A 115343-nucleotide genomic window follows, 5' to 3' on the forward strand; every position below is an offset into this window, starting at 1 on the left:
GCTGTGCCATGAGATCGCCGGGTTCTACCGCTTGCCCCAGGCGGGCGCACCGCGGGCGGAAATGATCATGAATCGTGAAGTGCTGGATTCCATGGCCATCCCCGAGTTGGCCGAACTGGTGGAAATGGCCCAAAGCCCTGACAGTTGGGTAGCGCGGCTGCTCAAGGCCCATGCGGATATGTTTCAGCCGCCGCGTATTCCCCACGTGCCCAAGGGGGATGTTACCCAGCCGCTGATTGTCGCCGTGGCGTTGGAGCAGGATGAGCCCAAGCCGTTGAGCCGTGAGGAGTTGGAAGGCTGGCGCCAGGAGTTGAAAAAGATGGCGTTGCGTTTTCGTGAAGGGCTGAACGAGTGCTGAAGGGGGGCACTAAGCAAATGTGGGAGCTGGCTTGCCTGCGATGACGGGCTGACAGCCGACACCTATCTAGCTGACGCCCCACGATCAAACTGTGGGAGCTGGCTTGCCTGCGATGACGGCCTGCCAGCCGACACCTATCTAGCTGACGCCTCACGATCAAACTGTGGGAGCTGGCTTGCCTGCGATGACGGCCTGCCAGCCGACACTTATCTACCTGACACCCCCGCAATCCAAATGTGGGAGCTGGCTTGCTTGCGAAGACGGTCTAACAGTCAACACAGTTGGGCCGTGTACATATCCATTCCTGCGGTAACGGCCACCTAAGGTTCCGCTCTGACAGCGGCTCACTTTTGAAAAGAGCCGGAATGCCGGCCCAGCCAAAAGTAAGCAAAAGGCTCTTGCCCCACCACTCGGCACCTCGCTTAGGCTCGGTGTGCCCGAACGCAGGCTTGAATCCGTGGGCCGCCGCCACGCGCCATCCATGGCGCGGGGCGGCTAACCCGGCGTCCTGCCGGGTTACCCACGAATTCAAGCCTGCGTTCGGCCAGCGTGGTTTAACGGGGCGCCTGAGATCAAGATCACAAGCAGATCAAGAGCAAGATCAAGATCAAGAGCTACTCGCTTCGCATCGTGGTTACCGTTGACTGCTACAGCAGACAGCTCACAAAGTTGTATAGATACTTATGCTGCGATAGCGGTGGGGCAGTTTGCTGATTATTCGCTGATACTCCGCCATCGCAGGCAAGCCAGCTCCCACATTGATTAGCGTGTTGCCCTGGGCACCATTCATCACGCCGTCAACAAACCTGTCCATATCCCCTGCGAGGCTGGGTGGATGACTGATATAATCCCAGGCCTTTCGTGGAGAACAGACTTTTATGCCAACGTCCTTTCTGGAAATTGTTGAACTGCCTGACGGCCGAATTGAACTGCGCCGGGCGGAGGACGAGGGTTCTCTGGTTATTCTGGATTTCTCCGAAGACGCCAAGGTCTTCCTGCAAGGCCAACACGTCGAAGTGGCTAAAGCCATGTTGAGCGTGGGCGTGCAGATGGCAGGTCGCCTTGCCGAAGGCGAGCCGGAGAAAGAAGAAGGGCCGCGCGTTCTTCACTGAGTCCTTGGTGAAGGCTGCGTCTGTGGCGCGCCCGTCATTACCCCAATCGAATATTCAAACTCTGTGCATCACCCGTGCGCGCAGCACTGATCAGTTGCTGCTTGGCGCTGGCATTCAGCGGGTTCAACCAGCTCACCACCGTATGGCTACGGCCCAGGCGCAAGGCTTCGCAGGTTAGCTGCTGGGCACTTTGCGCGCCGCGTGGTTGCAGCAACAGGATGCGCTCACGGTTGAGCCCGGCGTCCCGCAGCCAGGCCTGGGTGAGGCTGGCGGGTGGGGCGATCAGTGTCAGCCAGCGGGCGTCTTGATCTTCGCTTAATTCGCGCAGGATAGGTGCCAGCAGGTTCAGGCAGCTCTCAGCCGCACCGCGCAACGACAATTCACTGAACGCCTCAGGTTCGCCGCCCCAGGGGGCTTCGACCGTTTCCTTGAGGATTGGCGCAAGGGGTTGGGCCATAAAGGCCTCGAACAGCGACAGTTGTGTGTGTTGTGGGGTGTGCACGAGCTGCATGATGCCTCCTTTAGCGGCGAATAACGCCGACACTCAAGCCTTCGATCACCAGGTCCTGGTCTTTCAGGTTGACTTCGATCGGGGCAAACTCAGGGTTCTCGGCCAGGAGCCAGACCTTGCTGCCTTCGCGCTTGAAGCGTTTGACCGTGACCTCGTCACCGATACGGGCCACGACGATCTGGCCATTGCGGGCTTCGCGGGTGGTATGAACGGCCAGCAGGTCGCCGTCAAAGATACCCACGTCCTTCATGCTCATGCCGTGCACGCGCAACAGGTAGTCGGCGCGAGGATGGAAGAAGGTCGGGTTGATGTTGCAGGATTCCTCGACGTGCTGCTGCGCCAGGATCGGCGCACCTGCGGCGACGCGGCCGATGATCGGCAATGTCGACTCGTCGGCCTTGGCTTCGAAGCCAGGGATGCGAATACCCCGCGAAGCACCCGGGGTCATCTCGATCGCGCCTTTGCGAGCGAGGGCCTTGAGGTGTTCCTCGGCGGCGTTCGGGGACTTGAACCCCAGTTCCAGGGCAATCTCCGCACGGGTAGGCGGGTAACCATTGTCATCAAGGCATCGCTTGATAAAAGCCAGAATCTCAGCTTGGCGTGGCGTCAGTTTTAGCATGTTGATCGCTCTGTCTTTTTATACAGTGACTGGGATTATATACAGTGAACTGCGCTTGGCAATCATCCTTTTTAGCGGCTCCGCTGGACGGTCATCCGTCAGCCGTCCTACACAGCCGATGCGGCGCTGCCTACAGAGCTGCGAGGATGTGATTAAATAGCGATGAAACAGATGACCGACCAGCCGCAAAGCGGACCCCCAGGCTTGACAAGACACACTCTGAAACGTATGTTTCAAACAAGTGTTTGTTTGTCAGGCGGAGTAGCCATGGCCCAGTCGGAAACCGTTGAACGCATTCTCGATGCTGCCGAGCAATTGTTCGCGGAAAAAGGATTTGCTGAAACTTCATTGCGCCTGATCACCAGCAAGGCTGGGGTCAACCTCGCCGCGGTGAACTATCATTTCGGCTCGAAAAAAGCCCTGATCCAGGCGGTGTTCTCACGCTTTCTGGGCCCGTTCTGCGCAAGCCTCGACCGTGAGCTGGAACGCCGCCAGGCCAAGGCTGATCACAAGCCCAGCCTGGAAGAGCTGCTGGAAATCCTGGTGGAGCAAGCTTTGGTCGTGCAGCCTCGCAGCGGCAACGACCTGTCGATCTTCATGCGCCTGCTGGGCCTGGCGTTCAGCCAGAGCCAGGGCCACTTGCGCCGTTATCTGGAAGACATGTACGGCAAGGTGTTCCGCCGCTATATGCTGCTGGTCAACGAAGCGGCCCCGCGTATTCCGCCTATCGAACTGTTCTGGCGTGTGCATTTCATGCTCGGTGCCGCCGCCTTCAGCATGTCCGGTATCAAGGCATTGCGGGCGATTGCCGAGACCGATTTCGGCGTGAACACCTCCATCGAGCAGGTCATGCGCCTGATGGTGCCGTTCCTTGCCGCCGGCATGCGCGCCGAAACCGGCGTCAGCGATCCGGCCATGGCCGCCGCGCAGTTACGCCCACGCAGCAAAACCGTACCGGTCGCCGCCAAGGTTTGATCGCTGCGGGTGGGCGCGGCCGCTTGCATCCGCTAAGCTAGCCGCCATGCCGATTTCAGCTATTTATTCGCAACCCGTCGTCCTTGCCGTGCCTGGCAAGGACGACGGGTTGTGTGCGTTATTTAAGGAAGGTTTATGACTGCTGCCCTGCAAGGTTCTTTGATGGTCGACGTCGCCGGTACCTGGCTCACGGCCGAGGATCGTCATCTGTTGCGCCAGCCGGAAGTGGGCGGCCTGATCATTTTTGCGCGCAATATCGAGCACCCGCGCCAGGTTCGCGAGTTGAGCGCAGCCATTCGCGCAGTGCGCCCGGACCTGCTGCTGGCCGTGGACCAGGAAGGCGGCCGCGTGCAGCGTCTGCGCCAAGGCTTTGTACGCCTGCCGGCCATGCGTGCGCTGGCCGATAACCCCAACGCCGAATACCTGGCCGAACAATGCGGTTGGATCATGGCCACCGAAGTGCTTGCGGTGGGCCTGGACCTGAGTTTTGCCCCAGTGCTGGACCTCGACTACCAACGCAGCGCCGTGGTCGGCACCCGCTCCTTTGAAGGCGACCCCGAGCGCGCTGCCGTGCTCGCCGGTGCCTTTATCCGCGGCATGAACAGCGCCGGCATGGCCGCCACCGGCAAGCACTTCCCGGGCCACGGTTGGGCCGAGGCCGATTCCCACGTCGCCATTCCCAACGACGAGCGCAGCCTGGAACAGATTCGCGCCAATGACCTGGTGCCTTTCGCACGCCTGAGCAAGCAATTGGCCGCCGTGATGCCAGCGCACGTCATCTACCCGCAGATCGATGCCCAGCCCGCTGGTTTTTCGCGTCGCTGGCTGCAGGACATCCTGCGCGGTGAGTTGCAGTTCGACGGGGTGATCTTCAGCGATGATCTGTCCATGGCCGGCGCCCATGTGGTCGGCGATGCGGCCAGTCGTATCGAAGCGGCCCTGACCGCCGGCTGTGACATGGGCTTGGTGTGCAATGACCGTGCGGCGGCCGAGTTGGCGCTGAGTGCAGCGCAGCGGATGAAGGTCACGCCCTCGGCGCGGATTGCGCGTATGCGTGGGCAGGCGGTTGCGTCGACGGATTACAAACAGGATCCACGCTGGTTGGCGGCTCTCACAGCGTTGCGAGACGCTCAACTGATTGAATAAACGTCGCCTGCGCTGTTACAGAAAGAGGCTTGGTGTAGGAAGCGTCTGGGTGTGGCTGTAGCTATCTCTTACCGATTTGTGGGAGTCGGCCTGCTTTAAATCGCGTTGCCGACCGCTGTAGAGTGCTGCCCCATGAATGATCTTATTGCACGTATCGTCGAGTTGGATTGGCAAGAGAGCTTTGACCCTCGTTCACTGGAGCGTGGTTTCGAGTACGCTGGCGAAAGTCGTCTCGAAATAGTCGAAGTGGGAAAACACCGGTTGATCGCGCGTTGCAAGGGCTCCGGTCGTAACGTCTACACCCAGGTGATCACACATGTTGTCACATCAAATTGGGCGACTGTCGAGTGTGTGTGTTCTTGCCCGGTAGCGATCAATTGCAAGCACGCGGCTGCGGCGCTGTTTATGTTGACTGTCCTGCACGAAGACCTGAACCCGCCTGTAAAACAGCAAAAGACACCGGTTGAGCGCCTCAGCCCCCAGCTCGAAAAGTGGCTTGAAAGCATCCCTGAACCCACGCCTGTGGATGAGGGGCAACCCAGGAATACGGGCACCTCTTTGCTGTACCAGCTCTCCCCCGATCCCTATTCGACGAGGTGGTCATTAGAGCTATATCGGGCGCGTGTGACGAAAAAAGGTGACTACAGCGATATCAAGCCGCTGTACTCGATCGATGAGACCTTGCGGCGTGCGCCAGCTTATATGCATGAGCTGGATGCTCGCATTTGTCGATTGCTGTTGTTGAGCCGGTCTTATAGTTCCTATAACACCCGTTATCAGCTGGTCGGCGATTCAGGGGCGGAAATTCTCCAATTGGCGCTGAAAACCCAACGTCTGTTTATTGAGCAACGCCCAGGCCTGGCGCTTAAGTCCGGCCCGGCCCGGCCCGCGCGTTTTGATTGGGCGATGTTGTCCGATGGCAATCACATTCCTAAGTGGATCAGCAACGGACGCGAGCTGGACAAGGTGTTGCCCCTCAAACCGCTTCATTATCTAGACCTCGATAACCTGGCGATTGGGGTGATCGATCACGGGCTGGATGACAATCTGGCCATGCATCTTTGCGCCTTGCCGATGATTCCAGCTGATCAGGTCGCGTTATTCAGTCATCGGATCAGTTCGATATCCAAGGTGATTCCTCCGCCGCGTGAGCTGACCGAGCGTGTGGTGGATACGTTAGAGCCTCAAGGATGTCTCACTCTGGGAAGCGACGAGTCCTACGTCTACAGCCAGGCGCACCAACGGCAAATGCTCACTTTTGAACACCGCGCCGCCTTGGCTTACCGATACGACGCCTGCCTGGTCAGCGGCAAGGGCACTGAGGACATCCTGTTTCTCAACGGCACCGAAACCCAGCGTATCCAACGCAAGCCGGTGGCTGAAAAAGCCCTGCGCAAGACCCTCACAAAGATCGGCCTTAAAACGGTCACTCGCAAAACCCGTGCGCTGCCTGCCAGTGCAGGAGATATGTTCGATCTACCCACTGATGAAGCCTGGCTGCGCTTTGTTGAGCGCGATTTGGCGGTTTTGCGCGAGGCCGGGTGGGAGGTGGTCATCCATCCGGGCTTTTATTACGACGTGGAGGCTGTGGATCACTGGTACGCGGATATCGAAGAGACGCCGGGTCATGAGTGGTTCAACCTTGAACTGGGCGTCGAGGTCAATGGCGAGCGGCACAGCCTGTTGCCAATCATGCTCGACTTGATGCGTCACCAGCCCAAACTGCTCGATGCCACTTACATGGCTGAACGTGACGATGATGAGCGGGTATTGGTCAGTTTGGGCGCCGGCACTCACACCAAAGTCGCGCTGCCTTACGGCCGTATCAAACCCCTGATGGCGACCCTCGGCGAACTCTACCTGCGCGCACCTGAAGGCGACGCACTGCGGTTGAGTGCGCCCGACGCGGCACGGCTCAGCACCCTGGATGCAATACCCTTGGTCTGGCAGGGCGGCGAGCGGCTGCGTGATTTCGCCAAGCGTCTCAAGGAGGCCACGCACGTCAATGTACCTGCTCCCCAGGGCTTGAACGCCGAGCTACGTGGCTACCAGCTCGAAGGCCTTAACTGGATGCAAGCCCTGCGCGAGCTGGGCGTCGGCGGGATTCTTGGGGATGACATGGGCCTGGGGAAAACCCTGCAGGCCCTTGCCCATTTGCTCTGTGAGAAACAGGCCGGCCGCTTGCAGGCGCCTGCTCTGGCGGTGATGCCCACCAGCCTGGTCCCAAACTGGATGGATGAAGCCGCGCGCTTTACCCCTCAACTCAAGGTCCTGGCGCTGCACGGCTCGCAGCGCCAGGCTGACTTCGCGCGCCTGGCCGATTACGACCTGGTACTCACTACTTACGCGCTGCTGTCGCGAGACCTTGAAGTGCTGCAGCCTCAATGTTGGAGTGTGCTGATCCTCGACGAAGCGCAAAACATCAAGAACGCCAACAGCAAGGCAGCCCAGGCGGCCCGTGAGTTGGAGGCCGGCCAGCGTTTATGCCTGAGCGGTACGCCGTTGGAAAACCACTTGGGCGAGCTGTGGTCACTGTTCCATTTCTTGTTGCCGGGCTGGTTGGGCGATAGCAAGAGCTTTAATCGCGATTACCGCACGCCCATCGAAAAACACGGTAATGCGCAGCGTATGCAGCACCTCACGGCGCGTATCAAGCCGTTCCTGTTGCGGCGCAAAAAGGAACAGGTTGCCACGGAGTTACCGCCCAAGTCGGAAATCGTGCACTGGGTAGAGCTCAGCGATGCACAGCGGGATGTCTACGAAACGGTGCGTGTGGCCATGGATAAAAAGGTGCGCGACGAGATCAGTCGTCATGGCGTGGCCCGCAGCCAGATCATCATCCTCGAAGCCCTGCTCAAACTGCGCCAGGTGTGCTGTGACTTGCGCCTGGTCAAGTCTGTGCCGATGACTAAAGTGGCCAAGGCCGACACTGGCAAGCTGGGCAGCTTGATGGACATGTTGGAAGAGTTGCTCAGCGAGGGGCGGCGGATTTTGTTGTTCTCGCAATTCACCTCGATGCTGGCGTTGATCGAAGAGGAGCTCAAGCTGCGTGGGGTTGAGTATTCGATCCTGACGGGAGACACCGTTGACCGACGTACGCCCGTTGAGAACTTCCAGGACGGCAAGACACCCCTATTCCTGATCAGCCTGAAGGCGGGCGGGACGGGCTTGAACCTGACAGCGGCGGATACGGTGATTCATTACGACCCGTGGTGGAACCCGGCGGTGGAAAATCAGGCGACGGATCGAGCCTACCGCATCGGGCAGGACAAACCGGTGTTTGTGTACAAGATGATTGCCCGGGGCACGGTGGAGGAAAAGATCCAGGCGTTGCAACTGGAGAAAGCTGCATTGGCCGATGGGGTGCTGGAAGGTGGCGCCAGTTCGGGTTGGAAGCTGGAGCCGCGGGATATTGAGGCGCTGTTTGCGCCCTTGCCAGGCTGAAGATCGCGGCGCGGCCATCGCAGGCAAGCCAGCTCCCACACTTGAATGTATTCACAAATCAAAATGTGGGAGCGGGCTTGCTCGCGAAGGCGGCCTAACAGTCAGCGCTTCTCTTGCTTGTTAGGCAACGGCGCAAACAACGCCTCAATCTCCTCATTGCCCAACTGCCAATCCCCAGTCGTACGCCCATCCAGCACACCCGCCGCCAGATCGGACTTCTCCTTCTGCAAGTGCTGAATTTTCTCTTCCACCGTGCCCCGGGCAATCATCTTGTACACAAACACCGGCTTTTCCTGCCCGATGCGGTACGCACGGTCGGTGGCCTGGTTTTCCGTGGCCGGGTTCCACCAGGGGTCATAGTGGATAACCGTGTCGGCTTCGGTCAGGTTCAAGCCCACGCCGCCGGCCTTCAGGCTGATCAAAAAGATCTGCAGCTTGCCGCTCTGGAAGTCCTTCACCGGGGTGCGTCTATCCCGGGTTTGGCCGGTCAACAGGGCGTAGGCAATCCCGCGTTTTTTCAGTTCGGCCTCGATCAGGCTCAGCATCGAGGTGAACTGTGAGAACAGCAGGATCCGACGGCCCTCGGCAAACAGCTCGTCGAGCATGTCCATCAGGCTGTCGAGCTTGCCCGAGCTGCTGCCACGGGCGGGTAGGGTAGCGTCGTTGACCAGGCGCAAGTCGCAGCACACCTGGCGCAGTTTCAGCAGGGCTTCAAGGATGATGATCTGGCTACGGGCCACGCCCTTGCGGGTGATTTCGTCGCGGACCTTTTTATCCATGGCCAGGCGCATGGTTTCGTACACGTCGCGCTGGGCCTCGTTGAGATCGACCCAGTGGATAATCTCGGTCTTGGGCGGCAATTCGGTCGCCACTTGCTCCTTGGTACGGCGCAGCAGGAAGGGTTTGATCCGACCGTTAAGGTGTTGCAATCGCACCTCGCTGGCACGCTTTTCAATCGGCACGCGGTAATCACGGTTGAAACTTTTCACATCGCCCAGCCAACCCGGCAGCAGGAAGTGGAACAGCGACCACAGCTCGCCCAAGTGGTTTTCCAAGGGCGTGCCGCTCAGGCACAGGCGCTGGCGGGCATTCAGCTCGCGCGCGGCCTGGGCCGCCTTGCTGGACGGGTTCTTGATGTACTGCGCTTCATCCAGGATCAAGACGTGCAAGGGCAGGGCGGCGAGCTGTTCGATGTCCTTGGGCAGCAAGGCGTAGGTGGTCAGCAGCAGGTCGTAGTCATTCAGGTTGGCGAAGTGTTTCTTACGCCCGGCGCCATAAAGTGCCTGCACTCTCAGTTGCGGGGTGAAGTGCGCAGCCTCATCGAGCCAATTCGGAATCAGGCTGGTAGGCATCACGACCATGCATGGCCGATCAAGGCGCCCGGCGATTTTCTCGGTAAGAATATGCGCCAGGGTTTGCAGGGTTTTACCCAGGCCCATGTCATCCGCGAGTATCCCACCCACCTCCAGTTGGCGCAGTGACTGCATCCAGCTCAAGCCTTCCAGCTGATAGGGACGCAAGGTCGCATTCAAGCCTTCAGGCGCCGCGCAGGTGAAATCCTTGATATCGCGCAGGCGCTGGGCGAAGTTGCGGATCTTCTCGCCGCCTTCCCATTGCAGTGGCAGGTCGTCCAGCGGGTTGAGGCGAATGGCGTCGGCCTTGGCCAGGCGCAGCGCGGTGGTGCCGGCTTCCTGCAGGTAAAACTCGCCGAGGGTCGCCAGCACCGGCTTCAAGCGGCCGTAGGGCAGCGCCACTTGCAGCGGGCCGTGGCCGTTGGGCAGGCCGGGGATGTTCACCAGGATCAGCTCTTCATCGCGGCGCCGCGCGAGCTTCTCCGGGTTGAGAATCTCGGTGTGGGAGCGCATCAGGTTCAGCAGGATCGGCAGCAGGCTCAGGCGTTCGCCGTTGACGATGATGCCCAGCTCCAGGTCGAACCAGTCGCGTTCCGGCCCTTCATCGACGGTGGCATACCAGTCATCGACGGGGCTGAGGTCAAAGCCGAAGTCTTCATCGATCTGCAGCTCCCAGCCCTCGGCGCGCAAGGTGGGCGACACATTGAGGGTGAAGTTCAGCCAGGCACTGTCATTGACCATCTCGAACAGCTCGCCAGCACTTTCCGGCAGGGCCTTGCTCTGGCGCGTGGCGATCTTGAAGCCAAGCAGGCGCAGGTGCTCGCGATAGGCCTGTTCTTGCTCAGGTTGGCGCTTGATCCGCAGGCTCTGGGTCTCCTGGCGCACAATGATGTCGGCATTCTTTTGCCCACTGACGTAGTTGCCCAGGTAGTTGAACGACAGCGCCGCCCGATGCTGGATATAGCGCTGCATCTTGCCGTTGCGCGGCTCGAACGCGCTGAATTCCACGCTGGCCAGCCACAAGCGTGGCACTGGTTGCACGTCGTCCATCACCACCTGCGGCAGGACCACGCGGTTATCCAGCACCGCCTGGAGTTTTTCCAGCAGCTGCGCATCCTGGGCCGCTGCCGGGTAGGCCAGGGTTTCCTGAACCTTGAGCAGCACCGCCGCGATGTGTTTGCAGTTGGTGTGTACCGGGCACGTGCAACGGCTGTCTACCAGGATCAGCAGGCCCTTGGCCGATTCGCGCAGTGAGATGGTCTGGCGGTAAACGTTGCCGCCCGAGCCTTCGCAACTGGCGGTGATGGTGCTGTCGCCGCACTCGACGATGCGCACGCGGTTTTCCAGGGCGTAGCGCCGCCCGCGCTCAAGGCTTTGCTCTTTGAAGCGATTGGCCCACGAAGGGGCCAGGGGTTTGGTCAACGACGACGTCAGGGGCATGGCGCGCAATCAGTCCTGAAGGTCGGGCGGTGGTGCGCTGGGTGGCTTGGCGGTCAGCGAGGTGATCTTGATCAGCAGCGCCAGGTGGCCACCGTCCAGGTAGTTGAGCTGGTTGTTCTTGGTGCGCACGTCTTTCTGGCTCAGGTGTTCGCTGTTAATCACGCTGCCGTTGCCGTCGAACTGGTTGATCCAGAAGTCCGCGTCGATATCGGTAAAGCGCCCCAGTTGCAGGCTCAACACCCCTTCGATAGGGAACTGGCCGAATTGCTCCTGGCCGTCTGTGATCGCCACCTTCACCGGTTGCTCGCCCAGGCTCTGTTCCCAGGCTTTGTGGGCGAGCACCGTGTAGTTGGCGTCGGCGCGCAGCTTGTCGACGATATTACCCAGGCGCGGCGGGCTCATCCGCTCTCCCAGGCGCGGCGCGCCCGCGTCCCAGTTTTCCGGGGCGGCGCGGCTGTTGATCACAGGTTCTGCATTCTGGCGCACCAGGATCATTTCCACCTGATACAGGCTGTCGGCAAAGGCCGAAGGTGCGAGTACCACCAACAACAGGCTCAAAATGCGGAACACGCGCATGGGGGCGTCCTTAAACGGATTTCGGAATGAGGCGTTCAAACAGCGCCTCCAAGGTGTTGAAGCGTTCTTCGGCACGTTCCATCGGCACCATGAACTTGAATAGCGTAGCCCCTTCGAACTTGTAGCGGTTGGGCTGGCCCTGGATCAGCTTGATCAGCACCAACGGGTCGACCGGCGTCTGCGCTTCGAATTCGATACGCCCGCCTTGCGGCCCGGCGTCGACTTTCTTGATGCCCAACTGCTCGGCCTGCAACTTGAGCAGGGTCAGGCGCACCAGGTTCTTGGTCGGCTCCGGCAGCAGGCCGAAGCGGTCGATCATCTCTACCTGCAAGTCCTTGAGGCCTTCTTCATCGGCCGCCGAGGCAATGCGCTTGTACAGGATCAGCCGTGCATGCACATCCGGCAGGTAGTCTTCGGGAATCAACGCCGGCAAGCGCAGGTTGATCTCCGGGCCGCCGCCCAAGGGTTGGTCGAGGTTCGGTTGCTCGCCTTTGCGGATGGCTTTCACCGCGCGTTCGAGCATCTCCATGTACAGCGTGAAACCCACCGCCTGGATCTGCCCGCTCTGGCCGTCGCCAAGCAACTCGCCGGCACCCCGGATTTCCAGGTCGTTGGTGGCCAGTACAAAGCCAGCGCCGAGGTCCTGGGTATTGGCGATCGCCTCCAGGCGTTTTTCCGCATCGGAAGTGATCTGCTGGCGCGGTGGTGTCAGCAGGTACGCATAAGCCTGGTGGTGACTACGCCCGACGCGGCCGCGCAATTGGTGCAACTGCGCCAGGCCGAACTTGTCGGCGCGCTCGATGATGATGGTGTTGGCGCTCGGCACGTCGATGCCGGTCTCGATAATGGTCGAGGCGATCAGCACGTTGAAGCGCTTGTGATAGAAGTCGCTCATCACCTGTTCGAGTTCGCGCTCGCGCATCTGCCCGTGGCCGATGGCGATGCGGGCCTCCGGCACCAGTTCGGCGAGGTCGGCGGCGCATTTCTCGATGGTCTTTACGTCGTTGTGCAGGTAATACACCTGGCCGCCGCGCAGCAGTTCGCGCAGCAGGGCTTCCTTGACCGTGCTCTTGTTCTGCTCCATCACGAAGGTGCGCACCGACAGGCGACGCGCCGGTGGCGTGGCGATGATCGACAGGTCGCGCATGCCCGACACCGCCATGTTCAGCGTGCGCGGAATTGGCGTGGCGGTGAGGGTGAGGATATCGACTTCACTGCGCAGGGCCTTGAGCTGTTCTTTCTGGCGCACACCAAAGCGGTGTTCTTCGTCGATGATCACCAGGCCCAGGTTCTTGATCTTCACATCGTCCGACAGCAGCTTGTGAGTACCGATGACGATGTCGATTTTGCCCTCGGCCAGATCGGCGACGGCGGCATTCACTTCCTTGGCGGACTTGAAGCGGCTCATCACCTCCACGGTCACCGGCCAGTCGGCAAAGCGGTCGCGGAAACTGTTGTAGTGCTGCTGGGCGAGCAGGGTGGTGGGCACCAGGATCGCCACCTGGCGACCGCCGTGTACCGCAATAAAGGCTGCGCGCATGGCCACTTCGGTCTTGCCAAAGCCTACGTCGCCACACACCAGGCGGTCCATCGGCTTGGGTGCGAGCATGTCGGCGCGCACCGCTTCGATGGTGGTTTGCTGGTCGGGGGTTTCTTCGAAGGCGAAGCCGGCGCTGAAGGTGGCGTAGTCGGCTTTCGGGTCGGCGAACGCGTAGCCTTCGCGGGCGGCGCGACGGGCATAGATGTCGAGCAGTTCGGCGGCCACATCGCGCACCTGTTCGGCGGCCTTGCGCTTGGCTTTCTGCCAGGTCTCGGAGCCCAGGCGGTGCAACGGCGCCAAGGCGTCGTCGCTGCCGGTGTAGCGGGCGATCAGGTGCAGGCTGGCCACCGGCACGTAGAGCTTGGCGCCCTCGGCGTATTCCATGGTGAGGAATTCGGCGGCCTGGTTGTCGATCTCCAGGGTCTGCAAGCCCAGGTAGCGGCCCACGCCATGGTCGATATGCACCACCGGCGCGCCTTCGCGCAGCTCGGTGAGGTTCTTGATCACCGCGTCGTTGTTGGCGTCGGCGCGTTTTTCCCGGCGACGGCGTTGCATCACGCGCTGGCCGAACAGCGGGCTTTCGGCGATCAAGGCCAGCGCCGGGTCATCCAGCCGTAGGCCTTCGTCCAGCGGCGCGATGGTGATCGCCAGGCGCTCTTTGCTGGCGACAAAATCCGGCCAGCTGTCGACGGTTTTCGGTCGCAGCTTCAGGCGTTCCAACAGCTCCAGCAGCACTTCGCGGCGCCCGGCGGATTCGGCGGTAAACAGCACGCGGCCGGGGAAGTCACCGAGGAAGTTGGACAGCGCCTCCAGCGGTTGTGTGGCCTTGGCCTGGATCGCCAAATCGGGCAGTGCGCTCGCCGGGAAACGCTCGCGGCCACTGCCGGCGTCCACGTCCTGCTGGCTGGCGACTACACGCGGCCAGTTTTTCAGGCGGGCGAAGCAGTCTTCCACCGGCAGGAACAGTTCAGCGGGCGGCAATAAAGGCCGGGACGGATCGACGCGGCGTTCTTCATAGCGGTTGCGCACGTCGTTCCAGAAATTTTCCGCCGCCTGTTCGATACCCGGCAGCGAGAACACCTGGGTGTCCTGGGGCAGGTAGTCGAAGAGGGTGGAGGTTTCGTCAAAAAACAACGGCAGGTAGTACTCGATACCGGCGGGCGTGATGCCGCTGCTCAAGTCCTGGAAGATCGGGCAGCGACGGAAATCCACGTCGAAGCGTTCGCGAAAGCGCGCCTTGAAGCGCGTGACCGCGTCTTTTTGCAGCGGGAATTCCCGCGCCGGCAGCAGCTTGATCGAGTCGACCTTGTCGATGGAGCGCTGGTTCTCCGGATCGAAGGTGCGCAGCGTCTCGATCTCGTCATCGAACAGGTCGATGCGGTACGGCAACTTGCTGCCCATCGGGAACAGGTCGATCAGGGCGCCGCGCACCGCGAACTCTCCGTGTTCGTACACCGTGTCGACGCAGCGGTAGCCGCTGGCTTCCAGGCGCGTGCGCATTTGCTCCACATCGAGCTTCTGGCCGACGTCCAGCACCAGGCTGCTGCCGAGCAGGAACTTGGTTGGCGCCAGGCGATGCAGGGCAGTGGTGATCGGCACCACCAGCACGCCATGGGCCAGTTCCGGCAAGCGGTACAGGCTGGCGATGCGCTGGGAGATGATGTCCTGGTGCGGCGAGAACAGATCGTAGGGCAGGGTTTCCCAGTCGGGAAAATGCAGCACCGGCAAATCCGGGGCGAAGAAGCTCAGCTCCTGCTCCAACCGTCCGGCACTTTGGCTGTCGGCGGTGAGCAGCAGGGTAAAGCGCTTGGCTGCGCTGGCAGCCTCGGCAATGGCCAGGCTCAGGGCGGCACCGGGCAGGTTGCCCCAGTGCTGTTTACCTGCCGCGGCAGGGAGTAGCGGTAGACGCAGAACGGGCACGGAAGGTTGAGCTCCAAGCGTTGCGACAAAGTCGGTAATTGTAACGGCCCCAGGTGCCGCCTGTCAGTTGCTGACTGTGCCTATTACGGTTTGTAGGAAATGTAGTGGCTAAGACAAACAATGGCGGGTTTTGACTCAATATGTAGTGCCAAAATGCGCGAATGTTTAGGAGAGTTACGGACAAGTCGGCCTGCTCGCTAAACTAGTGGCCTTCTGGAACCCGCGTGTTTCCTGGGCTGTAGCGCGGTGGTATTTTTTTGCAAGGGCTTTTTGTTGCCCTTCGCGCATTGCTCAACGCTCAGTCGGGCGACATAATGTAGCCCCTTTTTTCTGCCCCTACATGTGGAAGGTTCCCGTGACTCAGAAGCCCGACCAGTGTCTTGGTGAATGGATCGACCGTGAAGCACTCGCTGAAGCGATGATTCCGCTTATCGGTCAGCTGTACCGCAATAACAATGTGGTGAGCTCGATCTATGGCCGCAGCCTGATCAACCAGTCTGTCATCGCGATTCTCAAAGCCCACCGCTTTGCGCGCCATCGCTCCGCCGACGACAGCGAACTCTCCGTCCACGAAACATTCCCACTGCTCAAAGCCATGAGCGAGCTCAAGCTCGGCGCGGCTTCGGTAGACCTGGGCAAGTTGGCCTATAAATTCCGCAAGGAAGGCGCTGGCCGTACCGCCGAGCAGTTCGTGCGTGAAGAAATGGCCGATGTGGTTGGCCAGCAAAACGCTGCCGCCCGTAAAGGCACCGACGTGGTGCTGTACGGCTTTGGCCGTATCGGCCGCCTGCTGGCGCGCATCCTGATCGAAAAAACCGGTGGCGGCGACGGCCTGCGCCTGCGTGCCATCGTGGTGCGCAAAGGCGCCGAGAACGACCTGACCAAACGCGCCAGCCTGCTGCGTCGCGACTCGGTACATGGCTCGTTCAATGGCACCATCACCATTGACGAAGAAAACAACACCATCACCGCCAACGGTAACCTGATCCAGGTGATCTACGCGAAGAACCCGACTGAGGTGGATTACACCCAGTACGGCATCCAGAACGCCCTGCTGGTGGACAACACTGGTGTATGGCGTGATGCCGAGGGCCTGGGCCAGCACCTGGCATGCCCGGGTGTCGACCGCGTTGTGTTGACCGCGCCTGGCAAGGGCAAGCTCAAGAACATCGTGCACGGCATCAACCACGCTGAAATCACCGCTGACGACAAGATCGTGTCCGCCGCCTCGTGCACCACCAACGCCATCGTGCCGGTGCTCAAGGCTGTGAATGACAAGTTCGGCATTGTTAACGGTCACGTTGAGACGGTTCACTCGTACACCAACGACCAGAACCTGATCGACAACTTCCACAAGGGCGATCGCCGTGGCCGTAGCGCCGCGTTGAACATGGTGATCACCGAGACCGGTGCGGCCACTGCCGCTGCCAAGGCCCTGCCTGAACTGGCCGGCAAGCTGACCGGTAACGCCATCCGCGTACCGACGCCGAACGTGTCGATGGCCATTCTCAACCTCAACCTTGAGAAAGCCGCCACCCGTGAAGAGATGAACGAGTACCTGCGCTACATGGCGCTGCACTCCGACCTGCACAAGCAGATCGACTTCGTCAATTCCCAGGAAGTGGTCTCCACCGACTTCGTGGGCTCGCGCCACGCCGGTGTGGTGGATGCCGAAGCGACCATCACCCAGGACAACCGTGTTGTGCTGTACGTGTGGTACGACAACGAGTTCGGCTACAGCTGCCAGGTGGTTCGCGTGATGGAAGACATGGCCGGGGTCAACCCGCCTGCGTTTCCGCGCTAAGCCCCGCTGAATGAAAAAGCCCCGACTGGTTCGGGGCTTTTTTATGGCTGTGGGTTTTGTGGTGTCTGGGCGGGCCTTATCGCAGGCAAGCCAGCTCCCACAGTTGAACTGCATTTACCTGTGGGAGCTGGCTTGCCTGCGATGACGATGGAACCGTCAACGCCGCCATCACTTGAGTAGCGTGTTGCGCAAACTGTCCGACAGCCCCTTGGGCCCCAGCCAGATACCCAGGTAAGCCTTCGCTAATTCAGCGTCCGGGCTGCTGAACACCACCTGGCCATTAATCTCCAGATTCAACCCGCGCCCCGGACGAAAATCCAGGGCATAGCGATCGCCGCTGCGAATATCCCGAAAGCGTGCGTGCAGCTTGGCTACCTCTGGGTTCAACCCGGCATTGGCCTGCTGGCGTTCCAGGGTGACGGTGGCCGCCTTGATCACATCATTGCGGTCGATGTCGCGAAAGTAATACAGCGCCAGGCGCACAGCCTTCTGCTGGTCCCAGGCCTGCTTTGCCGGCAGGTCAGCCGGTGCATACAGCGCCGCCGCATACACATCCGCCCACAGATAGTTGAATACCGCCTGGTTTTTCAGGGCCAGCCCCTCGACCTGTGCCGGGAAGCTTGCCTGCTTGAGCCGCTGCCCATCGTTGGCGTGCGCCGTGAGCGACACCATCAGCATCAAACAGAAAAATAGTTGTCGCATAATGGCTCATCCTGAATTCGGCGCTGGTTTGCGTCCTGTAGTATGGCAACACTGGCCTACGACGCGACCAAGGGTTAATGTTCGCGGCGCTCGGGCTTCTATAGACTGTGCCCCGGTTCACACACTTGAGCCAAATTGTCCTTCATGCACGCTGGCCGCGGCATGATTTAGCCCGGCGTCCAACCGTACGCCTGGCCTGTTCTGAGGAGTACGCATGGCTGTCTACAACTACGACGTGGTGGTACTGGGTTCCGGCCCAGCTGGAGAAGGTGCGGCGATGAACGCTGCCAAAGCAGGGCGCAAGGTGGCGATGGTCGATAGCCGTCGCCAGGTCGGCGGTAACTGCACCCACCTGGGTACCATCCCGTCCAAGGCGTTGCGTCACTCGGTACGGCAGATCATGCAGTTCAATACCAACCCGATGTTCCGGGCCATTGGTGAGCCGCGCTGGTTCTCGTTCCCGGACGTATTGAAAAGCGCTGAAAAAGTCATCTCCAAGCAAGTCGCCTCGCGTACCGGCTACTACGCCCGTAACCGCGTCGACCTGTTCTTCGGCACCGGCAGTTTCGCCGACGAGCAAACCGTCGAAGTGGTCTGCGCCAATGGCGTGGTCGAGAAACTGGTGGCCAAGCACATCATCATCGCCACCGGTTCGCGCCCGTATCGCCCGGCGGACATCGATTTCCACCACCCGCGTATCTACGATAGCGACACCATCCTGAGCCTGGGCCATACCCCGCGCAAACTGATCATCTACGGCGCCGGCGTGATCGGCTGTGAATATGCCTCGATCTTCAGCGGCCTGGGTGTATTGGTGGAGCTGGTGGACAACCGTGACCAGTTGCTCAGCTTCCTCGACTCGGAAATCTCCCAGGCGTTGAGCTACCACTTCAGCAACAACAACATCACCGTGCGCCACAACGAAGAGTACGAGCGGGTCGAAGGCCTGGACAACGGTGTGATCCTGCACCTCAAGTCCGGCAAGAAGATCAAGGCCGACGCCTTGCTGTGGTGCAACGGCCGTACCGGCAACACCGACAAGCTGGGCATGGAAAACATCGGGGTCAAGGTCAACAGCCGTGGCCAGATCGAAGTAGATGAGAACTACCGCACCTGCGTGCCGAACATCTACGGCGCCGGTGACGTGATCGGCTGGCCAAGCCTGGCCAGTGCCGCCCATGACCAGGGCCGTTCGGCCGCTGGCAGCATCGTTGACAATGGCAGCTGGCGCTACGTGAACGACGTGCCGACCGGGATCTACACGATTCCCGAGATCAGCTCCATCGGCAAGAACGAGCACGAACTGACCAAGGCCAAGGTGCCTTACGAAGTGGGCAAGGCGTTCTTCAAGAGCATGGCGCGTGCGCAGATCGCCGGTGAGCCGCAAGGCATGCTGAAAATCCTGTTCCACCGCGAAACCCTGGAAGTGCTCGGCGTGCATTGCTTCGGCTACCAGGCCTCGGAGATCGTGCACATCGGCCAGGCGATCATGAACCAGCCGGGTGAGCAAAATACTCTCAAGTATTTCGTCAACACCACCTTCAACTACCCGACCATGGCCGAAGCCTATCGGGTAGCGGCCTACGACGGCCTCAACCGGCTTTTTTGAGCGGCTCCGGCCGGTGGCCTGAGCCGGCCGGGGAGACCGATTTCAGTAATTCTCGAGGGTGGCAGTGGCCAAACCGGGAAAGTCTGTAATCAGGCTATCTACGCCGAAGTCGGCGAGCCTGCGCATCAGCGCAGGTTCGTTGACTGTCCACACGGACACATGCAAGCCCTGGCGCTGGGCTTTTTCCAGCCGCTCGGGGGTGCACAGCGTCCAGTTCAATGCCAAATACTCACAGCCGTAGTTCTGCGCGACCTTCAGTGGGTCGAGCCAGGCGTATTCAGCGACCAGGCCGCGTGACAGGTCTGGGGTGAGTTCCACGGCGGCCTTGAGCACTTCCCGCGAGCTTGACGTCACCGTGACCTTGTCCATCAAGCCAAAGCGCACGGCCATTTCGCGAATCGCCAGCACGGTGGTGGCGGCACGGGTACGCGAGGCGCTTTTGACTTCCAGTTGCCAGTGATCGAAGTCGCACTTTTCGAACAGTTCTTCCAGGCGCGGGATCGGGCAGGGGCTGACCCAGCCTGGGCCGCCTTTGCGCGCGTCCATCTTCACCAGGTCAGCCGCCGAATATTCGACGACTTTGCCACGCCGGTCGGTGGTGCGCTTGAGCGTCGGGTCGTGGATGACCATCAACTCGCCGTCCATGGACAGGTGCAAGTCCAGCTCGCAGCGGCGTACGCCGTGCTTGAGGCACTCCTGAAAGCTGGTCAGGGTGTTTTCCGGTGCTTCGCCTTTGGCACCGCGGTGGCCGTAAATCAGGGTCACAGTTGCTCCTTTGCGCCAGGATGGCTGGCGTCGTGAATACGTATTCAGAGGTCGTCGCTTTGTTCTCGCGCCAGGCGGCGTTCCTGGGCCTGTTTCTGCAGGATATAGCGCGCCAGCAGTTGGCGTTGGGCATCGGTCATGGACTCGAATTCCGTGCCCACATCAAAGCCGTCGCCCTTGGGGTCGCAATGGGTCACCCGCGCGCGCAGCAACAGGCCGAGCGCCTGGGGCATCAGCACCAGCTTGACCGCCAGGTGAGTGTCGGCGGCCAGCGGTGTGGGGTGCTGGAAGTCGATGCCGCCTTCGGAGAGGATCACCGGTTGCGGCGCACCCACCTCGTTCAGCAAACCGCGAGCCATGACCTGGCTGAGCAGGTCCAGGCGTTTGTTCTGCACTTTGAGGAACGCCGCCAGGCTGCGGTCTTTCTCGTTGATCTGGCGCAGCAGGTGCTGGGCTTCGAATTCGCTCAGGTGCAGTTCGCTGAGCAGATTGAACAGCGGCGAATCATCCAGCAACACTTCCTTGCTCGCCGCGTCGGGGCCAGACAGGGGTTTGATTTGAAGTGCGATCATGTCATCGATACGGTAGTATTCGCGGCGCTCTTCTTCATCTAATGTCGACATGGCGAACCCCAGGTAACGGTAATGGTCTGAGTGTAAAGCTGCTGACCAGACCCCGCCACCGGGACGTCTTCTTTTCCTCCGAACAAGCCCCGACATGTTCAGACCTCTCTTCGTATTTATCGGCACGCGTTATACCCGTGCAAAGCGTCGCAATCATTTTGTGTCGTTCATTTCCTTGACCTCGATGATCGGTCTCGCCCTGGGCGTGGTCGTGATGATCGTGGTGCTGTCGGTGATGAACGGCTTCGATCATGAGATGCGCACCCGCGTGCTGGGCATGGTGCCCCACGCGACCATTGAAGGCGATGCGCCGATCAATGACTGGCAAAGCCTGGCCGCCAAGGTCCAGCAGAACCCCAAGGTGGTGGCGGTCGCGCCGTTTACCCAGATGCAGGGGTTGCTGACCAACGACGGCAAAGTGCAGAAGATCCTGCTCAATGGCATCGACCCGGCCCAGGAGCGTAACGTCTCGATCATCGATAAGTTCATGCTGCAAGGTAAGCTCGACGCGCTGGCGCCGGGCAGCTTCGGCATCGTCATCGGTGACAAGGCCGCGGCCAAGCTGGGCGTGGGGGTTGGCGACAAGCTGACCTTCGTCGCCCCGGAAGTCACCGTGACCCCGGCCGGCATGTTCCCGCGCATGAAGCGCTTTACCGTGGTGGGCACCTTCCACGTCGGCGCTGGCGAGATCGACGGCTACATCGGCCTGACCAACCTCACCGACCTGGCCCGCCTGCACCGCTGGCAGCCCGACCAGGTGCAGGGCCTGCGCCTGAAGTTCAACGACCTGTTCGACGCCCCGCGCGGCGCCTGGGAAATTGCCCAGCACCTGGGTGAGACCGAGTACTACGCCCGCGACTGGACCCGCACCCACGGCAACCTCTACCAGGCTATCCGCATGGAAAAAGCCATGATCGGCCTGTTGCTGCTGCTGATCGTCGCCGTGGCGGCCTTCAACATCATCTCCACGCTGGTGATGGTGGTGAACGACAAGAAGGGCGACATCGCCATCCTGCGTACCCTGGGCGCCACGCCGGGGCAGATCATGGCGATCTTCATGGTGCAGGGCACCGTGATCGGTGTGGTCGGCACCCTGATCGGCACGGCGGTGGGCATTCTGGCCGCGCTGAACGTCAGCGCCGCCATTGCCCTGCTTGAAAAAGTGATCGGCCACAAGTTTCTCAACGCCGACGTCTACTTCATCGATTACTTGCCGTCCCAGGTGCAAACCCAGGACGTGCTGATGGTGGGCGGCGCTGCGTTGGTCCTGAGCTTCCTTGCCACCCTGTATCCAGCCTGGCGCGCGGCACGTACCCAGCCAGCACAGGCATTACGTTATGAGTGAATCGGGCATGAGTGAAAAAGCAATCCTGAGCTGCCGCAACCTGGGCAAATCCTACGAGGAGGGCCCGGAATCGGTGGTGGTGCTGTCCAACCTGCAGCTTGAACTGCACCCTGGCGAGCGCGTGGCGATCGTCGGCAGTTCCGGTTCCGGCAAAAGTACCTTGCTCAACCTGTTGGGCGGCCTCGATACGCCGTCCCAGGGCAGCGTATGGCTGGCCGGCGAAGAACTGTCGGCCTTGAATGAAAAGGCCCGCGGCCAACTGCGCAACCGCTCGTTGGGCTTTGTGTACCAGTTCCACCACTTGCTGCCGGAATTCACCGCCCTGGAAAACGTGTGCATGCCGCTGTTGATCGGCAAGACTGCGATTCCCGAAGCGCGCCAGCGTGCCACGGCCTTGCTCGAACGCGTCGGCCTGGGCCATCGCCTGGAGCACAAACCTGCGGAACTGTCCGGCGGTGAGCGCCAGCGTGTGGCGATTGCCCGTGCCTTGGTGAACAACCCCGGCCTGGTGATGCTCGACGAGCCGACCGGCAACCTCGACTCCCACACCGCCCAGGGCATCAAGGACTTGATGCTGGAGTTGAGCACCCAGATGCGCACCGCGTTCCTGGTGGTCACCCATGACATGAGCATGGCCCGGCAGATGGACCGCGTACTGCATTTGCAGGAAGGTCATCTGGTCGCTATCTGACCTGTTGCACGCCCGGTTTTTTGAGGCCGGGCTTTTTCATTTTTCCAACGGTGCCCGCGAATGTTCAGACCGTTATCGATTTTTATCGGCACGCGCTATACCCGCGCCAAGCGCCGCAACCGTTTTGTCTCGTTTATCTCGATGACCTCGATGATCGGCCTCGCCCTGGGCGTATTGGCGATGATCGTGGTGCTCTCGGTGATGAACGGCTTTCAGCGCGAAATGAGCTCGCGCATCCTCGGCATGGTGCCTCACGCGACCATCGTCGGCGTAAAGCCGATTGATGATTGGCAGCCGGTGGCCGCCGCTGCGATGAAGAATCCGCAAGTCACCGCCGCTGTGCCCTTCACCCAGATGGACGGCATGTTTTCCTATAAGGGCGCGATGCAGCCGATCGAGATCAGCGGCGTCGACCCGGCCCAGGAAGGCAAGGTGTCGATCGTGGCCCAGCACATCGTGCGCGGCAAACTCGACGACCTCAAACCTGGTGAGTTCGGCGTGGTGGTCGGTGATATCACTGCACGCCGCTTTCGCCTGAGCGTGGGCGACAAGCTGACCCTGATCGTGCCGGAACTGAGCAGCGCCCCGGGCGGTATCACCCCGCGCATGCAGCGCCTGAACGTGGTGGGTATCTTCAAGGTCGGCGCCGAACTGGATGGCTCCATGGCACTGATCCACATGGCCGACGCCGCTGAAATCCAGCATTGGCAGCCCAACCAGGTGCAAAGCGTGCGCCTGGCGGTGAAGGACCTGTATGCAGCGCCCAAAGTCTCGGCAGATATCGCCGCCAGCCTGGGCGCGGCTTACAAGCCGGATGACTGGACCCACACCCAGGGCAGCCTGTTCAGCGCCATGAAAATGGAAAAGACCATGATCGGCCTGCTGTTGCTGATGATCGTCGCCGTGGCCGCGTTCAACATCATCGCCACCTTGATCATGGTGGTGAACGACAAGGGCGCGGACATCGCCATCCTGCGTACCATCGGCGCCACGCCTCGGCAGATCATGGCGATCTTCATGGTGCAGGGCACGGTGATTGGCGTGGTCGGCACCTTGATTGGTGGCGTGCTGGGGGTGATTGCGGCGCTGAACGTAAGCGAGCTTGTGGGCTGGCTGGAGCGGGTGAGCGGGCAGCATATCTTCAGTTCGGATGTGTACTTTGTCAGCAACCTGCCTTCGGAGCTGCAAGGTGGGGATGTGTTGCTGATTTGCTCGGCGGGGTTTGTGTTGAGCTTCTTGGCGACGATTTACCCGGCGTATCGGGCGGCGAAGATTGAGCCGGCGCATGCGCTGAGGTATTCGTAACCTGATCGTTCCCACGCTCTGCGTGGGAATGCCTCACCGGACGCTCCGCGTCCGCTGTTAGGACGCAGAGCGTCCCGGAATGCATTCCCACGCGGAGCGTGGGAACGATCAGCGGAGCGTGGGAACGATCAGCAGTCGCCCTTGGGCAACTCAATCACAAACCGGGTCCAACCCGCCTGCGACTCACAATAAATCCTCCCGCCATGCGCCCGCACAATCGACTGGGTAATCGCCAACCCCAACCCCGCATGTTCGCTGCTGCCTGCACGCCTGGACGGATCGGCTCGGTAGAAACGGTCAAACAGTCGCGGCAATAACGGCGCAGGAATGCCTTCCCCGCTGTTCTCCACCGTCAGTGTTACGCCACTCTCGATCCGTACCCGCACTTCACCGCCCGGTGGGGTAAAGCGCAGCGCGTTATCCAGCAAGTTCGACAGGGCCCGGCGCAACATGCCGCGATCGCCCATCGTCTGGGCGCTGCCTTCGCGCACCAGCGTTACCTGCGCGTCCTCCGCCAGCAGGGTAAAGAACTCCAACAGTGCGTCGACCTCATCGCCCAAATCCAGAGCTTCACGGCTGGGCATCAGCAAGCCGTGGTCAGCTTTGGCCAGGTACAGCATGTCGTTGACCAGTTGCGCCATCCATTGCAGCTCTTCGAGGTTGCTGTGCAGTGCCTCGCGGTAATCTTCCAGCGGGCGCGGCTGGGTGAGGATGACTTGGGTCTGGGTCAGCAGGTTGGACAGCGGTGTGCGCAGTTCGTGGGCGATATCCGCGCTGAAGGCAGACAGGCGCTGGAACGCGTCATCCAGGCGCGCCAGCATAGCGTTGACGGCCTGGGCCAGTTCCGCCAGTTCCACCGGCATCTGCTCCTGGGGTAAGCGTTGCGTGAGGGAGTGGGCGGAGACGCTGGCGGCCACTTCGCCCATGCGCCGCAGCGGTCGCAAGCCACTGCGCGCAGCCCAGGCGCCGAGCAGGGCGGTGGCCAGGGCCGAGAGGCTCACGGTCAGCCAGATCAAGCGTTGCATGCGCTGTAGAAAGTGCTGGTGGTGAGTGATGTCGAGGATCAGGGTCAGTTGTGGCGAATCCAGCTGGCTGGGCGTCAAGGGTGCGATGAACACGCGGTAGTCGGTGCCCGCCTGCTGCAGGCTATGCAGGCCGGGCGCCTGGGGCAAGCTAAGGTTGGGCGCGCCGTCCAGCCAGCGTTGACCCGCCCCGGTGATGCGCAAGGTGAGGTCGGGCTGGTGATCGAGTTCGGCACGCAGTTGAGGGGTGCGCTGGGCGAGGTCTTCCCGTGAGGTGACACCCTGCAAGGTACTGCGCAGGGCCACCAGTTTGCTTTCGAGCTGTTGCTGGTCCAGCTCCATGAAATGCGCCTCGCTGGCCCGGTTGAACAACACCCCGGCGATCAACGAAACCACCGCCGTGCAGGCGGCAAACAGCAGCGCCAGGCGGCTGGTCAGGGACAGGCGCTTGATCACGTGAACCGTTCCTCCAGCACGTAACCCATGCCGCGCACGGTGTGGATCAGTTTGTTGGGGAAATGGTCATCGACTTTCAGGCGCAGGCGGCGAATGGCGACTTCGATGATGTTGGTGTCGCTGTCGAAATTCATGTCCCACACCTGGGAGGCGATCAGGGTCTTGGGCAGCACTTCGCCCTGGCGGCGCAGCAGCAGCTCCAGCAGGGCGAACTCCTTGGCGGTGAGGTCGATGCGCTGGCCGCTGCGCTCGACGCGGCGGCGGATCAAGTCCAGGCTCAGGTCGGCCAGTTGCAGCAGGGTGTCCTGCGGCGTGCTGCTGCCACGGCGCAACAAGGTGCGCACCCGCGCCAGCAGTTCGGAAAAGGCGAAGGGTTTGACCAGGTAATCGTCGGCGCCCAACTCCAGGCCGTGTACTCGGTCTTCGACGGCATCGCGGGCGGTGAGGAACAGCACCGGGATGTCCAGGCCGGCACTGCGCACCGCCTGCAGGATTTGCCAGCCGTCGCGGCCGGGCAGCATCACATCGAGGATCAACAAGTCATAGTCGCCCGTCAGCGCCAAGTGCTGGCCACTGGTACCGTCGGCCACCAGTTCGGTGGTAAAGCCCGCCTCGGCCAGGCCCTGGCGCAGGTAATGACCGGTTTTGGGTTGGTCTTCGACGATCAGCAGTTTCATATCGGGCTCTTGGTCAAGGTGGGCGCCGGCCTTTATACCCTGGGCTCCGGGGTATGGGCACAAGCTGACAAAGTTGTAATCTAGCAGTCAGCTGGCTGGCAGCGAGGCCATCTTAAAGTGTTGCCCAAGCTGGATACCTATTGTGGAGAGTGAAAGATGGCGTTGCGTACACCCCTGTTATTGGCGGGCTGCCTGCTGGCGTTGAGTTTCAATGCGCTGGCGGATGCGGCTCACACCTACGCGTTCGGCCAGCCCGCCCCGGCGGATAAAGCCACGCGCACCGTTGAAGTCTCGCTGCGGGACATCGCCTTTGAGCCCAAGTCCCTGGACGTCAAAGCCGGTGAAACCGTGCGCTTCGTGCTGGTCAACAAGGGCAAGTTGCTGCATGAGTTCAACCTGGGCGACGCGGCCATGCATGCCGCCCACCAGAAAGAGATGATGCAGATGCAGGCCAGCGGCATGCTGACCGCCACCGGCATGGGCAAGATGGACCACAGCGCCATGGGCCACGGCGATATGGGCGGCATGAAGCACGATGACCCCAACAGTGTATTGGTGGAGCCGGGCAAGACGGCCGAACTGACCTGGACGTTCAAGCAGGCCACCGGCCTTGAGTTCGCCTGCAACCTGCCAGGGCACTACCAGGCAGGCATGGTCGGCAAACTGACCGTTGAGTGAGGCGTTTGTTAAGGGCGGGGGCAAAGGCTGGTAGACTGGCGCGGTTTATTTAGCCAGGTTTCCGCCATGCATCCCGCAGCCGAACATTCGCCGCTGGGCAAGTCCAGTGAATACATCTCCACTTACACGCCTTCGTTGCTGTTTCCGATTCCACGCGCCGCCAAGTGGGCCGAGCTGGGCCTGAGCGCCGAGACCCTGCCGTACAAGGGCGTGGATTTCTGGAACTGCTTCGAGCTGTCCTGGTTGTTACCGTCGGGCAAGCCGGTGGTGGCCATCGGTGAATTCAGCATTCCGGCCGACTCGCCGAACATCATCGAGTCCAAGTCGTTCAAGCTGTACCTCAACTCGCTGAACCAGACCGCGTTTGCCGACACGCAAGGCCTTGAAGCCACCCTGAGCACCGACCTCAGCTTAGCGGCCGGCAAGCCCGTGAACGTGCGCATTCGCAGCCTGGCCGATATCGAGGCCGAAGGCGTGATGGCATTGCCGGGTGTGTGCATTGACGACCTGGATATCAACGTCAGCAGCTACGAACACCCGCGCCCGGAACTGCTGCGTTGCGATGACTCGCGTGTGGTGGAGGAGAGCGTGCACAGCCACCTGCTCAAATCCAACTGCCCGGTGACCAGCCAGCCGGATTGGGGCAGTGTGGTGGTGGAATACCGTGGTGCTGCGCTGGATCACGCCAGTCTGCTGGAATATATCGTCAGCTTTCGCCAGCACTCGGACTTTCATGAGCAGTGTGTGGAGCGGATCTTCCTGGACTTGCAGCGCTTGCTCAAGCCGGAGAAGTTGACCGTGTATGCGCGGTATGTGCGCCGGGGTGGGTTGGATATCAATCCGTACCGCAGCACTGAGAACACCCAGTTCCTGAACGTGCGCCTGGCGCGTCAGTAAGCCTTCATACAAAAAACTGTGGGAGCTGGCTTGCCTGCGATAGCGGTGTATCAGTCACTTGATGAATGACTGAAAGATCGCAATCGCAGGCAAGCCAGCTCCCACATTTGGTTTTGTGTTTGGCTTGGGTTAGATGCCGATATTGGCCAGGGTGGTCATGATATTGCGCAAGGTCCCAGAAATGACTGGGTGTTCAGCATCAAACTCTATGGCCGCTTGATTCACGTCGTCGGAAATACTGGGTGTCTGAGTCGCCGGTTCCAATTCAAGTTGCATTTCGAACTTGGCAATCAGCGCCTCCAGCGCTTCACGTTTCTCTACTGGCAGCGGCGGGTCCTGTTCCAACTGCCCGCGCAGGATCTCGACCTGTTCTTCCAGTTTTTTGCGATCAGGCATGACGTTCTTTCCTTTTATCGATAGGCACTGGCATAGACCGCGGCGCGCCGTGAAAGGTCTACGGGCTGACCTGTAGATTAATCCACTGGGGCCAACTGTGCATGATCTCGATCAGGGCTTCTCGCCCTTGAGCTGGCGCAGGCGGATGTCGGCCAGGCAGGTGCCGAGTTCGCCGAGGTGGTCGATCACCGAGTGCACGCCCAGGCCATAGAGTGCCACCGTGGCCTTGCCGCGCTTGTGTTCGCGTTGCTGCTCGGTGAGCGCCTGCCATTGCTGGGGCGACAGGCCGCAGAGCGAACCGCAGGAGGCCAGGCCGATGGTCCACAAACCGGCATTCAGGCCCGATTGCAGCAGGCGCGGCTCGCCGCTGACCAGTACGCAGCCTTCCAGGCGTTCGATGTTCAGCTCCATCAAGGCTTGCCAGCAGGCGTGGGGCGCGGGCCAGCGAATGGAGGAGGGCGAGGCGGCCTTGAGCCAGCCAGGCAGGCCGGCGCACAGTGGCGTGGTTACGGCGGGAGGCAGTTCGTCCAGCCAGGCGCAGGGCACGCCTTGTTCTTTGAGGCTGCGCAGGATCTTCAACGCCCCCGGCGTGGCCTCGGCGTCGGCGCAAGGTGAGTCGGTGCGCGCCAGGGAACCAAAATCCACCAGGCAGCCACTCAGGCCAAATAACACGGCGGTCAACGAGGGGGCGGCGGCGACGGCAATCTCGGCGTGTGGCATCTGAACGTCCCTGAAATAGCTGCAACGCTATCGGGGCGGCATGACAAGGGGATGACACTGTCGATATTTGTGGGAATTTTGTGCATTTTCCGTAAGACGATTCCAGGTAGCTGCCTAAATCGACACTTCCGTCATATACTGACAGCCTTATTCAGGGCATAGCGCCCATGACAGACCATTCAAGGAGCAAAAGCTATGCGCTGGAGCCAGTACTTCGCTCAGCTATCGGTGTGTGCCACCATCCTGTTGGCGCCTTTCGCAGCCCAAGCGGCGTCGGAAGATGACCCATGGGAAAGCGTCAACCGCCCCATCTTCACCTTCAACGACACCGTTGACACCTACGCCCTCAAGCCCCTCGCCCAGGGCTATCAGTTCGTCACCCCGCAATTTGTGCAGGACGGCGTTCACAACTTCTTCCGCAACATCGGTGATGTCGGCAACCTGGCCAACAACGTGCTGCAACTCAAGCCGCACAACGCAGGCGTCGACACCGCCCGCCTGTTGGTCAACACCACGTTTGGCGTACTGGGCTTCATCGACGTCGGCACCAAAATGGGGCTGCAGCGCAGCGATGAAGACTTCGGCCAAACCCTCGGCTACTGGGGCGTGGGCAGCGGCCCGTACGTGATGATCCCGTTGCTGGGCCCAAGCACCTTGCGTGATGCGCCGTCCAAATACGTCGACAGCTATACCCAACCGTACCGCTACATGAACGACATCGGCTGGCGTAACAGCACCTTCGGCCTCAACGTCGTCGATGTGCGCGCCAGCCTGCTCGACAGCGAGAAGCTGATCAGCGGCGACAAGTACACCTTCATTCGTAACGCTTACCTGCAGAACCGCGAGTTCAAGGTCAAGGACGGCAAGGTCGTTGACGACTTTTAAGCTGTGACGTTTTGAAATGAAAAAGGCGACCTTTCTAAGGTCGCCTTTTTTGTACACGCTGATCGTTCCCACGCTCCGCGTGGGAATGCATCCCGTGACGCTCCGCGTCACCCTTGCGTAGGGGCTGGATGTTGCGCTAGCGCATTTTCAGAATCTTGAGGCCCAGATGCTGGTCATCGCCTACCGCCTTGGTCCACACCACCTCGGTATCCGCCTCAAGCCCCCTGAGCGCGGCGTGCTCTGAATCAATGCGCACGGTCAGCAGGTCGCCCACAGTGAACTGGCGAGGTGCCTGCACCTGCATGCCGGAACTGGAGAGGTCCACGCAGGTGCCGGCAATCTCCTGCCCGGCATGGATCAAAGACACATCGGCATCTATTCGCATGCGGATGAAATCGCGTTTTTCGGCGTAGTCGCGCTCGTGTTCGCTCACAGCATCCATCCTTACTTTGCGTTGTGGTTGTGAGGGTTCTTATAACTCCCGGTGATTTGCGGTGTAAAGACGCCCGGCGACCATCGGCATGAGCTTGAAACCCCTCACGGATGGGAGTACCGTCTGCGCCTTAGAAGGGCACCTCTGCTTTACCGTTGTGCATGGGCTAAATCCCAATGCTTTGTAGGACAGAGAGGCTAGAAAGCGAATCCAGTACGTGAGCCCGGCCATTGCCGAGCCGCCTACGCCAACCTAATTCTGGCGCCGTTTGCCCACATGCAAAAAACCAGTGCCACGCTGCTGATAATCGATGACGACGAAGTAGTGCGCGCGAGCCTCGCGGCCTACTTGGAAGACAGTGGCTTCAGCGTCCTGCAGGCCAGTAATGGCCAACAGGGTCTCCAGGTATTCGAGCGCGACAAGCCCGACCTTGTGATCTGCGACCTGCGCATGCCCCAGATGGGCGGCCTGGAGCTGATTCGCCAGGTGACCGACCTTGCCCCGCAAACGCCGGTGATTGTCGTGTCCGGTGCCGGCGTCATGAACGATGCCGTTGAAGCCTTGCGCCTGGGCGCCGCCGATTACCTGATCAAGCCCCTGGAAGACCTGGCCGTGCTGGAGCACTCGGTGCGCCGCGCCCTGGACCGTGCACGCCTGCTCCTGGAAAACCAGCGCTACCGTGAAAAGCTCGAGACCGCCAACCGCGAACTCGAAGCCAGCCTGAACCTGCTGCAGGAAGACCAGAACGCCGGTCGCCAGGTGCAGATGAACATGCTGCCGGTCAGCCCCTGGACCACCGACGAATTCAAGTTCGCCCACCAGATCATCCCGTCGTTGTACCTGTCGGGTGATTTTGTCGACTATTTCCGCGTCGACGAGCGCCGCGTGGCGTTCTACCTGGCCGACGTCTCCGGCCACGGCGCGTCTTCGGCGTTTGTTACCGTGTTGTTGAAGTTCATGACCACACGGCTGTTGTTCGAGTCCAAGCGCAATGGCACCTTGCCGGAGTTCACCCCTTCCGAGGTGCTGGGCCACATCAACCGAGGCCTGATCAGCTGCAAGCTGGGCAAGCACGTGACGATGGTCGGCGGCGTGATCGACGAAGAAACCGGTCTTTTGACCTACAGTATTGGCGGTCACCTGCCGATGCCTGTTTTGTACACTCCTGACAGTGTGCGCTACTTGGAAGGGCGTGGCCTGCCCGTAGGCTTGTTTAACGAAGCCACCTACGAAGACCACATCCTGGAACTGCCGCCGACCTTCAGCCTGACGCTGATGTCTGACGGTATTCTGGACCTTCTTCCAGAGCCTACACTCAAAGAGAAAGAAGCCGCCTTGCCCCAAAAGGTCAAGTCGGCGGGCGGCAGCCTGGATGGCCTGCGGCAGGTTTTTGGATTGGCCACGCTAGGGGAGATGCCGGATGATATCGCCCTATTGGTGTTGAGCAGGAATCTTTGATGAGTACCGGAAGAATCCAATTCGCCGAGCAAGACGGGACCTTCGTCCTGAAGTTTGTCGGTGAAGTGCGCCTGACCTTGTGTTCGGCCCTGGATGCGACGATCGAGCGGATCTTCACAGCGCTGAACTTCTCGGCGATTGTGATCGACCTGACCGAAACGCGCAGCATCGATAGCACCACCCTGGGCCTGTTGGCCAAGTTGTCCATTCTGTCGCGGCAGAAGGTCGGCCTGTTGCCGACCGTGGTCACCACCCACGAAGACATCACCCGTCTGTTGCAATCCATGGGTTTTGACCAGGTGTTCAACATCGTTGACCGCCCGATCCCGTGCCCGGAATGCCTCACCGACCTGCCGTCCCAGGACCAGTCCGAGGAAGTCGTACGGGTCAAGGTGCTGGAAGCGCACAAGATCCTGATGGGCTTGAATGAGTCCAACCGCGAAGCCTTCCACGACCTCGTCAACGCCCTCGAGCGCCACTGACAGCTCTCCTGTTGAAACACATTCCCCTGTGGGAGCTGGCTTGCCTGCGATTGCGCGGTGTCAGTCGATGAAGTGTTGGCTGGCCCACCGCTATCGCAGGCAAGCCAGCTCCCACATCGGACGGCGGTGACACCGAGGCAAAAAAAGGGCGGCACCCTCACAGGTGTCGCCCTTTTTGCCGCTATCTGCCTTTACAGCTTGGCCGACAACAACGCCTCCAGCTTCTCCTGGTCCCGAGCAAACTGACGAATCCCCTCCGCCAGCTTCTCAGTCGCCATCGCGTCCTCGTTGGACTCCCAACGGAACTGCGCTTCAGTCATGTGCACCCGCGCTTCACCGGCATGCCCTGGCGCCAACTTGCGCTCAAGCTTGCCTTCATCGGCTGCCAGCTTCTCCAGCAGGTCCGGGCTGATGGTCAGGCGATCACACCCGGCCAGCTCTTCGATCTGGCTGAGGTTACGGAAGCTCGCCCCCATCACCACGGTCTTGTAGCCGTTAGCCTTGTAGTAGTTGTAGATGCGCGTCACCGACTGCACGCCCGGGTCATCGGAACCGGTGTAGTCGTTGCCGTTGGCCTTCTTGTACCAGTCGTAGATACGGCCCACGAACGGCGAAATCAGAAACACACCCGCTTCGGCACAGGCCACGGCCTGGGCAAACGAGAACAGCAGCGTCAGGTTGGTCTGGATGCCTTCTTTTTCCAGCTTCTCGGCGGCGCGGATGCCTTCCCAGGTGGAGGCGATCTTGATCAGCACGCGGTCACGGCCAACGCCGGCTTTGTCGTACAGGTCGATCAGACGGTGCGCACGCTTGAGAATCGCGGCCTCGTCGAATGACAGGCGCGCATCCACCTCAGTGGAAATACGGCCCGGCACTACTTTGAGAATCTCTTGGCCCACCGCCACCGCAAAGCGGTCACTGGCCAGGCCCACATCGCCGTTGCAATCCTGCACACACTCATCCAGCAGCTTGGCATAGCCAGGAATCGACGCAGCCTTGAGCAGCAGGGAAGGGTTGGTGGTCGCGTCTTGCGGCTTGAGCTTGGCGAGCGTGGAGAAATCGCCGGTATCGGCTACGACGGTGGTGAATTGCTTGAGTTGTTCCAGCTTGGAAGTCATGGGCGTGCTCTGTCCTGTGGGTCTAGTGACATTACCCGAGCGCTGGCAGGCGCTCAAGGGCGCAAATGCGTTAGGTCGTTTGCGAGGGCAATAACCTGGAAACAGCCGTTTGAATCACCGGCCGTGGTGCTCAATTGGAGGGCAAAATCGATGGCAGGTTCAACCCAACTGCCCGATAACCACGTCATTGCCCTTAAGCCTGCTCCCAATACTGTAGGAGCGAGCTTGCTCGCGAAAAACCTCAACGATAACGCGCGCTTCCTGAATAAGCGCGGCACCTATGGGTTTCTCGCGAGCAAGCTCGCTCCTACATGCGGGCGAGGGGCAGCCGCCTAGAAGCTGTAGCGCGCAGTCAGCTTGAAATTGCGTGGGTCGCCGTAGATGTCGTAAGGCTCATAGGCGCCATTGGCGACGCTGGAGTAGTACTTGCGGTCAAACAGGTTGTTTACGTTCACCTGCAGATCCAGATGCTCGTTGGCCTTGTACCCCGCTACCAGGCCGGCGACCGTGTATGAGCCCTGTCGGTTTTTCCATGCACTGGTGCCGCTGCCCCCCGATGTGCGGATCTGGCTCTGCTGGTAGAGGTCACCGCCAATGCGCCAGCGGTTCAGGTCACCGGACAGGTTGTAGAGGGTGGAGACCTTGAACAGTTGGCGCGGCAGTCGGCGGTTGAAATCCTGTCCTTCCCTGGAGGTATCAGTATCGGTGACATATTTGGTCTGGGTGTAGGTGTACCCGCCGGCCAGTTGCCAGTTTTCGGTCAGGGCGCCCTGAACTTCCAGGTCAATGCCTCGACTGCGCACCAGGCCGGAAGCCTCGTAGCATGAACTGACAGGGGTTGTACCGCAGCCTTTGACATCAGGCATTTCCTGGGCACGATTGTTCTGATCGATCTGGAAGATGGCTGCACTGGCGTTCAGCGCACCATCAAAGTATTCGCCCTTGATGCCCACCTCGTAGTTTTCACCCTTGATCGGCTTCACCACTTGCCCACCGAGACCTTTTTCGGTCTGCGGCTTGAAGATATCGGTGTAGCTCACATAAACCGAGTGATTGGCATCCAGGTCGTAGACCAGGCCGGCATAACGGGTCAGGTTGCGCGTGACCTTGTAGTTGCTTTCGGGGGTTTCCCGGCTTTCGAATTCGTACCAGTCCAGGCGGCCGCCGAGAATCAACGACAACGGCTCGGTCAAGCGCAAGCGGGTGCTGGTATAGAAGCTGTCCTGTGTGGTGGTCTCGGGACGCAGGGTGCGCCCCTTGGTGATCTCTGGCTTGGTATGACCCCGTGGATCCCACCCGAAGAGGTCGACGTTACTGTCGATGAAACGCTCCCACAGTTTGCCGGTACGGTAGTCCAGCTGGCGCTTGCTGGCACCCACGGTGAAGTCATGTTCCATACCCAGGAGCTGGAAGGGGCCGCTGAGGGCCAGGTCGTAGCCTTTTTCCTTCTGCTCCATGGCCTGCGTCCACAGGTAGTGGCGGTTGTATCCCCAGATGGAAGAGGCCAGCACGTCCGTGTTGGTCGTCGCCTGCATGGCGGCCATGCGCAGTTTCCAGTCATTGGCGAAGCCATGCTCCAGGGTCGCGAAATAACCTGTGGTGCGGTTGTCCATGTATTCATAGTCATGGCCCAGGAAGGTGTCGCGCGGCAATCCCAGATGGCCACCACCACGGGCCATAGGCAGCCCACCCCAGACGTAGTTGGTGTAGTCCTTCTGCCGGTAGGCACCCACCGTCAGGGTGGTGGTATCGGTCAGGTCGGCGTCGACTACGCCGTAGTACAGGTCGGCGTCACTCTCGACTGCTTCGCGAAAACTTTTCGAATCCTGCTTTGAGAGTACGGTGCGGGCGCGCAAGGTGCCGCTGTCGTTTAGCGGGCCGCCGACGTCCAGGGTGCTGCTGTAATCGTCCCAGCTACCGGCACTGCCGGTGAGCGTGGCCTGGAATTTACGGGTCGGGCGCTTGCGTATCAAGTTGATGGCGCCCGCGGGGCTGCCGGCGCCCTGAGCCAGGCCGGTGGCGCCGCGAACGATTTCGACGCGGTCATACATTGCCAGGTTGGCTTCGCTGCTGGGTATATAGGTGAGGAAACTGGTGGGGAAGCCGTCGTACAAAATGGTATCGACGTCGAAGCCACGCGCGCTGAACGTGGGCCGTCCGGCGCCGCCGGAGGTATTGAGGAACACACCCGGCGCACTTTCGGCGACATCGCTGAGGGTGGTCATGGCCTTGTCGTCCATGCGCTTGCGCGTGACCACGCTGACCGACTGCGGCGTTTCACGCAAGGTGAGTGGCAGCTTGGTGGCAGTCTGCATGGCCCCCGTCGTGTAGGAACCGCTGCCCTCGGTCGTCTCGCCCAAGTGCTGAGCGGTGATCGAGGTCTCACCCAACTGCAAGGCACCGCCTGATTCAGCAGCCTTCTCCAGCGTCACGCTACCCTCAGCGGTAGGCCGCCACGTCAAGCCGCTGCCGCTCAACACTTCAGCCAGTGCGGCCTGCGGTTCTTTGGAGCCGACTACGCCAGGGCTGTTCTTGCCCGACACCAAAGAGCCATCAACGATCACCCGCAAACCGCTCTGAGCGGCCAGGCGATTCAGCGCGCTTGCCAAGGGCTGTGGTGCGATATTGAACTGATGAGGGTCGGCAACCGCCAGATCGGACATCAGTACACACAGCATGGTAAGCGGCGCTACAGACAAAGATTTCACGCGCGAAACTTTATACAGCGGACGGTACATCGGCGCCTCCCCTAAATACGAAAAATTATCGTTCTAGGTAGTGAGACGGACGAAACACCAATAACCGTAAAAGATAATTGTAATATTCTGGGTGACCGCTAGAGACGGCTGCTCCTGCAGTGCTCGAGTTTCATAACGACCGTGCGCAGCGAGCAGCACTGCCCCAATCAACGCCCCTCCAGCAATTCCCCCGCCTGATCCAGCAACGCCAACGGATCACTCGCCTTATGAATATCCACCGACAACAACTGCCGAAACTTACGCGCCCCCGGGAAACCCGTCCCCAGCCCCAGAACATGGCGCGTGATGTGATGCATCGCGCCACCTGTCGCCAAGTGCTCGGCTATATACGGACGCAAATGCGCCAACGCCTCAGCGCGGGTGATCACAGGCGCGGTGCTGCCAAACAGCTGCTGATCCACCTCCGCCAACAAATACGGATTGTGATAAGCCTCCCGCCCCAACATCACCCCATCAAACGTCTGCAAATGCTCATGGCACTGCTCCAACGTCTTGATCCCACCGTTGAGATTAATCTCCAACTCCGGAAAATCCCGCTTCAACTGCGCCGCCACGTCATAACGCAACGGCGGGATGTCCCGGTTCTCCTTGGGCGACAACCCCTCCAGAATCGCAATTCGCGCATGCACGGTAAAACTGGTGCAACCGGCATCCTTCACCGTCCCGACGAAATCACACAACTCGGCATAACTGTCCCGCCCATTGATGCCGATACGGTGCTTCACCGTCACCGGAATCGACACCGCATCGCGCATCGCCTTCACACAGTCCGCCACCAGCGCAGGGTGCGCCATGAGGATCGCGCCGATCATATTGTTCTGCACCCGGTCGCTGGGGCAACCGACGTTCAGGTTCACTTCATCGTAACCGGCGGCCTCGGCCATGCGGGCGCAGGCGGCCAGATCGGCTGGAACACTGCCGCCTAGCTGAAGCGCCAGCGGGTGCTCGGCTTCGTTGTGGCGCAGGAAGCGCTCGTGGTCGCCGTGGAGGATAGCGCCCGTTGTGACCATCTCGGTGTAGAGCAGGGCGTGCTTGGAGAGCAGGCGTAGGAAGAACCGGCAGTGGCGGTCAGTCCAGTCCATCATGGGGGCGACGGAGAAGCGGCGGGAGAGTGGGGCGGTTTGTAGGGGCATGGGGGATCTGAGTTGGCGAGACGAATTGCGCGCAGTTTATCAGGAACGGATCTTGGGTGCCGGAGAGGCAGGTATTGCGCGTATTACCACTTCGAACGAGGACGTTGCCGTGTGTGGAATACGCCAAGGATCTGCAGTCGATCGCCCCTCACTCTATACGGGATCAGATAAGACCAGTTGGGAACCGCCCATTCGCGGGTATGTTTCACCCGACCTTCGCGGCCCATGGAAGGAAACTGAGCGAGCCTGTCGACACTGGCGAAAATGGCATCCGAGAAGTCGTCGGCGGCTTTTGGATTTTCGAGAGCAATGTAGCTTGCTTCGTCTTCCAGGTTCTTGAGTGCTTTTTCAAGCCACTCAACCCGCATTCTTGCTCCAACGCCTAGCGCGCATGGCTGCCACTTGGTCATCAGTGGCAAATTTACCTTCGTCGGCTTCCTTTACTGCCAGCTCGATTTGTGCGGTCAGCGTTTTTTCGTGCTCGATGTAGTCGCGAAGAACGTCCATTGCCAGGTAGCTCGCTGTTTGGCCGTTGGTTTTGGCCAGGTCGGCGAGAGAGTTGGAAAGGTCTTCCGGCAGGTTTAGGGATATCCCAGTCATGGCGGCCTCGATGGTGGACGGTCGTGGGGCATCTTACACCGTGAAGCGTCGGGTTGAAGCAGCAGGCCGTCGCGAGGTGTGTCTGGGAGTGAGTCGTTTGCTTTTCCTTTGCCAACTCAAAAACCGATATCGTGGCGGTTAAATAAATCTGTCCCCTTTTGTTAAACAGTCGCTGATTCTCCCTGAGCAAATGGTCTCGTTGCCCGGTAACAATCTTCACGCTTTGCACTGAGGCAAACGAGTACTGCTGTTCCAGCATGCTGATCTTTTCTTCAGCCGCTGCCAACCTCTCTTCCGCATCCGCCTTGCCTGCCATCAGCAGGTCATTCATCTGCACCAAGCCAGCGATATTCTCCCGCGCTCGACGCAGCATGCGCTCTGTCTCCACCAGCTCATCTACGAGGATTGAGCATTGGTGCTGGTACATCTCAAGTGGAGTGGGGCAACCGAGCCAATCATCGGTGTCCATGTCAACGTTCATAGCGGGAATCTCAATAGCTGTATGTACGTACAGTAATCGAGGTTTAAATGCGCCGCGATTTGAGCCGACGAGCTGTAGGCGGAAGTGGGGGGCGGGGAACTGGCGTGCCACATCAGGCTGGGGGAGTGACGTGCTACAGACGGTCTGTAGGATGGTCTGCACCTGGCGCGCGCCGTCGTCCCCCCACCTCGCCTGCGGGCTAAATGGGTCGTTTTTTCTGCGACCCTGCGGACCGCTCAACACGGCACCGGCTGGGGGGCTGCTCAGGTTAGTGGGGTGGTCAAAAGCCTGCGGAACCCTGCACCGAGGGGTTTTTCGTTGAAGGCTTCTGGAGGCTCTGCTGTTGAGGGGGAGGGGGGAGTTTCAAAAAGAGTAATTTCAGTAATCTCCCCACAGAAACGGTCTGGAGGCCACGTATTCCGTGGGGGTTGAGATTACAAAAAGGAGTAACAGAGAAGTAATGGAAAAGGTAATTTTCTACCAACCAGTTGATTTTAAAGGGTTTTATTAAAGTAGAGAATTACATTTATAAAGAGTAATCAGATTACTTCAAGGTTACTTAAAGATTACCTTTTGCTCGAAAGATAAAAGCCTTTAATTTCAAAGAGTTGAGCGTGAGAAATGGTCAAGATTACTTATGTTACTCTTTTTTTTAGGCGCCCCCTTACCCTGAACCGCACCACCCCTATATGCGCAGGTACGCACGCGTGAATGTTGATCGATGTCCGTTAGTGCAGCGTCTGCTCTGGGGACGGTGTGTGGGTTATGTCGGGGCTGGAGCTACATCCAGTCGCTACGTGAGCAGCGCTAGTGCAATGCTGACCAGGGATCGACGCTTTTTCACAGGCATATTGAATTGTCATTTTTTAGGTGACATTGTGTCACCTCGCTAATGACTGAGAGATTGCCATGAACGACGAAAACGAAGAGATAGTTACCGGCTTCGAACGCTCGGCAGAGGAGCTATCCAAAGACCTGCACCTGGCTTTGGCTGAGTTGGACTGGTCGCCTGCGGCGTTGATGGATCGTATGCGCTCACTAGGCGACTACCGCTCGCCGGCGACAATCCTAAGAGGGATCAACCGCGCTCTAGAGGGACAGATCAAGCCGTCCGGTGAGCTGTTGGCTCTGGTGCAGCAAGCCGTGCGCTTTAAGCGGCGCCTGCTGCGAACCTACCGTGACGTGATTTGGACAAAACTCGGTGACGGTTCGCACACCACTCAGATCGAAGATTTCACCATCACCTTGTCGCCGCAAACGCGAGGCCGGTGGCGGGTGAATCTCGTGCACAAAGACGGATTCAGTCCATCTTGGCCACGCTTTCAGGACACATTGGAGGCCGCCAAACACATGGCCTTTATTACTTTGGATAACGGTCAAAACTGGCTGCAGGAGTACGCTGACGAGCAAGCGCGCGAAGCTGCAGAACAGCTGTAAGCCTGTGCCGGTCGACGCGGAAGACTGCTAGGGGGGGAAGGAAACCCTCTTGAGTGAGGGTAGCGTGGTACAAAAGTGGTACGGGGTTTTTTATGGAGCGCTACAAGGCATGTATTACAAGGCCTGTGGTATTAGTAGCTCCAATCCATCACATGGCGCTTGGCCACAGCGTATTCTGAATTTTGTCGCGAGGAAATGAGAAAGGAGCTGCTTGCGGGACGGTCCACTTCCAACCCGTTACGGACCTTCAAACCCTTCAAGGCAGCGGCCAGCCTAAGATCTCAATATCGGAGTCAAGCTGCTTTGGAATCACCCCGAAGCAGAAGTTTCGGGGCGATCCACGATTATAGCTCTAGCCGGCCAAGCTCAGATGCAGCAAGGGGAATGGGCGGCCCTCGCCATCCAGCGGGGAACGACCTGTTTGAACAAACCCGTAATGCAAGTAGAACCCTACTGCTTCTGGGTTCTGCTCATTCACATCAACACTCATCTTACTGCGCGAACTGTTGGCATGATCCAGCAGCGCGCGGCCAATACCTTGCCCTCGCAGATCTGGCTCGATGAAAAGCATCTCAACGTGGTTTTCATTGAGCCCGATGAACCCTAGCGGGCAGTCCTCGGTATCCACCGCTACCCATAATTCAACAGCGGGTAGGTAGATGTCGCGGAGCTGAGGAATTAGCGCCTCAATATCGGATTCTTGCAGGAAGTGATGAGTGGCGCGAACGGAACGCAGCCAAATGTTAAGCAGTTGTGGATGGTCGGCGTTAGTAGCCTGACGAATGATCATAGAATCATCCTATACGTGTGATAACGGAGACGAGGCGCGCTAGTAGATAGCGACCGTTTGAGTGTCGGCAACTTGTATGACCGCTTCGCGATTTAACGCCTGGGCGGTTCACGGCAGAGGTAGCCGGAAAGGAGGGAGGCAGAACGATACTGAACGCATTTTGGAGTGTCAATGGAGAATTACGGATGTAATGGTGGGTGCGTACATTACTGGGAGTCGTTGAGCCGGAGGGAGGCTGCTGTAAGGCGGAAGAAACGCTCCAGATGCCTGACCGTTGCTTTGGCTGAAAGATTTTCCGTTTTTGCCTTTTAGCTGCTGTGAGTGTAACGGATCTCGTCGATCACGGAATCTTGTTTGAAGAGGTTAGGTGGTACAAAAATGGTACGTCAATATGAGGAACGCGCTACAACCCCTTGTTTTAAAGAGGTTCTTAGTTAGTAGTTCCAATCCATCATCGGGGCAATGCAGGAAGCGCCGGAGCGATCTTGGGGAATAGGTCAAAATTTCTAGGAAATGTCCCACGCTATCTCGGCTTGCCCCCTGGACCATCCATAGCTAATCTCGTTGGGCCGCTGCAAACTCAGCGGTCGGAGGTGGAAGTCCGTATTGCTAAGGCGTTTTTAACTCCCGAAAATATTTGGAGCTTCGCCCATGCACAACAACACACGCAGTTCTTCACTTGATCAAAGCGCATCGCCCGTCGATCCCAAGCTTCAAGCCGCAGCCCAGCGCGCAATCAACCATCACTTGCCCCCATCCGACGACGCTGCCCCCACCGAGCGCCCAAGCAACAACCTATTCCTCGTAAACCCAACTCTCGACCCCGAAACCCTCTTGGCCAACGCCGCCGAGAACCTCGCATCCGCCAACGAAATGGCCGCCACCTTGGCGTTCGATCTCGACGACTCCCAGCGTGCCATCGCCCTGGGCATCCAGCAGTTAATCGAGTTGAGCTCGCTGCTCGTTGACCGAGCCCAGGAGCAGGTTGCGCCTGTAACCGCCCCAGTCAAAGCCTGACAACCAACCCTGCCGCCTTACCCAAGGCGGCAACCTGAACTCATGCTGTCACCCAGCAAAGTTTCATAATTCCCTGCGCCGTTGAGGTCTACGATTCCCTGCAAGAGAAGGCCCCAGCGCCTCCAGCCCACAGGGAACTGAAACCATGATCTCGAACCTCGTCAAAGTCGTGATGATCACCGGCACGTTGCTGTTGAGTGCTTGTTCATCTTCATCGAGTGTGACCAACAGCGACCCGTGCTTTTCAGGCGGGTGCCAGGCATTTGGCGACCATAGCCCCAACAAAGCCGCCAAGGTGAATTTTGGTGGCAGTGGGCTGGGGAGTAGTTATGGGGAGTATGGTTCGGGGCTGTTGCATGATGATTGATGGGGTGGTGGGGTAAGCAATAATGCCTGCCAGTTAAGTGTCATCGCCTTCTGTAGGAGCGAGCTTGCTCGCGAAAAATGTCAACGATAACGCGGGCTTCCTGAAGAAACGCGGCGTCTGTGGGTTTTTCGCGAGCAAGCTCGCTCCTACAAGAAGCCCTCCTAGAGTTTGATCCAGTAGGGCGTTAGTGGCCGCCTTTCATCCGTCGGGCAATAAGGTAGAGGCCCAGGCCGACCAGGGCTGTTGCGGCGCCGATGTAGCCGGTGCTGGTCCAGCCGAGGCCGGCAGTAATGGCCATACCGCCAAACCACGGCCCCAGCGCATTCGCCAGGTTGAACGCTGCATGGTTGGATGCTGCCGCGAGGCTCGGTGCTTCGTGGGCAATGTCCATCAGGCGAATCTGCAACGGCGCCGCCAACGCGACCATGGTGCCCACCAACCCCATGCTCAGCAGCACGCCCCACAGCGAAGACGCGGCGAAGGGGAAGAACAGCAGCACCGCCATCGACCACACCAATATCAAGCCCACTGCCCGGAACTGCATGCGATCAAACAGTTTGCCGCCGGCGATGTTGCCAATGATGCCGCCCACGCCAAACGCGGCGAGGCCGAAGGGGATCCATTGGGGCGAGACTTTGGTCACTTCCAGCATGGTCGGCGCCAGGTAGCTGAATACGCAGAACATGCCGGCAAAGCCAATCGCGCCGATGGACAGGGCCATCCATACCTGGGGTTTGGTGAAGGCGCGCAGTTCTTTGCGTGGGTCGCTGCGTTGTTCGTCGTGGCGGTGGGGTACGAATTGCCAGACCAGGGCGATGGTGAGCAGGGCGATCACGCTGACCAGGGCGAAGGCCGAGCGCCAGCCCAGGTGTTGGCCGAGGAAGGTGGCGATGGGGTTGCCCAGCAGCATGGCCAGGGTGAGGCCCATCATCACGCGGGCCACGGCGCCGGCGCGTTTGTCGGTGGGCACCATGCTGGAGGCGACCACGGCGGCGATGCCGAAGTAGGCGCCGTGGGGCAGGCCGCTAATGAAGCGGAAGGCCACCAGCGAGCCGAAGGTGGGGGTGAAGGCGGTGGCGAAGTTGCCCAGGGCGTACAGGCCCATCAGCAACAGCAGCATGTGTTTGCGCAGCAGCTTGGCGCCGAGGATGGCCAGCAGCGGGGCGCCGACCATCACGCCCAAGGCGTAGGCGCTGATGGCGTGGCCCACTTGGGGTTCGCTCAGGCCCAGGTTCTGGGCGATGTCGGGCATCAGGCCCATGATGGCGAATTCGCCGGTGCCGATCGCGAAGGCGCCCACGGCCATGGCCGCTTCCATTTTGGCGGCGCTGCGCGCGGGCAATACGTGCCCGGGTGTTTGCTGGATAGTCATGGGTAACTCTGTGTGAAGGGTGTGCACGAAGGACAGTCGCCGATGCTACGCAAGCTGCGACGAAGGTGTCTAGAACCGCCATTTTCGGCAGAGTTCCACGCCTGTGACCGCAGGTCGCGGCTGCCAGGCTTGACAGGGGCGCATTAAAAGCCGCGATTTAGGCCTGTCAATTGGCCAAACGGCGCATAAACGCTGTTTAGCGTGATATTCTGCGCGCCGTCTTGGGCTAGTCTTTCCCTGGTGCGTACACCCGTATACGTCCCAGCGGTTGGCTGTCGCCCAGGTAGCTGAAGCCAATAATGATAAGAAGTCAGCGCAGAAGGGACATAACAGTGAGGTCGATCCATCGGCCTTGTGTGCCCACCCTGCAGCCTTTATGTGACTGTGCAGACCCCGCGGTACGTTGCCTGACGTAGCGTGAACGAGGGTTACTCATGACCAGGGGCGGTAGGGCGGATGGCGTTTTATCATAGGTGCTACTGATGTTTAAAAAAGTAAACACTGCCCTGCTGGGGCTGGCTTTGTCGATGGGGATCACGTCCGTTCACGCGGAAGAGGCAAAGAAAGTCGATGTGCTGCTGATCGGCGGCGGCATCATGAGTGCAACCCTGGGTGTCTGGCTCAATGAGCTGGAACCGGACTGGTCCATGGAGATGGTCGAGCGTCTCGATGGCGTGGCCGAAGAAAGCTCCAATGGCTGGAACAACGCCGGTACCGGTCACTCGGCCCTGGCTGAGCTGAACTACACCCCGGAAGACAAGAACGGCAACGTTGAGATCCCTAAAGCGGTCGAGATCAACGAAGCGTTCCAGATCTCCCGTCAGTTCTGGTCCTGGCAGGTTCAGCAGGGTGTGTTGAAGAACCCGCGTTCGTTCATCAACTCCACTCCGCACATGAGCTTTGTGTGGGGCGATGACAACATCAAGTTCCTGAAAAAACGCTACGAAGCCCTGAAGGCCAGCCCGCTGTTCGCTGGCATGCAGTACTCCGAAGACCCGGCGCAAATCGCCAAGTGGGTTCCGTTGATGATGGAAGGGCGTGACCCCAACCAGAAAATCGCGGCCACCTGGAGCCCGATCGGCACCGACGTAAACTTCGGCGAAATCACCCGCCAGTTCGTCGCTCACCTGCAAACCACGCCGAAGTTTGACTTGAAGCTGTCGAGCGAAGTGCAGGACATCACCAAGAACGCCGACGGTTCGTGGCGTGTGAGCTACAAAAACCTCAAAGACGGCACCAAGACTGAAACCGACGCCAAGTTCGTGTTCATCGGCGCTGGCGGCGGTGCCCTGCACCTGCTGCAGAAGTCGGGCATTCCTGAAGGCAAGGAATACGCAGGATTCCCAGTCGGTGGTTCGTTCCTGGTGACCGAGAACCCGACCATCGCCGAGCAGCACCTGGCCAAGGCCTACGGTAAGGCTTCGGTAGGTTCGCCACCGATGTCGGTTCCGCACCTGGACACCCGTGTGCTGGATGGCAAGCGCGTGATTCTGTTTGGCCCATTCGCGACCTTCTCGACCAAGTTCCTGAAGGAAGGCTCGTACCTGGACCTGCTGACCAGCACCACCACCCACAACATCTGGCCCATGACCAAAGTCGGTATTCGTGAATACCCACTGGTCGAGTACCTCGCCGGCCAACTGATGCTGTCCGATGACGACCGCTTCAAGGCACTGCAAGAATACTTCCCGAACGCCAAGCAGTCCGACTGGCGCCTGTGGCAAGCCGGCCAGCGCGTGCAGATCATCAAGCGTGATGAAGAGCAAGGCGGCGTGCTGAAGCTGGGTACCGAAGTGGTCAGCTCTGCCGACAACACCATCGCAGGCCTGTTGGGTGCATCGCCAGGCGCGTCCACCGCGGCTCCGATCATGCTGACTGTGCTGCAAAAGGTGTTCAAGGACAAAGTAGCCAGCCCAGCCTGGCAGGAAAAACTGCACCAGATCGTGCCAAGCTACGGCACCAAGCTGAACGATAGCCCTGAAGCGGTTGCCAAGGAATGGGCCTACACCGCCGGTGTCCTGCAACTGACCCCGCCACCTGCGATCCCGCAGCTGGCTGCTCCACAGGCCACCGAGGCTGCCAAGCCTGCGGCTGAGCCAAGCAAGCCGGTTTCTGACCTGGCGCTGTAAGCCACACCCACGAAAAAGCCCGCTGAACCGGTGACGGTCAGCGGGCTTTTTTGTGGGCGGTGTTCAGACTCTGAAATACCTGACTTGCTCGTACAAGTGCAGTGCCAGTGCATTAGCGGTATCGCACAGCAGGTACAGATGCTGCGCGGGGAGGGCCGGTAGCTCCGTCATTTGCCTCAGCCCTTCGCCCATGCGGCTTTCCTCCATCAGGCCCACGGCCACGCCGCTGCGCACGCATGCCTCTACCGCCCATGAGTTGGGGCTTTCCAGCAGTACGCGATGGTAAACCCCGTGATCTTTCAGCGCCTGTAACGCTGCCGCTCGATAAGGGCAACCCGCGATGGGCACGGTAACGGGCAATGGCACATTCGGCGGCGAGCTGAAACCCTCGGCCGCCACCCACAGCGGTTGCACGGGCCCCAGGCGTTCACCTTGGGCCAGGGGGAGTGGGCTGACGGTGAGCGTCAGGTCCAGCTGGTTGGCGATGAATAAACCCAGCAATTCCCCGCTGGTGCGCGCTTCGATTTCCAGCTCCAGCAGGGGGTTGTCAGCGATCAGTCGCGGCACAAACTCCTGTATGAAGGCGGGCGCATAGGTATCTGGCACGCCCAGGCGGATCTTGCCTTGCATGCGTTGGGGCATCAGTGAGATCAGCAAACGGTCATGGCTTTTCAGAAACTCGGTGGTTTCCCCCAGCAGTTTCTGGCCATAGAGGGTCAACTCCACGCCCTGGTTGCTGCGGCTGAACAGACGCTGGCCGATCTGCTCCTCCAGCTTCTGGATCTGCGTGGTCACGGTGGAGGCGCTGCGGTGCACATGCTCGGCCGCCTCGTTGAAGCGCCGAAAGCGTGCCACCGCATGGAAGGTGCGCAACAGTTCGATGTTCAGTTGTTTAGCCATGATTCCATTTGTTCGGATTGGTTGTTCCGGTTATTCAAATATACAGAAGCATGCGCGGCCCTTAGCCTTTAAGTCGATCACAGCGACGGGAGGCTATATGAAGCGATCTACCTTGGGGCTGTTGCAGGCGCTGTTTGTGCTGTCTTGGAGTTCAGGCTTTATCGGCGCCAAGTTGGGGACTCAGGGTGGAGATGCGTTCAACCTGCTTTTCTGGCGTTTTCTGTTGGTTTCGCTATGTCTGGCGCTGTTTTTGAACAGGCGGTTGCTGAGGGTTTCCTGGCAGCAGATCCGCCATCACGCGGTCGTTGGTTTCCTGTCGCAATTTCTCTATTTGAGCTGCGTCTATGTGGCTATCCAGAACGGTCTGCCGCCCGGCATCGCGGCGATCATTGCGGCGTTGCAGCCGTTGATGACGGCGGCATTGTCGACGGGCATGGCATTCGAGCGCAGTGGCGGCTGGCAGTGGGTGGGCTTGATGATCGGCTTTGTCGGTGTGTCGATTGTAATTGCCGGGCAGTATGGCGGTGGAGGGCAGGGTGTCGGGCTGGTCATGTATCTGCTGCCTCTGGTGTCGGCACTTGGGTTAACGCTGGCGACCTTGTACGAGCGTCGCTCGGTGCAGGCCCAGGACAGCGGGTTGGTGTTGCCGCTGTTTATCCAGTCGCTGTTGACCTTGATAGGTTTTACCGCGGCCGTGATCTACACCGACACCCTGAGCATTCCCCATGACACCAACGTACTGATCTCGATTGTGTGGCTGACCGTGTTCTCCACTTTCCTCGCCTACTTGAGCTTGTGGATGCTGCTGCGGGTGATGACTGCAACGCATGTAGCAGCGCTGGTGTACCTGGAGCCGCCGGTGACTCTGGTGTGGGCGGCGTTGATGTTTGGCGATGTGATCCATGCATCCACTTACGCGGGCGTTGCCGTCGTCGTGGCGGGGCTGGTACTGGTGCGCCTGAAGCAACCGACTGTCGCCTGTACTTCCTGAGGCTTGCAGGTTCAGCAATCTGACAGACACCGCCTGTTAAAAAGTACCCAGGGCCAAGCAGGAGCGCGGCTGTAACAAGGGGGATTTTTACCAGTGCAGGTGTTGGGCGTTCGCGCCCGAGGGTTTTGTATGTTGCTACGTTATGCAGCATTGGCCGCCGTGGTGGTGGCAGCGTCCGGGTGTGTACAAGAGCGTGTGGTGCATGAGCGCAGGCCGGTGCAACACGAGTATGTTGATATGGTGGCACCCCAGCCGCCACCGGTGCAGGTGATCGAAGTCGAACCGGCGGTACGCGAGGGTTATATCTGGTCACGCGGTTACTGGCGTTGGGAGGGCGGGCGCTACGTGGCGGTGCACGGCCATTGGGAGCCGGTGCGCCAGGGCTATCGTTATGTACACCCGCACTGGGTGCAGCGTAACGATGGCTACCACTGGCAGGTCGGTGGCTGGATACGCTGACCCAACGCTATCTCCCATTGTAGGAGCGAGCTTGCTCGCGAAAAACTCACAGGCACCGCGTGCAACCTGACTGCTCGCGTAATCGTTGACGTTTTTCGCGAGCAAGCTCGCTCCTACACAAACAAAGCGGGCTAGCTGAGCCGTTTCATCCCCGCTGCCTTGGCCGCGTTCAGATCAAAGGTGGCGGTGTACTCGCAGCCCGCCGCATGGCCACAGCGTTCAACCAGGCAGTCGGCAAAGTCGGCTTTGCCTGCGGTGAACTTGCGCAGTGCCTGCCAGATGATATCGGCGTGCTCGACGGTCAGCTCCCGTGTGTGCAACAAGGTTTCCAGCACCATTACCACGTCGCCTTTGGCCGACTGGTAGCAGGACTGCAACACCCACACCAACTCCGTAAGCGTCACCAGGCTGACAAAGCCTGGCGAGGCGGCGGTGAGCGATTCGATCAGTTGGGATGCTTTAGCGGATTGAACCGGGTCGTCCTGGGTCACATAACGCACCAGTACGTTGGTATCCAGGCCGATCATCCAGCTGTTGCTCCCTGGGCCGCGATGGCGCGGTTCATGTCTTCGATAGACACGGCATGGGCGGGCTTGCGGATCAAACCCTTGAGATCCTTGACGGTTTTGCTCGCGGCAATCATGGAAAACTTGCCGTCTTCCATTTCAACGAATTCCACCCGGTCGCCTGTTTCCAGGCCCAGGGCCGTTCTGACCTGGACAGGGATGGTGATTTGCCCTTTTGAAGTGAGTGTAGCGGTGGCCATAGTGAAGATCTCCATCGTGATATTCCTTACCTTAGGGTAAGGAATGACGGAGGACAATATCCGTTGGTCCATAGATCGCTCGCTGAGGTGGATGAGTTGGAAGGACTAGTAAAACCCTAGTCCGAACACTCGCACCTCACACGCCGAGCCATGCCCCAAACAGATACAAACTATGACCGACCACCGCTAGCTCATTGCACCACGCGGTAGCACGGTACATAGGCCGCGCCGCCTGGCAACTTCATGCGGTGCTGGGCCACGAATGCCTTCAGCAGCTCATCCAGCGGTTTCATGATGGCCGGGTCACCGTGAATCTCATACGGGCCGTTTTCTTCGATCAGGCGAATGCCCTTGTCCTTGACGTTACCCGCCACAATCCCGGAGAACGCCCGGCGCAGGTTGGCCGCCAGTTCATGGGCCGGCAGCGCGTGGTTGAGTTGCAGGCTGGCCATGTTTTCGTGGGTGGGGTCGAACGGGCGCTGGAAGCCTTCGTCGATCTTCAGCAGCCAGTTGAAGTGGAACGCGTCGTTACGCTCGCGGCGGAATTGCTTCACCGCCTTGAGGCCAGTGGTCATCTGGCGGGCCACTTCAGCCGGGTCGTCGATGATGATCTGGTAATGCTTCTGCGCCGCTTCGCCCAGGGTGGCGCCGACGAACGCGTGCAATTGTTCCAGGTAAGGCGCGGCATGTTTGGGCCCGGTGAGTACCACCGGGAACGGCAGGTCGCGGTTGTCCGGGTGCATGAGGATGCCCAGCAGGTACAGGAACTCCTCGGCCGTGCCGGCGCCGCCGGGGAAGATGATGATGCCGTGGCCGACACGCACGAAGGCTTCCAGGCGTTTTTCGATGTCCGGCAAAATCACCAGCTCGTTGACGATGGGGTTCGGCGCTTCGGCGGCGATGATGCCCGGCTCGGTCAAGCCCAGGTAACGGCCATTGGTGATGCGTTGCTTGGCGTGGGAAATGGTCGCGCCTTTCATCGGGCCTTTCATCACGCCGGGGCCGCAACCGGTGCACACGTCGAGGCTGCGCAGGCCCAGTTCGTGCCCGACTTTCGTGGTGTATTTGTATTCTTCGGTGTTGATCGAATGGCCGCCCCAGCACACCACGATCTTTGGCTCGACACCCGGGCGCAGCGTACGGGCGTTGCGCAGCAGGTGGAACACGTAGTCGGTGATGCCCTGGGAGTTGCTCAGGTCGATACGCTGGCTGTCCAGCTCGTTCTCGGTGTAGACGATATCGCGCAGGGCGCTGAACAGCATCTCGCGGGTACTGGCGATCATTTCGCCATCGACGAAGGCATCGGCCGGGGCGTTGAGCAGTTCCAGGCGTACGCCACGGTCCTGCTGGTGAATACGCACTTCAAAGTCTTTGTAGGCGTCGAGGATGGTCTTGGCGTTGTCGATATGCGCGCCGGTGTTGAGAATCGCCAGGGCGCATTGGCGGAACAGGGTGTAGATGCTGCCGGTACCGGCTTCGCTCAGTTGCTGCACTTCACGTTGGGACAGGGTTTCGAGGCTGCCCTTGGGGCTGACGGAGGCATTGATGACTTGACGTTGGGGCATTCTGATTCCTTGAAAGCACAGCCACCGCGCCCGCTTGGGGGGCGATGGCTTGAGAAAGGTGAGCGCCAATTAAGGTCGCACGAGACGTTTATTTACCTCAGGCGCAAGGCCCAGCGCAAATGCCGTCCAACACCATCATGCCGTAGAACTTACTGAATCAGCTTCCAGTTTTTGTAGAAAACCCGACGCAGGGTAAAGACCAGGCCGGCAAACCCTGCGATCACGGCGTTGAGCACCGAGGGCAGCAGGGTCGGGCGCACAATATCAATGAACAGGCAGTAGCGTTTGGCGTCGTTTTTGTTGAAGGACGCGTGCATCAGCGTGTCATCGAAGATAAACAGCGGGTCGTCGTGCCAGTAGTGCTTGTGCTTGCCCACCTGGATATACACGCCCTCATGGTGCGGGGCCGGGGCCATGTTGTAGAGCACACGGAACATCATGCGCAGGGGGCCGAAGTGGAACGACGTCGAGCGGTTCTCGTTGAACACCGAGACGCCGATGGTTTTTACGAACGGCAGTTTCTTGCGCAGTTGCGGGATATCCAATGTGGTTTCGATCGGGCGACCGTACCACTGGAAAAACAACATGCCGCGTTTCTTCTCGGCCATGCGCTCGTCCAGGTAGCTGATGATTTCATCCTTGCGGGCCATGGCGTCGTCGATCACCTGTTGCAGGTCTTCGCGCCAGGCCGGTGGCAGGTCGTTCAGGGTGTAGACATGCCGGTTGCGGCTGCTGAGCAGGTCGAGCAGGGTGTTGAACGGTGCCAGCACCCAGGTATTACGGCCGTTGCCGATGAAATACTTCTTGATGGTGTCGCGGTCGTACAGGCCGTTACGCAGGAAGTCATAAACGCCGCAGCACACCACCAACAGCAGAAACACCAGGCAACTGCGCGGAAAACAATAGATCAACAGCAGAACGCCGAGCACCCACGCCAGGGACACCAGCTTTTTGCCGACAGCATTTTTGCTCATGAAACGAGGCTCCAAAGCCGAAATATATTGAAACAATATCGTCATCATAGGGGTTTATGAGGCTCGCAGGCGTTTTTTAATAGGGTGAAATTGTGAAGCCGCTGCACAATTTGTAACCGTCGCCGTGCAGGCTCTGACGTTTTGTGGATTGAATTTTGAGAACAGAAGATTTGCGACTATCGTGACGCTTCGGTTTTTCAGGCGTCATAGACCGGTACGATTGAAGTTGAATGGCCACTATTGGCCTTCGGCACCTTGGAAGAGGCAGAAATTTTTATGATCATCAAACCGCGGGTTCGTGGCTTTATCTGTGTGACCGCTCACCCTGTTGGCTGTGAAGCGAACGTCAAAGAGCAGATCGACTACGTAACCAAAAACGGCGTCATCGAAGGCGGCCCTAAAAAGGTATTGGTCCTCGGTGCCTCCACCGGCTACGGCCTGGCCGCGCGCATCAGTGCTGCGTTTGGCTGCGGCGCCGACACCCTGGGCGTGTTTTTTGAGAAAGAAGGCGAAGAAGGCAAGCTGAGCTCCGCCGGCTGGTACAACAGCGCGGCGTTCGAGAAGTTTGCCGTGGAAAAAGGCCTGTACGCCAAGAGCATCAACGGCGACGCGTTCTCCGACGAGATCAAGCGCCTGACCATCGAGACCATCAAGAAAGACCTGGGCAAGATCGACCTGGTGGTCTACAGCCTGGCCGCGCCACGCCGTACCGACCCGCAAGGCGTGGTGCACACCTCCACCCTCAAGCCAATCGGCAAGGCCGTGACCCTGCGCGGGATCAACACCGACAAGGGCGTGGTGGTCGACACCACGCTTGAGCCTGCAACCCAGGAAGAAATCGACGGTACCGTGAAGGTCATGGGCGGCGAAGACTGGCAGCTGTGGATCGACGCCCTGCGTGACGCCGATGTATTGGCCGAAGGCGCCAAGACCACCGCGTTCACCTACTTGGGTGAGAAGCTGACCCAGGACATCTACTGGAACGGCTCCATCGGCGAAGCCAAGAAAGACCTGGACAAGAAAGTTTTGACCCTGCGCGAAAACCTCGCTGCGCTCAAGGGCGACGCCCGCGTATCGGTACTCAAGGCCGTGGTCACCCAGGCCAGCTCGGCGATCCCGATCATGCCGCTGTACCTGTCGCTGCTGTTCAAGGTGATGAAAGAGCAGGGCACCCACGAAGGCTGCATCGAGCAGGTCTATGGCCTGTTCAAGGACAGCCTGTACGGCAGCCAGCCGAAGCTCGACGCCGATGGCCGCCTGCGTGCCGACCTGGCCGAGCTGGAACCGAAGGTCCAGGACGCCGTGGCCGCACTGTGGAACCAGGTGACCGACGACAACGTCAACGAGATCAGCGATTTTGCCGGTTACAAGGCTGAGTTCCTGCGCTTGTTCGGCTTTGAAGTCGACGGCGTGGATTACGACGCGGATGTGAACCCGACCGTCAAAATCAACGGCCTGATCCAGGCTTAAAACCATCGCCTTCTTGTAGGAGCGAGCTTGCTCGCGAAAAACGTCAACGATACCGCGTGCTTGCTGAATGAACGCGGCGCCTTTGAGTCTTTCGCGAGCAAGCTCGCTCCTACACTGGCTTGCGCTGCGTTTTTTTCAGACACTTCTTACGCCCCGGCGCGCGCCTCCCTCTTGTAGATCTGTCAGACTCCAGCAGCTATCAAGCCACGCTAACGGAGGATCTGATGACGATTCGTGCAGTAGTTTTTGATTTCGGCGGTGTCCTGTTCGACTGGAGCCCGCAGCACCTGTACCGCAAGCTGATTGCCGACGACGTCGAGCGTCAGTGGTTCCTCGACACCATCTGCACCCAGGACTGGAACACCGAGCAAGATGCCGGTCGCTCCCTGGCTGAAGCCACCCGCACCCTGGTTGCCCAATACCCCGAACACAAGACCCTGATCCAGGCTTATTACGAGCGCTGGCCCGAAATGCTGCGTGCTGCATTACCTGAGGGCGTGGCGATTCTCGAAGCGTTGCACCAAGTTGAGATGCCGCTGTTCGGGCTTACCAACTGGTCAGCTGAAACCTTCCCTTACGCCCAGGCCAACTACCCGTTCCTGACGCGTTTTCGCAATATTCTGGTGTCCGGCAAGGTGAAGTTGATCAAGCCTGACCCGGCGATCTACCACGCCAGCCTCAGTCAGGTGCGTGAACACTTGCCAGACATCCAGGCCAGTGAAGTGGTGTTCATCGACGACGTCGCCGGCAACATCGACGCCGCCATCGCATTGGGTTGGCAGGGCATTCACCACGTATCGGCCGAGCGCACCGCCGCGCGTTTGCGTGAGCTGGGCGTAGCGTTCTAGCGCGCCCATTTCTCCATCACAAAGTCGACGAACGCCCGCAGCTTGGGCAGGCGGTAGCGGTCCTGGCGGTACATCAGGTGCATCGGGCGGCTGGGCAGTTTATAGGAGGTCAGCAAGGCCACCAGCTTGCCGCTCTCCAGGTCCGGTTGCACCAGGGCATCGGCCAGCATGCTGATGCCCATGCCGTTGATGGCGGCCTGGCGCAGGCCTTGGGAGCTGTTGATGGTCAATGAGCCAGACACCGGCACCTGCACTTCACCCTCATCGTCACTCATGCGCCAGAGTTTATCGGTGTCGCGCCAGTTGTCGTTGGCGGGGTAGGCGAATGCCAGGCAGTCATGCTGCTGCAGGTCGTCCGGGGTTTGCGGTGTGCCGCGCCGCGCCAGGTAGGCAGGGGAGGCGCAAAGGCTGAGGGTGTAGGCCTGCAGGGGCCGGGCGATCAGGCTGGAGCTTTCCAGTTCGCCGAGACGGATCGCCACGTCAAAACCGCTGTCGACCAGGTCCATGCGTTCATTGCTCATCACCACGTACAGGTCGATAAGGGGGTAGCGCTGGGCGAACTCACTCAAGGCCGGCACCAGGCGTTCAGTGCCGAACACAGGCGGCGCGGTGATGCGCAGGCTGCCTTTGGGGGTTTCGCTGTGGACCTGCTCGGCCAGCAGCTCCGAGTCGGCCACCAGCCCCAGCACTTCCAGGCAGCGCTGATAATACTGGCCACCAAATTCGGTGAGGTTCTGTTTGCGCGTGGTGCGTTTGAGCAGGCTGACGCCAAGCCGTTGCTCCAGTGCTCGCAGATGGTTGCCCACCATGGTGGTCGAGATCCCGCATTCCTGCGCGGCGGCGGTCATGCTGCCGGTTTCGACGACTTTCACGTACACCGACATTGCCTGGAATAGATCCATTATCAAGCCCTGATTTAAAGTTATTGCAGCAATTCTGCGTTTATCCAGCGAGGGTGGTTAACCATACTGGATCCACCCCAACGATGCACTGGAGCCGCCACCATGACCGCCGCCTGCCTGATGAGCACTTATCAACCCCTGGACTTAAGCTTCACCCGCGGCCTGGGCACGCGCCTATGGGACCAACAGGGCCGCGAATACCTGGACGCCGTGGCCGGCGTGGCGGTGACCAATGTCGGCCATTCCCACCCCAGGTTAGTGGCCGCCATCAGCGAACAGGCCGGCTTGCTGCTGCACACCTCCAACCTCTACAGCATCGACTGGCAACAACAATTGGCCCGGCGCCTGGCCCAACTGTCCGGGCTGGACCGGGCGTTCTTCAACAATTCCGGCGCTGAAGCCAACGAGACGGCGCTGAAACTGGCGCGCTTGCACGGCTGGAAAAAAGGCATCGAACAGCCGTTGGTGGTGGTGATGGAGAACGCCTTTCACGGCCGCACACTGGGCACCATGGCCGCCAGCGACGGGCCGTCGGTGCGCCTGGGGTTCCAGCGCCTGCCCGGCGATTTCATCAAGGTTGGCTTTGGCGACATGGCGGCTCTGGAGGCGCTCACCGCACAGTTCGGCACGCGCATTGCGGCGGTGTTGCTTGAACCGATCCAAGGCGAAAGTGGCGTGTTGGTGGCGCCGTCGGGGTATCTGAAAGCCCTGCGCGAGCACTGCACGCGCCACGGCTGGCTGATGATGCTCGACGAAATCCAGACCGGCATCGGGCGCACCGGCACCTGGTTTGCCTTCCAGCACGAAGGCATCGTGCCGGACGTGATGACCCTGGCCAAAGGCCTCGGCAATGGCGTGCCCATCGGCGCCTGCCTGGCCCGCGCCGCCGTCGCGCAGCTGTTCACCCCCGGCAGCCATGGCAGTACCTTTGGCGGCAACCCGCTGGCGTGTCGCGTCGGGTGTACGGTGCTGGAGATTATCCAGGAGCAAGGCTTGCTCGAAAATGCCGCACGCCAGGGCGAACACTTGCTGGCGCGCTTGCGCATGGAGTTGGAGGATCACCCGCAGGTGCGGGCGATTCGTGGCAAGGGCCTGATGATCGGGATTGAACTGGCCAGCCCTTACCGCGACCTGGCCCAACGGGCGGCGCAGGAGCATGGGCTGTTGATCAACGTCACGCGGGGCAAGATCATTCGCCTGTTGCCGCCGTTGACGCTGGAGCGCAAGGAAGTGGAGATGATCGTAAGGGCTATCACCCGCCTCCTGGATTGAAAAAAGTGTGGAAGGGGGCGATGCTCGTTCCCACGCTCTGCGTGGTAACGCCTCCCGTGACGCTCTGCGTCACGCCTTAAGAGCGGACGCGGAGCGTCCAGGGCCAGCATTCCCACGCAGAGCGTGGGAACGATCAGCAGCGTGGGAACGATCAGGGGGAGGGGCCATTCAGCCATTCCTGGTTCATGGTCTGCGTATCGCCCAAGTACTCCAACAACCACGCCATGGCTGGCGACAGCTTGTTCTGCGCCCACGCCACACACGACGGGCTGGCCGGAAATGGCCGGCTCAACTGCAGCGCTACTAACTCCCCGCGCTCGATCCATGGCAACACTTGATGGGCCGGTGCCATCCCCACACACAAGCCATCGCGCAGGCAATCCAGGGCCGACGCCCAGTTGGGCACCACCAGGCGGCGCTGATTATCCAGGGTCCAGGTGTCGCGCTTGGGCAGGTTGCGGGAGGTGTCGGTCATGCACAGCGAGGCAAAGGGGCGCAGTTGGTCATCACTGAGCAAACCTTGCACCGCCGCCAGCGGGTGCCGGGCGCTGACTACGCACAGCCAGTTCAACAGGCCCATGTCGCGAAAGCTGAAGTGGCTGGCCACCGGCACCGCGCTGGTGGCGCCGATCACGATGTCGGTGCGTTCATCCGCCAGTGCATCCCAGACGCCGTTGTACACCTCGTATTCGAGCAGCAATTCCACTTCGGGAAACTGCCGATAAAAGTCGAGCACCAACTGCCGGCAGCGCTGAGGTTTGACGATGGAGTCCACGGCCACCTTCAACTGGCCGCTCCAGCCATTGGCCACCTGTTGGCACAGGCGCCGGGTGCCGAGCATTTTTTTCATCACGCCGCGGGCCTCGTCGATGAACAAACGGCCGGCGGGGGTCAGTTCCACGTCGCGATGCCGGCGTACAAACAACGGCACGGCCAGCCATTCTTCGAGTTGGCGCACCGTGTAGCTGATGGCCGACGGTACGCGGTGCAGTTCCTGGGCGGCGGCGCTGAAGCTGCCGTGACGGGCGACGGCGTCGACCACATCCAGGGAATATTCTGACCACATGCGCGTTGCCTTCAAAATTATTGATGAGAGTGTCCAATTATTATCGCTTCACACAGATATTGTCAGCTTCATAATGGGCGCCAGTCAGCAAATAGTTTGATGGCAGTCTCTACAAGGCTTCGATGAAAAATTCTTTTGGTTTTACCTGGTATCTGGCGGGGCTGAGCATGCTCGGTTATCTGGCCATGGACATGTACTTGCCGGCGTTTGGCGCCATGGGCGAGCAGTTGAACATCGGTGCTGGCGCGGTGGGCGCCAGCTTGAGCATTTTCCTTGCCGGCTTTGCGGTGGGGCAGTTGCTGTGGGGGCCGCTCTCGGACCGCCTGGGGCGCAAGCCCATCCTACTCGCCGGCCTGAGCCTGTTTGTGCTCGGTTGCCTGGGCATGTTCTGGGTCGAGACCGCGCCGCAGCTGCTGGCCCTGCGCTTTATGCAGGCGATTGGCGTGTGTGCCGCCGCCGTCAGCTGGCAGGCGCTGGTGATTGACCGCTACCCGGCCGACAAGGCCCACCGCGTTTTTGCCAGCATCATGCCGTTGATGTCGCTGTCGCCGGCCCTGGCACCGCTGTTGGGCGCCATGGTGCTGAATCACTTTGGCTGGCAGGCGATCTTCGGCGTGTTGCTGGTGGTGTCGTTGTTGCTGCTGGTGCCGACCTTGTTCCTGCGCAACATGCCCAAGCGTCTGGAGCACAAGGGCAGCCCGGTGCGCCTGGGCTATGGGCAATTGCTCACCTCGCGGGTGTTTACCGGCAATGTGATGATCTTCGCCGCCTGTTCGGCCAGCTTCTTCGCTTGGCTGACGGCCTCGCCGTTCATCCTCGGCGGCATGGGCTACAGCCCGAATGACATCGGCCTCAGCTATGTATTGCCGACCCTGGCGTTTCTCGTCGGCGGCTACAGTTGCCGCAGCGCCTTGCAGCGCCTGCCGGGCAAGACCCTGCTGCCGTGGTTGCTGGTCGCCTATTGCTTGAGCATGGTGGCGTTGTACCTGGTGGCCACCTTGAGCGTGCCGACCCTGACCACCTTGTTGATCCCGTTCTGCCTGATGGCGCTGTGCAACGGCGCCAGCTACCCGATTGTGGTGGCGAATGCGCTGATGCCCTTTGCGCAAAACTCCGGCAAGGCGGCGGCCCTGCAAAATACCCTGCAGTTGGGCCTGTGCTTCCTGGCCAGCCTGTTGGTGTCGTCGATGATCGAGCAGCCGCTGTTGATCACAGTGATTGTGATGCTGGCGACCGCGCCGCTGGCGGTGTTGGGGTATTGGCTGGCACGGTCGAAGGGCAATGCTTCCGAACTGGCCAACGCCTGAGCTGACAAGCCGATCAAAATGTGGGAGCTGGCTTGCCTGCGATAGCGGTGTATCAGTGCCAGATGGGCTAACTGACAGACCGCTATCGCAGGCAAGCCAGCTCCCACAGTTTTTTGCGTTTCTTCAGTTAGAACGTGACTTCCATGTTCAGCGTCGGTGTTGAGGTGCGACTGCCACGGCCGCCGTCCACGCCGAACTTGTTATGCCAGTACTCATAGCCCACTCCTAGATACAGGTTCGGCTTGACGCTTTTACCCGGTCGCACTGCCACCATCAGCGCTGTACGCATCAGCGCTTCCGGTGCGGTATCGCGGCCATGGTAGTCCTCGCCTTTTTCCCCGACGTAATTGATAAACCCCTGAAATTTCGCTGCATGGTTGCCAACCTCGAACGGTCGCATCCACGTCAGATTGAGCATGTAGGTGTCGTCGAAGGTGTGGTTCGACTCCTGCGCGCCGGGGATGCCGGTGTGGTTCTTTTCCTTGTAGTACATCAGGCTCAGGTCCAGCACGCCGACGGTGTTGAACTTCAACGTGGGCCCGATCACCAGGGCGCGCTTCTTGGCGGAAGCGAAGTTGTTGTTGCGGTTGGCGTCGAAGCCCAAGGTCAGCGCGTAATCCTTGATCAGGCCCGTGCCCTGCGGCAGGTCGAACACGCGTGAGGCATACAGCTGATGCCGGTACACGGCGTACACCTCGCTGCCACCGTGGTCGGTGCCCTTGCGCGGGTCGCTGCTGTCGGACAGGAACACATCGAGGTTGAGGAAATTGCTGCCGTAACGGTAGCCGCTGGCGTGGGTAAAGCTGTAGATGCGCTTGCTGAAGTCGTCGGGGTTGTTTGGGTTGGTGAAGTGCTGCCCGTAGCGAAACCCGACGCTGTTGTTCATCCATTCCATCGCGACAGCCTCCCCGCCGCCGAGAAGGGTTAATGCGACGGTGGCGCCCTGTAATGCCTTTTTCATTCTTTTTGTCCTTTGGCGTTCTGGCTCGTGACGGCCGGATTGTTTTTGTAACGCCGTTGGAGGGTATCTTGTTCGATTGATTGTATACAACTCTATGGACATACAGTCTGAACATTGCATACAGTGAGCGCACAACAAAAACAGAGAACCCCTCACCATGACTATCCCGAAGGCGTCACCGCAGCGGCCCGAAGATGAAAATCTGGGCGTCGCCGCCAACATGGCTTACGGCCTGCAGCATGTGCTCACCATGTATGGCGGCATCGTCGCTGTGCCGTTGATCGTCGGCCAGGCCGCCGGGTTGTCGCCGGCGGATATCGGCCTGCTGATTGCTGCATCGCTGTTTGCCGGTGGCCTGGCCACGCTGTTGCAAACCCTGGGCCTGCCGTTCTTCGGCTGTCAGTTGCCGCTTGTGCAGGGCGTGTCGTTCGCGGGTGTGGCGACCATGGTGGCGATTGTCGGCAGCGACGGTGCCGGTGGCGTGCCAGCGATTCTCGGCGCGGTGATGGCCGCGTCCTTTATCGGTTTGTTGATCACCCCGGTGTTCTCAAGGATCACCAAGTTTTTCCCGCCGCTGGTGACGGGCATTGTGATTACCACCATCGGCCTGACCCTGATGCCCGTGGCGGCGCGCTGGGCCATGGGCGGCAATAGCCGGGCGGCGGATTTTGGCAGCATGTCCAACGTCGGCCTGGCCGCGCTGACCCTGGTGCTGGTGCTGCTGCTGAGCAAGATCGGCAGCGCAACCATCTCTCGCTTGTCGATCCTGTTGGCCATGGTGATCGGCACGGTGATCGCGGTGCTGCTCGGCATGGCGGATTTCTCTGGTGTGATGCAGGGGCCGATGTTCGGTTTCCCCACGCCATTTCACTTCGGCATGCCCACCTTCCACGTAGCGGCGATTATCTCCATGTGCATCGTGGTAATGGTGACGCTGGTGGAAACCTCGGCGGACATCCTGGCGGTGGGCGAGATCATCGACACCAAGGTCGACTCCAAGCGCCTGGGCAACGGCCTGCGTGCCGACATGTTGTCGAGCATGTTCGCGCCGATCTTCGGTTCGTTTACCCAGAGCGCATTCGCCCAGAACGTCGGCCTGGTGGCGGTGACCGGGGTCAAGAGCCGGTTTGTGGTGGCCACTGGCGGGGTGTTCCTGGTGGTGCTCGGCCTGTTGCCATTCATGGGCCGGGTGATCGCGGCCGTGCCCACCTCCGTGTTGGGTGGCGCCGGGATTGTGTTGTTCGGCACGGTGGCGGCCAGCGGGATTCGCACGCTGTCCAAGGTGGATTACCGCAACAACATGAACCTGATCATCGTTGCCACGTCCATCGGCTTCGGCATGATCCCTATCGCCGCGCCGAGCTTCTACGATCAGTTTCCAAGCTGGTTCGCGACCATCTTCCATTCGGGCATCAGCTCGTCGGCGATCATGGCTATCCTGCTGAACCTGGCGTTCAACCACTTCACCGCCGGCAACTCGGACCAGCAGTCAGTGTTCGTGGCAGGGACTGAGCGCAGCTTGTGCTTTCGCGACGTGGCCGCGTTGCGCGATGGGGATTACTACCGGGGCGGGAAGTTGTTTGATGCAGAGGGCAAGGAAATTCCGCTGGTAGCGGATACTTTCAGGAAAACATCCAAGCCTGAGACCAGCGAGGTTTAGCGAGCGCCGCCGTATACCCTGTGGGAGCTGGCTTGCCTGCGATAGCGATGGTGAATTCACCGGTGCTATCGCAGGCAAGCCAGCTCCCACAGGGATTCAGCCGGCCTTGAGGGCTTTGTGCGGCAACGAACACGCCTCATCCAGAAACTTCACCACTGTCCCCATGCACGCCTGGCGTTCTTCCACGTGGGGCATGTGGCTGGAGTCTTCAAACAGTGCCCAGCGCACGTTCTCTATCTCATCCAGGAACGGCTTGACCACCAACGGTGTGGCTTCGTCGTGCCGGCCGGAAATCACCAGGGTTGGCACCTTGATGGCTGACAGGCGGCCAATCACGTTCCAGTCCTTCAAGCTACCGATCACGTGGAATTCCGTCGGGCCGCTCATGGCGTGGTACACCGTCGGGTCGGCATCCACCTGGGCGAAGGTGCGCGCCACTTCTTCGGGCCACGGGTTGACCCGGCACACGTGCTGGTCATAGAAAATCCGTGAGGCCGCCAGGTATTCCGGGTCTTGGTAGGTGCCGGCCTGCTCGTGCTTGAGCAGGGTTTCGTGCACGCCTTCAGGCAACAGCTTGCGCAGGCGGTTGGCTTCGCTGACCCAGGTGCGCATGCAGGTGGGCGAGTTGGCAGGGATAAACGCGCGCAGGCCCTTGGGTTGCAAGATCGCGTGTTCGCTGCCGAGCATGCCGCCCCAGGATTGCCCGAGGATCGCGTAGTTCTCGCTGATTTGCAGGTGGTCCAGCAGGTTGTTCAACTCGTCGAGGAACAGGCCGATGGTCCAGAACGACGGGGCTTTTTCCGGCAAGTGCGTGGAGCGGCCGTTGCCCAACTGGTCGTAGTGGATGACCGCATGGCCGCTGGCGGCGACGTCCTTGAAGGCGTCGACGTAATCATGGGTGCAGCCCGGGCCGCCATGGATGATCACCAAGGGCGTGCGGCCTGTGCTCAGGTCACCCGTGACGCGATACCAGGTTTGATAGGCGCCAAAGGGCGCGTAGCCTTCGCGAACTTTTTCGATGAATTCCATTTCGTACCCTGCTCTGAAAAAAAGGATCAGGGTTACGATAGTCTGAACAAAAAGTTTAGGTAACTAGCAAAACAGATAGGTTTTTGCCCAAAGCTCAACCTTCCAGCAAGCGGTAATGGGTGGCGCGAACCACTGCCTGAACACGGTTTTTGGCCCCCAGTTTGTGCATGGCCGAGGCCAGGTGCAGGGTGACCACCGCCAGGGAGCGGCTCAACTGCGTGGCGATTTCGGCGGCGGTCAGGCCTTCAGCCGCCCATTTCAGGCATTCGCGCTCGCGCTTGGTCAGGCGAATGTGCGGATAAGCCCGCACCTCCTTGCTGAACAGCGGGTACGCCGCTTCCTGGAGGGCATGGGTAATCAGGCTGAAATCGGCCAGCGTATGTTGGGCGTCCTTCAATACCGTGCGCGCCTTGCCGGTGCGTAAGCCGGTGAGCGAGGCAAAACCGCCCTTGGGCAGATGAATCGGCACGCTGACGCCGCAGGTGAGTTGGCGTTCATGCAGGTAGGAGGAAACGGGGGCGTGGCAGGGGTCGATGATCTTTTGCAGGGCCGTCTCGGTCTTGGCCTCATAGGACCAGACAAACGGTGATACCGAACTCAGTGCCAGGTGTTGCACCGGGTCGATCTGGTAAAACCCTTCGCTGCACCATAAGGCGTGCCAGTCGGCCGGCGTGTTGCGCAGTTGCAACAGCGAGGGGGTGATCAGTGCGCCGTTGAGGTCAATGGGCACCGGGCTGTAGTCATACACCAGTGCATCGAAGCCCAGTTGTTGGGCAAGGATAAATGCATTGTCCATCTGTTCATCCAGGCTCCTGCCCGGTATGAGGCGATTATTGAAGGCGGTCAGCTTAGCCAGCATCCGTTCTGCTCCCGAATTCATTTGAATCTCGACTTGCTGCAAGTAGAATGCCACGCCCCGGCGAAGGACTGCCAGGCCAAACCTATAAGAAATACTAGGTTATGGACGCACGGCATCCTCGGTAGTGTTGACCTGATAAACGGCCGCTACCCGCCAGGCCGATACAACACAAGGAATGTATGCATGTGGCGTGAAATTGCCCCCGACCAGCAGTACAACGTGCAAGTCGACGGCCATAACCTCGTGGTCTACAGCTTTGGCGAAGGCGATGAGGTGCTGCTGTGTCTCAACGGCGGGCCGGGCCTGCCGTGTGACTATCTGCGCGACGCCCATGGCTGGCTCAAAGCACATAACCTGCGAGTGGTTGCATTCGACCAGCTTGGCACGGGCGCATCAGCCAGACCGACCGATGCCGCACTGTGGGAAATCCGCCGTTATGTCGAAGAAGTCGAGACCGTGCGCCAGGCGCTGGGCCTGGGCCGCGTGCATTTGCTCGGGCATTCCTGGGGCGGTTGGCTGGGCATTGAATATGCCGTGCATTATCCCGGTGCGCTCAAAAGCCTGATCCTGGAAAACACCGTCGGCGACATTCCCCACCTGTCCCAGGAACTGGAGCGCCTGCGCGGCGCCCTGGGCAGCGAAACCGTGGCCATGATGCAACGCCACGAAGCCATGGGCACTCTCGACCATCCGCAGTACCAGGCCGCCATCACCTTGCTCAACTACCGCCACGTATGCCGCCTCGACGAATGGCCGGAGCCGGTCAAGCGGTCCCTGGGCGACTGGAACATGGGACCTTACGAAACCATGCAAGGCCCCAACGAGTTCCTCTATATCGGCAACCTCAAGGACTGGAATCGTCTCAAGGAAATGGCCGAGTTCACGATGCCGATCCTGATCACCACCGGCCAGCACGACGAACTCACCCCCGCCTGTGCGATGCGCATGAAACTTGCAGCACCCCATGCCGAGTTGCATGTGTTCCCCAACAGCAGTCATATGCCGTTTTACGAGGAGCCGCAGGCGTACTTCCCGGTGCTGCTGGACTTTCTCGCTCGCCACCGAGGCTGACGCATGAGCCTGGCGCGCTACCGTTTTGTGTTGTCCCGGCCTCTGCAATTGCTGCCGGTGCTGCTGGGCATCAGCCTGATCACCTTCGTGCTGGTGCGCTCGATTCCCGGCGATCCGGCGCGCGCCTTGCTGGGTTCGCGCAGTACGCCGGATGCACTGCTGAAGATCCGCGCCCAGTTCGGCCTCGACCAGCCCTTGTGGCTGCAATACTTTTACTTCCTGAAAAACCTGCTCAAGGGCGACCTCGGCCAATCGCTGCTGTACAAGGTCGACGCCCTCAAACTGATCGTCACTCGCATCGAGCCCACGCTGGTGCTGGTGCTGGGCAGCGTGGTCCTCGCTTTGTTGATAGCGGTGCCACTGGCAACGATTGCGGCGCGCCAGCAAGGCCGTTGGGCGGACAAGCTGATCCGCGTGTTCACCACGGTCGGCCTGGGCATGCCGGCGTTCTGGCTGGGGTTGATGCTGATCCTGCTGCTCAGCGTGAAATGGGGCTTGTTCCCGGTGTCCGGTTACGGGCGCACCTGGCTGGACAAGGCGCACCATATGCTCTTGCCCTGCCTGACCATCGCCCTGGCTCTGTCGGCGGTGCTGGTGCGCAACCTGCGGGCGAGCATGTTGATGGAGTTGCAGGCAGACCATGTCACTGCTGCCCGAGCGCGCGGGCTGCCTGAAGGCGCAGTGTTTCGCCGGCATGTGCTGCCCAATGCACTGGTGCCGGCGGTCAACCTGCTGGCGGTCAACATCGGTTGGCTGATCAGCGGCACAGTGGTGATCGAAAGCCTGTTCGCGATTCCGGGCATCGGCCAGTTGTTGGTACGCGGCATTTTCACCCGTGACTACATGGTGGTGCAGGGCGTGGCGATGGTGCTGGCCTGTGCCACGGTGGTGGTCAACTTCCTGGCCGACCTGGTGACAGTGGCCCTCGACCCACGGGTGAAGATGCAATGAGCAGTCGTCCCCTGATTGCCCCGTGGCGCTTGCGCCTGCGCTTTGGCTTTCGCAATGGCCGGCTGACCGCCGCATGGGGTTTGTTGATTCTGTTCGCATGGTTGGCCCTGGCACTGTTTGCGCCGTGGGTCGCGCCCTACGACCCTATCGCACAGGACACCAGCATCAGTTTGCTAGCCCCCAGCCTTGCCCATCCGTTGGGTACGGACAATTACGGCCGGGATATCCTCTCGAGAGTGATCTGGGGCGCGCGCATCGACCTGCAACTGGCGGTGATCGGGGTGATCTTCCCGTTCATCATCGGCACCTTTATCGGTGCGGTCTCGGGTTATATCGGCGGGCGTTTCGACAGTGTCTGCATGCGTGTGATCGACGTGGTGCTGGCGTTCCCGTTCCTGGTGTTGATGCTGGCGATCATGGCCATCCTCGGGCCGGGCTTGCAGAGTTTTTACATCGCCATGGCACTGGTGGGTTGGGTGTCGTATGCGCGGCTGATTCGCTCGCAGATCCTGGTGCTCAAGGAAAGCGAGTTTGCCCTGGCCGCCAAAAGCCTGGGCTTTGGCCATGGGCGCATTCTGTTCCGGCATTTGCTGCCCAATGCGCTGTTTGGCTCCATTGTGTTTTCCATGTCCGACGCGGTGCTGGTACTGCTCAACGGCGCCGCCGTCAGTTACCTGGGCCTGGGGGTGCAACCGCCGACCGCCGAATGGGGGACGATGGTGGCCGAGGGGCAAGCCTTTATCACCACCGCCTGGTGGATCTGCACCTTCCCGGGCCTGGCCATCGTGACCTTGGCCATGGGCTTCAGCCTGTTGGCCGATGGTGTTGCTCAGGTATTGGGGGAGCGCTCATGAGCCTGTTGCAGGTGCGCGACCTTAGTGTGATCGCCAACAACGCCGGGCGTGATATTACCTTGGTGGACAGGGTGTCGTTCGACCTGGCCGAAGGTGAAATCCTCGGCCTGGTGGGCGAGAGCGGTTCGGGCAAGACCATGGCTTGTCGTGGCCTGATGCGCCTGTTGCCATCGCCCAATCTGCGCGTGCAGGGCGGCGCGGTGCGGTTGGCCGGCCAGGACCTGCTGGCGCTGGATGATGCCGGTATGCGCGCCGTGCGCGGCGGGCAGTTGGGCATGGTCTTCCAGAACCCCAGCAGCCACCTCGACCCGTTGATGCGCATCGGTGAGCAGATCGCCGAGGGCATCCGCCTGCACCAAGGCGCGTCGAAAAAAGACGCGCGCGTGCAGGCGATCGAGGTATTGCGTCAGGTCGGGATTCCCGACCCCCAGGCGCGGGTCGACAACTACCCCCATGAGTTTTCCGGTGGCATGCGCCAGCGCGCCATGATCGCCGTAGCCCTGGGCTGCAACCCGAAGGTGTTGATCGCCGACGAGCCAACCACCGCCCTGGATGTGACGGTGCAGGCGCAAATCCTGCGGCTGTTGCTCGACCTGCGCGACCAGCGTGGCCTGTCGATCATCATGATCACCCATGACCTGGGCGTGGTGGCGCAAACCTGCGATGCCATCGCCGTGATGTACGCCGGGCGCCTGTGCGAGCACGGCAGCAAATACGAGTTGCTGGCCCAGCCGCAACATCCGTATACCGCAGGCCTGATCGACTGCCAGCCGGCCCACAGCAGCGGACATGCGTTGTTGCGCACCATTGCTGGCCAGCCGCCGTTGCTCGATGCATTGCCCGACGGCTGCCGCTTCCACCCGCGCTGCCCACAGGCCGGCGCCTTGTGTACCGAGTTGCTGCCACAAGGCGCACGCGTGGCTTGTCATTATCCGTTGGGAGGGCGCCCATGAGCCTGTTGCAGATCAAGGATCTGGAGGTGCGCTTTGCCGCGTCCGGCAGCGGCCTGCTGGGCCTCAACCGCCAGTGGGTGAGGGCGGTTAACGGCGTGTCGCTGAACCTCGCCGCTGGGGAAACCCTGGGGTTGGTAGGCGAGTCCGGCAGTGGCAAGAGCACCCTGGGCCGGGCAATTTTGCACCTCAACCCGATCAGCGCCGGGCAAGTGCTGTTCGACGGTATCGACATGGCCCATGGCAGTGCCATCGACATTGCCCGTCTGCGGCATGAAACCGCGATGATTTTCCAGGACCCCTATGCCGCGCTCAGTCCACGGCACAGCATTGGTGAAACCCTCGCCGAGGTACTGCGTGTGCAGCGTAAGGTGGCGGCGCAGCAGATTCCTGATCGTGTGAATGAATTGCTCGAACTGGTCGGCTTGCGTCCTGAGCTGGCTTCACGCAAGCCCGGCTCCCTCAGTGGCGGCCAGTGCCAGCGCGTGGGGATCGCCCGGGCGCTGGCGGTGGAGCCGCGCCTGATCATTGCCGATGAGTGCGTTGCCGCGCTGGATGTGTCGATCCAGGGCCAGATCATCAACCTGCTGCTGGAACTGCAACAGCGTATGAACCTGGCGATCCTGTTTATCGCCCATGACCTGGCCATCGTAAGGCGCCTATGCGACCGCGTGGCGGTGATGTACCTGGGCAAGATCGTCGAGGAGGGCCTGGTGGAAGCGGTGTTCACCACGCCCCGTCACCCGTATACCGCGGCGCTGATCCAGGCCATTCCGGAGATCGATCCGCACCGGCCATTGCCTGCGCAGCCATTGCCCGGTGAGCCGCCCAGCCCGCTGAGTCTGCCGACAGGCTGTGCCTTTCATCCGCGTTGCCGGTATGCGCAAGCCATGTGTTCCACGGTATTGCCCCCCACCCATTTCCTGCACGAGCATCGGTACAGTTGCGTGCTTGAAGACCCTTTGCTTTGACCCTCTGCCATTCATTAACAAGGAGTTGTGATATGCACTCGCGCCACTTGAAATTGCTCGCCGCCGCTACCCTTACGGCCTGGTCGCTGACCGCCGGCCTGGCCCAGGCCGCTGGTGTACTTACCATCGGCTGCCGTGAAGACAGCACCACCTTCGACCCGATCAAAAGCGCGCAAAACCGCGACACCTGGGTGTTTGCCAACGTCTACGACACCCTGGTGCGCGTGGATAACCTGGGCACCAAAATGGAACCGGGCCTGGCCGAAAGCTGGGACATTTCCAAGGATGGCCTGACCTACACCTTCAAGCTGCGTGAGGCGAAGTTCTCTGACGGCTCGCCGATCACCGCCGCCGACGCCGCGTTCAGCCTGCTGCGCATCCGCGACAACAAGGCCTCGCTGTGGAGCGACCCGTTCAGCCTGATCAACACCGCCACGGCCAGCGATGCCAAGACCCTGGTGGTCACCCTTAAAACCCCGGCGGTGGCCTTCCTCTCGCAACTGGCGTCGCCAACGGTGTCGATCCTGTCGGAAAAAGCCATGACCAAGATGGGCGAAGACGCCTACTCGGAAAACCCGGTGACGTCCGGCGCGTTTACCGTGGACGAGTGGCGCAAGGGCGACCGCGTGATCCTGAAGAAAAACCCGAATTTCTGGCAGGCCAGCAGCGTGAGCCTGGACGGCGTGGAATGGGTGTCGGTGACCGATGACAACACGCGCATGCGCATGGTGCAGAACAACGAGCTCGACACGGCGATCTTCGTGCCGTTCTCCCGGGTCGAAGAACTGAAAAAAGACCAGAACGTGGTGATCCACGCCGACCCGTCCACCCGTGAAGATCACCTGTTGATCAACCATGAGCACAGCCTGTTGGCCAAGCCGCAAGTGCGCCAGGCCCTGGACATGGCCATCGACAAGCAATCGCTGGTCAAAGCCGTTACTTACGGTCAAGGCACCGTGGCTTATTCCTACATTCCAAAGGGCTCGCTGTACCACTACGCCAACAACCTGCAACGCCCGTACGACCCGGCCGAAGCCAAGAAGCTGCTGGCCGCTGCGGGTGCCCAGGATTTGAAGCTCAACTACGTGGTCAACGCCGGCAACGAGGCCGACGAGCAGATCGCGGTAATCATCAAGGACCAGTTGGCCAAGGTCGGTGTGACCGCCAACCTGCAGAAAGTCGACCCGACCCAAAGCTGGCAGATGCTGGTGGACGGTGAGTACGATATTTCGGTGATGTACTGGACCAACGACATCCTCGACCCCGACCAGAAAACCACCTTCGTGCTGGGCCACGACACCAACCAGAACTACATGACCCGCTACAAGAACGACCAGGTCAAGGCCTTGGTGGCGGCCGCGCGGATCGAGGCAGACCCGGCCAAGCGTGAGCAAATGTATGTGGAGTTGCAGAAGCTGGCCAAGCAGGATGTGAACTGGATTGATCTGTACTACAGCCCGTATATCAACATCTCACGCAAGAACGTGAGCAACTTCCTGCAGAACCCGTTGGGGCGTTTCACCTTGGAGGAAGTGGTCAAAAACTGAGTGCTTGATCGTTCCCACGCTCTGCGTGGGAACGCCGCTCAGGACGCTCCGCGTCCGGTAGGGGGGTGACGCGGAGCGTCACGGGGGGCATTCCCACGCGGAGCGTGGGAACGATCAGCATTCACCACCGCTATCGCAGGCAAGCCAGCTCCCACCTTTGTTTTGCGGGGTGTCAGGGCTTATTGCGCATCGAAGGCCTGGCCATTGATGCCCGCACTGTCCGGCCCCATCAGGTACAGGTACACCGGCATGATCTCTTCCGGTGCTGGCCTTTCCATCGGGTTTTCCCCGGGGTACGCCTGGGCGCGCATGCTGGTGCGGGTGCCGCCCGGGTTGATGCTGTTGGCGCGCACTGCGGCCACATCTTCCAGCTCATCGGCCAGGGTTTGCATCAAGCCTTCGGTAGCGAACTTGGACACCCCATAGGCGCCCCAATAAGCACGGCCCTTGCGCCCGACGCTGCTGGAGGTGAACACCACCGACGCATCCTGGGACAGCTTGAGCAACGGCAGCAACGTGCTGGTCAGCATGAACATCGCGTTGACGTTCACATGCATCACCCGCATGAAGTTCTCGCCGGACAACTGCTCGATGGGCGTGCGCGGGCCGATGATCGAGGCGTTGTGCAACAGGCCGTCGAGGTGGCCGAATGCCTTTTCGATCATCGCTGCCAGCTCATCGTATTGATGGGGCAGGGCGGTCTCCAGGTTGAACGGAATCACCACCGGCTGTGGGTGGCCCGCGGCTTCGATCTCGTCATACACCTGGGCCAGGTTGGCTTCGGTCTTGCCCAGCAACAGCACCGTAGCGCCATGGGCGGCATAGGTTTTTGCCGCTGCCGCGCCAATTCCGCGACCGGCGCCGGTTACCAAGATGGTCCGGCCTTTGAGCAGTTCTGGCGGTGCAGAGTAATCAAACATAAATAGCCTCGACAAAATTCAAGGTGATACACCACTTGAAGTGGAATCCATTTCCTGTGGGAGCTGGCTTGCCTGCGATGGCGGACTACCTGTCGCCAAATGTGCTGGCTGGCAGACCGCTATCGCAGGCAAGCCAGCTCCCACATTGATCTCAGTGTTGTTGAGATCTTCGAACAATCAGCAACTGCACAGCGCGTTATCCAGCACCTTGCGCAATTCCAACGGATGATCCACCACCACATCCGCGCCCCAGTGGCGGGGGTTGTCGTCCGGGTGGATATAGCCGTAGGTGACCGCCGCCGTGCGCGTGCCGGCGTCGCGGCCGGATTCGATGTCGCGCAGGTCATCACCCACGAACAGCACGCTGGCCGGGTCCAGGCCGAGCATCTTGCACGCCAGGATCATCGGCTCCGGGTCGGGCTTGCTGTTTTTCACATGGTCCGGGCAGATCAGCACGGCCGAACGCTCGGCCAGGCCCAGGCGCTGCATGATCGGTTCGGCAAAGCGCACCGGCTTGTTGGTGACCACGCCCCAGATCAGCTTGGCTTTCTCGATGTCTTCCAGCAGCTCGGCCATGCCGTCGAACAGTTTGCTGTGCACCGCGCAATCCTTGAGGTAACGCTCCAGGAATTCCTGGCGCAGGTCCTCAAAGCCTGGCGACTCCGGGTCCATCGAGAACGTCACGGCGACCATCGCCCGCGCACCACCGGAAATTTCATCGCGGATGTGTTCGGGGTTGATCGGCGCCAGGCCACGGTCGGCGCGCATGGCCTGGCAGATGGCGATAAAGTCCGGCGCGGTGTCCAGCAGGGTACCGTCCATGTCGAAGAGAACCGCTCGCAACTTCACAGGCTTACTCCTCGCGCAGGGTCTGGATCATGTAGTTGACGTCAACGTCGTTGGCCAGCTTGTAGTGCTTGGTCAGCGGGTTGTAGGTCAGGCCGATGATGTCCTTGACGGTCAGCCCGGCCTGGCGGCTCCACGCACCCAGCTCGGAAGGGCGGATGAATTTCTTGAAATCATGGGTGCCGCGCGGCAGCAGCTTCATGATGTATTCGGCGCCGATGATCGCGAACAGGTAAGCCTTGGGGTTGCGGTTGATGGTGGAGAAGAACACCTGGCCGCCGGGCTTGACCATACGGAAACAGGCGCGAATCACCGAGGACGGGTCTGGCACGTGTTCGAGCATTTCCAGGCAGGTGACCACGTCGAACTGCTCGGGCATTTCTTCGGCCAGGGCTTCGGCGGTGATCTGGCGGTACTCCACGCTCACGCCGGATTCGAGCTGGTGCAACTGGGCCACGGCCAGCGGCGCTTCGCCCATGTCGATGCCCATGACGGTGGCACCACGCTGGGCCATGGCTTCGCTGAGGATGCCGCCGCCGCAACCGACGTCCAGCACCTTCTTGCCGGCCAGGTTGACGCGCTCGTCAATCCAGTTGACCCGCAGTGGGTTGATGTCGTGCAGGGGTTTGAATTCGCTCTCGCGGTCCCACCAGCGGTGGGCCAGGGCTTCAAACTTGGCGATTTCGGCGTGGTCGACGTTGCTCATGGTCAATCCTCTGAATCTGATAAGTCGGTTTGTCGTTGCTGAGCTCATAGGTTCAGCAACGGCGTTATTCGCTGTGCCCGCTGATGCGTTGGCCCCAGGCAATGGCCGTGGCGGTCAACTGTTGTTCATCCATGCGGGTCAATTGCCGGTCGTCGAGCAATGGCTTGCCGGCGACCCAAAGGTGTTTCACGCAATCGCGCCCGGTGGCATATATAAGCTGTGAGACCGGATCGTAGATCGGTTGTTGCGCCAGCCCGGAAAGATCAAAGGCGACGATGTCTGCCGCCTTGCCGACTTCCAATGAGCCAATCTGGCTGTCCAGGCCCATCGCCCTGGCACCGTTGAGCGTAGCCATGCGCAAGGCGCGGTGGGCATCCAGCGCAGTGGCCGAGCCGGCTACGGCCTTGGCCAGCATGGCCGCCGTGCGGGTTTCGCCGAGCAAATCCAGGTCATTGTTGCTGGCGGCGCCGTCGGTGCCGATGGCCACGTTGACGCCAGCCTGCCACAAGCGCTCCACCGGGCAAAAGCCGCTGGCCAGTTTCAGGTTCGATTCCGGGCAGTGAATGACGCTGGTGTTGCTTTCTACCAGTAAAGCCAGGTCGTCTTCGCTGATTTGGGTCATGTGTACGGCCTGAAAGCGCGGCCCCAGCAGGCCGAGGCGAGCCAGGCGCGCCAATGGCCGCTCGCCGGTCTGCTCGACGGCTTGCTGCACTTCAAAGGCGGTTTCGTGAACGTGCATATGGATCACGGCGTCCAGCTCTTCGGCGATCACCCGGATCTTTTCCAGGTTGGCATCGCACACGGTGTAGGGCGCGTGGGGGCCGAAGGTGATTTTGATGCGCGGGTGGTGCTTGAGGTCGCCGAACAGCTCGATACCCTGGCGAATCGCCCCGTCGGCACTGCTGGCGCCGGGAATCGGGAAGTCGAGGATCGGCAACGCGATCTGCGCACGCATACCGCTGTTGTGTACGCAGTCGCTGGCGACCTTGGGGTAGAAATACATGTCCGAGAAGCAGGTGATGCCGCCCTTGATCTGCTCGGCAATGGCCAGGTTGGTGCCGTCGCGCACAAACGCTTCATCGACCCACTTGGCTTCGGCGGGCCAGATGTGTTTTTCCAGCCAGGTCATCAGCGGCAAGTCGTCGGCCAGCCCACGGAACAGGGTCATGGCGGCATGGCCGTGGGCATTGACCAGGCCAGGGCTGAGCAGCATGCCCGGCAGTTCACGCACCTCTCGCGCCGCCAGCTTCAACGCCGCGTCCCGTGGCCCGATAAAGGCAATGCAGCCATCGCGGATACCCAGGCCATGCTCCTTGAGCACCACGCCGGCAGGTTCGACGGGTACCAGCCAGGTCGGCAGCAGCAGCAAGTCGAGCGGGGCGGCAGTGGAGGTCATCGCAGGCTTCTTCCCAGGCAGCTATAAAAGAAGGGCGAAGTATACCCGAGCGTCCTGGCTGGCGGATCGCTATAATCGGCGGCTTTTGTTCATGAGTGCGGGGTAAGGGATGCGCGACCGACTGTTGGCTGCAGACAAAGTGAAGGCCATCCAATGGCGTGATGGCGCGCTGCACCTGCTCGATCAGCGCGTTTTGCCGTCCCGTGAGACCTGGGTAGCCTGCGTTACCGTTGAAGCGGTGGCCGACGCCATTCGCACCATGGTGGTGCGTGGCGCGCCAGCCATCGGTATCTGCGCCGCCTATGGCTTGGTGCTGGCCGCCCGCGAGCGCATCGCCGAGGGCGGTGACTGGCAGGCGGCATGGGAAGAAGACTACGCCTTGCTGGCCCATACTCGACCGACCGCATCGAACCTGTTCTGGGCCTTGCAGCGCATGCGCGACCGCCTCGATCGCCTAAAGCAGCACGCCGACCCGCTGGTGGTGCTGGAAGCCGAAGCCGTGGCGATCCATGAAAGCGACCGGGAGGCCAATGTGGTCATGGCTCAGTTGGGCATGGAGCGGATTCGCAAGCACCAGGGCAACGCCCAGGCGATCCTCACCCATGGCAACGCCGGTGCGTTGGCTTCCGGCGGCGTTGGCACAGCCCTCGGGGTGATTCATGCAGCGTATCTGGAGGGCTTGGTCGAGCAGGTCTATGTCAATGAAACCCGCCCCTGGCTGCAAGGCTCGCGCCTGACGGCCTGGGAGTTGGCGGGCCAGGGCATCCCGGTGGCGGTGAATGCCGACTCCGCCGGGGCGCATATCCTCAAGACCAAAGGCGTGACGTGGGTGGTGGTCGGTGCTGACTGTATCGCGGCCAATGGCGATGTGATCAGCAAGATCGGCACTTATCAGCTGGCCGTGTGTGCCATGCACCATGGCGTGCGCTTTATGGTGGTAGCGTCGAGTTCGACCCTGGATTTGATGATGGCTACTGGTGATGATGTCGCCCTGGAGCAGCGCGATAGTGGTGAGTTGCTGGAGGTGGATGGGCAGCGGTTGGATGTCGCGGTGTTTAACCCTGTGTTTGATGTGACGCCTGCGGATCTGATTGATGTGATCGTGACTGAAAAGGGTGTGGTGGAGCGACCGGATGTGGCCAAGTTGGCCAAGTTGATGTGCCGTAAGCGCCTGCATTGAGTGTGTCGGTGCCTGTGGGGGCGCTATCGCAGGCAAGCCAGCTCCCACATTTAACTGTGTTCACAAATCACGTGTGGGAGCTGGCTTGCCTGCGATTGGCTCTTGAAGTCAACAAAACTCCTGCATTCCACCCTCAAAAAAAAGCACCACCGCGCCTCTGAGCCCCTCTCGTCCCCTTCAAGCCTGTCATCCGTCAAATTACTAGCCTCCATGCGCATCAGGGGGATAGGTGCGTGGCGGCGATTGTGATAACATCCGGCGGTTTCCAGGGCTGCCCCGAGGGGTTGCCTATAACGTGCAGATCCGTGTCATAACTCGTTGATTTGTCGTAAGTCGTTGTCAGGCACCGTGCCGGCAGCGGCGAGCTTCGTTCGTCCCGAATGGATGTGACGAGGTTTCACCCGAAAAAGGAATCAGGCTTCTCATGGGCGAACTGGCCAAAGAAATCCTCCCGGTCAATATCGAAGACGAGCTGAAACAGTCCTACCTCGACTACGCGATGAGCGTAATTGTCGGTCGGGCACTGCCTGATGCGCGCGATGGCTTGAAGCCCGTGCACCGGCGTGTGCTGTTCGCGATGAGCGAGCTGGGTAACGACTGGAACAAGCCGTACAAGAAATCTGCCCGTGTTGTCGGTGACGTGATCGGTAAGTATCACCCTCACGGCGACACTGCGGTGTACGACACCATCGTTCGGATGGCGCAGCCGTTTTCCCTGCGCTACCTGCTGGTAGACGGCCAGGGCAACTTCGGTTCGGTGGACGGCGACAACGCCGCCGCCATGCGATACACCGAAGTGCGCATGACCAAGCTGGCGCACGAGCTGCTGGCTGACCTGCACAAAGAAACCGTGGACTGGGTGCCGAACTACGACGGCACCGAAATGATCCCGGCTGTCATGCCAACCCGTATTCCCAACCTGCTGGTCAACGGTTCCAGCGGTATTGCCGTGGGCATGGCCACCAACATCCCGCCGCACAACCTCGGTGAAGTCATCGACGGTTGCCTGGCCCTTATCGACAACCCTGAGCTGACCGTCGATGAGCTGATGCAATACATCCCCGGCCCGGACTTCCCGACCGCCGCGATCATCAACGGTCGCGCCGGCATCATCGAAGCCTACCGCACCGGTCGCGGGCGCATTTACATGCGTGCCCGCTCGATGATCGAAGACATCGACAAGGTCGGTGGCCGCCAGCAGATCGTTATCACCGAACTCCCATACCAGCTGAACAAGGCACGCCTGATCGAGAAGATCGCCGAGCTGGTTAAAGAGAAGAAGCTGGAAGGCATCACCGAGCTGCGCGACGAGTCCGACAAAGACGGTATGCGCGTGGTGATCGAGCTGCGCCGTGGCGAAGTGCCGGAGGTGATCCTCAACAACCTCTACGCCCAGACCCAGCTGCAAAGCGTGTTTGGTATCAACGTGGTTGCCCTGATCGATGGCCGCCCGCGCATCCTGAACCTCAAGGACCTGCTGGAAGCCTTCGTGCGTCACCGCCGCGAAGTAGTTACCCGCCGTACCGTGTTCGAACTGCGCAAGGCCCGCGAGCGCGGCCATATCCTGGAAGGCCAGGCGGTTGCGCTGTCGAACATCGACCCGGTGATCGCCCTGATCAAGGCCTCGCCAACCCCGTCGGAAGCCAAGGAAGCGCTGATCAGCACGCCGTGGGAATCCAGCGCCGTAGTGGCCATGGTTGAGCGCGCTGGCGCCGACTCGTGCCGCCCCGAGACCCTGGACCCGCAATACGGCCTGCGTGAAGGCAAATACTTCCTGTCGCCAGAACAGGCCCAGGCCATCCTGGAACTGCGTCTGCACCGTCTCACCGGCCTTGAGCACGAGAAGCTGCTGGCCGAGTACCAGGAGATCCTCAACCAGATCGGCGAGTTGATCCGCATCCTCAGCAGCGCCGTGCGCCTGATGGAAGTGATCCGCGAAGAACTGGAAGTGATCCGCGCCGAATACGGCGACGTGCGCCGCACCGAAATCCTCGATGCGCGCCTGGACCTGACCCTGGGTGACATGATCCCGGAAGAAGAGCGCGTAGTGACCATTTCCCACGGTGGCTATGCCAAGACCCAGCCGCTGGCGGCTTACCAGGCCCAGCGTCGTGGCGGTAAAGGTAAATCGGCTACCGGCGTGAAGGATGAGGACTACATCGCTCACCTGCTGGTCGCCAACAGCCACACCACGCTGCTGCTGTTCTCCAGCAAGGGCAAGGTGTACTGGCTCAAGACCTACGAAATCCCGGAAGCCTCCCGCGCTGCCCGTGGTCGTCCGTTGGTCAACCTGCTGCCGCTGGACAGTGATGAATACATCACCACCATGCTGCCGGTCGAGGAATACACCGAAGGTCACTTCATCTTCATGGCCACCGCCAAAGGCACCGTGAAGAAGACCCCGCTGGAATCCTTCAGCCGTCAGCGCAGCGTGGGCCTGATCGCCCTGGAGCTGGACGAAGGCGACGTGCTCATCTCCGCAGCCATCACCGACGGCGAACGCGAAGTCATGCTGTTCTCCGATGGCGGCAAGGTCACACGCTTCAAGGAATCCGATGTACGTGCCATGGGCCGTACCGCCCGCGGTGTGCGCGGCATGCGCCTGCCAGAAGGGCAGAAGCTGATTTCGATGCTGATCCCGGAAGAAGGCAGCCAGATCCTCACCGCTTCCGAGCGTGGTTATGGCAAGCGCACCGCCATCAGCGAGTTCCCGGAGTACAAACGTGGCGGCCAGGGCGTGATCGCCATGGTCAGCAACGACCGCAACGGCCGTCTGGTCGGCGCGGTACAGGTGCTCGATGGCGAGGAAATCATGCTGATTTCCGACCAGGGCACCCTGGTGCGTACCCGTGTGGCGGAGGTCTCGAGCCTGGGCCGTAACACCCAGGGCGTGACCCTGATCAAGCTGGCCAAGGACGAAAAACTGGTCGGCCTGGAGCGTGTGCAGGAGCCTTCGGAAGTCGAAGGTGAAGAGCTCGAAGGTGAGGAATTTGAAGGCGAGGTGATCGCAGCCGGCGATGACAACGTTGACGAGCCAACCCTCGACGCTGCCGCAGACGAAGAAGAACCGCAGGAATAAGCGGACACACAGGGGGCGGATGAAGATTCGCCCCCTTGTTGTTTGTCCCGTATGAAACACAGCGCCCTTTGCCTGGACGCGGTCCATGTGGGAGCTGGCTTGCCTGCGATACAGGCGCCTCGGTCATTCAGTGAAACCGCGGCGCCTGTATCGCAGGCAAGCCAGCTCCCACAGATGCCCGCTTCAGAATGAGGGCGTTGCTGACATGATTGCAGCCCCACCAGATCAGAGTGAGATTGGATGTGAGCAAGAGAGCCTATAACTTCTGTGCCGGTCCCGCGGCGCTTCCTGAAGCAGTCCTGCAGCGTGCGCAGGGTGAACTCCTCGACTGGCATGGAAAAGGCCTCTCCGTGATGGAAATGAGCCATCGCAGCGATGAGTTCGTGTCCATCGCCAACAAGGCCGAGCAGGACCTGCGCGACTTGCTGGACATCCCATCCAATTACAAAGTGCTGTTCCTGCAAGGCGGCGCGAGCCAACAGTTCGCCCAGTTGCCGCTGAACCTGCTACCCGAAGGCGGCACTGCCGACTATATCGACACCGGTATCTGGGGGCAGAAGGCCATTGAAGAGGCCTCGCGCTACGGCCATGTCAACGTGGCAGGCACCGCCAAGCCCTACGACTACTTCGCCATTCCCGGTCAGAACGAGTGGAATCTGTCCAAGGACGCGGCCTACGTTCACTACGTCGCGAACGAAACCATCGGTGGCCTGGAATTTGATTGGGTACCACAAGTAGGTGACGTGCCACTGGTGTGCGACATGTCCTCGGACATCCTCTCGCGCCCGATCGACGTGTCCAAGTACGGCATGATCTACGCCGGCGCGCAGAAGAACATCGGCCCGAGCGGCATCCTGGTCAATATCATCCGCGAAGACCTGCTGGGCCGCGCCCGTTCGCTGTGCCCGACCATGCTCAACTACAAGGTCGCGGCCGATAACGGCTCGATGTACAACACCCCGCCGGCGTTTGCCTGGTACCTGTCGGGCCTGGTGTTCGAATGGCTCAAGGAGCAGGGCGGCGTGGCGGCCATGGGCAAGCTCAACGAGGAGAAGAAGCGCGTCCTGTACGACTTCATCGACGCCAGCGGCCTGTACAGCAACCCGATCAACCTCACCGACCGCTCGTGGATGAACGTGCCGTTCCGCCTGGCTGACGACCGCCTGGACAAGCCGTTCCTGGCTGGCGCCGACGCGCGCGGCCTGCTGAACCTCAAGGGCCACCGCTCGGTGGGCGGCATGCGCGCCTCCATTTATAACGCCGTCGACATCCACGCCATCAATGCGCTGGTTGCCTACATGGCAGAGTTCGAGAAGGAACACGGCTAATGTCTGAGCAAGAACTCAAGGCCCTGCGCGTACGCATTGACAGCCTGGACGAGAAAGTCCTGGAGCTGATCAGTGAACGTGCGCGCTGCGCCCAGGAAGTGGCCCGGGTAAAGATGGCATCCCTCGCCGAAGGCGAAGTGCCGGTGTTCTACCGGCCTGAGCGTGAAGCCCAGGTGCTCAAGCGTGTGATGGAGCGCAACAAGGGGCCGTTGGGCAACGAAGAGATGGCGCGGTTGTTCCGTGAAATCATGTCGTCGTGCCTGGCGCTGGAGCAGCCGCTGAAAGTGGCTTACCTCGGCCCTGAAGGCACCTTCACCCAGGCCGCAGCCATGAAGCACTTCGGCCACGCGGTGATCAGCAAGCCCATGGCGGCCATCGACGAAGTCTTCCGTGAAGTCGCGGCCGGTGCGGTGAATTTTGGCGTGGTGCCGGTGGAAAACTCCACTGAAGGCGCGGTCAACCACACCCTGGACAGCTTCCTCGAGCACGACATGGTGATCTGCGGGGAGGTGGAGCTGCGTATCCACCACCACCTGCTGGTGGGTGAAAACACCAAGACCGACAGCATCAGCCGCATCTACTCCCACGCCCAGTCCCTGGCCCAGTGTCGCAAGTGGCTGGACGCCCATTACCCGAATGTCGAGCGCGTGGCGGTGTCCAGCAACGCCGAAGCGGCCAAGCGGGTCAAGGGTGAGTGGAATTCGGCGGCGATTGCCGGCGATATGGCCGCGGGCCTGTACGGCCTGACGCGCCTGGCCGAAAAAATCGAAGACCGCCCGGACAACTCCACGCGCTTTTTGATGATCGGCAGCCAAGAAGTGCCGCCCACTGGCGACGACAAGACGTCGATCATCGTTTCCATGAGCAACAAGCCCGGCGCGCTGCATGAGCTGCTGGTGCCGTTCCACGACAACGGGATTGACCTGACGCGCATCGAGACTCGTCCTTCGCGCAGCGGTAAATGGACCTACGTGTTCTTTATCGACTTCATCGGCCATCACCGCGACCCGCTGGTCAAGGGCGTGCTGGAGAAAATCAGTCAGGAAGCCGTGGCACTCAAGGTGCTGGGCTCTTACCCGAAAGCGGTTTTGTGAGGCTTTGACATGAGTGGCAACTTCCTCGCCCTGGCACAGCCGGGCGTGCAACAACTCTCGCCTTACGTTCCAGGCAAGCCTGTGGACGAGTTGGCCCGTGAGTTAAATCTGGACCCGTCCAAAATCGTCAAGCTGGCGAGTAACGAAAACCCGCTGGGCCCGAGCCCCAACGTGTTGGCGGCGATTCGTGAAGAGCTGGCCGAGCTGACCCGTTATCCCGATGGCAACGGCTTTGCGCTCAAGTCTTTGCTGGCGGACAAGTGCCGGGTCGAGCTGAATCAAGTGACCTTGGGCAATGGCTCCAACGACATCCTTGAACTGGTCGGCCGTGCCTACCTGGCGCCAGGTTTGAACGCGGTGTTCAGCGAACACGCGTTTGCGGTCTACCCGATCGTGACCCAGGCGGTGGGGGCGGATGCTCGCGTGATTCCTGCCAAGGACTGGGGCCATGACCTGCCGGCGATGCTGGCGGCCATCGATGCCCAAACTCGCGTGGTGTTTATCGCCAACCCGAACAACCCGACCGGCACCTGGTTTGACGAGCAAGCACTGAACGAATTCCTGCAGGATGTGCCGGAGCACGTGCTGGTCGTGCTGGACGAAGCCTACATTGAGTACGCCGAAGGCAGCGACCTGCCCGACGGCCTGGATTTCCTCGCGGCCTACCCGAACCTGCTGGTGTCGCGTACGTTCTCCAAGGCTTATGGCCTGGCGTCGTTGCGGGTCGGTTATGGCTTGTCCACGCCCGTGGTGGCCGATGTGCTGAACCGCGTGCGCCAACCGTTCAACGTCAACAGCCTGGCCCTGGCGGCCGCCTGTGCGGCGGTGAAGGATGCCGAATACCTGGAGGAAGGCCGTCGCCTCAACGAGAGCGGCATGCTGCAATTGCAGGAAGGCTTTCGTGAGCTGGGCCTGGGCTGGATTCCGTCCAAGGGCAACTTCATCTGCGTCGACCTCGGCCAAGTGGCCGCACCGGTGTTCCAGGGTTTGCTGCGCGAGGGCGTGATTGTGCGCCCGGTGGCCAACTACGGCATGCCGAACCACCTGCGTATCACCATCGGTTTGCCCGCGGAGAACAGCCGCTTCCTTGAGGCGCTGGCCAAGGTTCTGGCCCGTGGTTGATGTCACTGCATTGCAACCTGCTGTGCCTATGATCGGTCGCCTGGTGGTGGTCGGCCTGGGGTTGATCGGTGGCTCCTTCGCCAAAGGCCTGCGTGAAAGCGGGCTGTGTGGCGAAGTGGTGGGCGTGGACCTCGACGCGCAATCGCGCGCGTTGGCGGTGGAGTTGGGGGTGGTGGACCGCTGTGAGGCGGACCTGGCCGTCGCCTGCCAGGGCGCGGATGTGATCCAGCTCGCCGTACCGATCCTGGCCATGGAGAAATTGCTGGCGGTACTGGCTGGCATGGACCTTGGGCAAGCGATCCTCACCGATGTGGGCAGCGCCAAAGGCAACGTGGTGCGCGCGGCACGATTGGCGTTTGGTGGCATGCCGCCGCGCTTTGTGCCGGGCCATCCCATTGCTGGCTCCGAGCAGAGCGGGGTGGAGGCCTCCAATGCGCAGTTGTTCCGTCGGCATAAGGTCATCCTGACGCCGCTTGCGCAAACCGATCCCACGGCGTTGGCAGTGGTGGATCGTCTCTGGCGCGAGCTGGGCGCGGATGTGGAGCATATGCAGGTCGAGCGTCACGACGAAGTGTTGGCAGCCACCAGCCACTTGCCGCATCTGCTGGCATTTGGCCTGGTGGATTCGTTGGCCAAACGCAACGAAAACCTCGAGATTTTCCGATACGCCGCCGGTGGCTTCCGCGATTTCACGCGAATTGCCGGCAGCGATCCGGTGATGTGGCACGACATCTTCCTCGCCAATCGCGAAGCGGTATTGCGCACCCTGGACACCTTCCGCAGTGACCTCGACGCCTTGCGGGACGCGGTGGATGCGGGAGACGGCCATCAGCTGCTGGGCGTGTTCACTCGTGCGCGGGTGGCGCGTGAACATTTCAGCAAAATCCTTGCGCGCCGGGCCTATATGGAAACCGCAGTGAACACCGATGACCTGACCTTCATCGCCAGTCCGGGTGGCCGCTTGAGCGGGCGCATTCGCGTGCCGGGTGACAAGTCGATCTCTCACCGATCGATCATGTTGGGGTCGTTGGCCGAGGGTGTGACCGAGGTGGAAGGCTTCCTTGAGGGTGAAGACGCCCTGGCGACCTTGCAGGCCTTTCGCGACATGGGCGTGGTAATCGAGGGGCCGCACCATGGGCGCGTGACCATTCATGGCGTCGGCCTGCAGGGCCTGAAGGCTGCGCCGGGGCCGATCTATGTAGGCAATTCCGGCACGTCGATGCGCCTGTTGGCCGGTGTGTTGGCAGCGCAGAGCTTCGACAGCGTGCTGACCGGCGATGCCTCGCTGTCCAAGCGCCCGATGAACCGCGTAGCCAAGCCGCTGCGGGAAATGGGCGCGATCATCGAAACCGGGCCGGACGGGCGTCCGCCGCTGAGTATTCGTGGCGGGCAATCGCTCAAGGGCTTGAACTATGTACTGCCCATGGCCAGTGCCCAGGTGAAATCCTGCCTGTTGTTGGCGGGGTTGTACGCTGAGGGTAAAACCTCGGTGACCGAGCCCGCACCGACCCGCGACCACACCGAGCGCATGCTGCGCGGCTTTGGCTACCCGGTGGCGGTGCAGGGCGCGACGGCGTCACTGGCGTCGGGGCATGGGTTGACCGCTACGCGTATTGAAGTGCCGGGGGACATTTCGTCTTCGGCGTTTTTCCTGGTGGCGGCCTCGATTGCCAAGGGCTCGGAGCTGTTGCTGGAGCATGTCGGTATCAACCCGACCCGCACCGGGGTGATCGATATCCTGCGGCTGATGGGGGCTGATATCACTCTCGAAAATCAGCGCGAGGTGGGCGGCGAGCCGGTTGCGGATTTGCGTGTGCGTGCCGCCGCGCTCAAGGGTATCGAGATTCCAGAGGCCCTGGTGCCGTTGGCGATTGATGAGTTCCCCGTGCTGTTTATTGCTGCAGCCTGCGCTCAGGGCCGCACCGTTTTGCGCGGGGCCGAGGAGCTGCGCCTCAAGGAGTCCGATCGTATCCAGGTAATGGCCGACGGTCTGTTGGCCCTGGGTGTGAAGTGTGAACCCACGCCTGATGGGCTTATCATTGACGGTGGCCCGATGGGCGGCGGTGAAGTGCATGCCCATGGCGATCATCGGATTGCCATGGCGTTCAGTGTGGCTTCCCTGCGGGCGACGGCGCCTATTCGTATCCTTGACTGCGCCAATGTTGCTACGTCTTTTCCGAACTTTCTGACACTGTGTGCCCAAGTCGGCATCCGTGTTGCCCAAGAGGCTCAATTGTGAATATCAAAGCACCGGTGATTACCATCGACGGGCCTAGCGGCTCGGGCAAAGGCACAATCGCTGGCATTCTGGCCAAGCGCCTGGGTTGGTGCCTGCTGGATTCTGGCGCGTTGTACCGCCTGCTGGCGTTTGCTGCGCACAACCATGGCGTGGATCTGACCAACGAAGAGTTGCTGACCAAACTTGCCGCCCATCTGGATGTGCAGTTCATTGCGGCGACCGAGGGTCAGCTGCAGCGCATTATTCTGGAAGGTGATGAAGTCAGCGATGTGATTCGCACCGAAAGTATCGGCGCGGGTGCCTCCCAAGTGGCCGCGCTGCCTGCCGTGCGCGAGGCGCTGCTGCAGCGCCAGCGCGCATTTCAGGAGGCGCCGGGCCTGGTGGCCGATGGCCGCGACATGGGCACGGTGGTGTTTCCCGAGGCGCCGCTGAAGATTTTCCTGACCGCCAGCGCCGAGGAGCGGGCACGCCGCCGTTACTTGCAGTTGAAGGGCAAAGTCGATGGTGTTAGTCTGTCGAGTCTGCTAGATGAGATCCGTGCACGCGATGAGCGTGATACCCAGCGTGCGGTAGCCCCGCTCAAGCCGGCGGCTGACGCCATACAGCTGGATTCCACGGAGCTGTCCATCGAGCAGGTGCTGGAACGCATCATGAGTGAAATCGCCATTCGCGATATCGCCGGGTGATCAAGAAGGCCGCAGGGGACCAGTCATAGTCCTGCGGTGGCTTCTTTTAACTGAAACTGACCCACACCGTCTGGGGTGTGGAGATGGGCGTATTCTTCGCCCTTATCAACAGGAATTAAAATGAGCGAAAGCTTTGCGGAACTCTTTGAAGAAAGCCTAAAAACCCTGAACCTTCAGGCAGGCTCCATCATCACCGGTGTTATCGTTGATATCGATTACCAAGCTCGCTGGGTAACCGTTCACGCTGGTCTGAAGTCTGAAGCTCTGATCCCGCTGGAACAGTTCTACAACGATGCTGGTGACCTGACTATCAATGTCGGTGACGAAGTTCACGTTGCTCTGGACTCGGTTGAAGACGGTTTCGGTGAAACCAAGCTGTCCCGTGAAAAAGCCAAGCGCGCTGAATGCTGGATTGTTCTCGAAGCAGCCTTCGCAGCTGAAGAAGTGGTCAAGGGCGTTATCAACGGTAAGGTTAAAGGCGGCTTCACTGTCGACGTTAACGGCATCCGTGCGTTCCTGCCAGGTTCTTTGGTCGACGTTCGTCCAGTGCGCGACACCACGCACCTGGAAGGCAAAGAACTGGAATTCAAAGTCATCAAGCTCGACCAGAAGCGCAACAACGTTGTCGTTTCCCGTCGCAGCGTGCTGGAAGCAGAGAACTCCGCCGAGCGTGAAGCTCTGCTGGAATCCCTGCAGGAAGGCCAACAAGTCAAAGGTATCGTCAAGAACCTCACCGATTACGGCGCATTCGTCGATCTGGGTGGCGTCGATGGCCTGCTGCACATTACCGACATGGCTTGGAAGCGTATCAAGCATCCTTCCGAAATCGTCAACGTTGGCGACGAGATCGATGTCAAGGTTCTGAAGTACGATCGTGAGCGTAACCGCGTTTCCCTGGGCTTGAAGCAGCTGGGCGAAGATCCATGGGTTGCTATCAAGGCTCGTTACCCAGAAAGCACTCGCGTAACCGCGCGTGTTACCAACCTGACCGACTACGGCTGCTTCGCAGAGCTGGAAGAAGGCGTGGAAGGCCTGGTACACGTTTCCGAAATGGACTGGACCAACAAGAACATCCACCCTTCGAAAGTCGTACAAGTCGGCGACGAAGTGGAAGTTATGGTTCTGGACATCGACGAAGAGCGTCGTCGTATCTCCCTGGGCATCAAGCAGTGCAAATCTAACCCATGGGAAGATTTCTCTGGCCAGTTCAACAAGGGCGATAAAATCTCCGGCACCATCAAGTCGATCACCGATTTCGGTATCTTCATTGGTCTGGACGGCGGCATCGACGGCCTGGTTCACCTGTCCGACATCTCCTGGAACGAAGTTGGCGAAGAAGCTGTTCGTCGTTTCAAGAAGGGCGACGAGCTGGACACCGTTATCCTGTCGGTTGACCCAGAGCGCGAGCGCATCTCCCTCGGCATCAAGCAACTGGAAAGCGATCCGTTCTCCGAGTACGTTCAAGAGAACGACAAAGGCGCCATCGTTAAAGGCACTGTGAAAGAAGTTGACGCCAAAGGCGCCATCATCGTTCTGGCCGACGATATCGAAGCGACTCTGAAAGCCTCCGAAATCAGCCGTGACCGCGTTGAAGACGCGCGCAACGTTCTGAAAGAAGGCCAGGAAGTAGAAGCCAAGATCATCAGCGTTGACCGCAAGAGCCGCGTGATTCAGCTCTCCATCAAGTCGAAAGACGAAGTGGAAGAGAAAGAAGCTATCCAGAGCCTGAAAGAAGCTGCTCCGGAAGCTGCTGCTGACACCACAATGGCGGCACTGCTGCGCCAGGCAATGGCTAAGCAGAACTAAGTTCTGTAAAGCTGTAGAAAAAGGGCGACTTCGGTCGCCCTTTTTTGTGCCTGACGCCTCAACGGTAAGAGCGAGCTCGCTCGCGAAAAACTCACAGACGACACGTTCATTCAGGATTCATGATCGTTCCCACGCTCCGCGTGGGAATGCCTCTTGAGACGCTCTGCGTCTCGTCCGTTAGCGCCAGTGAGGCAGAGCGTCACTGGCTGCACTCCCACGCAGAGCATGGGAACGATCACGATCAAGGGCCTTGCGATGCGAGGCCCTTTTTTTTTCCTGAAATTTGATGAAGTAACTGCACCGAACCAAGGCATTCAGCCCAATGTCAGAACTGACTATAGTCTTGAAAACGGCTATTTCGCGTTGCTGACTCAATAAGGGTTTGAATGAACAGGATTATCGTAATACTCGCCTTGCTGGTACTTGCAGGCTGCTCCTCCACCAGCGCCAAGACCCACGCCAAGCGCGGCGTCAGCGGCATCGAGATCGACTGCTCTGGCCTGGGCAACAAGTGGGAGAGGTGCGAAAAGCGCGCCGCTCGTGAATGCAAGATGCAGGGCTACAAGGTCATTACCCGTTCCAGTGATGCCGAGGACGAAGAGGGTGACTACCTGTTCGGCTGGAACCCTGCTGGCGCGGTGACGCGGACCATGTTGGTGATCTGTAAGTAAGGGGTTGACCGCTCGCTGAACGTGTTTATTCAGCCTCAGATAAGTTGACACATGGGCTGTTCAAATTCATCAACTCATGCTAAAACCTTCGGAGCGCTTTTCCTAGCTGCTTGAAAAAGAAGGGAAAAATATGACGAAGTCGGAGTTGATCGAACGAATTGTCACCCATCAAGGGCTGCTCTCATCCAAGGATGTGGAGCTGGCTATCAAGACTATGCTTGAGCAAATGTCCCAATGCCTGGCCACCGGAGATCGCATCGAAATCCGCGGCTTCGGCAGCTTCTCCCTGCACTACCGCGCACCGCGCGTAGGTCGCAACCCAAAAACCGGCCAGTCCGTCAGCCTCGACGGCAAATTCGTTCCCCACTTCAAACCGGGCAAGGAATTGCGCGATCGGGTGAACGAAGAAGAGGAAGAAGGCGTCTGAGTGTTTTTGGAGAAGGAGAAGGGTATGCGTGGGGTTAAGCGCGTTGTTGCGGTGTTGATTGCGGTGCTTGCGGCTTTGGTGGTTCTGGCGTTTGTGCTGGAGAACCAGCAGGGTGTGGCACTGTCGTTCCTGGGATGGAGTACTGCGCAGATGCCGGTGGCGGTGTTTGTGGTGGTGGCTTTGATTGTGGGGATGGTGATTGGGCCGGTGTTGGGGGTGGTTGTGCGTAGGCGTCGGGGTAAGTCGATGGCTTAGGGTTTAGTCTTGGTTGGCAGCTGTGATGGAGATGAGCGGTGTTGGCGACCGTTTGTCAGAAAACCCAATTATGTCAAGGGCTTTGAGCTGCGTAGCGACCTAGGCTGGTGGGTTGCGACAGTTCCTCCTGAAAACCCAGAATCATCCTACATACATATCAAGACTTGTAATATGCCAAAGAGATGGCAGAATGGAATCTGTTCTCGATAACGGGCATTTTGTGCGCTCAAAATTTAGCAACGAAGCTGGTTTTAGCGGTCATCCAATTAAAATAAGAAAAGACACAATCTGTTTTGCATAACGAGCCCGCAGTTTCTCTCTGAAGGCAGGTTTTTGTTGTGAGTAGTAGCTTACGCTCCGTCCTCATCCCCCAGCATAAAAAAATTGATTCGTTGGCGCTTATAACAAATATTTGGCGTCAAAAAACAATCATTTTCTCCGCGAGTGCATTGATTGCATCGATTTTTGCGGCATATGCATTTTCGGTCACGCCAGAATACAAAGTGAGCAGTGTGCTTCGGCCTGCTGCGATTAATGAATTGGATGCACTTAATCGCTCGGAAGTTTACGTTTTACCTCCTGGTGAGGCCTTGGTACGGGTCGGTATGGCCTTAGAGTCGTACGAGATTCGTATGGAGTTTTTTAGATCCCATCAAAAGCTCTTCGAGGGATTTGTGCGCCCTGGACGTAATCTTCAGCAGGCGTTTGAAGAGTTCAATAAAAAATCTATAAGTTTAATGTTGTCTGATAAAGATAAAGTTGATTCGCTCAGTTCTTATTTGAAGCTTGAGCTGAACTATCCCAAAGGGATCGATGGGGTTTCAATACTCAATGGATTTGTGGACTATGCAATAGAAAATGAGCGTGATCATATATCGGCGGATTTGACAGTTATTATCAATAACCGTTTAAAGGAGATCGACGGCAGGTTGGCCGCAGCCCGTTCAAGCTATGACACATGGAAGGAAGCAAGAATTGCATCACTTTCTGAGTCAGATAGAATTCGCCGAGCTCAGCTACAAGACGAGCTTCAAGGGCTCCGGACGCAACTTCATAGTTTAAATTCGAATCGAATTGCAGAGCTCAATGAGGCCATAACAATTGCTAAGAAATTGAACATTATGATGCCTGCTTCACCGACCTCTGTCGGTGACGATGCACATTCTGGGTCTGTCAGCATGCGAACAGAAATTAACAATCAGCAAATTCCGTTGTATTTTATGGGGGTCAATGCGCTTGAAGCTGAGCGCACGGTCTTGCTACAGCGGAAGTCTAATGACTTCACTGAGCGACGGATTTCTCAAATTGCCAAAGAGTTAAAGCTGCTGGAGTCCAATCGAGAGATTGAAGTCTTGAAGAGTCGTGTGAACGATGAGTTATTTCTGACTGATGTGCAGCCATTGCGCGCAGAGAAAGCACGATTGCTGAGTGTGAATAAGGATATGAGTAACCTTAGGCTTGTAGCCATTGATAAAGAAGCGCTAGAGCCTACTTCCCAAGTAAGCCCTAACCGCCCCTTGCTCATAATCGGTGGTTTATTGCTAGGCTTGGTTATTGGATGCGCAATCGCTTTCTTCCGGGTAATAAAGCACATGTTGCGTGAGTCGAAACTTTAGTGATTTCTTCAACTTCTAGTACAGGGAGTTGTTCACCACGGTGAGTTTCAGTGGTGGGCGGGCGTGAAAGCCGAGATCCTTATCATCAAGGCAAATTGCCATCTGATATTTGTGTTCTGAGAATTGACTTGGCAGAAGATTCTAGATAGAAGCGTCGATTGCAGTGTAAAATTGTTTTTATCGCTGGCGGGCCTATGGCCTTTCCAGTGGCCCCTTTCACCTAATCGGTACCTGAGAATGGCTCGATTGGCAACTGGCGCATGCTCCAACTGAGCTTATTCTGAGGTCGATATGAAAACTAATAAACGCTACGCCTTCCTCGCCGTGCTGGCAGCCAGCGTACTCGTGACCTTGGGTGACACTAGGAATATTATTGGCTCACTTAATTACTGGTTGTTGTGGGGAGGGGTATTAGTATTTGGGGTTTATGGCAGTGGCGGTAGATTGAAGTTGTCGCCAGAAGTAAGTTCTATCACTCTCGGTTTTACTTTGATAACACTTGCTTTTATGATCTCTGCTGTAATTAACTCGGATGCCTATACGGCTTATCAAGGCGTCAAGTTTATAGCTATCTATATATTATTTCTGGTGATATACAGTTGTTCGGGTTTGCTGGAATTGAACGATTTTTATAAGATCGCTTCGATTTCGATTATGGTGGGTCTCGTCGTATTTGTAATGTCGAAATTCTTTTTTGCTGGATTCTATGTTCAATTGGGGGATGGCCGACAAGGAAGTGAGTTTGCCTACCCTGGTGTAATGTGGAAAGTCTGTGCTTTCTTTGCACCCTATATCATTGCAAAGTTACTCACGGCTCGTATGAGAGGTGCAATTTTTGCGGGCTGCGTTTTAATGGCATCGGTGTATATATTGTTGGCTGACTCCAGTCGAACCGGCTTTCTATGGTTTGCGATTGTCATATTTTCCTTTTTTCTTTTGCGTTTTTTGGTATTTCCCATCAAAACCTTGCTGGTCGCGATACTTTGCTTGATTGCAGGAGTTTGTGTACTGCTCTCTTCAAATATTGATCTGACGAATCATGATTCATTATTGGTCTTGAATCGTTTGTTTGAGGGTGACCCCGTCAGGGCGGCGATGATACGGGACGGAATATCGAACGTTCAAAAATGCTTTCCATTCGGGTGCGGATTCGGCAGTTCATTTAGCGTGGTGGATGGAGAAAATATTGTTATCCATAATGTATATTTAGGCATGCTTGGTGACGTAGGAGTTCTGGGTGAGTTGGCACTCTTGTTTCTAATGTTGATGCCGTTTGTGTTTTTCTTGTTGTCACTGGTGCAGGGTTTCGATCTAAATAATAATGTTTTCTTTAAGTTTGCCGCAATTTTAGGTGTGCTTTGTTATATTTTTATCATGCTCTTTCACCCGCTGAGTACTGAAATGTCAGAGTGGGGCTATTGGATTTTGATGGTGTCTTGGCTTTCTCGTATTTATAAGTATGATGATGCCGGTTTGATCAATGTCGGGTATGGCCAGAAGGTAGGGTGTTAAAGTGTTTACCGTATTTAAAAACATGGGCCTACTTTTTTTTGTACAGCTCTTTGGTTATTTGGTGCCTATCTTGGAAATTCCCGTGCTGGCGCGCTCGTTGGGTGTGCAGGAATACGGCAAGGTAGTTTTGATTCAATCGGTCGCTCTGCTATCTTCGCTTGTTGTGGAGTACGGTTTTTCGTTAAGCGCCGCCAGACAGGTGTCCTTAGCTAAGACTGACATTTCGTTACTGTCCCGGGTGTTTGGCGAAGTCCTATCTGCAAAGCTAATAATTACGTCTATTATAAGTTTCGTTGCGCTGCTTTTTTACTTGTCTTTCAATTCGCCAGCTTTTGAGCCTGAAGTGATAGGCTTGGGTTTTTTGTATTTTGTAGCGTTTGGATTTAGCCCTTTTTGGTTTTTTCAAGGGCTCGAGAAGATTGCGCTTGTCGTCTTTTTGGAGGTGGCGTTGCGTGTTGCAAGCCTTTCATGCTTGTTTATTTTTGTTCGGGATCCAACTGATGCTTTGGTGGCGTTGTCTATTTTAGCGACATTTGCTTTGGCAAATACGTTGCTCGGGAATTATTTATGTTATCGAAATGGATGCCGCGTTCGGTTCAGCTTGTTAGGTGGATGGCTTCAGATTCGAAAAGGATTTCATGTTTTCATCTATAAGAGCTCAAATAATATCTTGCTTAGCGCTGGGCCTGCTCTTGTAGGACTACTTTGTGGAAAACTCGCTGTTTCAGGATATGTTCCTGCTGAAAAAATCATACGAGGATTTGTAGGTTTTATAAATCCGGTACTTATAGGTTTTTTTCCTTATTTGAATAGGCAGTACCTTCACTCTGAAAAAAACGCATTCAGACTTTCTTGGGTTATTGTCGGGCTGATGTTCTTGCTGGGGGGGGTAAGTGCATTGTTTATTTCTTTGGCAGGAGGGTTTCTAATAAATAAAATACTGGGGGCGGATTTCGAGCAGGCGACGAAAACTTTGCAGATTTTTGTATGGATAATCCCCTTCAGAATGGCTAATCAAGCGTTGGGTTTATGCATGCTTATACCTCGTGGTATGGATAAAGTGGCGAGCTCTGCAATGCTATTATTCTCGGTAGTATCAATTATTCTGGCAAGTGTGTTGTCGATTAGCTATTACGTCAACGGCATCGTTTTTGGATTTATTCTGGCGGAACTCATGCTGTGTGTTACGTTTCTTATATTATCTTATCGATATAAACCAGTCACTTATCTTGAGGGGCGTACTGAGTGATAACAATTTTAACGGCAACATATAATCGTTATAACACTCTGCCTCGTTTGCTCAAGAGCTTGCTTGAACAAAGCTCAAAAGAGTTTGAATGGGTGCTAATAGACGATGGGAGTTCAGATGGGACTCAGGATTTCGTTGAAAAGTTAAAGGAAGAAACTTTGGGTTTTAACCTGACATCCATCAGGCAAAATAACGCTGGAAAGCACGCGGCTATTAATAGCGGGATAGCAGCAGCGAAAAAAAATTGGATCTTCATTGTAGACAGCGATGATGCACTGGTGCCTGACGCAGTTGAAACGATAATAGCGTCCATCACAAAAGCGACGGATAGCACAGTGGGCTTGTGCTATCGTAAGGCGTATTTCAGCGGTGAGTTACTCGGTAATGATTTAAAGACAGCCGAGCAAAGCTTGGTCTCTACGCCGACGGAGGCCGGAAAATTGTTCGCAGGTGACTTGGCTTATATATTTAGAACTGATGTAATGTCGAAATTTCCTTTTCCGATATTTAAGGGCGAGAAATTTGTTCCCGAGCTATATATTTGGAATAAATTAGGAGATACGGGCGATATCGTATTTTTTACACGAAAAATTATTTATCTGTGCGATTACCTTGAAGATGGATATAGTCGTAATTTTTCGCGCCATCTAAGGGCTAATCCTAAAGGGTTTTTTATTTATTATTGGTCGCAATTTTTGCGTGAGAAGACCGTATTTTATAAATTTAAAAATTTAATCAGATCTGTGCAGTGCGTTTTGTATATGTTTCTAGGAAGGCCTAGATGAATATTATATATTTTATTACTGGGTTGGGCATGGGCGGGGCCGAGAGGCAAGTCGTTAATCTTGCTGATCGGATGAGCGCACGGGGGCATAACGTTGTAATTGCTTATTTGACGGGCGACGCGGATGTGCTTCCTGAAGATCCGAATGTTACGGTGGTTGCTATAAATGGTAATAAAACCATATTCGGAATGATGCGTGCGGTTAATAATCTGGTTAAATTGATTAGACGATTTAAACCCGGGGTAATGCATAGCCACATGGTGCACGCGAACTTAATAGCGAGGATAATTCGTTTATTTATCAAAGTCCCCAAGCTGATTTGTACGGCACATAGTTCCAATGAAGGAGGTAAGCTGAAGATGCTGGCCTACCGGTTGACGGATTTTTTAGCTGATCTTACAACGAATGTAAGCCAGGAGGCGGTTGATATACTCATTGCAAAAGGCGCTTCATCTGCTGGGCGTATGGTCTTTGTGCCCAATGGCATAGATACCGGGCGTTTTATATTTGATAAGCATGTACGTAATGAAGTTCGTGCCAGAGAGTCTGTGGACTCTTCTACCAGAGTTCTCTTGGCTGTTGGACGTCTTGTTGAAGCAAAAAACTATCCTTGCCTGTTAGATGCGTTCAAGCTGGTTTTAAAAGATCACGAAAATATATGTTTGTGGATAGTAGGCGATGGCCCTTTGGCTGCAGATCTCGCGCTATATGTTAACAAGGCCAATTTAAACGAAAAAATAAAATTTTTCGGGAGTCGTGACGACGTTCCTTCATTCTACTGTGCTGCTGACGTGTATATTTTGTCTTCTGCATGGGAAGGCTTTGGGCTTGTCGTGGCCGAAGCGATGTCATGCGAAACGTTAGTGGTCGCAACAGACTGCGGTGGGGTGAAAGAAGTATTGGGTGACAGCGGTTATCTTGTAGAGCCATTCAAACCCGAAGCGCTACGTCAAGGTATTATCTCAGCGCTTAATCTTACTCCCGAGCAGAAAAGGTCACTCGTCATCTCTGCAAGATCAAGAGTGGTTGATAACTTCTCCTTAGAGTCTGTGGTTAATAGATGGGAGGAATTGTATGCCCAACCACGGACCTGATGATTTTGATCACGGGCAATTCTTGAACGGTACTTTTTAGCATGTGTATATCGACAAGAAATAGTCACTCGCTTGAGCCGGAAAGTTGGGCCTGGGTAATGATTTTGAAAAGGTGCGCAGTGTGAAAATTGTTTATGTCATCACCCGTTCGGACGTTATTGGCGGCGCCAGTGTGCATCTTCTTGATTTAGCGCTTGGCTCATCAAAAGCAGGTCATAGCGTCGATGTCCTCGTGGGCGGGGAGGGCGTCTTTAATACTCGAGCGCGGGACTTGGGGCTGTCGTGCCACTCATTGAAATATCTTGTTCGTGAAATCAGTCCTGGAAAAGATATTCGCGCCTTCTTTGAGTTGCGAGCAATGCTTTCCAAGCTAAAACCTGATCTCGTCCATGTGCATTCTTCCAAGGCTGGCATTCTAGGCCGACTGGCCGCTAAAAGTCTCGGTTTGCCAGCGGTCTTTACAGCACATGGTTGGGCTTTTACGGAAGGAGTATCTGAGAAACGTCGTTTCGTATACCGTAATATTGAGAGAGTAATGGCTCGTTTTTCAGACCAGATCCTTACGGTTTCTGAGTTTGACAGGCAACTTGCTCTGGAGGCTAAAGTGGGCGATGAAGAGACTGTTCTGACCATCCACAATGGCATGCCTGAGGTCAGCTCCAATAGAGTCAGCTTTACACAATCTGATCAAATACGCTTGATCATGGTTGCAAGGTTCGAAGTACCTAAAAACCAAAAATTCCTATTGGAAGCACTTGCTAAAGTGGAAACCAAAAATTGGGAGCTCGAATTGGTGGGCGACGGCCCCACACTGGAAAGCGCCCGGAAATTGGCAGCACAGCTGGGAATTGCTGAAAAAGTAGCTTTTTCAGGGGCTTGTGATGACGTTCCGATCAGGCTTTCGCGATCTGACGTTTTCATCTTGATTTCTGATTGGGAAGGGTTACCGCTGACTATATTGGAAGCGATGCGCAGTGGACTTGCGGTAATCGCCTCTAACGTAGGGGGGGTGTCTGAATTGGTTGCGAATGGTGATAACGGTTTCGTGGTAGACCGTGGGGATCAGCAAGGGCTGGTCGACGCATTGACGCAACTGATTAAATCCGCAGAGCTTCGAAAAAAGCAGGGCATTTCAGGTCAATACAGATATCGTACAAATTTTACTTTCGATATTATGTTGGATAAAATTCTGAAAATTTACCAGAAAGTGTTAGACAGGACTAAATGAAAATCCTTATTACTGGTGCGAATGGCTTTATCGGGCGGGCGTTATCCGGGCACCTCGTCAGTTCAGCCAAATACTCAGTTGTCGGCACTTACCGCAGGCCCTCTACTGATGTGCCATCTGATATTCAGATGTTTTCGACTGGTGAGGTAGACGGTAATACTGATTGGAATCGTGCCCTGCAAGGCGTTGATACCGTTGTCCATCTGGCTGCGCGCGCACACGTGTTGAATGCGGGAAGCGAGGATCCAGTTACGGAGTTTGAACGGATAAATGTCGAAGGTGCCATTAATTTAGCAAAGCAATCGATAAAAGCAGGTGTCCGTCGGTTTATATTCATTAGCTCTATTGGCGTAAATGGTGCGGAAACGGATAAGTATGCTTTTACCGAGAGCGATGAGCCCCGGCCGCATGCAGACTATGCACGCTCGAAATTAAAGGCAGAGCACAAGCTGGCAGAATTACTTGCTGGAGAGTCGATGGAGTTGACAGTCATCCGACCCCCTTTAGTGTATGCCGCGGAAGCACCGGGCAATTTTAATCGTCTTCTGAAGCTGATCGCGTCGGGATTACCGTTGCCCTTCGCCGCCGTGAAAAATAAGCGCAGTATGATAGCGCTGGATAATCTGGTGGATTTCGTTGAGCTTTGTATTGAGCATCCATTGGCTGCAAACGAACTGTTTTTAGTTTCTGATGGAGATGATTTTTCCATTAGCGAAATTATCAAGCTCCTCGCGTCGGGCATGAAACGAAAAGAAAGATTGTTTAGCCTTCCTGACCCGGTATTGCGTTCAGTCGCCAGCGCGCTCGGGAAGCGTTCGTTATACACGCAGCTGTGCAGATCATTGGTTGTCGATACTGCCAAATCTAAAACACGATTGAATTGGGTTCCTGCGAAAAAGACCGATGAAGCTTTGGTCGAAGCAGGCCAAAAATTCCATTTATTAAAGTGATTCACTTCGAAATTATTGCAGGTAGGGATTGGCACATGACGTTCTGGATAGCGATTGTTTCAATAGGAAGTTCTATTTTTTTTACAGGATTATTACGTCGTTATGCCCTCCAGCGCAATGTATTAGATATTCCTAACAGCAGAAGTTCACACTCGGTACCTACCCCACGCGGCGGCGGGCTCGCAATTGTGGTGGGGTTTCTGATATCCCTTGGTTTAATGCGTTCTTTTGATTTGATTGATAACGCTTTTTTTCTCGCATCGTTCCTAGCGGGTTTAACGGTAGCCGCTTTAGGATTTCTGGATGACCATGGGCACATACCTGCTCGCTGGCGTTTGTTAGGACATTTCCTCTCAGCGGTATGGGCGTTATATTGGATTGGCGGGTTACCGTCGGTTACGATTTTTGGATTGCAAGTCAACCTAGGCTGGGTTGGCGGTACGTTAGCTGTTTTATATGCTGTGTGGATGTTGAATCTTTACAACTTCATGGACGGTATAGACGGCTTGGCGAGTGCTGAAGCTATCTGCGCGTGCTCTTCTGCTGCTCTAATCTATTGGTTGTTGGGGTATGAGGAGTTGTTATGGCCACCTATCTATTTAGCGTTGGCGACGGCAGGCTTTTTTTATTGGAACTTTCCAAAGGCGCGAATTTTTATGGGCGACGCGGGGAGTGGCTTTTTGGGTATTACGCTGGCCATCATTTCGCTTAAAGCTGTTTCTTTTTCGTCTACGCTCCTATGGGTCTGGCTGATCCTGTTAGGCGTATTTATCGTTGACGCCACATTCACATTGCTTCGTAGGCTAGTACGCGGTGAAAAAGTATATGAGGCACATCGCAGCCACGCTTATCAATACGCCTCGCGTACCTTTAATGCCCACATCCCCGTCACACTATGTGTGATTTTGATAAACTTAGTCTGGCTCGCACCGATAGCATGGCTCGTCGCATTTGACAGAGTTGATGGTGCTGTCGGTATGTTGATCGCCTATGTCCCGCTCGTTGCCCTAGCTCTGAAATTCAAGGCCGGAGTCAAAGAGGCAAGTTGTTAGATTTAGGAGTGGCGAGAGCGTAATAGTGATGGGCTTATATTCGGATTTTGGATTGTTAGAACTGCGAGAGGTTTGGAAAATATGAACTCACTGAGATCGCGCTTATTACGCCTCCCGCGCAGGTATAAACGTATTTTACAAGTGATTACTGATGTTTTCCTAGTCTGGTTTGCGCTTTGGTTGGCTTTCGTCGTGCGAATAGGTCTCGATGAAATGATCAATCCGTTTGTGCTGCACACCTGGCTGTTTTTGACAGCGCCAATCGTGACCATACCGCTGTTTATACATTTTGGTATGTACCGTGCAGTTTTACGTTATTTTGGAAATGATGCGTTAATCGCTATAGTCAAGGCCGTGAGCCTTTCTTCGCTAATTATTGGTGTGGTTGTTTATTGGTACAGTAATCACCAAAATGTCGTTCCGCGTTCTATCATCTTTAACTATTGGTGGCTAAGTCTCATCATGATAGGAGGGTTGAGATTAGCATTGCGTCAATTCTTCTTGGGAGACTGGTTTACCGCTGCTCAACATGTGCCTTTCACTAACCGTGACGATGGTTTGCCACGCGTGGCTATCTACGGTGCCGGGTCTGCGGGAAATCAGCTAGTCGCCGCATTACGCATGGGCCGCTTGATGAGGCCTGTAGCGTTTATTGACGATGACTCCACTATTTCAGATCGGGTGATCTCAGGTCTTCAAGTTTATAAGCCCAAACATATTCAACGAATGATCGATGCCACAGGAGCTCAAGAAATTCTATTAGCGATACCTTCATCGACGCGTGGACGTCGTCGGGAAATTCTTGGATTTCTAGAAGGTTTTCCTTTACACGTACGTAGTGTTCCCGGCTTCATGGACCTGGCCAGTGGGCGGGTCAAAGTGGATGATATCCAAGAGGTGGATATTGCCGATCTATTAGGGCGCGATCCTGTACCAGCACAAGAAGATCTGCTGGAACATTGCATACGGGGCCAAGTGGTGCTGGTTACCGGCGCAGGGGGATCAATTGGATCTGAGCTGTGTCGCCAGATCCTCGAGTTGCAACCAACGACCCTGATTCTCTTTGAGCATAGTGAATATAATTTATACAGCATTATGTCTGAACTGGAGGCACGAGTATTAAGGGATTCGTTAGGGGTGAAACTGCTTCCGATCCTGGGTTCTATACGTCATCAGGATAAATTAGTTGATGTAATGAAAACCTGGCACGTAAATACAGTCTATCATGCGGCTGCTTATAAACATGTGCCGATGGTAGAGCATAATATTTCGGAAGGTTTTCTGAATAATGTTATTGGCACGTTAAATACTGCTCAAGCAGCTATTATTTCACAGGTTGCTAATTTTGTACTTATTTCGACTGATAAGGCGGTACGCCCTACCAATGTGATGGGAAGCACCAAGCGGCTTGCGGAGATGACGCTGCAGGCGCTCAGTCGTGAATTGGAACCTGCGCTTTTCAATGATGCAGTTCCTACTCTAAATCACACTCGCTTCACAATGGTTCGGTTTGGAAATGTTTTGGGGTCTTCTGGTTCCGTAATTCCGCTATTTCACAAGCAAATTAAATCAGGTGGTCCGTTAACAGTTACTCACCCGAAAATCACTCGATACTTCATGACCATCCCTGAGGCGGCTCAACTTGTTATTCAGGCAGGCTCAATGGGCCAGGGAGGAGATGTTTTTGTATTAGATATGGGGGAGCCGGTTAAAATCACAGAATTGGCGGAGAAAATGATTCACCTATCAGGCCTGAGTGTTCGTTCAGAAAAAAAGCCGCTCGGCGATATCGCTATTGAGTTTACAGGGCTTCGGCCTGGGGAAAAACTCTACGAAGAATTACTCATCGGCGATAATGTCGATGCCACGCAACACCCGATGATCATGAGCGCTAACGAAGATTATTTGTCTTGGGGCATATTGAGGCCGAGATTGACGGAGTTGTTGTGCGCTATTGAAAATCATGATTACAGTAAAGTGCGTCAATTGTTGCGCGAAACGGTGAGCGGCTATACTCCCGATGGCGAAATTGTTGACTGGTCTTATCAGCAGAGAAGGTTGGAGCTGTGATTTAGATGTTAGTCGGAGATAATAGTACGGCTGTGCTGTTATCTCTGCGTTATAGATATTCGTGCTTTTATATGACATAAATAAATGTATGGCTTATTTGCATTAACCAACGTCTGTTAAAGGGCCGACTCGTCGACACGTCACCGTCGGCCACAACGTGCGTTTACTGAAAACGGCAGAAACTGGGCCTATTCAACGAGCCTTAGTGCTCTACATTTTCTTCCCATGCATGACGCTTACAGAATACAATCTCTCGGGGTAACGCATCGTGATATTCCCATGCGCGCTACCTCGTGATAAGCGAACGGAGAGCCCGCGCGCCTGAACATCCATGGAGCTTCTCCGACGTAGCCCGAACAGGAAGATATTGCATGAGTAACTTTATAAATGAAAACTGAATATTCACTTGAAGTCATCACGCTCACGCTGTCAATAATACTATTGTTTGTTGCTTTTTCTTCGATATTTAGGTCGAAAATCGAAAGTGCATAAGTTAAGCATGAGTACAAGTTTATTAATGGCCTGCGTGGTCTAGCGGCTATATTTGTTTTTGTTAATCATGCCCCGTTTGTGCTAATAAATCTGGGTGTAAAAAATACTGTCTTTTCTGCGTGGGGACAAATTTACCCAAACCTCGGATCTTTTGGTGTGCAGATTTTTTTCTGCATAACGGGTTTTCTTTTTTTTGACAAGGTTATCAAGAGTAAAGATATTGATTGGGGCGATTTTTTTGTATCCCGAATCAGAAGGGTGGCTCCGCTTTATTATCTGACATCACTCTTAGTGTTTATTATTGCGGCTTCGTTTTCAGGGTTTGAATTTCTGAATAAAGAGTCCATTACCACTATCGCAGGGTTAGTAACGTTTAATTTTATAGATAATCCAATGAAAATTGGAGGCGTATCTCTTGTTCCTCTGAGTTCCGTAACATGGACGTTGGTTCATGAGTGGCGTTTTTATGCAGTGCTACCCATGGTGGCAATTTTTTACCGATCTCCCTATCGGTCCGTTATCATGACGGTGGCCATACTGATTGCTGCCATTGACCTGGGTACTTCTGCCGTGGTGTGCTGGGCATACTTTCTGTCAGGCATGGGTGCAGCAGTTATTCATAAAAAAAGTATTACAAATAAAGCTATAAAACTTTCATCCATGATAATTGCTATATCTATATTTGTTTGGATGTGCGGACTGGTTGAAGTTCCTGGCTACGGAGCGTTGAGATTTGCTCTGGCCACAATATTTTTCATAAGTATTACTATTTCCAATCCGCGTTTTTTGCATTATCAGTTCCTGAACAGGCTCAGCGATATTAGCTACAGTGTTTATTTGCTCCACTTGCCAGTGTTGTTTTTGTCCTTCAAGATATTATCTGTATTCCTCGATCTTGCTGCTCTTGATAAAGTAACCTTTTGGGCTGTGAATTTCATGACCATTCCGATCATCGTTGCGTTGTCGACCTTTACTTTTGTTCATGTAGAAAAAAGATTCATGCGCAAAAAGCGGGAGGAGCAAACCGACGCCCCGCCGGTTGCCTACTCCGAACAGACAAAAGCCGCGATATGAAGTGTGCGGCGCTCCGGCGTCGTGCTTCTTTGTTCCGCTCGACGTCCATCCGTAATGATCGGTCTGCAGGGCTCTCTGCTGACCTTGATGTTATCAATGGCCATTTTGAAAGTTACTAGATATTCGTAACCGCACGCGACTTCAATCGGCTCTCTAACACTTTGTAATACCCCCAATTTTGACACCCTCCACCCATCGCCTAAGTTAGAAAAGCAGCGTCGGAAAAGCTGCTTTTTTCCCTTACCGATATCATGGAGCGTCACCAATGCAAAACCTCTACATCTCGTCCCTCATCTTCGCCTTCCTCACCAGCCTCTCCGTCGCCACCACCGCCGCGCCGTCCATCAAGCCGGAACCCCCAACCTCCATCTCCACCCAAATGACCAAGACCGAGCAGTCCACCAAGGTCAACCTCAACGCCGCCGACGCCGAGACCCTGCGTCGCGATCTATTCGGGATTGGTGCTTCCAAGGCGAAGGCAATCATCGCCTATCGCGAAAGCAATGGCCCGTTCACCGCGGTGGATGAGTTACTGGAAGTAAAAGGCATCGGCAAGGCACTGCTGGAGAAGAATCGCGACAGGGTGGTTATTAATTGAAGATGTAATAAAAGCGCAGAAGGCCGGTCATTGACCGGCCTTTTCTTTATCGGACCTAGCGCCTGGTAATTCGCAGGCAGCATTGGCACGAAACGTGATTACCTCTTCCTTAGTGATTGTTCAACAATCTTGAGGTAACGATGACACTCACTTTGTCTTTAGCCGATCAGATCGCCCTGGAGCTTCGCGCCGACATTATCGGTGGACGGCTATTGCCAGGCATGCCGCTGGTCGAGGTTGATCTGGTCAAGGCCTACAACGCATCACGCAATACGATTCGAGAGGCGCTGCATCGTCTGGGCCAGGAGGGCCTTACTCGCTATATCCGCAATAAGGGCGTGATGGTTCGGCGCCTGGAGCGGGCAGAAGTAAGTGACCTCTTCGTCGTCCGCCGCACCCTGGAGTTGCAGGCGATTGCCCACGGCAGGCCGCTGACGGACGTTCAATCGACACGTATGCAAAGCGCCATTGACGCCACCCACTTGGCCCGGGAGCGCGAAGATTGGCGAGCCGTGGCCACCCACAGTCTTATGTTCCACCAACAGATCGTCGCCTTGATGGGCAGCCCATTGTTCGACGAGTTTTTCGCTCAGGTGATTGCCCAGTTGCGTCTGGTGTTCTGCGCCGCGCCTGACGAGCAACGTTTCCAGTCACCCTGGCTGGAGCGTGACATGAGATATACACATTGCTAACCCGCAACCAAACCCAGGCCGCCAGCGAGGCGATGAGTCTGTACCTGGATGACTCGGAACACCTTTCCCTTGCCTTGTTTGATCATCCTTGATGGAGGAGTGCCCCATGTACAAAGACTATCCCGCCGCGTACCAGGTCAGCAAAGGTTCGGCGTTGCAGGTGGATACGGCGTTCTATGAGCGTATTCGTGATCAGAAAGGCCAGCGTACGTTGATCGAACAGTTTGAGGTGCCGATTCGAACGGGGAGGGCGTGGAAGGTGCCGGCCGGGCATGTGTTTCGGGTGTCCACGCCGGTGGGGCCGCAGGTGGGGGATTTCAACGTGTGGAACGCCAACGACCCACGCGAACGATTGTGGGCCGCGCGCACCCGGCAGCTTCAAGGCGCCCATGTCAGCACCCATGATCGGCTGTGGTCGAACCTGCCTTTTCTAAGGCCCTTGGTCACTATTACCGATGACAGCCTGGCCAGTTACGGCATTGATGAAAACGGTGGGCGTTTGCACGATTTGTTGGGCACGCGGTGCGACCCCTATGTGAACCGTATGCTGACCGGGGAGGACTTTCATCACCATTGCCACTCGAACTTGACCCGTGCGGTATTGCCCCATGGGCTGACGGAATTCGATGTGCATGATGTGTTGAATATTTTCCAGTGCACTGGGCTCAATCACGATGACATGTACTTCATGAAGGCCTGTCCGGCGCAGAAGGGCGATTACCTGGAGTTCTTTGCCGAGATTGATCTGCTGTGTGCATTGTCGACGTGCCCTGGCGGGGATTTGTCGTTGCCGATGTGGGGGCCGGAGGCGCAGGACCCGTTGACGGTGTGTCGGCCGTTGGGGGTTGAGATCTATAGGCTGGAGGATAAGTTGCTCACTGGCTGGAGCCAGCCTGAGCGTGCGGCCTATAAGGGGCAACATGGGTTGCATATTGCCAAGGCGGAGTGGGAGTAGGGGGCTGCTTCGCAGCCCAGCGGGAGCAAGCTCCCTCGCCACGGGGTTACACTCGATTTATCTGTCTTGCGCATCCTTGGCATCTGCCTGGGCATTGCGCTCGGCTACGCGTTTACGTTGTTCGTCGGTGAGTTCCACCTTGTTGGCGCTGTCACGCAGCATCATCAGGCCACCGACGATCGACCCGATCGCTACTACCATAATCAACCATGCATACCACGGCATAAGACGCTCCTTGAGGCAGAGGGTCGTGGGAGAATTTTCCCACGGTAATCACTGCTTTGAGTGACGGGCTTTCTGAGTAGTTCAGTGTAGGCCCGTTCTGCCTCATAGGCGCTATTGTCCGGTCAACATTGCATCCGCCGGTGCATCGACGCGGTCTTGTGCGGTCATCTGGAAGTAGATGAAACCCACCGCCATGAAGCCCAGGAAAATCAGCCCGATCAAGGCATTGAACCAGGCCATTGCCATCAGGCACACCACCGCCAGTACCAGCGCGATACCCGGCACGATGGGGTAGCCCGGCGCGCGGAAGGTGCGTTCCAGCAGTGGCTCGGTCTTACGCAGTTTGAACAGGCTGAGCATGCTCATGATGTACATGACGATGGCGCCGAACACCGCCATGGTGATCATCGCGGCGGTTAGGGTCATGCCGCCCAGGTTGATGAGGCCGTCGCTGTAGATGGCGGCGATGCCCACCACGCCGCCGGCGAGGATAGCCCGGTGCGGCGTCTGGAAGCGTGAGAGTTTGGCCAGGAAGGACGGCAGGTAACCGGCACGGGCCAGGGCGAAGAACTGGCGCGAGTAGCCGAGGATGATGCCGTGGAAGCTCGCCACCAGGCCGAACAGGCCAATCCATACCAGCATGTGCAACCAGCCGGAGCTGTCGCCCACCACGGTTTTCATCGCCTGGGGCAGTGGGTCGTTGATGTTCGAGAGTGTGCGCCAGTCGCCTACGCCGCCAGCGAAGAACATCACGCCCATGGCCAGGATCACCAGGGTGAGGATGCCGCTGATGTAGGCTTTTGGAATCGTGCGTTTGGGGTCCTTGGCTTCTTCGGCGGCCATGGCGGCGCCTTCGATGGCGAGGAAGAACCAGATGGCGAAGGGGATGGCGGCGAACATCCCGGCAATCGCCGGGGCGCCGAAGGTGTCGGAACCGGCCCAACCGTTCAGGGCGAAGTGGCTGAAGCTGAAGGCCGGGGCGACCACGCCCATGAACACCAGCAGTTCGGCGACGGCGAGCACGCAGACTACCAACTCAAACGTGGCGGCGAGTTTCACCCCGAGGATGTTCAGGCCCATGAACACGACGTAGGCGCCAACGGCGGCGTGCTTGGGGTCGAGTGCCGGGAACTGCACGTTCAGGTACGCGCCAATGGCCAAGGCAATCGCGGGCGGGGCAAAGACGAATTCGATCAAGGTGGCCAGGCCGGCAATCAAGCCGCCTTTTTCACCAAAGGCGCGGCGGCTGTAGGCAAAGGGGCCTCCGGCATGGGGAATCGCGGTGGTCAACTCGGTGAAGCTGAAGATAAAGCAGGTGTACATCGCGGCGACCATCAACGAGGTCACTAGAAAGCCCAGGGTACCGGCGACGCCCCAGCCATAGCTCCAGCCGAAATATTCGCCGGAGATCACCAGCCCCACGGCGATGCCCCATAGATGCAAGGTGCCCAAGGTGGGTTTGAGTTGTGTGTTCATTGTGCTGCGCTCCCTGAACCGTTTGGAATGATTCAAGGTGTTGCAGTGGCTATGCCAAGCCTCAGAACTGTGTCGTAAAGCAGTGCCTATGTCGCCGGGGGGACGGTTTGGCGTTTGAATGTGGCATGAGTTGCACCACATAAGTGCGGTGGTGACTTGGCGGGCGCTTTCGCGGGCAAGCCCGCTTGACCGAGTGTTAACTGAAAAGAACGCAGTCGAATGTGGGAGCCGCTCTTGATCTTGCTCTTGATCTGCTTGTGATCTTGATCTCAGGCGCCCCGTTAAACCACGCAGGCCGTAATTCGACAGGGATTTGGGGGGTAAACCGGCAGGGATGCCGGTTTAGCCGCCCCGCGCCATGGATGGCGCGTGGCGGCGGCCCCCCAAATCACTGGCGGATTACGGGCACACCGAGCCTAAGCGAGGTGCCGAGTGGTGGGGCAAGAGCGCTTTGCTTACTTTCGCGCTTTTCGAAAGTGAGCCGCCGTCAGGGCGGAACCCTAAGTGGCCGTTACCTAAATAACGGATATGTACCCGGTCCAACTGTGTTGACTGTCAGGCCGTCTTCGCAGGCAAGCCAGCTCCCACATTTGGATCCTGGGGCTTCAGGGAGATAGGCGCCGGCTATCAGTGCGCCACGGGAGCAAGCTCCCTCGCCACAGGTCCAGCGTCGGCTCTAAGTTGTGTAGATACCTATGCTGCGATGAGGCCCTCCCAGCCATTGCACATCTTCCTGTAAACCCCGCATCAACCCACTCTTTACGCCATCTTTACGCCCCACCCAGCCCCTCGCTCTCGTTCCTTTACACCGCTCCTGCGGACAATGCCCCCACACGCGGCAATCGCCGCACGAAGGGGAAACTTCCATGAGCGTACTGGACGGAGTGTCACTGCTATTGGCCGTGGCGCTGTTCATTTATCTGCTGGTTGCGCTGTTACGCGCGGATCGGAACTAGGAGCGGGCTATGCACAGTTATGACTATTGGCTGATCATCGCCTTCTTCGCCGTGGTACTGGTACCGGCACCGTTTCTGGGGCGGTTCTACTACAAGGTGATGGAAGGCCAGCGCACCTGGCTCACGCCCGTATTGGGGCCTGTCGAAAAGGCCTGTTATCGCCTCTCGGGCGTGGATGCGCAGCAGGAACAGAGCTGGCAGAAATACATGCTGGCCTTGCTCGCGTTCAACCTGGCGGGCTTCTTGTTGTTGTTCTCGATCCTGCTATTCCAGGGCTCCCTGCCACTGAACCCGCAGAAATTGCCCGGCCAGGAATGGACGCTGGCGTTCAACACCGCCGTCAGTTTCATGACCAATACCAACTGGCAGAACTACAGCGGCGAGGCGTCCTTGAGTTACCTGAGCCAGATGGCCGGCCTCACGGTGCAGAACTTCGTCAGTGCGGCGACCGGTCTCGCCGTCCTGGTCGCCTTGTGCCGTGGGATCGGGCGCAAATCTGCCCAGACCCTGGGCAACTTCTGGGTCGACATGACCCGCGCCACCCTCTACGGCCTGCTGCCGTTGTGCCTGGTGCTCGCACTGTTTCTGGTGTGGCAGGGCGTGCCGCAAACCTTCGCTCACTATGTGGATGCCGTCACGCTGCAGGGCGTGGACCAGGTGATTCCCCTGGGGCCGGCCGCCAGCCAGATTGCGATCAAGCAACTGGGCACCAACGGCGGTGGCTTCTTCGGTGTGAACTCGGCGCATCCGTTTGAAGACCCGACCGCCTGGGCCAACCTGTTTGAAGTGGCCTCGATCATTCTGATCCCGGTGGCGTTGGTGTTTACCTTCGGCCACTACGTCAAGGACCTGCGCCAGAGCCGGGCGATCCTCGCCTGCATGCTGGCGTTGTTCTTGATCGGCGGCGCGACGTCGCTGTGGTCCGAGTACCAGCCCAATCCAACCCTGAACAACCCGGCGGTGGAGCAAACCGCACCGTTGGAAGGCAAGGAAACACGCTTCGGCACCACCGGCACGGTGCTGTGGTCGGTGACCACCACTGCGGCGTCCAACGGTTCGGTCAATGGCATGCAGGACAGCCTCAGCCCCCTGAGTGGGATGGTGGCGCTGGTCAACATGATGGTTGGCGAAGTGATCTTTGGCGGTGTCGGTGCCGGCATGTACGGCATGTTGCTTAACGTGTTGATCGCGGTGTTCCTCGCCGGCTTGATGATCGGCCGCACCCCGGAATACCTGGGCAAGAAGCTGCAAGCCAAGGAAGTGCAATTGCTGGTGGTGACCCTGCTGGTGATGCCGGTCGGCGTGCTGGTGTTGAGTGCCATCGCTGCCAGCTTGCCCGGCCCGGCGGGTGCCATCAGTAACCCTGGCCCCCATGGCTTCAGCCAGTTGCTCTACGCCTACACCTCGGCCAGTGCCAACAACGGTTCGGCATTTGCCGGCCTCGGCGCCAACACCCCGTTCCATAACCTGATGCTCGGCCTGGGCATGTTGATCGGCCGTTTCGGCTACATCCTCCCGGTACTGGCCCTGGCCGGTAGCCTGGCGATGAAGAAGACCGCACCGATTGGCCAGAACAGTTTCCCCACCCATGGCGCGCTGTTCGTCACCCTGTTGACCGTGACCATTTTGCTGGTGGGCGGCCTGACTTTCCTGCCGACACTGGCGTTGGGCCCCATCGCTGAACACCTGAGCATGGGCTTCTAGTTAAGGGATATGAAAATGAATATGCCTGCAAAAAACGCGGCCCCGGTCAAACCCCAGGAGCCCGCCAAAACCGCTATCTCGGCCTTGTGGCGTCCAGCGCTGGTCCAGGCGTTCGTCAAGCTGGACCCACGCCAACTGCAACGCTCGCCGGTGATGCTGGTGGTCGAACTGACCGCCATCCTCACCACCGTGCTGTGCTTTGTGCCGGATACCACCGTTCCAACCTTTGTCGCCGTGCAAATCGCCGTGTGGCTGTGGTTCACCGTGCTGTTCGCCAACTTCGCCGAAGCCTTGGCCGAGGGGCGTGGCAAGGCCCGTGCCGATAGCCTCAAGGCCGGCAGCGAGGGCTTGAGCGCACGCCGCCAGGAGGCTGACGGCAGCTTCAAAATGATACCGGCTACCAGCCTGCGCAAGGGTGATGTGGTACGCGTGGCTGCCGGGGAGATGATCCCCGGTGACGGCGAGGTCGTCGAAGGGATTGCGGCGGTCAACGAAGCGGCGATCACTGGCGAGTCCGCCCCGGTCATCCGCGAGTCCGGCGGCGACCGCTCGGCCGTTACCGGCAACACGCGGCTGGTCTCGGACTGGCTGTTGATCCGCATCACCGCCAACCCGGGCGAGTCCACCCTGGACCGCATGATCGCCCTGGTGGAAGGCGCCAAGCGCCAGAAGACCCCCAACGAAGTCGCGCTGGATATCCTGCTGATCGGCCTGACCCTGATCTTCCTGCTGGTGGTGGTGACCTTGCAGCCGTTCGCCCACTTCGCCAATGGCAGCTTGCCTTTGGTGTTCCTGGTCGCACTGCTGGTGACGCTGATTCCTACCACCATTGGCGGCTTGTTGTCGGCCATCGGCATTGCCGGCATGGACCGTCTGGTGCGCCTCAACGTGATCGCCAAGTCTGGCCGCGCCGTGGAAGCGGCGGGGGACGTGCATGTGCTGTTGCTGGACAAGACCGGCACCATCACCTTCGGCAACCGTCGTTGCTCGGCCGTGGTCGCGGCGCCTGGCGTCAGTGGCCGCGAATTGGCCGAAGGTGCGCTGCTGGCGTCCCTGGCCGATGACACGGCGGAAGGCAAGTCCATCGTTGAATACCTGCGCGCCTTGCACCCGCAGGCCGAGCCAAGCCTGGAGGCGTTGACCGCCGTACCTTTCAGCGCCGAGACCCGCTTGTCCGGTGTCGACCACCAGGGCCGAGTGTTCCGTAAAGGCGCGGTGGACTCGCTGCTGGCGTTTATCGGCCAGCAACGCAGCGACCTGCTGCCTGCGCTGTCGCGGGAAATCGACAAGATCGCCCAAAGCGGCGGCACGCCCTTGCTGGTGTGCGCCGATGGCAAGTTGCTGGGGGCGATCCACCTCAAGGACGTGGTCAAGCCCGGCATTCGCGAGCGGTTTGCCGAGTTGCGCAAGCTGGGGATTCGCACCGTGATGGTCACCGGCGACAACCCGCTGACCGCCGCCGCGATTGCCGCTGAAGCGGGGGTGGACGACGTGCTGGCCGAAGCCACGCCAGAGAAGAAACTCGCGCGTATTCGTCATGAGCAGAACGATGGTCGCTTGGTCGCCATGTGTGGGGATGGCGCCAACGACGCTCCGGCGCTGGCCCAGGCTGACGTCGGCATGGCGATGAACGACGGCACCCAGGCCGCGCGCGAGGCCGCCAACATGGTCGACCTCGACAGCGACCCGACCAAGCTGTTGGACGTGGTGCAGATCGGCAAGGAATTGCTGGTGACCCGTGGCGCGCTGACGACCTTTTCCATCGCCAACGACGTGGCCAAGTACTTCGCGATCTTGCCGGCGCTGTTCGCCTCGATCTACCCGCAACTGGGCGTGCTCAACATCATGCACTTGCAGAGCCCGCAGAGCGCGATCCTCTCGGCCATCGTGTTCAACGCGCTGATTATCGTGGTGCTGATCCCACTGGCCCTGCGCGGCGTGCGCGTGCAAGCCGCGAGTGCGGCGGCCTTGTTGCGGCGCAATCTGCTGATCTACGGGCTGGGCGGGCTGTTGGTACCGTTCGTGGGCATCAAGGCCATCGACATGCTGCTGACCGCGCTGCACCTGGTTTGACCTGATCGTTCCCACGCTCTGCTGATCGTTCCCACGCTCTGCGTGGGAACGCCGCCGCCCCGGACGCTCCGCGTCCCACCGCACCACTGAATTGAGGAGTCTGAAATGTCCAACATCATCCGCCCAGCCCTGAGCCTGCTGGTACTCATGACCCTGATCACCGGCGTGGCCTACCCGCTGGTAGTCACCGGCGTGGCCCAAGTGGCCTTCCCCGACCAAGCCAACGGTAGCCTGGTGCGCGACGCCAGCGGCAAGGTGCGCGGCTCCAGCCTGATCGCCCAGGACTTTATCGGCGACCGCTGGTTTCACCCACGCCCGTCCGCCGGTGCTTTTGCCACCGTGTCCAGCAGTGCCAGTAACCTGGGCCCCAGCAATCCGGCCTTGGCCACTCGCATAGTCGAGGAGGCCAGCAAGCAGTCAGTGCCGGGCCAGGGCCCGGTGCCACTGGCCTCGCTGACCACCTCTGGCAGCGGCCTTGATCCGCACTTGCCACCGCAGGCGATTGTCTATCAACTGGCGCGAGTAGCGGCGGCGCGAAATGTGCCGGTGTCGACCTTGCAGCGGTTGCTGGATGAGCACATCGAAAGCCCGTTGGTTGGCCCACCCGTAGTAAACGTCCTGGCCCTCAACATGGCTTTGGAAACGTTGTAAGCCTTGTGACCGCCATCGCGGGCAAGCCCGGCTCCCACATTTGGAATGCATTCCACTGTGGGAGCCGGGCTTGCCCGCGATGGCGGCCTTGAAGACTCTCTATAAATACCTGAAGGAACCCCCGAGCATGAGCGACGCCGGCCGCGCCGATGCCCTGTTAGCCGATCTACCCCGGGACGGCCGTGGCCGGCTTAAAGTCTTCCTCGGCGCCGCACCCGGTGTGGGCAAGACCTACGCCATGCTCCAGGCGGCCCATACCCAACTGCGCCAGGGCGTGCGCCTGATCGCCGGGGTGGTCGAAACCCACGGCCGCGCCGAAACCGAAGCTTTGCTCAGCGGCTTGCCGCAACAACCGCTGTTGCGCAGCGAATACCGTGGCGTGATGCTCGAAGAAATGGACCTCGACGGCCTGCTCGCCGCCAAGCCAAAGCTGGTGCTGGTGGACGAACTGGCCCACAGCAATGCGCCCGGCAGCCGCCATGAAAAACGCTGGCAAGACATCCAGGAGCTGCTCGCTGCCGGCATCAACGTGTTCACCACGGTCAACGTCCAGCATCTGGAAAGCCTCAACGATCAGGTGCGCGGCATCACCGGCGTACACGTGCGCGAAACCTTGCCGGACTGGGTGCTGCAGGAGGCCGATGAACTGCTGCTGATCGACCTGCCATCTCGCGAGTTACTTGAGCGCCTGCGTGACGGCAAGGTGTATGTGCCCGAACAGGCGCGTGCGGCCATCGATGCGTTTTTCACCCAGACCAACCTCATGGCCCTGCGCGAGCTGGCCATGCAAACCGCCGCCGCCCACGTCGACGACGACCTGGCTCAGGGCTACCGCCAACTCGGCCAGGCTGCGCCGGCGGTGCGCGGGCGTTTGTTGGTCGGCGTGGATGGCGATGCCCAAGCCGAACGCCTGGTGCGTCATGCCAGCCGCGTGGCTCAGCGTCGGCATTTGCCCTGGAGCCTGGTGCACATCGACAACGGCCGTGCACGGGATGAGCAATCGCGCCTGCGCCTGCAAAACGCCCAGCAACTGGCAGAGCGGTTGGGCGGCGAAGTGGTGTTGCTGCGCGCTGGGGAAGTGGCCAAAACCCTGATCCAGCATGCCGCCGAGCGCCGCGCCAGCCTGGTGCTGGTGGGGCAGTCGCGGATGCGTTGGCGACGGCGTTTGTTCGGCGGCGGCTTGGCGGCGCGCCTGTTGCGCAATGCCCGCGGTTTGGAAATCAACGTCCTCGACAGCGATGACATGCCTGCACCGCCACGCCTGCCGGATGTGCGCGGGTTGGTGTGGTTCGATTACGCATTGGCGGTGGTGGCGACCCTCGCCGCTGCCGCAGTGGCCTGGGCCGTGTCCAGTGCGTTGGCGCTGCCGAACATCTCGTTGGTGTTTCTCGCTGCCGTGCTGCTGGTGGCGGTACGCAGTAGCCTGGGGCCGTCCCTGGTGTGTGCGGCGCTGTCGTTTCTGACTTACGATTTTCTGTTTATCCCGCCGAATTTTTCCTTCGCTATTCAGCGTGAAGAGGACGTGCTGACCCTGTTGTTCTTTCTGTTGATGGCGGCGTTGACCGGCAACCTCGCCGCACGCCAGCGTCGCCAGTTGCAGGCGTTGCGCGATACCCAGGAAGAAACCAGCGAGCTGCTCGACCTGTCGCGCAAGCTCACCGCTGCCACCGACCGCCAAGCCGTCATCAGCGCTGCCGCCCACCATCTGCAAGGTTGGAACGAGCTCGACCTGTGCATGGTCAATCGCGACGGTCAGGGCGGCTGGAAGGTCGAGACCGGTGGCCCGTTGACCCTCACCGAAGCCGAACGCGCCGCCGCCGATTGGGCCTGGCAGCATGATCAGCCGGCTGGCATGGGCACCGGCACCTTGCCGTTGGGGCGTTGGTGGTGGTGGCCGCTGTCGAGTGAAGAGGGGCCCTTGGGTTTGCTGGGTGTCAGTGCCAAGCCTGGCCTGGAATTGAGCGGGCAACGTCGACGCTTGCTCACCGCGTTGAGCCAACCGCTGGCCCAGGCGCTGGCGCGGGCACAATTGGGGCAGGAGTTGGAATCGGCGCGCCTGCACGGCGAAACCGAACAACTGCGCAGCGCTTTGCTCGCGTCGGTGTCCCACGATTTGCGCACGCCGTTGACGTCCATGCGCGGCAGCATCGACAGCCTGCTGGCCCTCGGTGAAGCGATCCCGCTGGAGGATCGCCGCGAGTTGCTCGAAGGCACCCGCGATGAAGCCGAACGCCTCGACCGCTATATCCAGAACCTGCTGGACATGACCCGCCTTGGCCACGGTGCGCTGAAACTGGCACGGGATTGGGTGTCGCCCGGCGACATTGTCGGCAGTGCCCTTGGGCGATTGCGCGCCGTGCTGGCGCCGTTGCAGGTGAGCACCGATGTGCCGCCGGAACTGCCCTTGTTATATGTGCATGCGGCGTTGATCGAGCAGGCCTTGGTCAACGTGCTGGAAAACGCCGCACGGTTTTCGCCGCCCCAGGGCCGTTTGCAGTTGCGTGCGGGCGTGCAGGATGAGCAGCTTTTTTTTGCCGTGGCGGATGAAGGGCCAGGGATTCCCGAGGAAGAGCGTGCGAAGATCTTCGACATGTTCTACACCGCTGCCCGCGGTGATCGAGGCGGGCAGGGCACCGGCCTTGGCTTGGCGATCTGCCAGGGCATGGTCGGCGCGCACGGTGGGCATATCAGCGTGGCCGATGGCATTGACGGCCGGGGCACCTGCATCACCTTGTTTCTGCCGTTGCCGACACCACCTGCCTTGGAACAAAACCTGTAGGAGCGAGCTTGCTCGCGAAGGTCGTTAACGATAAAGATGGCGTCCTGAATGCACCCGGCGCCTAGAGGTTTTTCGCGAGCAAGCTCGCTCCTACAGGAGGGGTAATTTTTTAATGGGTTTTGATGAGACACCATGAGCCAGACCGCGACGATTCTTGTCATTGATGACGAACCCCAGATCCGCAAATTCCTGCGCATCAGCCTGGCTTCCCAAGGCTATAAGGTAATCGAAGCCGGCACCGGCAACGAAGGCCTGGCCCAGGCGGCCTTGAGCAAACCGGATTTGCTGGTGCTCGACCTGGGCCTGCCCGACATGGACGGCCAGCAGGTGCTGCGCGAGTTTCGCGAGTGGTCTAGCGTGCCGGTGCTGGTGCTGTCGGTGCGGGCCAGCGAAGGTCAGAAGGTTGAGGCCCTCGACGGTGGCGCGAATGACTACGTGACCAAACCGTTCGGCATCCAGGAGTTTCTTGCCCGTGTGCGTGCGCTGCTGCGCCAGGCACCGGCGGGAGAGGCCCAGGAAGCCGCCTTGAGTTTTGGCCCGTTGACGGTCGACCTGGCCTATCGTCGCGTACTGCTGGACGGCGCCGAAGTCGCGCTGACCCGCAAGGAATACGCAGTGCTGGCGCAGCTCGCACGGCATCCGGGGCGGGTGATTACCCAGCAGCAGTTGCTCAAGGACATCTGGGGCCCAACCCATACCGAGGACAGCCACTACCTGCGGATCGTGGTGGGGCACCTGCGCCAGAAGCTGGCGGATGACCCGACCCAGCCGCGGTTTATCGTGACTGAGGCGGGGGTGGGGTATCGGTTGCTAGGTGCCTGAATCTGTAGTGCCTGTGCTGGCACCATCGCAGGCAAGCCAGCTCCCACAGTTGAGATGCATGCCCCTTTGGGAGCCGGACTTGCCCGCGATGAGGCCATCAGCAACACCCACACGCTCAACTCTGCTCACTCTCATACCGATCCAACGTATCACTGGCAATCTCCCGCCCCAACGCGATCAACTCCGGCGCCTTGTAGAACTCGAAAAACCGGCACACCCGCTTCGGCACGTTGATCAGCACATCCGGCGGGTACCCAGCGATCTTGTATTGCGCCAATGAGGTTTGCATCACCTCAAAGCTCTGGTTGATCAGGTCCAGCAGCGATGCAGGCCCGACGTTGTCGATGATGAACGAGCCGGTGGCTGACTTCGGTGCGCCGGCTTTCTCCGGTGCCGCGGCAGGTTGTTGGGCTTCGGGTTCGGCAGACTCCAGCCACGGGTTGATTTCAGCGGCCTGGGCCTGCAAGGCTTCTTGTTCCAGCTTCATCAACTGCTCGGCCTGCTTGCGGCGAAACGGCAGGTGCGAGCCGAGTGACTTGGCCAGGCTGTTGAAGCGGCTCTTGAACGCCGGCGGGCGCTGGATCACCGGCAATTGGTAGTGCTTCTGGTTGGTGGCATTGAGGTTGACCGCAATGATCAAGTCGCAATGGCTCGACACCACCGGGACGATGGGCAGCGGGTTGAGCAGGCCGCCGTCCACCAGCATGCGGTTGCCCTGCATCACCGGTGTGAACAGGCTGGGGATCGCCGCCGAGGCGCGCATGGCCTGGTGCAGGCAGCCTTCCTGGAACCAGATCTCCTGTTGGTTGGTGAGGTCGGTGGCGACGGCGGTGTAGGGGATGCGCAGCTCCTCGATATTGATGTCGCCGACAATCTTGCGGATTTGCCCGAACACCTTTTCACCACGAATCGCCCCCAGGCGAAAGCTCACATCCACCAGGCGCAATACGTCGAGGTAGTCCAGGCTTTCGATCCAGTTGCGGTACTCGTCGAGCTTGCCGGCAGCGTAGATCCCACCCACCACGGCGCCCATGGAACAGCCGGCGATACAGGCGATGTCATAGCCGCGTCGTTCGATTTCTTCGATCACCCCGATATGGGCGTAGCCCCGGGCCCCACCGGAGCCCAGCACTAAGGCAACACGTTTCTTCATGGCCAGATCCTTCGCAAAACAGGGGCCCACAATGCACCCATCAAGGGGCCTGCTTCAATCCTTGCTGACAGCGCGCAATATTTTTCCAGGCTGGCGATCAGGCTCGGGTATGCTCTGGCGATAGGTACTACTGATTTCAGGCTAAGGACAAGGCACTTTTCCCTGTAGGCAACGTCTACAGGCTACGACTGAATTTGTATATTTGAGGTGTCATCAATGAAAGCCTGGATCTGTGTGCCTGTGATCGTGTTGGCCTTGGCTGGCTGTGCCGGGAAAACCGCGTATCGCGACAGCTGCGGCTCGCAATTGGACGCCGCCTGGAAAGAACTGGACCTGGCCAAGGCCGAAGGTTTTGCCGGCACTGTCAGCTACTCCAAGGCGTTGTCGCTGTTGACTGGCGCCAAGACTCAGCAGCAGTTCGAAGCGTTCGAGGGCTGCTCCAACAAGGCCGAAAAGGCGCGGTTCTACATTCGTGAGTCTCGCGCCGGGCGATGACCCAGCGGCGGGTAGGATTTTTCATCGGAAAGTGAGGGCAGGATGTCAGCGTTGGTCAATCAGTTAGTCGCTCAGGTCATTGGCCTGGAAGTAGGGTTACTGAGCTGCCAGGCTCGCCTCGCCGCCGTCACTGACGATGAAGCCCTGCATGATTTGCGCACCACGGTACGCCGCCTGCGCAGCCTGTTGCGCCCTTTGCGCGGGCTGCCCGGTGTGGAACAGCTTGAATTGGCCGCCAGCACGGTTGGCCAACTGACTACGCCGCTACGCGACCGAGAGGTGCTGGCGGCGTATTTGCATCAGCACGGTTATCACGAGGCGGCTGATCGGCGCCTGCGTCTGCAGCCCGAGGCTTATCGCCAGGTGGCGCAAAGCCCGGAGCTGGCGCACTTGCTGCTGATCCTGGATGCATTTCCGCGGTTTATCCGCGCGTCCCAGCATCAGAAACTGCTCAAGGGCTTGCGCCCGTGTATCCAGAAGCGCCTGGCCAAACAATGGCAGAGACTCGATGAGGCCCTGAAGGATCCCGATCATGATCGCCACCGGCTGCGGTTGCTGATCAAGCGTGTGCGCTACGCTGCCGAGGCGTATCCCGAGTTGGACAAGTTACCCGCCAACGCCCTGTCGCATTTGAAAAAAGCCCAGAGCGCCCTGGGTGATTGGCATGACTGTTGGCAATGGCTGGCCCAGGCCGGTCACGAGCCAGACCTGCAACCCTGCGTAGCGGTGTGGCAGCGCACCATGCTCAAGGCGCAAGGCAAGGCCGACCGCGTGCTGGACAAGCTTAGCGCCGAGTGTTTTTAAACCGGTCCGGTTTTTGGCCGGAATAGGCGCTGTGCCTGTGCAATTCGATGGTTAAGATTCCTCCACGATTTACTTGATGTGAGGTCGCCATGCGCTTTAGTGATTTGCTCGATGCTGCCCGTAGCAATCCGCTGGATGTCACCATCCCTGCCGAATGGGCCCAGGGCCGGGCTACCTTTGGTGGCCTGGTCGCTGCCTTGCAATACGAGGCGCTGCGCGCTCAGGTGCCGGCGGATCGACCGCTGCGCTCCCTGGCAGTCACCTTTGTCGGCCCGGTAACGCCGGATGTGCCCGCCAGTTACCAGGTCGAAGTGCTGCGCGAAGGCAAGGCGGTCAGCCAGTTGCTGGGGCGCGTGGTGCAGAACGGTGAAGTGGCGACCCTGGTCCAGGCCAGTTTTGGCGCCTCTCGCCCCTCCGAAATTGACGTGGCAAGTGAGCCGCCGCCGGTCTTCAAACATTGGGATGAGTGCCAGGAACTGCCCTATATCAAGGGCGTCACCCCCGAATTCATGCGCCATCTGGCGATGCGTTGGAGTGTGGGTGGCCTGCCGTTTACCGGCAATAAA

Annotated in this window: 101 protein-coding genes and 2 pseudogenes (2 of these 103 only partly in view); 65 read left to right on the forward strand and 38 right to left on the reverse strand. The window is 58.7% G+C overall.

Features of this window, described 5'->3' with window-relative positions:
• Together V8689_RS07995 and V8689_RS08000 are read left to right on the forward strand one after the other, a co-directional pair.
• Nucleotides 1–358, forward strand: partial view of a DUF6586 family protein gene (locus V8689_RS07995; RefSeq protein WP_003189653.1) — the 3' portion only. The gene continues 164 nt to the left of window position 1, outside the view; 358 of the gene's 522 nt are visible here — the last part of the coding sequence; the start codon falls outside the window, past its left edge; its stop codon occupies nt 356–358.
• Nucleotides 359–1236: 878 nt separating this feature from the next.
• Nucleotides 1237–1470 carry a hypothetical protein gene (locus tag V8689_RS08000; protein WP_003189656.1) on the forward strand — a complete coding sequence of 78 codons (234 nt, stop codon included), beginning with the start codon at nt 1237–1239 and terminating at the stop codon, nt 1468–1470.
• A 37-nt stretch (nt 1471–1507) separates the two neighbouring features.
• Here V8689_RS08000 and sulA read toward each other — a convergent pair whose 3' ends face one another.
• The gene (gene sulA, locus V8689_RS08005) at nt 1508–1981 is read right to left on the reverse strand and encodes an SOS-induced cell division inhibitor SulA (protein ID WP_005786162.1); all 474 of its coding nucleotides are present in this window, start codon (nt 1979–1981) and stop codon (nt 1508–1510) included.
• A 10-nt stretch (nt 1982–1991) separates the two neighbouring features.
• A complete protein-coding gene (lexA, locus tag V8689_RS08010) occupies nt 1992–2600 on the reverse strand; it encodes a transcriptional repressor LexA (RefSeq protein ID WP_003172575.1) in 609 nt (202 codons plus the stop codon).
• A 267-nt stretch (nt 2601–2867) separates the two neighbouring features.
• On the opposite strand from lexA, the gene V8689_RS08015 reads away from it, so the two are divergent.
• From V8689_RS08015 to V8689_RS08025, 3 genes are all read left to right on the forward strand, one after another.
• Nucleotides 2868–3575: a TetR/AcrR family transcriptional regulator gene (locus V8689_RS08015; RefSeq protein ID WP_003189661.1), complete on the forward strand. Its 708-nt coding sequence runs from the start codon at nt 2868–2870 to the stop codon at nt 3573–3575.
• 135 nt (nt 3576–3710) lie between these two features.
• Complete coding sequence (gene nagZ / locus V8689_RS08020) at nt 3711–4721, forward strand: beta-N-acetylhexosaminidase (RefSeq protein WP_056791776.1); 1011 nt, start codon at nt 3711–3713, stop codon at nt 4719–4721.
• A 132-nt stretch (nt 4722–4853) separates the two neighbouring features.
• Complete coding sequence (locus V8689_RS08025) at nt 4854–8165, forward strand: DEAD/DEAH box helicase (protein ID WP_081089411.1); 3312 nt, start codon at nt 4854–4856, stop codon at nt 8163–8165.
• A 101-nt stretch (nt 8166–8266) separates the two neighbouring features.
• On the opposite strand, the gene V8689_RS08030 is transcribed toward V8689_RS08025, so the two are convergent.
• From V8689_RS08030 to mfd, 3 genes are read right to left on the reverse strand one after another with little or no spacing between them, the layout of a single operon-like run.
• A complete protein-coding gene (locus tag V8689_RS08030; protein ID WP_056791781.1) occupies nt 8267–10957 on the reverse strand; it encodes a DEAD/DEAH box helicase in 2691 nt (896 codons plus the stop codon).
• 9 nt (nt 10958–10966) lie between these two features.
• Nucleotides 10967–11533 (reverse strand): CsiV family protein, encoded by a 567-nt coding sequence (locus V8689_RS08035; RefSeq protein WP_056791783.1) that lies wholly within the window; start codon nt 11531–11533, stop codon nt 10967–10969.
• Nucleotides 11534–11543: 10 nt separating this feature from the next.
• Entirely contained in the window at nt 11544–14993 is a 3450-nt protein-coding gene (gene mfd, locus V8689_RS08040) for a transcription-repair coupling factor (protein WP_056791785.1), read from the reverse strand.
• A gap of 340 nt (nt 14994–15333) precedes the next feature.
• Between mfd and V8689_RS08045 the strand changes: the two genes are divergently transcribed.
• Nucleotides 15334–16797 (forward strand): glyceraldehyde-3-phosphate dehydrogenase, encoded by a 1464-nt coding sequence (locus V8689_RS08045; protein WP_032873405.1) that lies wholly within the window; start codon nt 15334–15336, stop codon nt 16795–16797.
• 168 nt (nt 16798–16965) lie between these two features.
• Here V8689_RS08045 and V8689_RS08050 read toward each other — a convergent pair whose 3' ends face one another.
• The gene (locus V8689_RS08050) at nt 16966–17499 is read right to left on the reverse strand and encodes a chalcone isomerase family protein (RefSeq protein ID WP_056791787.1); all 534 of its coding nucleotides are present in this window, start codon (nt 17497–17499) and stop codon (nt 16966–16968) included.
• A 214-nt stretch (nt 17500–17713) separates the two neighbouring features.
• On the opposite strand from V8689_RS08050, the gene sthA reads away from it, so the two are divergent.
• Nucleotides 17714–19108 (forward strand): Si-specific NAD(P)(+) transhydrogenase, encoded by a 1395-nt coding sequence (gene sthA, locus V8689_RS08055; RefSeq protein ID WP_003189670.1) that lies wholly within the window; start codon nt 17714–17716, stop codon nt 19106–19108.
• A 42-nt stretch (nt 19109–19150) separates the two neighbouring features.
• Here sthA and V8689_RS08060 read toward each other — a convergent pair whose 3' ends face one another.
• Together V8689_RS08060 and V8689_RS08065 are read right to left on the reverse strand one after the other, a co-directional pair.
• Nucleotides 19151–19873, reverse strand: coding sequence for a glycerophosphodiester phosphodiesterase (locus tag V8689_RS08060; protein ID WP_056791790.1), 723 nt, complete (start codon nt 19871–19873; stop codon nt 19151–19153).
• A gap of 44 nt (nt 19874–19917) precedes the next feature.
• Nucleotides 19918–20496, reverse strand: a complete 579-nt coding sequence (locus V8689_RS08065) for a PilZ domain-containing protein (RefSeq protein WP_056791792.1) — start codon at nt 20494–20496, stop codon at nt 19918–19920.
• Nucleotides 20497–20590: 94 nt separating this feature from the next.
• On the opposite strand from V8689_RS08065, the gene V8689_RS08070 reads away from it, so the two are divergent.
• Genes V8689_RS08070 through V8689_RS08080 form a run of 3 tightly spaced genes read left to right on the forward strand, consistent with a single transcriptional unit; the run spans nt 20591 to nt 23837 of the window.
• Complete coding sequence (locus V8689_RS08070; RefSeq protein ID WP_014717520.1) at nt 20591–21841, forward strand: lipoprotein-releasing ABC transporter permease subunit; 1251 nt, start codon at nt 20591–20593, stop codon at nt 21839–21841.
• Between the two features lie 7 nt (nt 21842–21848).
• Complete coding sequence (gene lolD / locus V8689_RS08075) at nt 21849–22532, forward strand: lipoprotein-releasing ABC transporter ATP-binding protein LolD (protein ID WP_019818240.1); 684 nt, start codon at nt 21849–21851, stop codon at nt 22530–22532.
• Nucleotides 22533–22592: 60 nt separating this feature from the next.
• Nucleotides 22593–23837 (forward strand): lipoprotein-releasing ABC transporter permease subunit, encoded by a 1245-nt coding sequence (locus tag V8689_RS08080; protein ID WP_032892838.1) that lies wholly within the window; start codon nt 22593–22595, stop codon nt 23835–23837.
• 128 nt (nt 23838–23965) lie between these two features.
• On the opposite strand, the gene V8689_RS08085 is transcribed toward V8689_RS08080, so the two are convergent.
• Together V8689_RS08085 and V8689_RS08090 are read right to left on the reverse strand one after the other, a co-directional pair.
• The gene (locus V8689_RS08085; protein WP_056791795.1) at nt 23966–25315 is read right to left on the reverse strand and encodes a heavy metal sensor histidine kinase; all 1350 of its coding nucleotides are present in this window, start codon (nt 25313–25315) and stop codon (nt 23966–23968) included.
• Entirely contained in the window at nt 25312–25992 is a 681-nt protein-coding gene (locus V8689_RS08090; RefSeq protein WP_056791797.1) for a heavy metal response regulator transcription factor, read from the reverse strand. The genes V8689_RS08085 and V8689_RS08090 overlap by 4 nt, the downstream gene beginning before the upstream one ends.
• A 156-nt stretch (nt 25993–26148) precedes the next feature.
• Between V8689_RS08090 and copI the strand changes: the two genes are divergently transcribed.
• On the forward strand, nt 26149–26670 hold the full coding sequence (copI, locus tag V8689_RS08095) for a copper-resistant cuproprotein CopI (protein WP_056791799.1): 522 nt from the start codon (nt 26149–26151) through the stop codon (nt 26668–26670).
• Nucleotides 26671–26736: 66 nt separating this feature from the next.
• Nucleotides 26737–27567 carry an NADPH-dependent 7-cyano-7-deazaguanine reductase QueF gene (queF, locus tag V8689_RS08100; protein WP_056791801.1) on the forward strand — a complete coding sequence of 277 codons (831 nt, stop codon included), beginning with the start codon at nt 26737–26739 and terminating at the stop codon, nt 27565–27567.
• A gap of 129 nt (nt 27568–27696) precedes the next feature.
• On the opposite strand, the gene V8689_RS08105 is transcribed toward queF, so the two are convergent.
• Both V8689_RS08105 and V8689_RS08110 read right to left on the reverse strand, forming a co-directional pair.
• Nucleotides 27697–27963 carry a DUF4404 family protein gene (locus tag V8689_RS08105; RefSeq protein WP_056791803.1) on the reverse strand — a complete coding sequence of 89 codons (267 nt, stop codon included), beginning with the start codon at nt 27961–27963 and terminating at the stop codon, nt 27697–27699.
• A gap of 111 nt (nt 27964–28074) precedes the next feature.
• Nucleotides 28075–28683 carry a hypothetical protein gene (locus tag V8689_RS08110; protein WP_003189687.1) on the reverse strand — a complete coding sequence of 203 codons (609 nt, stop codon included), beginning with the start codon at nt 28681–28683 and terminating at the stop codon, nt 28075–28077.
• A 195-nt stretch (nt 28684–28878) separates the two neighbouring features.
• Between V8689_RS08110 and V8689_RS08115 the strand changes: the two genes are divergently transcribed.
• Entirely contained in the window at nt 28879–29568 is a 690-nt protein-coding gene (locus V8689_RS08115) for an MlaA family lipoprotein (RefSeq protein ID WP_032892828.1), read from the forward strand.
• A gap of 136 nt (nt 29569–29704) precedes the next feature.
• Here the strand turns inward: V8689_RS08115 and V8689_RS08120 are convergent, their stop codons facing one another.
• A complete protein-coding gene (locus tag V8689_RS08120; RefSeq protein ID WP_003189689.1) occupies nt 29705–30001 on the reverse strand; it encodes a PilZ domain-containing protein in 297 nt (98 codons plus the stop codon).
• A 276-nt stretch (nt 30002–30277) separates the two neighbouring features.
• On the opposite strand from V8689_RS08120, the gene rssB reads away from it, so the two are divergent.
• Together rssB and rssC are read left to right on the forward strand one after the other, a co-directional pair.
• Nucleotides 30278–31459, forward strand: a complete 1182-nt coding sequence (gene rssB, locus V8689_RS08125) for a two-component system response regulator RssB (RefSeq protein ID WP_056791804.1) — start codon at nt 30278–30280, stop codon at nt 31457–31459.
• Nucleotides 31459–31941: an anti-sigma factor antagonist RssC gene (gene rssC, locus V8689_RS08130; RefSeq protein WP_003172602.1), complete on the forward strand. Its 483-nt coding sequence runs from the start codon at nt 31459–31461 to the stop codon at nt 31939–31941. Before rssB ends, rssC begins: the two co-directional genes overlap by 1 nt.
• A 191-nt stretch (nt 31942–32132) precedes the next feature.
• Here the strand turns inward: rssC and tal are convergent, their stop codons facing one another.
• From tal to V8689_RS08160, 6 genes and pseudogenes are all read right to left on the reverse strand, one after another.
• Nucleotides 32133–33059, reverse strand: coding sequence for a transaldolase (tal, locus tag V8689_RS08135; RefSeq protein WP_019818234.1), 927 nt, complete (start codon nt 33057–33059; stop codon nt 32133–32135).
• 332 nt (nt 33060–33391) lie between these two features.
• Nucleotides 33392–35797, reverse strand: coding sequence for a TonB-dependent siderophore receptor (locus tag V8689_RS08140; protein ID WP_056791808.1), 2406 nt, complete (start codon nt 35795–35797; stop codon nt 33392–33394).
• Between the two features lie 167 nt (nt 35798–35964).
• Nucleotides 35965–36951: a tRNA dihydrouridine(20/20a) synthase DusA gene (dusA, locus tag V8689_RS08145; RefSeq protein WP_056791809.1), complete on the reverse strand. Its 987-nt coding sequence runs from the start codon at nt 36949–36951 to the stop codon at nt 35965–35967.
• A gap of 83 nt (nt 36952–37034) precedes the next feature.
• On the reverse strand, nt 37035–37319 hold the full coding sequence (locus V8689_RS08150; protein WP_056791811.1) for a type II toxin-antitoxin system RelE/ParE family toxin: 285 nt from the start codon (nt 37317–37319) through the stop codon (nt 37035–37037).
• Complete coding sequence (locus tag V8689_RS08155; protein WP_056791813.1) at nt 37309–37551, reverse strand: CopG family ribbon-helix-helix protein; 243 nt, start codon at nt 37549–37551, stop codon at nt 37309–37311. The genes V8689_RS08150 and V8689_RS08155 overlap by 11 nt, the downstream gene beginning before the upstream one ends.
• A 166-nt stretch (nt 37552–37717) precedes the next feature.
• Nucleotides 37718–38032, reverse strand: a pseudogene (locus tag V8689_RS08160) (hypothetical protein); the annotation flags it as partial.
• 909 nt (nt 38033–38941) lie between these two features.
• On the opposite strand from V8689_RS08160, the gene V8689_RS08165 reads away from it, so the two are divergent.
• The gene (locus tag V8689_RS08165) at nt 38942–39469 is read left to right on the forward strand and encodes a hypothetical protein (RefSeq protein WP_056791814.1); all 528 of its coding nucleotides are present in this window, start codon (nt 38942–38944) and stop codon (nt 39467–39469) included.
• Nucleotides 39470–39821: 352 nt separating this feature from the next.
• Here V8689_RS08165 and V8689_RS08170 read toward each other — a convergent pair whose 3' ends face one another.
• Entirely contained in the window at nt 39822–40259 is a 438-nt protein-coding gene (locus V8689_RS08170; protein WP_056791816.1) for an acetyltransferase, read from the reverse strand.
• Between the two features lie 651 nt (nt 40260–40910).
• On the opposite strand from V8689_RS08170, the gene V8689_RS08175 reads away from it, so the two are divergent.
• Nucleotides 40911–41276: a DUF6124 family protein gene (locus V8689_RS08175; protein WP_056791818.1), complete on the forward strand. Its 366-nt coding sequence runs from the start codon at nt 40911–40913 to the stop codon at nt 41274–41276.
• 145 nt (nt 41277–41421) lie between these two features.
• Complete coding sequence (locus tag V8689_RS08180; RefSeq protein ID WP_056791820.1) at nt 41422–41643, forward strand: hypothetical protein; 222 nt, start codon at nt 41422–41424, stop codon at nt 41641–41643.
• Between the two features lie 184 nt (nt 41644–41827).
• On the opposite strand, the gene V8689_RS08185 is transcribed toward V8689_RS08180, so the two are convergent.
• The gene (locus tag V8689_RS08185; RefSeq protein ID WP_014717589.1) at nt 41828–43015 is read right to left on the reverse strand and encodes an MFS transporter; all 1188 of its coding nucleotides are present in this window, start codon (nt 43013–43015) and stop codon (nt 41828–41830) included.
• Nucleotides 43016–43497: 482 nt separating this feature from the next.
• Between V8689_RS08185 and mqo the strand changes: the two genes are divergently transcribed.
• Nucleotides 43498–45144 carry a malate dehydrogenase (quinone) gene (gene mqo / locus V8689_RS08190; RefSeq protein WP_044272931.1) on the forward strand — a complete coding sequence of 549 codons (1647 nt, stop codon included), beginning with the start codon at nt 43498–43500 and terminating at the stop codon, nt 45142–45144.
• Nucleotides 45145–45207: 63 nt separating this feature from the next.
• Here mqo and V8689_RS08195 read toward each other — a convergent pair whose 3' ends face one another.
• Entirely contained in the window at nt 45208–46044 is an 837-nt protein-coding gene (locus V8689_RS08195) for a LysR family transcriptional regulator (RefSeq protein WP_056791821.1), read from the reverse strand.
• Between the two features lie 97 nt (nt 46045–46141).
• On the opposite strand from V8689_RS08195, the gene V8689_RS08200 reads away from it, so the two are divergent.
• Together V8689_RS08200 and V8689_RS08205 are read left to right on the forward strand one after the other, a co-directional pair.
• Complete coding sequence (locus tag V8689_RS08200; RefSeq protein ID WP_056791823.1) at nt 46142–47035, forward strand: DMT family transporter; 894 nt, start codon at nt 46142–46144, stop codon at nt 47033–47035.
• Between the two features lie 129 nt (nt 47036–47164).
• Entirely contained in the window at nt 47165–47494 is a 330-nt protein-coding gene (locus tag V8689_RS08205; RefSeq protein ID WP_056791825.1) for a YXWGXW repeat-containing protein, read from the forward strand.
• A 131-nt stretch (nt 47495–47625) separates the two neighbouring features.
• On the opposite strand, the gene V8689_RS08210 is transcribed toward V8689_RS08205, so the two are convergent.
• The 4 genes from V8689_RS08210 to V8689_RS08225 form a co-directional block, all read right to left on the reverse strand.
• The gene (locus V8689_RS08210) at nt 47626–48021 is read right to left on the reverse strand and encodes a PIN domain-containing protein (RefSeq protein ID WP_056791826.1); all 396 of its coding nucleotides are present in this window, start codon (nt 48019–48021) and stop codon (nt 47626–47628) included.
• Entirely contained in the window at nt 48018–48275 is a 258-nt protein-coding gene (locus tag V8689_RS08215) for an AbrB/MazE/SpoVT family DNA-binding domain-containing protein (RefSeq protein ID WP_032892812.1), read from the reverse strand. Before V8689_RS08215 ends, V8689_RS08210 begins: the two co-directional genes overlap by 4 nt.
• Nucleotides 48276–48451: 176 nt before the next feature.
• Nucleotides 48452–49825 carry a nucleotide 5'-monophosphate nucleosidase PpnN gene (gene ppnN / locus V8689_RS08220; RefSeq protein ID WP_434520699.1) on the reverse strand — a complete coding sequence of 458 codons (1374 nt, stop codon included), beginning with the start codon at nt 49823–49825 and terminating at the stop codon, nt 48452–48454.
• 149 nt (nt 49826–49974) lie between these two features.
• Nucleotides 49975–50799 carry an aspartyl/asparaginyl beta-hydroxylase domain-containing protein gene (locus V8689_RS08225; protein WP_056791828.1) on the reverse strand — a complete coding sequence of 275 codons (825 nt, stop codon included), beginning with the start codon at nt 50797–50799 and terminating at the stop codon, nt 49975–49977.
• A gap of 276 nt (nt 50800–51075) precedes the next feature.
• On the opposite strand from V8689_RS08225, the gene fabV reads away from it, so the two are divergent.
• The gene (fabV, locus tag V8689_RS08230; RefSeq protein WP_056791899.1) at nt 51076–52269 is read left to right on the forward strand and encodes an enoyl-ACP reductase FabV; all 1194 of its coding nucleotides are present in this window, start codon (nt 51076–51078) and stop codon (nt 52267–52269) included.
• 224 nt (nt 52270–52493) lie between these two features.
• Nucleotides 52494–53117, forward strand: coding sequence for an HAD family hydrolase (locus V8689_RS08235; protein ID WP_056791830.1), 624 nt, complete (start codon nt 52494–52496; stop codon nt 53115–53117).
• On the opposite strand, the gene V8689_RS08240 is transcribed toward V8689_RS08235, so the two are convergent.
• On the reverse strand, nt 53114–54019 hold the full coding sequence (locus tag V8689_RS08240; RefSeq protein ID WP_056791833.1) for a LysR family transcriptional regulator: 906 nt from the start codon (nt 54017–54019) through the stop codon (nt 53114–53116). The two genes, V8689_RS08235 and V8689_RS08240, sit on opposite strands and share 4 nt — an antisense overlap.
• 102 nt (nt 54020–54121) lie before the next feature.
• Here V8689_RS08240 and V8689_RS08245 point away from each other — a divergent pair, with 102 nt between their 5' ends.
• Nucleotides 54122–55291, forward strand: coding sequence for an aspartate aminotransferase family protein (locus V8689_RS08245; protein ID WP_056791834.1), 1170 nt, complete (start codon nt 54122–54124; stop codon nt 55289–55291).
• A gap of 151 nt (nt 55292–55442) precedes the next feature.
• On the opposite strand, the gene punR is transcribed toward V8689_RS08245, so the two are convergent.
• A complete protein-coding gene (punR, locus tag V8689_RS08250; protein ID WP_056791836.1) occupies nt 55443–56357 on the reverse strand; it encodes a DNA-binding transcriptional activator PunR in 915 nt (304 codons plus the stop codon).
• Between the two features lie 122 nt (nt 56358–56479).
• Here punR and punC point away from each other — a divergent pair, with 122 nt between their 5' ends.
• Nucleotides 56480–57664, forward strand: coding sequence for a purine nucleoside transporter PunC (punC, locus tag V8689_RS08255; protein ID WP_056791838.1), 1185 nt, complete (start codon nt 56480–56482; stop codon nt 57662–57664).
• 127 nt (nt 57665–57791) lie between these two features.
• Here punC and V8689_RS08260 read toward each other — a convergent pair whose 3' ends face one another.
• Nucleotides 57792–58625 carry a nucleoside-binding protein gene (locus V8689_RS08260; RefSeq protein WP_056791840.1) on the reverse strand — a complete coding sequence of 278 codons (834 nt, stop codon included), beginning with the start codon at nt 58623–58625 and terminating at the stop codon, nt 57792–57794.
• 157 nt (nt 58626–58782) lie between these two features.
• Here V8689_RS08260 and V8689_RS08265 point away from each other — a divergent pair, with 157 nt between their 5' ends.
• Nucleotides 58783–60285 (forward strand): nucleobase:cation symporter-2 family protein, encoded by a 1503-nt coding sequence (locus V8689_RS08265; RefSeq protein ID WP_056791842.1) that lies wholly within the window; start codon nt 58783–58785, stop codon nt 60283–60285.
• A 96-nt stretch (nt 60286–60381) separates the two neighbouring features.
• Here V8689_RS08265 and V8689_RS08270 read toward each other — a convergent pair whose 3' ends face one another.
• Nucleotides 60382–61314: a proline iminopeptidase-family hydrolase gene (locus V8689_RS08270; RefSeq protein ID WP_056791844.1), complete on the reverse strand. Its 933-nt coding sequence runs from the start codon at nt 61312–61314 to the stop codon at nt 60382–60384.
• A gap of 94 nt (nt 61315–61408) precedes the next feature.
• The gene (locus V8689_RS08275; RefSeq protein ID WP_056791846.1) at nt 61409–62173 is read right to left on the reverse strand and encodes a LuxR family transcriptional regulator; all 765 of its coding nucleotides are present in this window, start codon (nt 62171–62173) and stop codon (nt 61409–61411) included.
• Nucleotides 62174–62356: 183 nt separating this feature from the next.
• Here V8689_RS08275 and V8689_RS08280 point away from each other — a divergent pair, with 183 nt between their 5' ends.
• The 6 genes from V8689_RS08280 to V8689_RS08305 are packed head-to-tail and all read left to right on the forward strand — an operon-like array spanning nt 62357 to nt 68517.
• Nucleotides 62357–63244: a proline iminopeptidase-family hydrolase gene (locus V8689_RS08280; protein WP_003189751.1), complete on the forward strand. Its 888-nt coding sequence runs from the start codon at nt 62357–62359 to the stop codon at nt 63242–63244.
• 3 nt (nt 63245–63247) lie between these two features.
• Nucleotides 63248–64195, forward strand: a complete 948-nt coding sequence (locus tag V8689_RS08285) for an ABC transporter permease (protein ID WP_056791847.1) — start codon at nt 63248–63250, stop codon at nt 64193–64195.
• Nucleotides 64192–65049: an ABC transporter permease gene (locus tag V8689_RS08290; RefSeq protein ID WP_003189754.1), complete on the forward strand. Its 858-nt coding sequence runs from the start codon at nt 64192–64194 to the stop codon at nt 65047–65049. Before V8689_RS08285 ends, V8689_RS08290 begins: the two co-directional genes overlap by 4 nt.
• Nucleotides 65046–66002 carry an ABC transporter ATP-binding protein gene (locus tag V8689_RS08295; protein WP_032892798.1) on the forward strand — a complete coding sequence of 319 codons (957 nt, stop codon included), beginning with the start codon at nt 65046–65048 and terminating at the stop codon, nt 66000–66002. The genes V8689_RS08290 and V8689_RS08295 overlap by 4 nt, the downstream gene beginning before the upstream one ends.
• A complete protein-coding gene (locus V8689_RS08300; RefSeq protein WP_056791849.1) occupies nt 65999–66970 on the forward strand; it encodes an ABC transporter ATP-binding protein in 972 nt (323 codons plus the stop codon). Before V8689_RS08295 ends, V8689_RS08300 begins: the two co-directional genes overlap by 4 nt.
• Nucleotides 66971–67002: 32 nt before the next feature.
• Nucleotides 67003–68517 carry an ABC transporter substrate-binding protein gene (locus V8689_RS08305; RefSeq protein ID WP_056791851.1) on the forward strand — a complete coding sequence of 505 codons (1515 nt, stop codon included), beginning with the start codon at nt 67003–67005 and terminating at the stop codon, nt 68515–68517.
• Nucleotides 68518–68696: 179 nt separating this feature from the next.
• Here the strand turns inward: V8689_RS08305 and V8689_RS08310 are convergent, their stop codons facing one another.
• The 4 genes from V8689_RS08310 to V8689_RS08325 form a co-directional block, all read right to left on the reverse strand.
• Nucleotides 68697–69437 carry a YciK family oxidoreductase gene (locus V8689_RS08310; protein ID WP_003189758.1) on the reverse strand — a complete coding sequence of 247 codons (741 nt, stop codon included), beginning with the start codon at nt 69435–69437 and terminating at the stop codon, nt 68697–68699.
• 177 nt (nt 69438–69614) lie between these two features.
• On the reverse strand, nt 69615–70286 hold the full coding sequence (gene mupP / locus V8689_RS08315) for an N-acetylmuramic acid 6-phosphate phosphatase MupP (protein WP_056791853.1): 672 nt from the start codon (nt 70284–70286) through the stop codon (nt 69615–69617).
• Between the two features lie 4 nt (nt 70287–70290).
• Entirely contained in the window at nt 70291–70989 is a 699-nt protein-coding gene (gene ubiG, locus V8689_RS08320) for a bifunctional 2-polyprenyl-6-hydroxyphenol methylase/3-demethylubiquinol 3-O-methyltransferase UbiG (protein ID WP_003189760.1), read from the reverse strand.
• A 64-nt stretch (nt 70990–71053) separates the two neighbouring features.
• A complete protein-coding gene (locus V8689_RS08325; RefSeq protein ID WP_056791855.1) occupies nt 71054–72385 on the reverse strand; it encodes a TRZ/ATZ family hydrolase in 1332 nt (443 codons plus the stop codon).
• Nucleotides 72386–72494: 109 nt separating this feature from the next.
• Between V8689_RS08325 and mtnA the strand changes: the two genes are divergently transcribed.
• From mtnA to V8689_RS08445, 24 genes and pseudogenes are all read left to right on the forward strand, one after another.
• Entirely contained in the window at nt 72495–73565 is a 1071-nt protein-coding gene (gene mtnA / locus V8689_RS08330; RefSeq protein ID WP_056791856.1) for an S-methyl-5-thioribose-1-phosphate isomerase, read from the forward strand.
• A gap of 424 nt (nt 73566–73989) precedes the next feature.
• Nucleotides 73990–76644 carry a DNA gyrase subunit A gene (gyrA, locus tag V8689_RS08335; RefSeq protein ID WP_003189765.1) on the forward strand — a complete coding sequence of 885 codons (2655 nt, stop codon included), beginning with the start codon at nt 73990–73992 and terminating at the stop codon, nt 76642–76644.
• A 242-nt stretch (nt 76645–76886) separates the two neighbouring features.
• The gene (gene serC, locus V8689_RS08340) at nt 76887–77972 is read left to right on the forward strand and encodes a 3-phosphoserine/phosphohydroxythreonine transaminase (protein WP_056791858.1); all 1086 of its coding nucleotides are present in this window, start codon (nt 76887–76889) and stop codon (nt 77970–77972) included.
• Nucleotides 77972–79066: a prephenate dehydratase gene (gene pheA / locus V8689_RS08345; protein WP_003172650.1), complete on the forward strand. Its 1095-nt coding sequence runs from the start codon at nt 77972–77974 to the stop codon at nt 79064–79066. The genes serC and pheA overlap by 1 nt, the downstream gene beginning before the upstream one ends.
• Before the next feature lie 9 nt (nt 79067–79075).
• On the forward strand, nt 79076–80188 hold the full coding sequence (gene hisC / locus V8689_RS08350) for a histidinol-phosphate transaminase (protein ID WP_056791860.1): 1113 nt from the start codon (nt 79076–79078) through the stop codon (nt 80186–80188).
• A 28-nt stretch (nt 80189–80216) separates the two neighbouring features.
• Entirely contained in the window at nt 80217–82427 is a 2211-nt protein-coding gene (locus V8689_RS08355; protein WP_056791861.1) for a bifunctional prephenate dehydrogenase/3-phosphoshikimate 1-carboxyvinyltransferase, read from the forward strand.
• Complete coding sequence (cmk, locus tag V8689_RS08360) at nt 82424–83113, forward strand: (d)CMP kinase (protein WP_003189772.1); 690 nt, start codon at nt 82424–82426, stop codon at nt 83111–83113. Before V8689_RS08355 ends, cmk begins: the two co-directional genes overlap by 4 nt.
• A 120-nt stretch (nt 83114–83233) precedes the next feature.
• Nucleotides 83234–84919: a 30S ribosomal protein S1 gene (rpsA, locus tag V8689_RS08365; protein WP_003189774.1), complete on the forward strand. Its 1686-nt coding sequence runs from the start codon at nt 83234–83236 to the stop codon at nt 84917–84919.
• Nucleotides 84920–85305: 386 nt separating this feature from the next.
• Entirely contained in the window at nt 85306–85590 is a 285-nt protein-coding gene (locus V8689_RS08370) for a hypothetical protein (RefSeq protein ID WP_056791863.1), read from the forward strand.
• Nucleotides 85591–85720: 130 nt separating this feature from the next.
• The gene (gene ihfB / locus V8689_RS08375) at nt 85721–86017 is read left to right on the forward strand and encodes an integration host factor subunit beta (RefSeq protein WP_003189779.1); all 297 of its coding nucleotides are present in this window, start codon (nt 85721–85723) and stop codon (nt 86015–86017) included.
• A gap of 24 nt (nt 86018–86041) precedes the next feature.
• Nucleotides 86042–86272: a lipopolysaccharide assembly protein LapA domain-containing protein gene (locus tag V8689_RS08380; RefSeq protein WP_056791901.1), complete on the forward strand. Its 231-nt coding sequence runs from the start codon at nt 86042–86044 to the stop codon at nt 86270–86272.
• 338 nt (nt 86273–86610) lie between these two features.
• Entirely contained in the window at nt 86611–87888 is a 1278-nt protein-coding gene (locus V8689_RS08385) for a hypothetical protein (RefSeq protein WP_056791864.1), read from the forward strand.
• Between the two features lie 291 nt (nt 87889–88179).
• Nucleotides 88180–89400: a hypothetical protein gene (locus tag V8689_RS08390; protein WP_056791866.1), complete on the forward strand. Its 1221-nt coding sequence runs from the start codon at nt 88180–88182 to the stop codon at nt 89398–89400.
• Between the two features lies 1 nt (nt 89401).
• Nucleotides 89402–90649, forward strand: coding sequence for an oligosaccharide flippase family protein (locus V8689_RS08395; protein WP_434520700.1), 1248 nt, complete (start codon nt 89402–89404; stop codon nt 90647–90649).
• Nucleotides 90646–91434, forward strand: a complete 789-nt coding sequence (locus tag V8689_RS08400) for a glycosyltransferase family 2 protein (RefSeq protein WP_082587759.1) — start codon at nt 90646–90648, stop codon at nt 91432–91434. Before V8689_RS08395 ends, V8689_RS08400 begins: the two co-directional genes overlap by 4 nt.
• Nucleotides 91431–92528 (forward strand): glycosyltransferase, encoded by a 1098-nt coding sequence (locus V8689_RS08405; protein WP_056791871.1) that lies wholly within the window; start codon nt 91431–91433, stop codon nt 92526–92528. Before V8689_RS08400 ends, V8689_RS08405 begins: the two co-directional genes overlap by 4 nt.
• An 85-nt stretch (nt 92529–92613) precedes the next feature.
• Complete coding sequence (locus tag V8689_RS08410; RefSeq protein WP_081089523.1) at nt 92614–93756, forward strand: glycosyltransferase family 4 protein; 1143 nt, start codon at nt 92614–92616, stop codon at nt 93754–93756.
• Nucleotides 93753–94706, forward strand: a complete 954-nt coding sequence (locus V8689_RS08415; protein WP_056791873.1) for an NAD-dependent epimerase/dehydratase family protein — start codon at nt 93753–93755, stop codon at nt 94704–94706. Before V8689_RS08410 ends, V8689_RS08415 begins: the two co-directional genes overlap by 4 nt.
• A 35-nt stretch (nt 94707–94741) precedes the next feature.
• Entirely contained in the window at nt 94742–95758 is a 1017-nt protein-coding gene (locus tag V8689_RS08420; protein ID WP_081089522.1) for an MraY family glycosyltransferase, read from the forward strand.
• An 81-nt stretch (nt 95759–95839) separates the two neighbouring features.
• Nucleotides 95840–97828, forward strand: a complete 1989-nt coding sequence (locus V8689_RS08425) for a polysaccharide biosynthesis protein (protein WP_056791874.1) — start codon at nt 95840–95842, stop codon at nt 97826–97828.
• Nucleotides 97829–98368: 540 nt separating this feature from the next.
• A complete protein-coding gene (locus V8689_RS08430) occupies nt 98369–99394 on the forward strand; it encodes an acyltransferase family protein (protein WP_236710142.1) in 1026 nt (341 codons plus the stop codon).
• Between the two features lie 265 nt (nt 99395–99659).
• The gene (locus V8689_RS08435; RefSeq protein ID WP_056791877.1) at nt 99660–99992 is read left to right on the forward strand and encodes a ComEA family DNA-binding protein; all 333 of its coding nucleotides are present in this window, start codon (nt 99660–99662) and stop codon (nt 99990–99992) included.
• 140 nt (nt 99993–100132) lie between these two features.
• A pseudogene (locus V8689_RS08440) lies at nt 100133–100776 on the forward strand (GntR family transcriptional regulator).
• Between the two features lie 14 nt (nt 100777–100790).
• Complete coding sequence (locus V8689_RS08445; protein WP_056791878.1) at nt 100791–101639, forward strand: urea carboxylase-associated family protein; 849 nt, start codon at nt 100791–100793, stop codon at nt 101637–101639.
• 57 nt (nt 101640–101696) lie between these two features.
• On the opposite strand, the gene V8689_RS08450 is transcribed toward V8689_RS08445, so the two are convergent.
• Both V8689_RS08450 and eat read right to left on the reverse strand, forming a co-directional pair.
• The gene (locus V8689_RS08450) at nt 101697–101864 is read right to left on the reverse strand and encodes a DUF2897 family protein (protein ID WP_003172675.1); all 168 of its coding nucleotides are present in this window, start codon (nt 101862–101864) and stop codon (nt 101697–101699) included.
• Between the two features lie 111 nt (nt 101865–101975).
• Nucleotides 101976–103340, reverse strand: a complete 1365-nt coding sequence (eat, locus tag V8689_RS08455) for an ethanolamine permease (RefSeq protein ID WP_056791879.1) — start codon at nt 103338–103340, stop codon at nt 101976–101978.
• A gap of 866 nt (nt 103341–104206) precedes the next feature.
• Between eat and kdpF the strand changes: the two genes are divergently transcribed.
• The 6 genes from kdpF (at nt 104207) to V8689_RS08485 (ending at nt 112325) form a co-directional block, all read left to right on the forward strand.
• Nucleotides 104207–104296, forward strand: a complete 90-nt coding sequence (gene kdpF, locus V8689_RS08460) for a K(+)-transporting ATPase subunit F (RefSeq protein WP_003218754.1) — start codon at nt 104207–104209, stop codon at nt 104294–104296.
• A 9-nt stretch (nt 104297–104305) separates the two neighbouring features.
• The gene (kdpA, locus tag V8689_RS08465) at nt 104306–106000 is read left to right on the forward strand and encodes a potassium-transporting ATPase subunit KdpA (protein WP_056791880.1); all 1695 of its coding nucleotides are present in this window, start codon (nt 104306–104308) and stop codon (nt 105998–106000) included.
• A gap of 15 nt (nt 106001–106015) precedes the next feature.
• The gene (kdpB, locus tag V8689_RS08470; protein WP_177343034.1) at nt 106016–108073 is read left to right on the forward strand and encodes a potassium-transporting ATPase subunit KdpB; all 2058 of its coding nucleotides are present in this window, start codon (nt 106016–106018) and stop codon (nt 108071–108073) included.
• A 105-nt stretch (nt 108074–108178) separates the two neighbouring features.
• Complete coding sequence (kdpC, locus tag V8689_RS08475; RefSeq protein WP_056791883.1) at nt 108179–108724, forward strand: potassium-transporting ATPase subunit KdpC; 546 nt, start codon at nt 108179–108181, stop codon at nt 108722–108724.
• 127 nt (nt 108725–108851) lie between these two features.
• Entirely contained in the window at nt 108852–111503 is a 2652-nt protein-coding gene (locus V8689_RS08480; protein WP_056791885.1) for a sensor histidine kinase, read from the forward strand.
• A gap of 132 nt (nt 111504–111635) precedes the next feature.
• A complete protein-coding gene (locus V8689_RS08485) occupies nt 111636–112325 on the forward strand; it encodes a response regulator (RefSeq protein WP_003189833.1) in 690 nt (229 codons plus the stop codon).
• 115 nt (nt 112326–112440) lie between these two features.
• Here V8689_RS08485 and V8689_RS08490 read toward each other — a convergent pair whose 3' ends face one another.
• Nucleotides 112441–113478 carry a patatin-like phospholipase family protein gene (locus V8689_RS08490; RefSeq protein ID WP_003189836.1) on the reverse strand — a complete coding sequence of 346 codons (1038 nt, stop codon included), beginning with the start codon at nt 113476–113478 and terminating at the stop codon, nt 112441–112443.
• A 216-nt stretch (nt 113479–113694) separates the two neighbouring features.
• On the opposite strand from V8689_RS08490, the gene V8689_RS08495 reads away from it, so the two are divergent.
• The 3 genes from V8689_RS08495 to V8689_RS08505 form a co-directional block, all read left to right on the forward strand.
• On the forward strand, nt 113695–113973 hold the full coding sequence (locus V8689_RS08495) for a hypothetical protein (RefSeq protein ID WP_003189839.1): 279 nt from the start codon (nt 113695–113697) through the stop codon (nt 113971–113973).
• A 42-nt stretch (nt 113974–114015) separates the two neighbouring features.
• The gene (locus tag V8689_RS08500; protein WP_056791887.1) at nt 114016–114777 is read left to right on the forward strand and encodes a CHAD domain-containing protein; all 762 of its coding nucleotides are present in this window, start codon (nt 114016–114018) and stop codon (nt 114775–114777) included.
• An 89-nt stretch (nt 114778–114866) separates the two neighbouring features.
• Nucleotides 114867–115343 carry the 5' portion of an acyl-CoA thioesterase gene (locus V8689_RS08505; protein ID WP_056791889.1) on the forward strand. Its footprint extends 321 nt past the window's final position, so 477 of the gene's 798 nt are visible here — the first part of the coding sequence; its start codon is at nt 114867–114869; its stop codon lies beyond the right edge, outside the window.

Origin of the sequence: Pseudomonas sp. AK181, assembly GCF_051122975.1 — a bacterium.
Classification (GTDB): Bacteria; Pseudomonadota; Gammaproteobacteria; order Pseudomonadales; family Pseudomonadaceae; genus Aquipseudomonas; species Aquipseudomonas lactis.

Bases quoted from the DNA above. Each gene is read 5' to 3' on its own strand.
- V8689_RS08000 (WP_003189656.1), top strand. From the start codon at position 1,237: ATGCCAACGTCCTTTCTGGAAATTGTTGAACTGCCTGACGGCCGAATT.
- sulA (WP_005786162.1), bottom strand. From the start codon at position 1,981: ATGCAGCTCGTGCACACCCCACAACACACACAACTGTCGCTGTTCGAG.
- lexA (WP_003172575.1), bottom strand. From the start codon at position 2,600: ATGCTAAAACTGACGCCACGCCAAGCTGAGATTCTGGCTTTTATCAAG.
- V8689_RS08015 (WP_003189661.1), top strand. From the start codon at position 2,868: ATGGCCCAGTCGGAAACCGTTGAACGCATTCTCGATGCTGCCGAGCAA.
- nagZ (WP_056791776.1), top strand. From the start codon at position 3,711: ATGACTGCTGCCCTGCAAGGTTCTTTGATGGTCGACGTCGCCGGTACC.
- V8689_RS08025 (WP_081089411.1), top strand. From the start codon at position 4,854: ATGAATGATCTTATTGCACGTATCGTCGAGTTGGATTGGCAAGAGAGC.
- V8689_RS08030 (WP_056791781.1), bottom strand. From the start codon at position 10,957: ATGCCCCTGACGTCGTCGTTGACCAAACCCCTGGCCCCTTCGTGGGCC.
- V8689_RS08035 (WP_056791783.1), bottom strand. From the start codon at position 11,533: ATGCGCGTGTTCCGCATTTTGAGCCTGTTGTTGGTGGTACTCGCACCT.
- V8689_RS08045 (WP_032873405.1), top strand. From the start codon at position 15,334: ATGTGGAAGGTTCCCGTGACTCAGAAGCCCGACCAGTGTCTTGGTGAA.
- V8689_RS08050 (WP_056791787.1), bottom strand. From the start codon at position 17,499: ATGCGACAACTATTTTTCTGTTTGATGCTGATGGTGTCGCTCACGGCG.
- sthA (WP_003189670.1), top strand. From the start codon at position 17,714: ATGGCTGTCTACAACTACGACGTGGTGGTACTGGGTTCCGGCCCAGCT.
- V8689_RS08065 (WP_056791792.1), bottom strand. From the start codon at position 20,496: ATGTCGACATTAGATGAAGAAGAGCGCCGCGAATACTACCGTATCGAT.
- V8689_RS08070 (WP_014717520.1), top strand. From the start codon at position 20,591: ATGTTCAGACCTCTCTTCGTATTTATCGGCACGCGTTATACCCGTGCA.
- lolD (WP_019818240.1), top strand. From the start codon at position 21,849: ATGAGTGAAAAAGCAATCCTGAGCTGCCGCAACCTGGGCAAATCCTAC.
- V8689_RS08080 (WP_032892838.1), top strand. From the start codon at position 22,593: ATGTTCAGACCGTTATCGATTTTTATCGGCACGCGCTATACCCGCGCC.
- V8689_RS08090 (WP_056791797.1), bottom strand. From the start codon at position 25,992: ATGAAACTGCTGATCGTCGAAGACCAACCCAAAACCGGTCATTACCTG.
- copI (WP_056791799.1), top strand. From the start codon at position 26,149: ATGGCGTTGCGTACACCCCTGTTATTGGCGGGCTGCCTGCTGGCGTTG.
- queF (WP_056791801.1), top strand. From the start codon at position 26,737: ATGCATCCCGCAGCCGAACATTCGCCGCTGGGCAAGTCCAGTGAATAC.
- V8689_RS08105 (WP_056791803.1), bottom strand. From the start codon at position 27,963: ATGCCTGATCGCAAAAAACTGGAAGAACAGGTCGAGATCCTGCGCGGG.
- V8689_RS08110 (WP_003189687.1), bottom strand. From the start codon at position 28,683: ATGCCACACGCCGAGATTGCCGTCGCCGCCGCCCCCTCGTTGACCGCC.
- V8689_RS08115 (WP_032892828.1), top strand. From the start codon at position 28,879: ATGCGCTGGAGCCAGTACTTCGCTCAGCTATCGGTGTGTGCCACCATC.
- rssB (WP_056791804.1), top strand. From the start codon at position 30,278: ATGCAAAAAACCAGTGCCACGCTGCTGATAATCGATGACGACGAAGTA.
- rssC (WP_003172602.1), top strand. From the start codon at position 31,459: ATGAGTACCGGAAGAATCCAATTCGCCGAGCAAGACGGGACCTTCGTC.
- tal (WP_019818234.1), bottom strand. From the start codon at position 33,059: ATGACTTCCAAGCTGGAACAACTCAAGCAATTCACCACCGTCGTAGCC.
- V8689_RS08140 (WP_056791808.1), bottom strand. From the start codon at position 35,797: ATGTACCGTCCGCTGTATAAAGTTTCGCGCGTGAAATCTTTGTCTGTA.
- dusA (WP_056791809.1), bottom strand. From the start codon at position 36,951: ATGCCCCTACAAACCGCCCCACTCTCCCGCCGCTTCTCCGTCGCCCCC.
- V8689_RS08150 (WP_056791811.1), bottom strand. From the start codon at position 37,319: ATGCGGGTTGAGTGGCTTGAAAAAGCACTCAAGAACCTGGAAGACGAA.
- V8689_RS08155 (WP_056791813.1), bottom strand. From the start codon at position 37,551: ATGACTGGGATATCCCTAAACCTGCCGGAAGACCTTTCCAACTCTCTC.
- V8689_RS08165 (WP_056791814.1), top strand. From the start codon at position 38,942: ATGAACGACGAAAACGAAGAGATAGTTACCGGCTTCGAACGCTCGGCA.
- V8689_RS08170 (WP_056791816.1), bottom strand. From the start codon at position 40,259: ATGATCATTCGTCAGGCTACTAACGCCGACCATCCACAACTGCTTAAC.
- V8689_RS08175 (WP_056791818.1), top strand. From the start codon at position 40,911: ATGCACAACAACACACGCAGTTCTTCACTTGATCAAAGCGCATCGCCC.
- V8689_RS08180 (WP_056791820.1), top strand. From the start codon at position 41,422: ATGATCTCGAACCTCGTCAAAGTCGTGATGATCACCGGCACGTTGCTG.
- V8689_RS08185 (WP_014717589.1), bottom strand. From the start codon at position 43,015: ATGACTATCCAGCAAACACCCGGGCACGTATTGCCCGCGCGCAGCGCC.
- mqo (WP_044272931.1), top strand. From the start codon at position 43,498: ATGTTTAAAAAAGTAAACACTGCCCTGCTGGGGCTGGCTTTGTCGATG.
- V8689_RS08195 (WP_056791821.1), bottom strand. From the start codon at position 46,044: ATGGCTAAACAACTGAACATCGAACTGTTGCGCACCTTCCATGCGGTG.
- V8689_RS08200 (WP_056791823.1), top strand. From the start codon at position 46,142: ATGAAGCGATCTACCTTGGGGCTGTTGCAGGCGCTGTTTGTGCTGTCT.
- V8689_RS08205 (WP_056791825.1), top strand. From the start codon at position 47,165: ATGTTGCTACGTTATGCAGCATTGGCCGCCGTGGTGGTGGCAGCGTCC.
- V8689_RS08210 (WP_056791826.1), bottom strand. From the start codon at position 48,021: ATGATCGGCCTGGATACCAACGTACTGGTGCGTTATGTGACCCAGGAC.
- V8689_RS08215 (WP_032892812.1), bottom strand. From the start codon at position 48,275: ATGGAGATCTTCACTATGGCCACCGCTACACTCACTTCAAAAGGGCAA.
- ppnN (WP_434520699.1), bottom strand. From the start codon at position 49,825: ATGCCCCAACGTCAAGTCATCAATGCCTCCGTCAGCCCCAAGGGCAGC.
- V8689_RS08225 (WP_056791828.1), bottom strand. From the start codon at position 50,799: ATGAGCAAAAATGCTGTCGGCAAAAAGCTGGTGTCCCTGGCGTGGGTG.
- fabV (WP_056791899.1), top strand. From the start codon at position 51,076: ATGATCATCAAACCGCGGGTTCGTGGCTTTATCTGTGTGACCGCTCAC.
- V8689_RS08235 (WP_056791830.1), top strand. From the start codon at position 52,494: ATGACGATTCGTGCAGTAGTTTTTGATTTCGGCGGTGTCCTGTTCGAC.
- V8689_RS08240 (WP_056791833.1), bottom strand. From the start codon at position 54,019: ATGGATCTATTCCAGGCAATGTCGGTGTACGTGAAAGTCGTCGAAACC.
- V8689_RS08245 (WP_056791834.1), top strand. From the start codon at position 54,122: ATGACCGCCGCCTGCCTGATGAGCACTTATCAACCCCTGGACTTAAGC.
- punR (WP_056791836.1), bottom strand. From the start codon at position 56,357: ATGTGGTCAGAATATTCCCTGGATGTGGTCGACGCCGTCGCCCGTCAC.
- punC (WP_056791838.1), top strand. From the start codon at position 56,480: ATGAAAAATTCTTTTGGTTTTACCTGGTATCTGGCGGGGCTGAGCATG.
- V8689_RS08260 (WP_056791840.1), bottom strand. From the start codon at position 58,625: ATGAAAAAGGCATTACAGGGCGCCACCGTCGCATTAACCCTTCTCGGC.
- V8689_RS08265 (WP_056791842.1), top strand. From the start codon at position 58,783: ATGACTATCCCGAAGGCGTCACCGCAGCGGCCCGAAGATGAAAATCTG.
- V8689_RS08270 (WP_056791844.1), bottom strand. From the start codon at position 61,314: ATGGAATTCATCGAAAAAGTTCGCGAAGGCTACGCGCCCTTTGGCGCC.
- V8689_RS08275 (WP_056791846.1), bottom strand. From the start codon at position 62,173: ATGCTGGCTAAGCTGACCGCCTTCAATAATCGCCTCATACCGGGCAGG.
- V8689_RS08280 (WP_003189751.1), top strand. From the start codon at position 62,357: ATGTGGCGTGAAATTGCCCCCGACCAGCAGTACAACGTGCAAGTCGAC.
- V8689_RS08285 (WP_056791847.1), top strand. From the start codon at position 63,248: ATGAGCCTGGCGCGCTACCGTTTTGTGTTGTCCCGGCCTCTGCAATTG.
- V8689_RS08290 (WP_003189754.1), top strand. From the start codon at position 64,192: ATGAGCAGTCGTCCCCTGATTGCCCCGTGGCGCTTGCGCCTGCGCTTT.
- V8689_RS08295 (WP_032892798.1), top strand. From the start codon at position 65,046: ATGAGCCTGTTGCAGGTGCGCGACCTTAGTGTGATCGCCAACAACGCC.
- V8689_RS08300 (WP_056791849.1), top strand. From the start codon at position 65,999: ATGAGCCTGTTGCAGATCAAGGATCTGGAGGTGCGCTTTGCCGCGTCC.
- V8689_RS08305 (WP_056791851.1), top strand. From the start codon at position 67,003: ATGCACTCGCGCCACTTGAAATTGCTCGCCGCCGCTACCCTTACGGCC.
- V8689_RS08310 (WP_003189758.1), bottom strand. From the start codon at position 69,437: ATGTTTGATTACTCTGCACCGCCAGAACTGCTCAAAGGCCGGACCATC.
- ubiG (WP_003189760.1), bottom strand. From the start codon at position 70,989: ATGAGCAACGTCGACCACGCCGAAATCGCCAAGTTTGAAGCCCTGGCC.
- V8689_RS08325 (WP_056791855.1), bottom strand. From the start codon at position 72,385: ATGACCTCCACTGCCGCCCCGCTCGACTTGCTGCTGCTGCCGACCTGG.
- mtnA (WP_056791856.1), top strand. From the start codon at position 72,495: ATGCGCGACCGACTGTTGGCTGCAGACAAAGTGAAGGCCATCCAATGG.
- gyrA (WP_003189765.1), top strand. From the start codon at position 73,990: ATGGGCGAACTGGCCAAAGAAATCCTCCCGGTCAATATCGAAGACGAG.
- pheA (WP_003172650.1), top strand. From the start codon at position 77,972: ATGTCTGAGCAAGAACTCAAGGCCCTGCGCGTACGCATTGACAGCCTG.
- hisC (WP_056791860.1), top strand. From the start codon at position 79,076: ATGAGTGGCAACTTCCTCGCCCTGGCACAGCCGGGCGTGCAACAACTC.
- V8689_RS08355 (WP_056791861.1), top strand. From the start codon at position 80,217: ATGATCGGTCGCCTGGTGGTGGTCGGCCTGGGGTTGATCGGTGGCTCC.
- rpsA (WP_003189774.1), top strand. From the start codon at position 83,234: ATGAGCGAAAGCTTTGCGGAACTCTTTGAAGAAAGCCTAAAAACCCTG.
- V8689_RS08370 (WP_056791863.1), top strand. From the start codon at position 85,306: ATGAACAGGATTATCGTAATACTCGCCTTGCTGGTACTTGCAGGCTGC.
- ihfB (WP_003189779.1), top strand. From the start codon at position 85,721: ATGACGAAGTCGGAGTTGATCGAACGAATTGTCACCCATCAAGGGCTG.
- V8689_RS08380 (WP_056791901.1), top strand. From the start codon at position 86,042: ATGCGTGGGGTTAAGCGCGTTGTTGCGGTGTTGATTGCGGTGCTTGCG.
- V8689_RS08390 (WP_056791866.1), top strand. From the start codon at position 88,180: ATGAAAACTAATAAACGCTACGCCTTCCTCGCCGTGCTGGCAGCCAGC.
- V8689_RS08405 (WP_056791871.1), top strand. From the start codon at position 91,431: ATGAATATTATATATTTTATTACTGGGTTGGGCATGGGCGGGGCCGAG.
- V8689_RS08415 (WP_056791873.1), top strand. From the start codon at position 93,753: ATGAAAATCCTTATTACTGGTGCGAATGGCTTTATCGGGCGGGCGTTA.
- V8689_RS08420 (WP_081089522.1), top strand. From the start codon at position 94,742: ATGACGTTCTGGATAGCGATTGTTTCAATAGGAAGTTCTATTTTTTTT.
- V8689_RS08425 (WP_056791874.1), top strand. From the start codon at position 95,840: ATGAACTCACTGAGATCGCGCTTATTACGCCTCCCGCGCAGGTATAAA.
- V8689_RS08435 (WP_056791877.1), top strand. From the start codon at position 99,660: ATGCAAAACCTCTACATCTCGTCCCTCATCTTCGCCTTCCTCACCAGC.
- V8689_RS08445 (WP_056791878.1), top strand. From the start codon at position 100,791: ATGTACAAAGACTATCCCGCCGCGTACCAGGTCAGCAAAGGTTCGGCG.
- V8689_RS08450 (WP_003172675.1), bottom strand. From the start codon at position 101,864: ATGCCGTGGTATGCATGGTTGATTATGGTAGTAGCGATCGGGTCGATC.
- eat (WP_056791879.1), bottom strand. From the start codon at position 103,340: ATGAACACACAACTCAAACCCACCTTGGGCACCTTGCATCTATGGGGC.
- kdpF (WP_003218754.1), top strand. From the start codon at position 104,207: ATGAGCGTACTGGACGGAGTGTCACTGCTATTGGCCGTGGCGCTGTTC.
- kdpA (WP_056791880.1), top strand. From the start codon at position 104,306: ATGCACAGTTATGACTATTGGCTGATCATCGCCTTCTTCGCCGTGGTA.
- kdpB (WP_177343034.1), top strand. From the start codon at position 106,016: ATGAATATGCCTGCAAAAAACGCGGCCCCGGTCAAACCCCAGGAGCCC.
- kdpC (WP_056791883.1), top strand. From the start codon at position 108,179: ATGTCCAACATCATCCGCCCAGCCCTGAGCCTGCTGGTACTCATGACC.
- V8689_RS08480 (WP_056791885.1), top strand. From the start codon at position 108,852: ATGAGCGACGCCGGCCGCGCCGATGCCCTGTTAGCCGATCTACCCCGG.
- V8689_RS08485 (WP_003189833.1), top strand. From the start codon at position 111,636: ATGAGCCAGACCGCGACGATTCTTGTCATTGATGACGAACCCCAGATC.
- V8689_RS08490 (WP_003189836.1), bottom strand. From the start codon at position 113,478: ATGAAGAAACGTGTTGCCTTAGTGCTGGGCTCCGGTGGGGCCCGGGGC.
- V8689_RS08495 (WP_003189839.1), top strand. From the start codon at position 113,695: ATGAAAGCCTGGATCTGTGTGCCTGTGATCGTGTTGGCCTTGGCTGGC.
- V8689_RS08500 (WP_056791887.1), top strand. From the start codon at position 114,016: ATGTCAGCGTTGGTCAATCAGTTAGTCGCTCAGGTCATTGGCCTGGAA.